This window comes from Nonomuraea sp. NPDC048881, from assembly GCF_040649795.1.
Taxonomy (GTDB): domain Bacteria; phylum Actinomycetota; class Actinomycetes; order Streptosporangiales; family Streptosporangiaceae; genus Nonomuraea.
Genome location: NZ_JBEZGC010000001.1, coordinates 277,446 through 389,090, shown reverse-complemented (window position 1 = coordinate 389,090; position 111,645 = coordinate 277,446). Strand labels below are relative to the sequence as shown.

Here is a 111,645-nt window from a genome sequence, read left to right as displayed (position 1 = left end):
ATGCTGAAGGCGGGTTCGACTGTTCAGGGCTTTTGTTCTACGCCTTCCATAAGGCGGGCGTAGATATGCCTCGCGTTTCCTATAGCCAGACTGGACGCGGGAAGAGGGTGTCCCTCGACAAGCTGGAGCCAGGCGACCTGGTTGCGTGGGACTCCAATCCGTCCATCCCTGGCGCTGACCATATCGCTCTGTACCTCGGGAACGGGGAAATCGTGGAGGCCCCTGCCACATGGGTGGTTGTCAATGGTAAGCGAGTGCGGGGCACTGTACGACGGAGGAAGCTGGGGGCTAATGAAGGTGCGTGGGGGGTGAAGCTCAGCTACTAATGCCAGCAAAGAAGCCGAAGACGCAGCAAGAATGGGCCGAGTACTACAACTGGGCGTACTCGCTTCTGAAGTCCGATAACTCTCTCTGGAAGGTTTTCCAGCAGGCCATCAAGGGTTCGTGGTCTAAGGAGAAGTTCATTGCGGAGATCCGGCGGACCTCTTGGTATCAGAAGCACAGCGAGACGTATCGTCAGACTGAAGCACTCAAGTACACCGACCCTGAGACGTGGCGCGCTCGGGTGCGCACCATCTACAACAACGTTACTCAATTGGCTGGCACGATGGGTCTCCGCCTCGGCTGGCAGACCATGTGGGATATGGCTGAGGATGCTCTCTCCTTCGGCTGGGATAACGCGAAGTTGAGGAGCATGCTGTCTCAGCATCTCAAGAACGGCAAGGGTGGGTACTACGGCGAGGCCGGCGAGGCCGAAGACCAGCTCAGGCAGTATGCCTTCCAGATGGGTGTCAGGATTGACGAGAGTGCTCTAGGTGGCTGGTTGAAGGGAATCCTCAACGGCACGAGGACCACAGAGGACTACAAGGGCTGGTTGCAGCAGCAGGCCCTATCCGCGTTCCCGACGCTCTCTGAGCAGATCAAGGGGGGCATGTCGGTTAGGGATATCGCCTCGCCCTACATGGAGGCAATGGGACGGATTCTTGAGGTTGACTCGCAAGCCCTTGACCTCTACGACCCCACCATTAGGACAGCCCTGACGAACATCAATAAGGAGAACGGCAAGGCGGAGCTTAAGCCGTTGTGGCAGTTTGAGAATGAATTGCGCAAGGACCCTAGATGGCTTAAGACGAACAACGCCAGACAGGCCATGAACTCTACCGCTCGTACCATCGGCCAGCAGTTTGGCATGGTGTTCTGATGCCGCTCATTGAGGGCTCATATGGCGGGGTTCAGGGCGGCTGGGATCCAGGCGCAAGCAGTAGTAGCGCTTCGTCCGGATCGGGACAGTACCGATTCAAGGACGGCAAGTGGTACGTCTATTCGGGCGGCAAGTGGGTTCCTTCAGCGAGCGGCCCACCTAACCAGACGGGCAGCAGCTCCAACTCCGACAAGGACAGCAACGCTAATAGGAACGCGTATGAATACCTCAAGCGCACCTTTGAGAGCTGGGGCCTAGGTACTCTGGCGCCTAAAATTCTGGAAATGGTACAGCAAGGATATGACGCAGATACCGTCATGCTGATGCTTCAGGACACCGACGAGTATAAGAAGCGGTTCGCTGGCAATGAGGCGAGGCGGAAGGCTGGCCTAGCGGTTCTGTCGCCCGCGGAGTACCTGTCTCTTGAGCGGTCCTACCGTCAGATCCTTGAGAGTAACGGCATGCCGGCCGGCTTCTATGACAGCCTGGACGACTTCACTTCCTGGATTGGACAGGATGTCTCTCCAGCCGAGATTCAGGATCGGGTACAGCTCGCAGCTAGGGCTGTGTCCAACACGGATACCGGCTACCTGGAAAGCCTCCGGGAGTATGGCCTAGGGCAAGGTGACCTGGTGGCCGCGATGCTCGACCGTTCCAGGGCCCTCCCGATCCTTCAGAAGAGGGTCAGAGAGGCTGAGATTGGCGCTGAGGCTCGCAGGCAGGGCTTGAGGCTCAGTCAGGCCAGGGCCGACTACTTCGAGTCCATGGGCGTGGACCGGTCTCAGGCTGCCTCCGCCTACCAGATGATCGGGTCTGCGCTGCCGACGCTTGAGAACCTGGGCGACATCTACGACGACTCCACATACGGACAGGCCGACCTTGAGGACGAGCTACTAGGCCGTAGTGGGATGGCCTCCGAGAGACGGAGGCGCTTGCAGTCACGGGAGACCGGATCATTCAGCGGTGAGTCTGGTCTGAACAGGTCAAGTCTCGGGGTTGGCACCCGAGGTTCATTCTAAGGAGAGTATTACTTGGGACAGCATGTCTCTTCGGTAAACAAGAAGACTGGAAACGTCACTGGTGGGGATGTCCTTGCTGGTGTCCCTACTGGCACTAACCAGCGGTTCGGTACCTTGACGCTCAACGGTGCTACACCGGTAGTTGTAGCCAACACTCTGGTTACCGCCAATAGCGCTATCTTCCTAACCAACAAAAACGTCGTGGGTACCCATGGTGATGCTTGGATCTCTGCCAGGTCGGCTGGTGTTTCCTTCAGTGTGACTGGTACTGCCGGGGATACCTCGGTACTTCAGTACCTCATCGTGGAGCCTAGTTAGAAGAGGCCCCCCACGGGGAAGTGTGGGGGGCCTTCTCTATTTGCTGCTTCTTATCTTGCCACGGTGGATGGTTGGGTAGGAGCCGTGTGCTATGCCTTTGACGAAGTGGAGCTTGAGTCGGAATCGGCGGGCCACTCTGTGGATACCGTCCTCGGATGAGTCTTGGTAGAGAGCGGCGATGATCTGGTCTCGCTGTCGCTTCTTGAGTTCACCCCAATGCATCGGCCCCGTATTCCCCTCTGTAGTTCCTGATCCAGTGCGCAGGCATCGAGTCGTCTGTACCGTCCCACTGGACTGCTTGTCCTACTGCCAGCAGGAAGGATTGCAGCCCGATCCCTTGATAGCACCAGTACTTGCCGCCGTGGCCGAGTACGCTATCGCATACCCCATGCCATTCAACGATCCTCCAGTTGAACAGCATGCGCATCACGTGAACGCAGCGGCCTGGCTCTAGCTCTTTGACATGGAAGCCGTAGTCTAGGGACTTGAGCTGTGCGCCCAGCAGTTCCGCTTCCACTAGCCATGGCTCTTGGACAGTGAGCATGGTCCTCATGCAAGTTCCTCCGGTATGACGTAAGGCTTTCCTCTCCGGTTGGCGAGGGCTATAAGAAGCTCCTCATCCCAGTGAGCGGATTGGTGCGCCACTCTCACCCCTTGCAGTTGGAGCCACCTGGAAAGGGTGTAGCGGGATATCTTCTTGTCGGCCCTAGCGTTGTACTGGTCCGTGAAGCGCTTCGGATAGAGGATGATCCATGGGTCCTCCCGCACGAGGGGAACAGTGATATCCCATCGCACCTTGCCCATGCCGCGCACTACGGTTACTCCGGTGCCGATCTGCCTATCGGCAAAGAGTCGCTTGAGCGTCTCCATGGAGAGCTTCTTGCCGGTTCTCTCTTCGTAGACCGTCAAGAGCTTTTCGTTTACTCCGTCGGTGAGCTCAAAGAATATCTGCTGTAGAAGGATTCTGTCGTGCATGCTACTCCCAGTGCCTTCGCGCTACTAGGTATATGACACCTATGACGATGGCGCCCATGAGGAATGAGCCCATGATGATGTATCCCACTTAGAAGGTGTGTAGACAGAGCGGGCAGAAGGTGACTTGCTCTGCGTTGTCCACTCCAACGGTGGACCGCTCGTTATAGGCGTCTAGTAGGTCCCCTGCGGTGACATACATGTGATGGCACTCGAAGCAGAGTCGATAGCCCCTAGCGGGCTCGTCCACTTCGCAGGAGTAGCAGTGCTGATGTCTGCACGTCTCAGAGACGACGTGGACACGGGTGTTCAGGTCGTTCAAGTAGTTCCAGTTGCACCCTGCCCCTATTGAGGGCAGGTCGTATGGAGGTCACTACCTCCAGGGGTAACGGCTGTCCGAAAACCATACACATACGGACCGCTAGGTCAACAGGGTGCAAGTCCCTGAATCCCACTCCTTACGTGATCCACCGGCCCACGTAGGCGTATATAGCCCGGTAGTAGGAGCCCCATTGTGTTTCCCCGACTGAGATGGGTGGCCTACGTTCCTAACACGAAAGATGGGAGATTTTGACCGTTATGACCGATCAGGATTGGGATCTCGACTCCCAGGAAGACAGCCAGCCCGCCGGCCCCCGTGCTCTGCGGGACGCCTACGAGCGGCAGAAGCAGGAAGCGGCCGACCTCCGCAAGCAGCTCGCCAGTCTGAACGACAAGGTGCGGCGGCAGGAGGTGTCTGAGTTGCTGACGTCCAAGGGCATCCCCAAGGACGCTATTGACCTCTTTCCCAAGGATGTCGAGGTCTCCGAGGAATCGGTTGGTCAGTGGGTTGAACGGTATGGAGGTCTCTTCACGCCTGCACAGAAGCAGGAGGCTAAGGAAGAGGATGCCCCTACCGATATGAAGGATCAGGCTCCGAAGGTGGATGAGCAGCAGTTCAAGCAGATGCAGCAGGTATCTACCGGTGGTGCTCCTGGTATCCCTCAGCAAGACCTAGAGGCCATGCTCACTAACCCGCACCTTGAGAAGGAAGTGCCCTTTGAGGTCTTCCGTGAGGCGCTGGAAAAGGGGTGGGCCAATCTCAAGTAGTCATCGTGTGCCCTACCTGAAGAAGGTAGGTTCAAAGGATATAGTTGGCTAACGCCTATACGTGGTCCGATGCTTCTAGCCTCGGTACCTCTCTCGTCCAGACTGCCCTAGACAAGTACGTCAGGTATCAGCTCCGCAGTGAACCCATCTTCCGGGCCATGGCGGACACTCGGGCGGTTGACCAGACTTTCCCGTCTGCGTCCATTGTCTTCCAGTTCTGGAATGACATCACTGATAACGTTGCGGAACTCTCCGAGACGGAAGACCCGGACGCTATCGCGGTCCCTAGTACTACGTCTATCACCGTCACTCTGAAGGAGTACGGTGCGACGATCCTCTACACCAGGCGTCTTCAGCTCATCGCCATTACCGATGTGACTGGCGGTCTGGCTGACCAGATCTCCTGGCATATGCGGGATCAGCTCGACAAGCTGGTGGCCCCTGTCCTGACGGGCGGCACTCATGTTGTCCGTGTCAACGGTGGTGTTCTGAAGTCCGACCTCAAGACGGGTGGCGCTGGTACTACCGGCGCGGTCGCCTCGGGTGATGTCTTCACTTCCGAGATTCCGCGGTTCGCTGTTGCCAAGCTCCGGGGCCTCAAGGTTCTCCCCCGGCAGGGCGAGCTGTACGCCACGTGGATTCACCCGGACGTCTCTCACGACCTCCGTAAGGAGACCGGTTCGGCCGGCTGGCGTGACCCGCACAACTTCAGCGGTCCTGAGTCCATCTGGTCGGGCATGATCGGCCAGTACGAAGGCGCGTACTACATCGAGTCTCCGCGTATGCCGGTGGCTACCGATGGCGCATCTTCGGCCAAGGTCTACCGCTCTCTTGTGATGGGCCGTGAAGCCCTTGCTGAGGCGGTTGCTGAGGAGCCGTCCGTTCGGCAGGGTCCGACCACTGACAAGCTCGGTCGCTTCACCCCTCTGGGTTGGTACGGCATGTTGGGCTGGAACCGCTTCCGCGAGGACGCCCTTATTCGCGTTGAGACCTCTAGCTCTATCGCCTAATAGGCATAGGTAGGTTGGCCCCTAGGCATATGCCTAGGGGCCTTCCTCACGGAGTACTCCTTTGGCTAATGCCCTCTATGACAAGGGTAGGGAGAAGTTCCTCACGGGCGCACTCTCCTGGACCTCTGACAACATCAAGCTCTATCTAGTCCGTGGCTATACCGCCAACCTGGCTACCCACGAGTTCCTATCGGATATCACCGGTGGTGGTGGCGGAACCATCGTGGCCACCTCAGGCAACCTGACTAGCAAGACTGCAACGTCCGGTGTCGCCGATGCTGCCGATGTCACCTACTCCGCTGTTGCTGCTGGTGCGGCATGCCAGCATCTCATCCTTGTCAAGGACACTGGTACGGCAGCCACTTCCCCTTTGATTGCGGCTATTGATACCGCTAGCGGTCTGCCTGTCACTCCCAATGGCGGAGATATCACGGTCGTATTCGACTCGGGATCTAACCGAATCTTCAAGCTGTAGGCGCTAGTGCCTGCCTCTTACAGGTCTATCAGTTTCGCCGCTGTTGACGCTGGCACTGCCACACCCTTTACGGTTAATAAGCCTAGCGGGGTGGTGGAAGGGGATATCCTGGTCGCCTTCCAGGCGATTGACTCCTCCGTCTCCCCATTCCCCACGACGACACCGTCCGGCTGGACACAGATTGTTCCTCAGACTCCGGCCGTTCAATACGTTTCGGCGGGTTCGTGGTACAAGGTTGCTGGCCCTAGTGAGCCATCTACCTATAGCTTCACTAAGGCTACTTCGGAGCAGTCTGGAGCTGTATCCGTTGTCTATATTATTGCTATCCAGGGTGCGGGCATCCTGCCTGATATCGCTAAGTCTACGGGTACCACCTTCGCCACGCCGAACGTTGTTACTCCGGGCCTTACTCCTACCGCTTCAACCGGTCTTGAAGTCAGGTTCTATGTTGGCGACCTTGTAAATGCGACAGGCACGCAGTCATTTAGTGCCCCCAGTACCTTTACCCAGAGGGAGACTCGACAGCTCAATTTCCTTCTAGCTGGCGTCGCAACCAAGGCGCTCGCATCCGGAACCGCGACGACTAACCTCAATGCTGCCGCTTCGGCTACCATTGATGCAGCCGTGTCAATCACGGTTTTTATCCCTAGTGCATCGCTTCTAGTCTCTCCATCGGGTATCACTTCCGGGGAGACCTTTGGCGCGACAGCCGTAAGCGCCGCGTTCCCTCAATCGCTCACCCTCCCCGGTATCCCGTCCAGTGAGAGCGTGGGGACGCTGAACGTTAACCTCCCCGTGGCCTCGGGCGGGATCGTCTCAGGAGAGGTGTTCGGCTCTCTCGCTGTGTTCGCCGGCCTGGGCGTCCCCGGCATCCCCTCGGGTCAGTCGTTCGGCGCTACCAAGCTCGTCCAGCAGCAGTTCGCCCGCCCTACCGGCATCCCCTCGGCGGAGGCACACGGTTCTGCGCTCCTCCAGCTCGGCTACCCCCAAAGCTTGGAGGCTGTTGGGATCGCCTCCCTTGAGTACGTCTCCGACCTTCTCAAGGTGGCCAATCGCCACTCCCTGGTCTTCAGGCCACCTAGCGTCCAGGAGACACCTGCGGGTCGCAACGTCCTTCACGTCAGATACGGAGTCCATAGGGGCATCTCTGTCATACAGAGATCGGACGGCTCTATCTATCAGACCAGATATCCGGCCCTTACCGACCTGGAGCAAGCTCTCAAGTACTGGATGGGCGGCTATCGGCATGTCATCTCTCTTGACGAGGCAGAGGAGCTGACCGCGGCTGGCTATGGATCGAACATCACATTGGAAGAGGTTTAATGCGCAGATTCACGTTCACGACTACCGCGACCCCCAGGCATCAGGGCGAAGGGGTGGATTTCGGTGATGGCACGGCTGCCTATCGCCTGAAGGAGAACACCGGCGCCTGGTCTAAGCCCTATGCCGGAAGGGTGCAGGACATCGCCTTCCAGTACGGCGGCCTTGACGGCTACTCCTTCTCCTACATCGATGCCTGATGGCACACCAGTGCAATTGCTCTTGGTCGCCTAGTCCTCATAGGACCTTCGGCGAGTGCATGAGGAGTAAGAACATCAAGGTCGCCTATTGCCAGTCTGTGAAGGGTTTGGATTACACCAAGCAGAAGACTTGGGATAGAGACCTTGACTCCTATGCGTCCGCTAGACGTGAAGGGATGCAGCCGAAGAGTACGAATCGAGTGGACGTCGAGTCAGCTAGACAGTGGTCGGACAGGGAGGGGGTTGCCTATGGAGTTACAGGCGGAGCTGAATCGCTTGGCTGGGACTGATGGACTGGGCGCTGCCGCCGCCGCCAAGGTGTGGGCGGCATGCCCGCGCGACTACGACGTGACGGGGGCCCTGAACTTCAAGGCGTTCCAGGTAGGCGGAGACGAGCACAGAGAGCGCTGGTTAGCCCTTCAGGGCGTCTGCAACGTCCTCGCCGGCACAGATGGACTGGGGGCCTGTGAGGCCCTTTCGAGGATCCCGTAGTGGCCACGCTCGGGTCCCTGGCTGACAGGGTTCTACAGCTCCTCCAGGGGGACAGTCTCGACCAGGCCGAGCAGACGTTCCTTACCGCTGACGTGTCTCCCGCTGACCTCACCCTGGCAGTGGACGACGTGAGCCAGCTCTCTCAGGGGTTGGCCGAGATCGGTTCAGAGCTTGTGTGGATCAAGGGTGTTGACAGGCAGGCCGGAACGGTCGCCCTCTCCCCCTTCGGCCGTGGCTACAGGTCCACTCAGGCCGTGAGTCATCTCGCCGGTACTGCGGTCGTCAACTCCCCTAGATACTCGCGTGCCAAGGTCCTGGAGACGATCAACACCTGTATTGAGTCCAGCTATCCAGATCTGTTCACGTTCAAGGCTGCCACGTTCCCGTATGTCGCTGCGCGGAACACCTACGCGCTGCCTGCCGACTGTGAGCAGTTGCACTCTTTGGCCTGGGAAAGTGTTGGCCCGAGTCGTACATGGATCCGAGCCAACGACTACAGGTTTGATCCGAACGCGGATACCGATGCCTTCCCTAGTGGCAAGTCTGTAGACATCTGGGAGCCCATTGTTCCAGGGAGGACGATCCGGGTTTCCTACATCACTTCCCCGACTCCGCTTGACGATGAGAGCCAGAGCTTCACTGCCTCTGGTCTAGCTGCTACTGCGGAAGAGGCGATTCTCTACGGGGCGTGCTACCGGCTGATTGGCTTCCTGGAGCCACCTCGCCTACAGACGGCAGCGGTCGAGTCCTCTGCTCGTAGTCAGTTGGTTCCGCCTGGCGCTGGAGTGAACGCGGCCAAGTTCTTCTATGGCCTGTACCTGGAAGCACTGAGCAACGAGCGGGAGCGGCTACTACGGATTCATGGGACTACCGTGCATAGGACAAGGAGACTTATCTAATGGCCAGGATTTACCACAGCTCTAATGCACGGGAAACCACGCTGTCTGTTGCTATCAACGCCTCGGCTACCACCATTAGCGTTGATACGCCGGTGGGCTATCCGGCTACTACGCCTTTCGTTATCATCGTTGATCTCGGCACGTCCAGCGAAGAGATCATGTTAGTTACCGCTGTTGCGGGGGCCAACTGGACGGTAGACCGAGGCTATGACAACTCCACTGCGCTCTCTCACGACATCGGCGCTAAGATTGTTCACGGTGTTGCCGCAAGCGAGATTGACGACGCTAATGCGCACATCAACGCCACGACGAATATCCATGGGCTCACTGGTGGCGCTGCCCTGGTTGGTACTACGACGGCTCAGACTCTTAGCAATAAGACTCTGACGACTCCCACCATCAACGGCGGGACCATCAGTGGCGGAACCATCAGTAACGCCACCTTGGCGAGTCCAGTCATCGGCAACTTCTCGGCTGCCCAGCATACCCACACCGATGCAGCGTCCGGCGGAGCTATCAACGCTTTTGAAAAGCTGCGGATGTTTGTCGTCGGCAGCATGTCGGTGGTGCCGGACACTCAGACCGATGTCTCATTTGCTACAGGCACCTTTACCTATAACGTAGGCCCCCTCTGGTCTGCCGCGAAGCCGACACGTATCCTCTGCCCTAAGCCAGGCATATATCAGATCAACGTGAGCGACCTCACCGATAGTGCCTACAATGAGAATCACGTCATTGATGCCTATCTGGTGTACTACGCGGGTGGAGCTGCGGGGGCAGGGATCACCATTGCTCAAGCCACTAATGCCATCACAAGTGGCGGGTCGTCGCAGACGTTTGGCCTCTGGAAGCTGCATCTAGGTGTCGGCTACGCCTGCAATGCAGGGGATGAACTAGGGCTTCGGGTCAATTTCAACTATGGTCCTGGCGCAAGCACAAGGAGCTTCTTCTACAGGCTGTCCGTCTACTGGTCGGCTCCACTGTGAGTTTCTATGACGTACGTAAGGGGCTGCCCTTTCGGCTGGCGTTCAAGCCTAAGTCCGCCGCATCTCCATTCGGTGACGCACTCAACGCCTATGACGTGGCAATCAGTGGCATCCCGTTTCTACTGAAGATCGATAAGGAGAATCCTCTCACTCGATCAACGGCCCAGTTCCGAAAGCAACAGCTTGACACAAGTCTTGAGCCAGGCGAGCAGTCCCTTAGTGGTTGGTGGCTCAGATCTCAAAGCTCATTCCACTATGGTGCAGGCATCAAGTATGGGGATCCGGAGCTTGATGAGACTGCTGCATTCCGCTTCACGTCCAGCGAAGGTGTCAATCCTTGGATTCCGGGCCAAGTGTCCCTCTTGCCGACCACTACCCTCATTAAGGCGGCCTCTGGGCCGGTGAAGGTTATCACCGGTTTAAGCGGCGGAGTCGAGAAGTACTATCGGGTGGATGGGGCTGATGTCTGGCAGGGTGATGCGTCTGGCACAGAGACCAAGGTGTATGACGGGTCTGCCACAATCCTTGATATCACCACCGATGGTAGTGATGTGTACTTCGCTACCGCTGATGACATCATGGTCATCCCTGGCGGGTCTGGTACTGCATCTCAGAAGTGGGATCTAACCGCGGCTTCGTCTGTGGTTATCGGATGGGTTAAGCAGCGGCTCGTAGCAGGCATCAACAACAGCATCTATATCCCCGCCTTCGGTTCTGCAATTCTCCCGGCTGCGGTCTACTCCCACCCCAATGCCTCTTGGAGATGGACCGACATCGCAGAGGGACCAGAGGCAATCTATATCTCTGGTGGTGTTGGCTCGGAGTCGGTCATCATCCGCCTCGCCTTAGATGCCACGGGAGCTGTGCCTACCCTGACCAACGCGACCGTGGTCGCCCAGTTCCCTACCGGTGAGACCGTTCAGTCCATGCATGCCTACCTCGGTACCTACCTGGGCATCGGAACGAGCAAGGGTGTGCGCGTGGCTGTCATGGGTACTGGTGGCGCCCTCCAGTACGGACCTCTGGTGGACACGCCGGCCTCTGTCAAGTGTGTGACCGCTCGCGGGAATGGGTTCCTCTGCGGATACTCTGACGGCTTCACTGATGGCACGTCCGGACTCCTGAGGGTCGAGCTGAGAAGTCAGTTCCCCAATGGAGCCTTCCCCTACGCCACCGACCTTCAGAGTCATGCAGTGGGTTCTGTGGACTCGGTAGCCATCCTGCCGACAAGCGGCCTAGCCATCTTCGGTGTGACTGACTCGGGAGTCTATCGAGAGCACCCGACTGACCTGGAGACTACTGGTTGGCTTCTGACTGGAAGGCATCGATTCGGAACCGTCTGGCCGAAGTTGTTCAAGCGGTTCAACGTACGAGGTGACTTCACGGGCCCCATGACGGTCTCCACCGTTGACGAGGACGGGAATGAGACAAGTCTCATCTCTTTGACGAGTGGTAGTGACCAGTCTCTAGACCTGGCGATCAACTATCCCAGTACGCCTCAGGAGTTCCTTAGTCTGAAGTTCACTCTCAACAGGGCTTCCGATCACACTCAAGGTACGGTGTTCCGCTCCTATCAGCTCAAGTCCTTGCCTGGTGGCCCTCGGCCTAGGCAGTTCACGATTCCTCTCATGTGTTTTGACTACGAGAGGGATCGTAACGAAGTGACTCATGGATGGACCGGGTTTGCCATGGAGAGACTTGAGGCACTGGAAGCCCTTGACTCCTCGGGCGACGCGGTTCTCTTCCAGGATCTTGGGAGCAATACAGCGATCCTATGCACTATCGAGGCCATGGAATATCGACAGGTAGACGCTCGGGGTACTAACGGATCCCGATGGGGAGGAGTGCTGACCGTAGCTCTAAGGACGTTGTCCTCATGAGTGAGCTGACTGTGCAGATCGTCTCTGGCGTTGCTGTGCCGGTGGTCCTTGGTCTCGTGGGCTGGGTTGTCCGTAAGGCCATCCAAGACCTGAAAAGCCAGATCACTCCCAACGGGGGATCTAGCCTCTACGACCAAGCCAAGGAAGCCAAGGACCTAGCAAGCAAGGCGGTTGAACTAGGGGTGCTCAATGAGGCGCGGCTTAAGCAACTGGAGACCAAGGTAGATGCCCTCATTCTCTCCCGCATTCCGTAAGGGACACGAGAGGCACGTACCCGAGGGGGAAATGGTTGCCCTCTGGTTCGGGGTGGATGCTCACATGGACTCCACTCTCAACACCTGGGAGTACCTACAGCGCAAGGGGACAGTTCCCCATCTCCTCTGGCATCCGGCAACGGGTGAGGTCCATGTGGGGGCCCCGCTGGATCACACGGGAACGATGTGGGGAGGCGGCAGTTACGCGGTGACCGTGGCAGTCATCTGCCGGCCTGCCGACCCATTCACGGATCAGCCCTTCCTTGGAGCTGACGCGGTTCTAGGACGCCTGCGTTCTGTGGGCATCCCGGACGACTGGCCGATGGGCCCTCCGTCCTACTCGGAGCACTCCAGGACTACGCGGGGCCAGTTGAAGCCAGGTCACTATGCCGCCGATCAGATCGATAGCCGCTACCAGGGGATTGGAGCAATAGACGTTGCGCGACTATTCGGAAAGGGAGCCGATGCCTGACGAGGTGGACGTTCCCGAGGGAGAGATTGAGGTCTCTCAGGAAGAGGGGTGGTATCCCGACGATGACGACGAGGAGTAAGTTTCTCGCTACCGGTAAGCGGTTCGTAGGGACGAAGGGTAGACCTAACCTCTTCACCCGCTGGTACGCCAAGCTGTCTGGTAGCGCCTACCTGTCCGCGGCCTGGTGTGCCATGTTCGTCAGCTACATCGCCAGCACCGTGGGTCTCAAGTCTGTCGGCAGGTTTGCCTACTGCCCCTCATGGGTGAACTACTTCAAGAGAGAGAAGCGGTGGGGTCACACCCCTAAGCCTGGGGCAATCGTGTTCTTCGACTGGAACCGCGACGACCAGGCAGACCATGTGGGGATCGTAGAGTACGTGAAGGGCCCGTATGTCTACACCATTGAGGGCAATAAGGGCGATGCGGTCCGTCGTGTAGCGAGGTCACCTAGAGACATCCTCGGGTACGGCTATCCCGTCTTTGATGAGGAGTCCAGGACCTATACCGTCAAGGCCGGAGATTCCCTCTCCAAGGTGGCTGTTCGGTTCTATGCCGATGCCTCTAAGTGGAAGGACATCTATCAAGCCAACCGGGGGCTTATCGGTGACGATCCAGCTCTAATCAAGGCTGGCCAGAAGCTCAAGCTTCCCTAGGCGTACAGAAGGCCCCCCATCCCATAGGACAAGGGGCCTTCCGGAGTCCTTCACAAACCATCACGAAAGCCAAGGACAAAAGAAAGCTAGCACAAGATCACAAAAAGGCGCCATCCTTTCACGCCGGGTCATCACTCCGGCTGGACTGCCTTTCTGTCTCGTGCTGGACCAAGAGGCTTGGAGACATCGGGAGAAGATCATGGGTAAGTATGCGAGTCTGCTTAACACTCTTGTTGCGGTTGCACTCAGCTCTGTAGGCGTTGCCGTCGTACAGTCCGGAGGTGACTGGAGCCTGGCTCTGGACGGTGTTGCCGTGACAATCTTGACGGCTGTTATCAAGGCGCTGAATCCGGCTGATCCTGACGTGGGACTAGGCCGTAAGGATAGCTAGCCGTACTTAAGGAGAGAGCCCCTACCTTCGGGTAGGGGCTCTCTTCGTCGTGTCATAAAGAATCTTTAAGTAGTCACGTATAGGAGTGGATCACTCACGCAAGAGAAAACCCCCCTGCCAGCCTAGGAAGGCGACAGGGGGGCATCTTCGTCACCAGCCCTTTGGGCACATGATTCGAGCTGCTGACTGATTGCCAGTGAGGAGGGCAAGATGGAACACTCTTACTCCTGGCAGTGGCCAGCCTAGCATTACTCGGGACACCAGTAATCCCCCATAGCAGGGCCTTGGAGGGAGCTACGGGGGATCACCGGGAAGTAAGAACCTACGGGGGGTACTCACTTCCTTCCATAGGAAGCACGCCGGACCAGGATTGCCCCTATGGAGATCATGTATGTACTTGTGATGGAGGGATGGGGCCCGTCCGCCCCCCTGTGTCGTGACGGGCGGGCCCCATCTACCCTCCTGCGGTAGCCCTCCCCCTCTGCACGTCTCGTCCTTCAGGAGAGGGGGAGGGCTCCTGATCGTCGCTGCGCTGACGACCTGGACAGAGACTATGGTCAGCGTCTGCTTTGTCCGAATCGGACATGGATAACCTCCGCCATGTTTTCACCGGTATGGGTAGCAGATTGCCTTTCGTCCCGTTGCTCTGTCTGGCTAGGAGCTGGAGCCCTGCCGGCTCGTATGTCGTCCACGAGCTGGAGAGCATCGTGAGTCTTCCGCTCGCCCTCATCCATTTGGATGTATCCCGCCGTAACCCTGCGGTCAGAATGATCAGCCGTTCTTTGAACGTGCTGCATGGGGTCAGAGACGCCCGCCTCTTCTAGGGCATAGAAGAGGTCAGTTAACCCGCCTCGCCTTCCGGCATGGGATGCCTTCCAACGGGAATAGACTCCCGCCTCTTTGAAGGCTTCCCTCCAGATCCTAGGAAGGTCCTTGATTGGCTCCTCGGGCAGGAGTCTGCGCCCCCTCTTCTTGCCGGGGGTGACCTTTCCGTCTCCCTTGGAGTTGGGGAACATGTACCAGTCGGCTAACGGCTTCTGCCCTACAAGTCTTTCGTAGTCCGCTAACCAGCCGTCAAAGGCTTCCCGTTGGGATGTGGTTAACCGAAGAGTCTTGCGGCCGTTCTTGGCCTTGAAGTTGGTGAAGGTGTACGTGCCGTGAGGGGCATCAGGGGTGGGCTTGGGTTTGAAGTCTCCGACCTTCATGGCTCCCAGCTCGCCAGCCCGACGCCTGAGAAGGTAGCCGATACGGATAAGCCAAGCGTCTTTAGGAGAGTAGGCGTACGTGGAGTCAAAGACCTTCGCCTCTTCCTCCGCGAACATGAAGCTCACTTGCGGCTTAGGTCGTACCGGCCTGGTCCCGAGAAAGGCATGCAGGGGGCCGACCTGATATCCCGAAACGGCTAGCCAGCGGATGAAGGTCTTGATCCTCCCCCACTGGCCAGCGTGCGTGGTCTTGATACCGTCGTTTGGCCACCGATCATGGATGATCCCCATAACCGTCTCGTCGGTTAGGTCGGTGGTGTAGGCCGAGCGCTTTAACCGCTTCTCCAGTTCACGGGTGAATACGTTCAGCGTTGACCGGATACATGCCGTGCTTGAACCGGTCTTGCTCCATGAACCAAGGCTCTTGATCCGCATGTATTCATCTACTGCCGCGACCAGAGAAGCGGACTTCCGTTCGGTGCTCATCTCGTATGCGTTCTCCATGACTCTAGGTTACCAGGAAAACGGACATACGGTATAACAAAGGGACGAACGGGATTTAACTTGTTACAACTATGCCATCGGCAAGATTCTTCTCACGCTCTGGCACACCCCGTCGCTCGCCTGCGCGGCGGCCAGCCGTTCGGCCGTGGGGCTGCCGTACTCGGTGGTGCGCTGGCGTACCGGCCGGCCGGTGACCTCGACCATCTCGCGCAGCTCGCTGATCGTCTTGTACGAGCCGTTCTCCGAGCCCGCCATCCGGCTGATCGTCTCCTCCATGAGGGTGCCGCCGAGGTCGTTCACGCCGCCCCGGAGCACCTGGCGGCACAGGTCGTCCTGGAGCTTGACCCACGAGCACTGGATGTTGGAGATCGCGCCGTGCAGCAGGATCCTGGCCAGGGCGTGCACCGCGCGGTTCTCCTGGGCGGTGGGGCCGGGCCGGGCGATGCCGGCCAGGTAGATCGGGGCGCTGGTGTGCACGAACGGCAGCAGCACGAACTCCGAGAACCCGCCGGTCTGCTCCTGCAGCCGCCTGATCAGCTTGATGTGCCTGACCCAGTGCAGGTGGTGGTCCACGTGGCCGTACATCATCGTGGACGTCGTCGGGATGCCGACCTTGTGGGCCGTGGTGATGACCTCGATCCATTCCTTGGCCGGCAGCTTGCCCTTGGTCAGCACCCAGCGCACGTCGTCGTCGAGGATCTCGGCCGCCGTGCCGGGCAGCGAGTCCACCCCGGCCTCCTTGGCGGCCTCCAGCCAGTCGCGTATAGACAGGTTCGTCCGGGAGGCTCCGTTGATGACCTCCATCGGGGAGAACGCGTGCACGTGCATGCCGGGCGTCCTGGCCTTGACCGCCCTGGCGATGTCGAAGTACGCGGTTCCCGGCAGGTCGGGATGGATGCCGCCCTGCATGCACACCTCGGTCGCGCCCGCCGCCCACGCCTCCTCGGCCCGGTCGGCCACCTGGTCCAGGCTGAGCGTGTACGCGTCGGCGTCGGTCCTGCGCTGGGCGAAGGCGCAGAAGCGGCAGCCGGTGTAGCAGACGTTGGTGAAGTTGATGTTCCGGTTGACGACGTAGGTGACCTCGTCGCCGACGGCCTGCGCGCGCAGCGCGTCGGCGATGGCCGCCAGCTCGTCCAGCGCCTCGCCCTCCGCGCCCAGCAGCGCGACGGCCTCGGCATCGGTCAGCCCGGCGGGGTCGGCCTCGGCCCGCCGGAGCGCCTGGCGCACGTCGCTCGGCGTCGAGGCGGCGATCGGGCCGAGGCGTTCGCGCAGGGCCGTCCAGTCGCCGTAGACGTGGTCGAAGTCGTCGCGCCGGTCGGTCGCCCGGCCGGTGGTGTCCACCTCGACGTGCAGGTCCACCCGGCCGGCGGCGGTGAACCCGCCGTCCGGCTCCTGCCAGGGACGGCCCTGCGGCAAGGCGTCCTCGCGGGCGAGCCCGGTGCCGGGGTCGGCCAGGGCCTCGACGTGCGCGAACAGCCGCGGGTCCAGCCAGGGCTCGCCGGCCCGCACGTACTCGGGGTAGATCGTCAGGCGTTCCCGCAGGTCGAAGCCGGATTCGGCGGTACGCGCCGCCAGGTCGTCGATCTGCGGCCAGGGGCGTTCCGGGTTCACGTGGTCGGGGGTCAGGGGCGAGACGCCGCCCCAGTCGTCGATGCCGGCGCGGATCATGAGCGCGTACTCGGAGTCGACCAGGTTGGGCGGGGCCTGGAGGCGTACGCGGGGGCCGAGGACCAGGCGCGCGACGGCGATCGTGGCCGCGAGCTCGTGCAGGTCGGCGTCCGGCAGGCCGCGCATGGCCGTGTCCGGCTTGGCGCGGAAGTTCTGGACGATGACCTCCTGGATGCCGCCGTACTCGCGGGCCACCTTCCGGACGGCGAAGATCGACTCGGCCCGGTCCTCGACGGTCTCGCCGATGCCGATGAGGATCCCGGTCGTGAACGGCACGTTGCTGCGGCCGGCGTCCTCCAGCACGCGCAGCCGTACCGCCGGGTCCTTGTCGGGGGAGCCGTGGTGCGGCTGCCCCTTCTCCTCGAACAGCCGCCGCGAGGTGGTCTCCAGCATCATGCCCATCGACGGCGCGACCGGCTTGAGCCGCTGCAGGTCACGCCAGCTCAGCACACCGGGGTTGAGGTGCGGCAGCAGCCCGGTCTCCTCCAGCACCAGGATGGCCATGGCTCGCACGTAGGACAACGTGTCGTCATAGCCGTGCGCGTCCAGCCACTCGCGGGCCTGGTGCCAGCGGTCCTCCGGCCGGTCCCCCAGCGTGAACAGCGCCTCCTTGCAGCCCATCGCCGCGCCCTGCCGGGCGATCTCCAGCACCTCGTCCGGGCTCAGGAAGGCCGACTCCAGCTTGTGCGGCGCGGTCGCGAACGTGCAGTAGCCGCAACGGTCCCGGCACAACCTGGTCAGCGGGATGAACACCTTCCTGCTGTAGGTGATCACCCCTTCCCTGCCGGCGGCCTTCAGCCCGGCGTCGCGCACGCGGGAGGCGTGGTCGAGCAGCGCGTCGAGCTGCTCGCCGCGCGCGTGCAGCAGCACGACGGCCTCGGTGAGGTCGAGCGCCTTGCCGTCACGGGCACGGGCGAGGGCACGGCGAAGCGCGGAATCACTGACAAGACTCATAGAGGCACAGTACGCACCCCTGAGTTCGTGACGCGCACTCAGGGCGGGATGTCAGAAGGACCGGTAGTCGCGCGCGGCCATCCGCGGCCCGCGCGCGGGCGGTCGCAGACCGCTGAGCCAGACGAGCACCGTCGCCCGGTGCCGATGCCCCCGGTACGGCTCCAGCAGCCGCATCATCCCCTGGTCGTCGGTCTTCTCCCCGGTGAGCGCGTAGCCGACCAGCTTGGCCAGGTGGAAGTCCCCCACGCTCACCGCGTCGGCGTCGCCGAAGACCCGCTGGCGCACCTCGGCCGACGTCCAGACGCCGATGCCGGGCAGGGCCCGCAGCAGCCGGTCGAGCTCGTCCGTGGTGGCCGCGGCCTCCAGCTTGGCGGCGTGCCAGGCGGCGTTGGCGATCGTCCGGGCCCGGACGGCCTCCGCGCCCGCCCGGTGCCAGTGCCAGCTCGGGATCTGCCGCCACACGACCGGCTCGGGCGGCACGCGCATGCCGTCGGGGGCGGGACCGGGGGCGGGCTCGCCGTAGTGGCGCAGCAGGTAGCGCCAGGCCCGCCACGCCTCCCGGCCGACGACCTTCTGCTCCAGCACCGCGGGCACCAGCGCCTCCATGACCCGCCCGGTACGCCCGATGCGCAGCCCCGCGTGCTTGCGCGCCACGTCCGCCAGCACGTCGTGCCGGACGCGGAAGCCGGAGACGTCGTCGAGCGCGCCGAGCAGGGCTGGCAGGGTCTCCAGCGACCATCCGGCGCCCGGCCCCCACGCCTGGGCCCGCACGGCCGCGGCCGTCACGGTCACCCGCAGCGTGCTCGGGCCGTCGGGGGTGCGGCAGGCGCGCCAGATCGAGCCGTCGGAGGTGCGGCGCCAGGCGGGATCACCGGTGCCGCGCCGGTGGGGGCCGAGGGCCAGCTCCACGTCGAGCGGCCCGTCGGGCTCCCACCTGCGTTCCATCACATGTCCAGTCTGCCGCGCGGCGGCGGGTGGTCGCTCACCCGCGCGACCCCGGTGGGCGGGTCAGACGTCGCTGGAGTAGCGGACCGCGCGCTCGGGCAGCTCGACGCCCGGCCAGACGCGCACCCCGCCCTGCAGCTCGTTGCCCGGCCCGACCACCGCGCCGTCACCGATCACCGCGTCGCGCACGACCGTGCCGGCGCAGATCCGGGCGCCCTTGCCCACGACCGAGTCGCTCACCGTGGCGCCCGCCTCGACGACGCTGTCGTCGCACAACACCGAGCCCACCACGGACGCGCCCGCCTCGACGACGGCCCGCGCGCCGACGGCGGTGCCGCCCTGGACCTTGGCCTCGGCCGAGATCTTCGCCCCGTCGAGGGCGAGGTGTTCGCCCTGCGGGCCGGGCAGCGCCGGCGAGTCGAGCCGCCCGAGCACCAGGTCGCGCGAGCCCTTCACGAACGCGGCCGGCGTGCCCACGTCTAGCCAGTACGTGCGGTCGGCGTAGCCCAGCACCAGCTCGCCGGAGTCGATCAGCCCGGGGAACGTCTCGCGCTCCACGGAGACGACCTCGCCGCGCGGGATCGAGTCGATCACCGAGCGGGTGAAGACGTAGCAGCCGGCGTTGATGCGGTTGGTGACCGGGTTGGGGGTCTTCTCCAGGAACGCGGTCACCCGTCCGGACTCGTCGGTCGGCACGCAGCCGAACCGCGTCGGGTCGTCCACCTCCGTCAGGTGGAGCGTCACGGCGGCGCCGCGCTCGCAGTGGGTGCGCACCTGGTCGCCGATGTCGTGGCCGGACAGGATGTCGCCGTTGAGGATGAGCACCGGGTCGGAGGGCCCGCCGGTGAGCGCCTCGGCGGCGTTGCGGATGGCCCCGCCGGTGCCGAGCGGCGTCTCCTCGGTCATGTATTCGAGCGAGAGCCCGAGTGCCGACCCGTCACCGAAGGCGGGCTCGAACATCGCCGCCTTGTACGAGGTCGCGAACACGATCCGGCGCACGCCGAAGGACCGGGCACGGGCGAGTTGGTGGGCCAGGAACGGCACTCCGGCGGTCGGCAGCAGCGGCTTGGGCGTGCCCAGTGTCAGCGGACGCAGGCGTGTGCCCTGCCCCCCGACCAGGAGGATCGCCTCGAGGTCTGGCAAAGAGCTCTCCATCACTCCGTGAGAGTAGCGAACTATTCGATTGCGCGTTGATAAGAGTTGAGATGCGCCTCCGCCGAGGCCTCCCAGGTGAATTCGCGTGCCCGCGCCCGCCCGGCCTCCTGCAACTGCCGCCTCCGGTCGGCGGAGGCGAGCAGTTCGCCCAGGGCGTCGGCGATGCTGTCGGCGTCCGGCTCAGTGTAGGCGACGGCGTCGCCGCCCACCTCGGGCAGCGAGGTGCGGTGGCTGGTGAGGACGGCCGCGCCGCAGGCCATGGCCTCCAGCACCGGCATGCCGAAGCCCTCGCCCCGGGAGGGGAACGCCACGACGAGCGCACCGCCCAGGAACCCCGGCAGATCGGGCGCGCGCAGGTATCCCGGCCTGATCACCCGGACGGTGGCCTCGACCTCGCGGCAGGCGGCGTCGACGTCGTCCTCGTGCACGCCGCCGCCGAGCACCAGCGCGGGCGGCGTCTCCAGCCGCTTGACGGCGGCGGCGAAGCCGCGGATCAGGTTGGGCACGTTCTTGCGGGGGTCGAGGTTGCCGAGGAAGGCCACGTACGGCTGGCCGCGCAGCCCGCACCTGATGGCCGCCCGGCGCACCTCGTCCTCGCTCGGCGGGTGGAACTGGGCGAGGTCGACGCCGTGGTAGGCGACGTCGATGCGGGTGGGGTCGGCCGACAACACGCGGACCAGCTCGTCCCTGGTCGCCTTGGACGGCACGATGACACGCTGCGCGTGCCGGACGGCGGTCCGCGTGGCCGAGCGGAAGAACGCGGCCCTGGCCGGGCTGTGCTGCTCGGGCTCGGTGAACCAGGTCACGTCGTGCACCGTCACGACGGTCGGCAGGCCGGAACGCAGCGGCATGGAGTAGTAGGGGGCGTGGATGACCTCGGCCCCCGTCTGGCGGGCGAGCAGCGGCACGCCGGTCTGCTCCCAGGCGAGCCGGGCGGCCCGGTTGGTGATGGCGACGGGGCCGGGGACGACACGGGCCGAAGGCGCCAGCCGCTGGTACCTTTCCGCTTCCGCACGCTGGCAGACCACGACCAGATCGGTCCCTGCCTGGTGGAGCGCGGCCACGAGCCCGTCCACGTACCGGATCAACGCACCACGGTCGGCGGGGACCGCGGCGGCATCGACGAGCACTCGAGGCATTACGTGGATCTTCTCCCCTCAAGATCGACGTGGGACCTGGCAAGTCCCCCCTCTTTGATTCAGCTTATGACCACCCTCCCCCAAATCGTGGGCCAAATCACACCGAGTCGCGACGTGCGGCAATTCCTGCCATACCTGCGCAGATCAGGTCACCGAGGATGATGACGATGCGGGAGCAGAGGGCCACCGCGATGGCCGCGCCGCTGTCGAGCACGGGGGCGAGCACCGCCACCATCGCCAGCTCGCGCACCCCGGCCCCGGCCGGCACGACGAAGGTCACGATGCCCAGGCACCACGACAGCGCGAAGGCCCCGACGGCGAACAGCAGGCCGCCCTGCGGCGCGACGAAGTAGAAGTGCACGCCGTAGGCCGTCCAGCCGGCCAGCGCCCAGCCGAGCGCGGTGAGCATGCCGCGCCGGGTGAGCGAGCGTTCCAGGGGCTCGCGCTTCAGCCTGCGCAGGCCGAAGCCGATCACGCCGTTGACGACCTTGGGCTCCAGGAGCACCAGCAGCAGCGGGATGAACAGCAGCACCCAGCCGAACCGGTGCCAGCCGAGCGTGACCAGCGTGACCAGCAGACCGCTGGCGATCTGGACGGGCATCATCAGGAAGAACGCCGCGGCGCTGCGCGGACGCGGCACGCCGAGGTCGCGGCCCATCTCCATCTGGGCGAGCACCGGCCAGACCGCGCCGGGGATGTACTTGCCGAGCTGGCCGACGAAGAACACCTTGGCGGCCGGTCGCAGCGGCAGCGGCGAGCCCAGGTCGGCCAGCAGCGTGCGCCAGGTGAGCATGGCCCCGAGCAGCGCGGCGACCACGGCGACGAGCGACCCGGCCAGCGCCGGCCACGACAGCCGGGCGAACCCGGCGACCACGGCGTCCCACTGCCTGGCCACCGCCCACGCGCCGAAGGCGAGCGCGACGGCGAGGAAGCCGAAGCGCAGCAGCCGGCGCGGCAGCGACCGCTTGGGGATCGCGCTCGCGCCGGTCTCGTCCACGAGGCTCACAGCGGCAGGACCCGCTCGGGCGGCTGCGGCAGCGCCGGCCCCGCGGGCCTGCGCGGGGTCTTGGTGGCCACCCACAGGTACGTCGGCACGACGGGCAGCAGCAGCCGCAGCACCTCGCGCGGCGCGCGGGCCAGCACGGCCTTGACCAGCCGGCCCGGCAGACCGGGGAACAGCTCCGACCCGGCGAACCTGGTCGGCGTGGCCAGCACCGGGAACGTGTAGTCCCAGACGTGGAAGGCGCGCAGCATCCGGCGCAGCCCCCGCCGGGTCCTGAACCGCTCGTAGTAGTGGTCGGCCCGGCCGAAGGCGCGCACGTAACGGTCGGCCAGCGCGGGCGGCAGGTACGACAGGAACGGCAGCTTGTAGTGGGGCTCGACGACCCCGAGCCGGTTGCCGAGCCCGAGGTAGAGCACCCCGGTGTCGGACAGCACGCGGTGCATCTCGGCCACCACGGCGTCGGGGTCGACCACGTGCTCGTAGATGTGGTTGAACACCAGCACGTCGATCGACCCGTCGGGGAAGGGCAGCGCCGTGCCGTCGCCGCAGACGAACGCCACCCGCTCGCCGAACCGGTCGGCGGCCTTGCGCAGCCCCGGCACGTCGATGTCGATGCCCAGCGTGTGCTTGGCCCCGGCCTGGGCCAGCTCGTCGGCGATGAACCCGGCCGAGCAGCCGACGTCGCCCACGGTCAGCCCGCCGAGCGGCCCCTGGAAGTGCTCCAGCACGGCGATGATCTTCGCGGCCTTGCGGCGGCGTTTGTCCTCGTCGAGCATGGCCGACTGGAATTCGGAGTACTCGAGCTGCGCGACCCGTTGCTTGCCCACGTCGCCCAACAGTACCCGCGCCGCGGGCCTCGGCAGGCTGACCTGGCACACATGCTGGCTCTCCCCCGGGCTCCCGCGTAGCCTGGGCTGATGTTGCGCCGCCTGCTGCGCGTCCTGCTCGCGCTGGTCGCCCTCGCCTTCCTCGGCTACGGCCTGGCGCGGAACTGGCACGACACCACGCAGGCCCTCTCCAGGCTGTCGCCGTGGGCGGTGCTTGGGGCGTTCGGCGCGGTGCTGGCCGGACAGGTCTGCATGCTGGCGGCCTGGCGGCAGATCATGGCGGGGCTCGGCACGCGGCTGCCGCTGCGGGTGGCCGGACGGATCATGTTCGTGGGCCAGCTCGGCAAGTACATCCCGGGCGCGGTGTGGGCGTACGCGGCCATGATGGACCTCGGGCGCGACCACGGGAGCCCGCCGCGGCGCACGTTCGCCACGATCTCGCTCGGGCTGGTGGTCAACCTGGGCGTCGGCATCTCGATCGCCGCCGCCACGCTGAGCTCGCACGAGGCCGTCCGCCGGGCCTGGTACGTGGTGCTGCTGGTGCCGGTGATCATCGTGTGCCTGCATCCCAGGGTGCTCACCTGGGGGCTCAACCTGGCGCTGCGCATCGCCCGCAAGGAGCCGCTGGAGAGCGTGCTGCCCGGCCGCACGGTCGTCGTCACGGTGGCCTGGACCGCGCTCGGCTGGTTCGTCTACGGCCTGCACACCTGGCTGCTGTCCGGCCGCCCCGACCTCTACCTGGTGGCGACCGGCGCGTACGCGTTCGCCTGGTGCACCGGCATCCTGGCCTTCGTGGTGCCCGCCGGGGTGGGCGTGCGGGAGGGCGCGCTCGTGCTGGTGCTCGGACCGGTCATCGGCACCGCTCCGGCCATCGCGATGGCGATCGTGTCCCGGCTGGCGTTCACGCTGGCCGACGCGGTCGCCGCGGGGGCGGCGTTCCTGCTGGGCCGTCAGAGGGCGAGCAGCGCGCCCGCGTACGCGGCCCAGAACGGCTCGGGATCGACCGCCTTGACCCCCGACCGCAACCTCTCCGGCTCGCCCGAGGCGTAGAAGCGCTCGATCGCCGCGCGCAGCGCCCCGGCGTCGCCCGGCTCGACCAGCAGGCCGTCGACGCCGTCGGTCACGTGGTCGGCCAGCGCGCCCACCCGGGTGGCGATCACCGGCACGCCGTGCTCGTGGCCGAGCCAGACGTTCTGGCTGGCGGTGGCGCTGCGGTACGGCAGCACCAGCGCGTCGGCCGCGGCGAACAGCTTCGGCACGTCGGCGGCGGGGACGTACCCGGGCCGCAGCTCCACCCTGCCGGCCAGGCCCAGCTCGTCGATCAGCGCCTTCGTCTCGTCGAGGCCGCCCCAGAACTCGCCCGCCACGGTCAGCGAGATGCCCTCGGGCAACGCCCGCAGCAGCAGGTCGAGCCCCTTGTACGGGCGTACCATCCCGAAGAACAACAACCGCCGGCGCACCCCGCCGGACTTCTCGGCCGACGTGGACGGCAGGTGCGGCGGCAGCCCCGCCACCCCGACCGACTTGCCCGGCGCGAGCCCCCTGGCCAGCTCGGCCTGCTGCTCGGAGTGGGCCAGCACGCCGTCGACCCGCCGCAGCAGCGCCCTCATCAGCGGCTGGTCGTACGGCTTGCGCTCGTGCGGCAGCACGTTGTGGCAGAGCGCGACCGTCCGGGCCTGCCCCCCGATCCCGGACAGGATCCCCAGGTACGGAGGAACCTGGACGGAGCTCAGCACCGCCAGCACCACCAGGTCGGCCGTGCGCAACCGGCGTCCCGCCGCGTACCACCCGTCGGGCCGCCGCCAGTCGAGCCGCCGCGCGGTCCGCGGGTACGGCGTGCCCTCGGGCTCGGAGATCGTCTGCTGCCCGGGGTAGAGGAACGACGGGTACTGGGCCCGCCACGACTCGATCACCACGTCGTGGCCCTGACCCGCCAGCCGGTGCGCCAGCTCGGTGGTGTGCTGCGCCCCGCCCCCCTTGTACGGATGGGTCGGGCCGACGATCGCGATGCGCACGCGCTATTCCCCCCGCGACCGCACGATCAGGTCGGCCAGCAACGCCACCGAGCCGATCAGCAGGCCCGACAGGAAGATCATGACGGTGTTGGCCGGGAAGTAGAACGGCTGCCGGATCATGTCCCAGACGCCCTTCACGAGCCCGATCGCCACCAGCCACAGCGCGGGCGGCATGAGCACCTTGAGCGGGTTGAAGTACATGATCATCCGCAGCACCTGCAGGATGTAGCGATAGGCGTCGGAGACGAAGCTGAACTTCGACTTGCCGGCCCGCTTGGCGTACTCGATGGGCAGGTAGTAGACGTCGTGCTGGTTGGACAGGAACGACAGCGTGATCGTCGTGACGCAGGAGAACCCGGGCGGCAGCAGCCGCAGGTAGGGGCGGGCCACCGACTTGCGGAACGCGCGCAGCCCCGAGTTGAGGTCGGGGATCTTCTGCCCGGCGAGCTTCTCGGCCACCTTGCGGATCACCCACTTGGCCGGCACCCTCAGGATCTTGTGCGACCCCTCCTCGGTGGTGCGCGCGCCGACGACCTGGTCGACCGTCTGGTCCTTCTCCAGGATCTGGACCAGCTCGGGGATGCGCTCGTTGGGGTAGGTCATGTCGGCGTCGGTCCAGACGACGATCTCGCCCCTGGCCTCCTGCGTGCCGATGCGGCGCACGGTGCCCGAGCCGCCGTTGCGGTGGAAGGCGCGGATGCGCAGGTGGGGGTACTCGGGCGCGGCCTCTTCGAGCCGGGCCAGGGTCTGGTCGGTCGAGCAGTCGTCGACGGCGACCAGCTCGTAGGTGTAGCCGCTGGAGTCCATCGCCCGCGTGATGCGCTCGACCTCGTCGATGACGTGGTCCTGCTCGTTGTAGCAGGGCAGGACAATCGTGACGTACGGCGCTTCTTCCACGGCAGGTCCACTCTTGGGGGTCTCAAGCGTGCTCACGGGGGTCGAGGGTACTCTGCCCCGCTGGAAGCCGAGTCCACATCGACGGGCTTTACACTCACTTGATCAGCTGTGACCATCCTACGCCGGGCATCCTGAGCATCTCCTGACCCACCGCCTTGGCCCTGGCGGGGTCGTCGAAGCGCACGTACAGCACCTCGGGGATCTCGGCGAGCGTGAGAGGCCGGGCGTCGCTCCGATAGAGCCGGGCCAGCCGCAGCCCGAATGGCTTGTCCTGGAGGAACACCTCGGCCACGCCGTCCAGCTCGCGCAGCCGGGCCACGACGGCGTCGCGCTGCGCCTCGGTCGCCACCGTCCGGCAGGCGGCGTCCTCCTGCCACTGACCGCACATCACGACGGTCAGGTCCGCCTTGCCCCGCCAGAAGTCGGGCACCCGGGGCAGAAGCAGGACGCCCTTCTCCTCGGCCAGCCCCCGCCGGACGGCGTCGTAGTCGGCCGGTCCGCGCACCCCGCCCTCGATCATCGGGATCCAGTTCGCATCGGGGGGCCTGGTCAGGCCCTCGGTGATGATCGCCGTCTGGGCCCAGCGCCGCTCGACCTCGTCGGCGGGCACCAGCGTGGGCGCGACCGCCTCGGGGATCCGCCGGACCAGCGCCAGCACCCGCTCGGCGGTGCCCTCCGGGCAGCCCTGGGTGCCCTCGGTGCACAGCGTGACGGTGAAGCCGTCCACGACGGGCAGCGCGCCGACGGGCGGCGGCGAGGGCAGGAGCGAGCGCAGGTGCAGGTACCAGCCGCCCCCGCCGAGCGCCGCCGCCAGCAGGACGGCCGCCACGATCATCGCCGCCGTCCTCTGGTGGGCCCTGATCCAGGGCCGTAACCACGGCTCCCGGTCGTCGCCGAACGACAGCTCGTCGGTGTCAGACATGTCCAGAACTATCGCGATACGTCCAGAGCGGGGTCAACCCACCGCCATCCATACGTTCACCCGCAGAGTCCACGTCCCGTTGGGCGGGTCCACTAGCGAGCGCTCGTCCTGGCGCGTCACCAGGCCCATGATCTGCCGCGGCGTCCCGTAAGGGGCCACCTGGGCGGGGTCGGCGGCCAGCACGACCGGCACTCGGCCGGCCGCCCTGACCCTCTCGACGGCGGCCCGGACCTGCGGCTCCGCCGCCAGGTCGGAGCCTCCGGGCGGCCGCTTCACCTGCGCCGCCGGACGTCCGCACATCCCGCGGACGAGCTGGGTGAAGCGGTCGCCGGTCACCCGCTCGACGAACAGCACCGACGCCTCGGCCGGAAGCGCCGCGCACATCGACCGGACCGCCGCCGCCTCCCCCCGCTCGACCGGCGTGAACGCGGTGCCGATCGAAGTGACCACCGGCGGCACGAGCACCAGCAGCACCCCCGCGACCGTCGCCCACCGCCGTACCCGCTCCCGCGGCCACGACCGCTCGCGCAGCCATCCGAGCCCCCACACCGCCAGCACGATCAGCCCCGGGATCACGACCGGGACCAGCCGCCGGGAGGCCCACGGCTGGTCGGGGGTGATCTCGGGCCGCAGCAGCGTGGTGATCGTCGTCCAGCCGATCATCGCCAGCGGCAGCAGCCAGACGAACGGCCTGCCGTCGCGTAGCAGCCTGCGCAGCAGCACGGCCGCCGCGACCGTGGCCAGCACGACGGCCGGGATGCCGATGTACCAGGTCACCCAGTGGAGCGAGAGCTCGAAGTAGAGCCGGTCCGCCTGGACGGGCAGGCCGTTGGCCTGCTGGATCTGGGCGATGAACTCGGCCGTGCGGGCGTCCTCCTCGTTCGTGGCCTTCCTGGTCACGGTCTGGAACCAGGGACGCGCGTACAGACCGGCCATCACCAGCACGACCAGCGCGGCCCCCGCCGTCGGCAACCACCGCGGCGGCCGGAACCCGGCCAGCTTGGGCGCGACGGCCACGCCGACCGGCGTGAGCACGAGCACGACCGCGCAGATGAGCAGCAGCGGCCGCACGGACCCGGACAGATACTCCAGATACGGACGGGCCAGCACGTACGCCGCCAGCAGCCCGAGCCCCGCCCCCGCCACCAGCCCCGCCAGCAGCGGCAGCCCCACCGCGCCCTGCGGCCTGCCGGAGCGCCGCATCGCGACCAGCAGCCCCGCGTACGCCAGCACCGGCAGCACGTCGCGCAACCCGTCGACCCTGACGAGCACGGCCAGCCCCAGGACCAGCCCGGCCGGCAGCCCCTGCCGCCAGCCGGGCCGCTCGACCTCGATCGCGTCCTGGGCCAGCGCCAGCCCGCCGAACAGCAGGATCAGCGACGGGATCTCGCTGAACGTCGTGCGCGAGGTGTAGAGGATCGGCAGGCTCACCGCGAACGCCGCCGCCGCGAGCACCGCCCACCGGCCACCGGCCAGCCGCGCCGCCACCCCGGCCACCGTCAGCACGGCCAGCGCCCCCAGCACGGCCGGCACCGCGAACGGCGCCCCCAGCCAGTCGCCGATCGCGAACACCAGCGGCGGCCCCGGCATGAACTGCGGCACCACCCCGCCGTCCACCGCATACGTGCCGACGCTGTCGAAGTACAGGGAGGGGTGGTGGCCGCCGAACGCCGCCGCCTGGTCCGGGATCGGCAGCGAGCCGTGCCCGGCGATCCAGGCGGCGTACTGGGCGTAGGTCGCCGGGTCGCGCCGGACCAGCAGCTGCTCGGAATGCATGACGACGTTGAACACGCCCGACCCGGCGGCCACCGCCACGACCCCCGCCACCTGCCAGGGCGTGGCCTGGACGCCCTGGCCCGCGCCCCGCCTCCCGCGCAGGACGCCGCGCGTGCCCGCCCAGCACAGCAGCGCCGCCGCGGGCACTCCGAGCAGCACCGCGGGCAGCGGCGCGAACCGGCCGGCCAGCAGCAGCGGCAGGCCCGCGAGCAGCCAGCCCGCCAGGGCGAGCGCGGGCGACACCGACAACGCGGCCAGCACGCGGCCCGATCGATCACGTTCCATCGGTGAGCGAGCGTATCCAACGCCGCGGTCACGGCGTCCGCGGAAACGCGGGTAGCGTACGCGAGGTGCAGGAGGAGCGGGATGACCAGCGGGTGAGACCGGAGCCGCGCGCGGGAACCCCCGCCCGCGTCCAGGAGCCCGGCCGGCGGCGGCACGGCTGGTTCGCGCGCGTCCGGGAGGCTGCCTGGTGGCGGCGGCACGGCTGGTTCGCCGGGGTCCTGGCGGCCGGCGCGGCCCTGCGCGCGCTCGCCATGCTCGGCTACCGCCCGGCCCTGTGGTTCCCCGACTCCTACACCTACATCGTCACCGTCTTCCGGCCGCGCCCCGACCTGGTGCGCCCGGCGGGCTACTCGATGTTCATGAAGCTCCTGGAGCCCTTCCACGGCTTCTGGGCGGTCACCGCCGCGCAACATTTGCTCGGCCTGGCGACCGGCGTCCTCGTCTACGTGGCCGCGCGCCGGGCCCCGCGCTGGGCGCGCACGCTCGCGGCCGTGCCCGTGCTGCTCGACGCGTACCAGGTCGAGCTGGAGCACCTGCTGGTCTCCGACACGTTGTTCCTGTTCCTGGTCGTGGCCGCCGTGGCGCTGAGCCTGACCGAGAAACGCGCCACCGTCGCCGCCATCGGCCTGCTGCTGGCCGCCGCCACCCTGACCAGGACCGTCGGCCAGCCGCTCATCCTCGTCCTGGCCGCGTGGTTCGTGCTGCGCAGGCGCGTGGGCCTGGCCGGGGTGCTGCTGGCCGCCGCGCTGGTCCCGGTCATCGCCTACGGCGGCTGGTTCTACGCCGCCCACCACCGCGTCGGCCTGGTGGGCGCGAACGGCGTCTTCCTCTACGCCCGCACGATGTCCTTCGCCGACTGCGCCAGGATGAACCCGCCGGCCGACCTGCGGGTGTTGTGCGACCCCCGTCCGCCGGAGCTGCGCCCGCCGTCGCAGGAGTACATCTGGAGCAAGGACTCCCCGCTGGTGAAGCTGCCGGGGATCACGTTCTCGAAGGCGAACGACGACCTGGCCTCCAGGTTCGCGACCCTCGCCGTCACCAGCCAGCCGCTCGACTACGCGGGCTCGGTGCTGGCCGAGCTGGCCCGCACGTTCGCGTGGGGACGGCCGGTCTACCCCGACGCGGAGGTCTACGCCTACTACGAGTTCCCGGTGACCCCACCCGGCCCACCTGGCCGCTATCCCGCGCAGGTCGGCGCCGACTATGCCAAGCTCTATGAGCAGGGTGCGATCGGTACGGAGATCGTCGAGCCCTACGCCGGATGGCTGCGGGGCTACCAGAGCGTGGTGCGCCTGCCCGGCCCGGTGCTGCTGGCGCTCCTGCTCGCGCCGCCCGTCGCGGCCGCCGTGCGCCGGGCGCGGGGCCTGCGGCACGCCGGTCCGCCGGCGTGGGCGGCGCCCTGGGCGGCAGCCGTTGTGTTGCTCGTCACACCGCCCGCCGTGGCCGAGTTCGACTACCGGTACGTGCTCCCGGCCGTGCCTCTGGCCTGCCTCGCGGCGGCGCTGAGCGTCCGGCCTGACCTGCGGGGACGGTCAGAAAGCGGGAAAGACTTTGGCAATGATATTCCACGAAATGTCCGGCTCTGAGTATGCTGTGCCGCGGAAACATCACGCCCGGGTCACGGTCGTTTCCGGCGGTCATGGCACCGGGCACGCCGTACGTGACCTAATCTCGTGGCGCGGAGCGACCAAGCCGGCGCGTTGGCGCAGGGAACGAGGCTAGGGGGCGTATGAGTGACTACAGGAGCGCGTCCGTCCAGGACGCCAGGGTCGCCCCCAGCGCTCCGGGCAGCCGGATGGCGCGAAGGGCCGCCGGCTCCCCGCCTCCCCCGCCCGACGACCGGCCCCCACGCGGCCACCGCGGCGACGGCGGCGGCGGCGGTCAGGGCAAGATGCGGGTGCTGGCCTGGGTCAGCATCGCCGCCACCACGGTCATGGTGGCCGGCGCGCTGACCGGTTACACCGTCTACCGCGACGCCTTCGGCAACATCACCCAGAAGAGCGTCAAAGAGGACATCATCAACCCGCGTCCGCGCGACACGGGCGCGCTCAACGTGCTGCTCGTCGGCTCCGACACCCGCGCGGGCAAGGGCAACGCCAAATACGGCCAGCAGCTCGCCAGGACGGCCGACGCGGGCGGCAAGCGCACCGACACGATCATCGTCATGCACATCTCCCCCAACCGGGACAAGGCGCGCCTGATCAGCTTCCCGCGCGACTCGATGGTGCAGATCCCGAAGTGCAAGAACGAGACCACCAAGGCCGAGATGCCGCCCCGCCGGGACATGATCAACTCGGCGTACAACTCCGGCGGCATCGCGTGCACGATCTCCACGATCGAGACGCTCACCCAGATCCGCATCAACCACTTCGTCGAGGTGGACTTCAGCGGCTTCAAGAACATCGTCGACGCCCTCGGCGGCATCGAGATCTGCCTCAAGTCCGGCGTCAACGACAGGGCGTCCCATCTCGTCCTGCCTCCGGGCAAGAGCCTGCTCAACGGCGAGAAGGCGCTCGGCTACGTACGTCTGCGCCACTACGGCGACGGCAGCGACATCCAGCGCATCAAGCGCCAGCAGATCTTCCTGAGCAAGGTCATCGCCAAGGCCACGAGCAGCGAGCTGCTCACCGACATCGGCAAGCTGACCGGCTTCATCAAGGCGGCGGCGGGCTCGGTCACCATGGACCCCGAGCTGGCCAACGACACCCAGCAGCTCATCGACATCGCCACCAGCGCCAAGGAGCTGACGGCGGGCGGCGTGCAGCTCACCACGATCCCGTGGCTGCCCGACCCGCAGGACCCCAACCGGGTGATCTGGAAGGAGCCCGACGCCTCCGCGCTGTGGGCCTCCATCATCAGCGACACCGAACTCCCCGACCCGACCCCGAGCGCGAGTGCCAGCGCGAGCACCAAGCCCAAGGTCACGCCGAAGCCCGAGCAGGTGAAGGTCCAGGTGCTCAACGGCACCACCACGCCGGGCAAGGCCCGCCTGGTGGCCGACGAGCTGGCCAAGCAGGGCTTCAACGTCGTCGGCGTGGGCAACTACCAGGCCGCCGACGGCGCGAGCCTGCCCTCCAGCGAGATCCACTACGCCAAGGGCGCCGCCACCGGCGCCGACTACGCGGCCGTGCTGTCCGGCGCGGTGCTGCCCAAGCCGGCTCCCTCGGCGGGCAAGGTCGCCGCGACCAACCCGCAGCCCTACACCTCCGGCACGACCGGCACGGCCGCCGGCGCGGGCGGCAAGGGCGCCCCGGTGATCCAGCTCGTGGTCGGCTCCGACTTCAAGTCGGTCAAGGTCACCAAGCTTCCTGACAGCGTGAACAACAGCACCATCACGGCCGCCGACCAGAAGAACGTGTGCACCTGAGGCTCCAAGTTCCCTGTGGAACCGGACTTCTGGTGAGACAGGGACCACTAGATCGGGATAATGTTTGCGGGTCGGCGACGCAGCGCGACACGGCCGCTGTTAAGGCGGTTGTAAGTATGAAATGTCAGAGTTGCGTCGTGCACCCCGGCCCCTAGCGAAGCTGAGCTCCCCAGTGTCTGACACAAAGTTCTCCCCACCGGTCACGACCCCGCGGAGCCCTGACGGCCCCGTCGAGGAAGGCGGGCCGGCGAACACTGGAGCTCGCTGGCCCCTGCCTCAGGAGTCCGTCTGGGGCAACCAGACCGACCCCCACGGCATCGCGACGGGCGAGCGCCCCGAGGAGCGGCAGGAGCCCGCCGAGGAGCCCGAGCCGCCCAAGCGCAGGCGCGACCCCTACCTCGACAACGTCAAGTTCATCCTGATCGCGCTCGTGCCGCTGGGCCACTCGCTGGTGCCCACGCTCTCGACCCATTCCTCCAGAGCGCTCTACATCTACATCTACATGTTCCACATGCCGCTGTTCGTGATGATCAGCGGCTACCTGTCCAGGAACTTCTGGAACTCCAACGCGAAGACGAACAAGCTCGTCGACACGTTCGTCGTGCCGTACGTGATCGTGGAGATCGGCTACGCCGCCGTCCGTTACGGGCTCGGCCAGAAGTGGAGCCTCACGATCATCGATCCGGCGTGGCTCAACTGGTACCTGCTGGCGCTGCTGTTCTGGCGGTTGTCCACACCGGTGTGGAAGCGGATGAAGCACCCGGTCCCGGTGGCCATCGTGATCTACATGTTCGCCGGCTTCTCGCAGATCACCGGCGACTTCAGCATGGACCGCTTCTTCGGCCTGCTGCCGTTCTTCGTCATCGGCCTGGTGATGCAGCCCGAGCACTTCGAGATGCTCAACAAGCTGTGGATCAAGATCGCGTCGGGGGTCACTCTGCTCTGCGCGGCGGCCGTGGCCATCGTCATCGCGCCCAAGGCGCCGCTCGACCCCTTCTACTTCAAGCACAGCTTCCAGGACATGGACCTGTCCTGGTGGATGGGCCTGCTGCTCAAGGTCGGGCTGCTGGTGTGCGCCCTGGCGATGTCCTTCGCGGTGCTGGCGCTGGTGCCGCGCGGCGAGACCTGGTACTCCGACCTCGGCACCCGCACGCTCTACTGCTACCTGCTCCACGGCATCCCCGTCCTGATCGCCAAGGACCAGGGCTGGCTGGCGCTCCCGTGGCTGCACGGGCCGCTCGGCGTGCTGGCCATCGCGTGCAGCTCGTTCGCACTGGCGATCGTGTTGTGCCTGCCGGAGACGCGGACCGTCTTCAAGTGGGTGCTCGAACCCCGCCTGACCTGGCTCTATCGCCGCCCCTCTGGAAGTTAAGCGGCCCTTTCACCTGAGTTAACGCCTTTGACCTGGTAGGCGCGGAGCATCGACACATGCGCGCATGTGTCGCCACCACCGTCCATCATCCCGAGGACGCCCGGATCATGCACCGGCAGATCAGGGCGCTGCTCGACGCGGGCCACGAGGTGACCTACGTCGCGCCGTTCACCTATTACAACGTCACCCCGGCCGTCGGGCTCACCGCCGTCGACGTCGCCCGGCAGGCCCCGTACGGGAAGGCCCGCGCGGCGCTCAGGCGCGGCGTGCGGGACGCCGACCTGCTGATCGTCCATGATCACCGGCTGCTGCGCGCGCTGCCCCACCGGCGCCCTCCGGTCGTCTGGGACGTCCGCGAGGACGTCTCGCCCAGGCGGCGGGCCCGCGCGGAAAGACGGCATCACGTGATCACCTCCGCGGAGGTGCCCGAAGCGACCCTGGTGTCGCCCAGCCCGCCCCCTCCCGGCGACACCAGGGTTGTGCACATCGGCCGCCTGTCGGCCGAGCGCGGCGTGGCCGAGCTGATCGCGCTGGCCGAGCGCCTGGCGCCGCACGGCATCCGGATGGACCTCATCGGCGCCGCCGACCGCGACGTGCGCCCGCTGCTGCGCGACGCCCAGCGCGTCGGCCTGCTCGACTGGTTCGGGTACGTGCCCAACCGGCACGCCCTGCGCATGTCCGAGGGCGCGCTGGCCGGGCTGTCCCTGGCCGCCGACACCGTGACCGGGCCGCCCACGAAGATCCTCGACTACATGGGCCGGGGCCTGCCGGTGATCGCCACCCCGCAGGCCGCCCCGCTGGTGCGGGCCGTCGGCTGCGGCCTGGTGGTGCCCCGGGACGTGGACGCGCTGCTGGACGCCGTCCTGGACCTCAAGGAGGACCCCGTGCGGCGGGCCGACCTGGGAGCGGTCGGGCACGCCGAGGCCCGGCTGCGCCACCACTGGCCCGACCGGGCGGCGGACTTCGTCAAGCTGACCGAGTCGTGGGCGGCGCTGCCGGAACACGCGCTGGCGGTGTAGGAATGGCCAGCGGGCCCCCGGGTTGATGTACTGGTCTCATGGCATCGCATCTGATCCAGGGCCGGACGGTGGGCATGCCTGTGCGAGTGGAGGACGCGGAGGTCTGCAGCGCCTTCTACGCGGTGCGGGCCGACGCCGCGCGGGCGGTGATCGCCTATTCCGGCCTCGACGTGGCCGAGGTGTTCCCCGGCAAGGCCGTGTGCGTGCTGGTGTTCGTCGACTACCGCAACGGTGACCTCGACACCTACCACGAGTTCGGGATGGCCTTCCTGATCCGGCGGCCGGGGGCGGCGGGCTCGGTCGGGCTCGGCGACCTGCGCGGCGCGGGCGTCTTCGTCCACTGGCTGCCCGTCGACCAGCGGTTCACGCTGGAGGCGGGGCGGACGATCTGGGGCTTCCCCAAGGAGCTGGCCGACATCGAGCTGCGGCTCGGGTCGCCGTACAAGCGGTGTGTGCTGCGCAAGGACGGCAGGCTCGTGCTCGACCTGCTGATCAGGCCCGGCGTGCCGGCGCCGGCCGCCATGGCGCCGCTCGACGCCTTCACCCATCTGGAGGGCGTCACGCGGCGCATCCCCTGGTCCGTACGGGCCGGGGGCACGCGCGTGCGGCCGGGCGGCGCGCTGATCCGCCTGGGCAACCACCCCATCGCCAAGGAGCTCAGCGAGCTGGGGCTGCCCAAGCGGGCGCTGTTCGCCTCGACCGTCTCCCATGCCTCGATGACCTTCGGCGAGGCGGAGGCGGTCTAGACGATCGGCGGGCGGCCGAGCTTGACCATGCGCCAGGCGGTGCGCCAGGCCATGGGACGACGCTCGCCCGCGGGCGTGCGCAGCCCTTCGAAGAACCCGGAGAACCACGCCTTGATCGCGACCCCCGAACGGCGCTCGCGGATCAGGGTGAGCACCACCCAGTTGGTCAGGTAGAGGAACGCCAGCGGCCACGGCAGGTTGCGCCGCGCCAGCCAGACCCGGTTACGGGCGTTGAGCTGGTAGAACTGCGCGTGCCTGGTCGGCGGGACCTGCGGGTGGTACATGACGGTCTCGGCGTCGTACTCGATCCGGTAGCCCTCGCCCAGCAGGCGCCAGGCCAGGTCGGTCTCCTCGTGCGCGTAGAAGAACTTCTCCGGCAGGCCGCCGACCTGGAGGAAGGCCGAACGCCGCACGGCCGAGGCGCCGCCGAGGAACGTGGTGACCGGCGAGGAGCGCTGCGGGTCGCCCGCGCGCAGCCGGGGCACGTGCCGCCGCTGGCCGACGCCGCCCTCGGGGTCCATCACCCGGAAGGAGATCACCGCGAGGTCGGGCTCGGTGGCGAACCGGTCGCGCACGTGGGCGACGACCTTCTGGTTGGCGTACCAGCCGTCGTCGTCGAGGAACAGCACGACGTCGCCGGAGCACTCCTCGACGCCGCGGTTACGGCCGGCGGGAATGCCGGTGTTGTGGTCGAGCCGGATCGTCTTCACGACCGCGGCCGAGCCCTCGGGTGGCGTGGCCGACACCTGGGGCACGTCGGCGCCGTTGCCCACGATCACCACTTCGACGTCGCCGTCGACCTGGTTGAGCGCGGACTCGACGGCCCGGTTCAGCTCCGCGACCCGGTTGCCCATGGTGAGGATGACGCACGAGATCTTCAACGGGTCATCGTCCTGACGCGTTGAGGACACGAGCGGAGCATTCTTTCATGATCACCGAGTCTGCTGGTCTGCATCTTGTTGACAATGGTGGAGCTAAGCGTATCGGAACCGATGGTGAACCCCCACCGAACGGCGGACGTCCGATCAATACGACGGACGGGAAGCTCCTCCGGTTCCGACATGAGATCACCCAAGCCGCCTCGACGCCATAATGCTGATCAGATGGAGCACGGTCTGCAGCGCGGCGGCGATCGCGCAGGCCACGATGAGCACGCGGGAGGCCCCGAGCGTGCCGGTCGCCAGGTCGATCACCGCGGCCGCCACCGCGAGCAGCGACAGCTCGATCGGCTGCATGATCCGATGGAACTTCGTCGCCGCCAGGATCCTCCTGCCCAGACCGAGCAGCCCCGAACGGAACTGCACCGCCGACGCCTCGGAGGACGCGCCCAGCCCGCCCTTGGCCCGCGCCACCTCCACCAGGTCGGTCTCGGCCTTGATGAGGATGGCGCCGAGCGCGGCGGCGAAGCCGAGCACGGTGTACCAGTCGGGCAGCACGGCCGAGGCCCGCCAGCCGAGCCCGGCCAGCACGGCGGCCTCGGTGAAGTAGGCCCCGACCCGGTCGAGGTAGACCCCGGCCAGCGACGTCTTGCCCGTCCAGCGGGCCAGCTCGCCGTCGGAGCAGTCGAGCAGCAGGTAGACCTGGACGAGCAGAGCGGCCAGCACGGCCGCCCACAGCCCCGGCAGGGCCAGCACGAAGCCCGCCGCGACCCCGGCGACCGTCATCACCCAGGTGAGCTGGTTGGGCGTGACCGACGTCTTGCTCGTCAGCCACGTGACGTAGATGGACAGCCGGCGCATGTAGAGCACGCCTGCCCAGTGCTCGCCGTTCCTGCGGTCGAGATGGCCCTCGGGCTGGGCGACCCGCCGCAGCTCAGCTACCGAAGGCCCGGACATAGTCCCCCACCCGATCGCGGATCTCGGAGTCCTGCATGCGCAGGTGCTCCAGGATCGTGTAACGGCCGGGACGGGTCGACGGCGCCAGCGCGACCACGTCGGCGAACTGCTCGCCGGTCAGCCCGATGTCGGCGGGCACGACCGGGAGCTCGTGCCGGCGCAGGCAGTCGACCACCTGGGCCACCCTGGCGGCGTCCTCCCGCAGGAAGAAGCAGAAGGCGGCACCTATGCCGGCGAGCTCGCCGTGGTTGGAGGTGCCGGGGAAGAGCTGATCCACGGCATGAAGGATCTCATGATCTCCACCGCTCGCGGGCCGCGACGACCCGGCGACGACCATCGACATGCCCGACAGGATGAGCGACTCGGCCAGGACGGTCAGGAACGCGTCGGACTCGATGCCGTCGCTCCGGCCGACCAGCGCCTCGGCGGCGGTGCGGGACATCGAGCAGGCCAGGCCGTCGATGGGCTCGCCGCGCTCGACGTTGCCGAGCTGCCAGTCCTCGATCGCCGACAGGTTGCTGACGACGTCGCCGATGCCGGCCCTGACCAGCGACTTCGGCGCGTTGTGCACGAAGTCGAGGTCGACCAGGATGGCCAGCGGCATCGGCACGCCGAAGGTGCCCTTGCCCCCCTCGTAGACGAGGGAGGCGGTGGGCGAGCAGATGCCGTCGTGGGAGAGGTTGGTGGCCACGGCCACCATGGGGATGCCCGCGAGGGAGGCGGCGTACTTCGTCGCGTCGATCGTCTTGCCGCCGCCGACGCCGACGACGACCTCGTAGGCGCCCTTGCGCAGGTCGGCGCCGAGTGAGACGGCCGCCTCGACCGACCCGTCGCTCACCCTGAACACCTCGGCCTCGCCGAGGGTGGGGGCGATCAGGCGCTCGATGTGGTCGCCCTGGCCGGGCCCGACGGCCACGGCCACCCGGCCGGAGGTGGCCACGCGGCTGTCGGCCAGCAGGGCGCCGAGCTCGGCGACGGCGCCGCGCCTGACCTCCATGGTCAGGGGCGCCGGCAGCATCCTCGCTAGAAGCGGCATGCGCGCTCCCTCTAGTAGCGAACGGCTATGGTGCGAGCCTTGGCCAGGTCGTCGTGGTTGTCCACCTCGACCCAGTCGACCTCGCCGATGGGCGCGACGTGGATCGCCTCGCCGCGCTCGACCATCTCCTGGTAACCGTCCTCGTAGTAGAGCTGGGGGTCGCGCTCGAACGTCGTCTTGAGCGCGTCGGCCAGCCGCTCGGCCGCGCCGGGCCTGATGAGCGTGGCGCCGATGTACTCGCCGTACGCCTCGGCCGGGTCCATCAGCTTGGTGATGCGGCGCAGCGAGCCCTCCGGGGAGAGGGTCACCTTCATCTCTTCGTCGGCCAGCTTCTTGACGTTGTCGACCGCGAGCAGGACGTCGCTCGTCCCGGGGGCGGCCAGCAGCGTCTTCTCGACCGAGACGGGGTGGACGGTGTCGCCGTTGACCAGCAGCACGCCCTGGGCGAAGTAGTCGCGGGCGCACCACAGGGAGTAGGCGTTGTTCCACTCCTCGGCCTTGTCGTTGTGCACGAGGGTGAGCTTGACGCCGTGGCGCCTCTCCAGCTCCTCCTTGCGGTCGTGCACGGCCTGCGCCGCGTAACCGACGACGACCACGACCTCCCGCAGGTCCACCTCGGCGAGGTTGCGCAGCGAGATGTCCATGATCGTGGTTTCGCCGTCAACCGGCACGAGCGCCTTGGGCAGCGTGTCGGTGTACGGCCGCAGGCGTCGTCCGGCCCCGGCGGCCAGAACCATTCCCAGCAACGTGCACTCCTCGGTCGAGCATGACTACGTGTGCCCAAAGGTTAGTTGCCTTTGGCCCCTTCGCGGGTAATCCGGCGTTAGTCTTGCGTTCCCATCTCGCTCGCCTCGACGCCCGATCGGGGCGCGGCCAGCCAGCACGTGACACTCTCCCAGCCGAACAGCGCCCACAGGTAGAGGGTCAGCAGCACGTAGCCCGCGGTCATCCAGCCGGCCAGGGCGGCCAGCGAGACCGCCATCATCCGGCCGTCCCAGCCGAGGCCGAGCGTCGAGAGCCAGGCCGGCGGGTAGACGCGCTGGCGCAGCCGGTAGACCAGGTCGTAGTGGTGGAAGGCGAGCGCGCCGAGCAGCAGGAAGGTCAGCACCGGCGGCAGCCCGTGGGCGAAGCCGCAGGCGGCGACGAAGCTGTACTCGATGAGCCGCAGGATCGGCGGCACCAGCCAGTCGAAGCGGCCGTCGTGCGGATGGGTGCTGCCGGGCCCGGCCAGCAGCAGCGTCACGGCGGGCGCGAACACCGCGAGCCCGTCGGACCCGGCCACGCCGATCAGCAGCAGCACGCCGGTGACGAACGTGCCGGCGATCACCGGCGGCAGCGGCGGGAGCTGCCCGGCCACGAGCAGGCCCATCGCGCGCGAGAGCGGCCCGTCGTCGCGGTAGGCGACGACCCTGCTCTCTGGCACGGGGGTCATGTGCACGGAGATCACGCTGCCTGCCTCCCGATCCGGCGAACCGCCGCCGCCTCGCCCGCCCCGGCGGCCCTCACCGGGCCGACCTCGCCAGGCGCCCGGCGAGCTGGTAGAGGGCGGCGACCCCGCCCCAGCACAGCAGGGACACGAACGTCACCCTGGCGTCCCACACGGCGGCGGTGACGGCGATCAGCACCGTCCGCTCGCCGATGGGCAGCACGACGATCTTCCTGAGCCAGCGGGCGAGCGAGTCGCGCTCCAGCCGCTGGGCGAGCCCGAGCATCCCGTGGGCGTGCCGCGCGTCGGCCGGCTCCAGCAGCGACCGGGCGGGCCTGGCCCACAGCGCGCCGACGCGGCCCGCGTCGGCCAGCGCCCCGGCGTAGGAATAGTCGATGGTGTGGCGGACGACCTGCGTGATCATCGCGGCGGCGGCCAGGTACCAGATCGTGGTCTCGCCGTGGCCGAAGGCGAGCCCGACGTAGACCAGGTACTCCTTCAGCCGGTCGGCCATGCCGTCGGCCCAGGCCCCGAGCGGGGAGAACGTGCGGGTGTAGCGGGCGAGCTGCCCGTCGAGGCAGTCGAGCGCGAACGACATCACGAACAGCGCGCCCCCGGCCGCCCGCCCGGACTGGGTGCCGGCCGAGAACCAGACGGCGGCCAGCGCGGCCAGGCCGATCGAGACGCCGGTGACGGCGTTGGGGGTCAGCTTGAGGCGGACGGCCGGCCTGATCAGGTGGCGCGACCAGGTCGAGACGAAGAACGTGGCGAAGAAGCCGTCGTCCTCCTTGACCGAGGTGTCGAGCCGGACCCTGGCCTCGTCGACCTCGGCGAGCCTGGTCAGGGCGCTGTCGGCGGCGTGCTGGCCGGTCACGCGGTCGGCGTGCAGCGGGCCGATCGAGGCGGCGCGCACCCGTACGCCGGCCCTGACCAGGCCCACCAGCAGCAGGTCGACCGCCTCGACGGGGGTGACCGGGCCGAGCTTGCCCAGGTCGGCCAGCTCGGCCAGCTCCTCGGCGATGTCGGCCAGGGACGCCAGGTCGGCCTCGCCGGTCTGGAGCACGCCCCTGAAGGTGGCGTTGGCCTCCGGGACGGTGTGGAACGAGCTGCCGGCGGCGACCACCCTGCCGGACTCGACGCGTACGGGCGGCCGCATCGGGGCGGCGGCCTCGTCGTGGGAGACCAGCGCCCCGGTGTCGCGCGCGGGATGTTCGAGCAGCAGCGCGAGCGCCTCGGTGTGGGCGACGAGGTCGGCGGGGAGCACCACGACCGTGCCCGATGAGACCCGGGCGATCTTGGCCACCCCGCGCAGGTCGGCCCCGAGCCCGCCACCGGGGGTCACCACCTGGACGTCACGGACGGGAAGCGCGGCGAACTGGTCGCTCAGCCGGTCGAGGAGCGTGCCGTCGGCGCAGGAGAGCCGGCACGCCGGGGTCGTGGCGAGCAGCACCACCGAGGTGGTCGTGCCCTCGCGGGTGAGTGAGTCGGGCAAAGCGCAGGTCTCCTCCCGGTAGGGAGTGCGTGGACACAGCGTAGCGACAGGGGCGCGCGATATCACGGAACAGGACCGTTACGCTGCCGACATGGATGCAGCGCGGCGGTCGGTCGGAGTGCTCCTCGCGGGAGGCGTGGGGCAGCGGGTCGGGCATGAGATACCCAAACAGCTCATCGAAGTAGCCGGGCGGACGATTCTGGAGCACTCCATCGCGGTGTTCGAGCAGGCGCCGGAGATCGACGAGATCGTGGTGCTGATGACGCCCGGCTTCACCGACCGGGTGAAGGAGATCGTGGCGAACGGCGGCCACCGCAAGGTCACCCAGATCGTGGAGGGCGGCCGGAGCCGTACGGAGAGCACGTGGCGGGCGTTGCGAGCGCTGGGCACGCAGGAGTGCGACGTGCTGCTGCACGACGCCGTACGGCCCCTTCTGGAGCCGCGGATCATCACCGAGTGCGTGGCGGCGCTACGTACCCACCGGGCCGTCAACGTGGCGATCCCGAGCTCCGACACGGTCCTGGTGGCCGTGCCCGGCCCGGACGGCGAGGTGATCGGCGAGGTCCTCGACCGCTCGCGGCTGCGCCGCAGCCAGACGCCGCAGTGCTTCCGGCTCTCGGTGATCCGTGAGGCGTACGAGCGGGCCATGGCCGACCCGGGCTTCGCCGAGCGCCCGGCCACCGACGACTGCGGCGTGGTGCTGCGCTACCTGCCCGAGGTGCCCATCCACCTGGTCCCCGGCAGCGAGCGCAACATCAAGGTCACCCATCCGGACGACCTGCGGATCGCCGAGCAGCTCTTCGCGATCAGGGGGTCCATCTCCTGACGTGTCCGGGCATGTCGTAGACGTTCGCGTGGAAGGCGCTTGACCTGCGGGTTGTTACCGTGCGGTCGCATGAGAAGACTGCTGGCGATCGGCGCGCTGCTCGGCTGCTACCCCGTCCTGCTGGCCTCGGCGCTGTGGCCGGCGCCGCTGCTGTTCGGGCTGGTCGCCGTGGTCTCCTACGCCGTCGAGTTCGCCGCGGCACGCCTGGCCGGCGGGCTGACCGAACTGCTCAGCCGGATGCACCTGGGGACCACGCTGCGGTTCGCGGCCAGGGAGACGGCCGCGCTGCTGCTGGTGGCGCGGGTGTCGGGGGCCGCCTCGCCGTGGTTCGTGGCGCTGGCCGCCGGGCTGTTCGCGCTGCACGGCGCGCGGGCCGCGCACTCGGGGCTGGCCATCCGCCTGCGGCAGACGCTCAGCAGCATGCCGGTGACCACGCGCAACCTCGACGTGTCGGCGCTGCGCATCCCCAGGATGCCGCCCCCGTTCCTGGGCGCCCACCGCGGCCTGCGCTTCCTCGGGCTCGACGCCCTGCCGGTGCTCGGCGCGACCTTCGGCGCGGCGGCCGGGGCGGCCGGCGCGGGCGTAGCGCTGCTGCTCGGCGTGGCGGGCGTGCTGGCGCTCCTGCCGTACGTGCGCCGCACCCGGCCGCTCGGCGACCGGGCGAGGGTGCTGGAGGTCGTGGGCGGGCAGGTCAGGGCCTACGACCCGGAGGTCATCCTGTACTTCTCCGGCGCGACGGCCGCCGCCTACCAGGCCAGGATGTGGCTGCCCACCCTCGAACGCATCAACCGGCGGGCGATCGTCGTGCTGCGCGAGCGCGGCATGGCCAGGCACCTGGAGTCGACCACGCTGCCGATGGTCTGCATCCCGTCCTCGGCCGACCTGATGAGCTTCCGCGCCCTGTTCAGCGCCAAGCTCTGCCTGTACGTCTCCAACGTCGGCCGCAACGTCCACATGCTGCGCATCCCGACGCTGCGCAGCGTGTTCCTCAACCACGGCGACAGCGACAAGGAGGCCTCGTTCAACCCGTTCTCGCGGGTGTACGACGAGGTGTGGGTGGCCGGGCCGGCCGGTCGCGACCGCTACCGGCGCGCCCGCGTGGGCGTCCGGGACGAGAGCATCCACGAGGTCGGCCGGCCGCAGCTCGAAGGCATCTCGACCGAGGGCCCGGGGCTGCCGTACCGGACCGTCCTTTACGCCCCCACCTGGGAGGGCTGGAACGACGACCTGTTCCACACGTCGCTGATCACCATGGGCCCGCGCATCGTGCGCGCCCTGCTGGACCACGACCCGCAGCTGCGGATCATCTACAAGCCGCACCCGCTGACCGGCCACCGCGACAAGAGCGCCGCGCGGGCGCACCGCAGGATCGTGTCGATGATCGAGGCGGCCGAGCTGGCCAGGTCGAAGGCCAGGCATCCGTCGAGTCCCGGCGGGGCGCCGGAGATCAGGCACCTGATCGTCACCGGCGACAGCCCGCACCTGTACGACTGCTTCAACGAGTGCGACCTGCTGATCAGCGACATCTCCAGCGTCGTGGCCGACTTCCTGGCCAGCGAGAAGCCGTACGCCGTGACGAACGTCGCGGGGCTGCCCGAGCGCGCCTTCCACGAGCGCTACCCGAGCACCGAGGCGGGGGTGCTCCTCGGCGAGGACCTCGCGGCCCTCGCCGGTTTCCTGGACGGTGAGGACACCCTGGCCCGAGCCAGGATCAAGCTCAGGAGCTACCTGCTCGGGCCGGAGTACCCGGACGCGCTGACCCGCTTCGACGCGGCCGTCGAGCGGGTCTTCTCGGGCTCGTGATCAGCGTGGCGGCCTGGACAACCTCCGCGGGCTGGTGAGGAAGCCCCATCCCCACGAGACGTGCATGGCGGCGTAGACGAGGGGCAGCCGCAGCTTGACCGCGCCCGGCAGCCCGCTGCCGGTGACCGCCGAGCCGGCCACGATGGCCAGCGCGTAGCCCCCGGGGACGACGAGCGTCAGCGGGAAGAACGGCGAGAGCACCAGCCCCAGCGCCATGGCCAGCACCGCGGCGGGCGGCGCCAGGTAACGCAGGTTGATCGTGCCCTCGTGGGTGCGCGCGACCACGCGCCGCCAGCGGCCGTAGTGGAAGTACTGCTTGGCCAGCGCCTTGACGTTGGGCCGCGGACGGTAGGTGACCCGCATGCGCGGCTGGAACCAGACCAGCCCGCCGGTCTGGCGGATGCGGTGGTTCATCTCCCAGTCCTGGGCCCGCTGGAAGTGCTCGTCGTAGCCGCCGACCCGGTCGAGCGCCGAGCGGCGGAACACGCCGAGGTAGACGGTGTCGGCCGGGCCCGCGGTGCCGCCCACGTGGAAGGCCGCGGCGCCGACGCCGATCTTGGAGGTCATGGCGCAGGCCACGGCCTGCTCGAACGGTGTGACGCCCTCGGCCGCCATGACGCCGCCCACGTTGTCGGCGCCGGTCTCGGCCAGCGTCTCGACGGCGACGCGCAGGTAGTCGGAGGGCAGCATGGCGTGCCCGTCGACCCTGGCGATGATGCCGTTGCGTGCGGCGGCGATGGCGGCGTTGAGCGCGTTGGGCGTGCGACCGGTCGGGTTGGGCACCACGGTCACCCGGCGGTCGGCCGCCGCGATGGCGTCGGCGACCTCCTGGGTGCGGTCTTGGGACGGACCCACGGCGAGGACGACCTCGATCTCACCGGGGTAGCTCTGGGCGAGGACCTGGTCGACGGCCTCGCGAAGGTGCCGCTCCTCGTTGAGGACCGGCATGACGACGGAGATGGGGGGCCAGCCGCGCGTCTCCGCGGGCGCGTGCGGCGAGTCGGGGAACTGCTTCATGGCGGGGCTCACGCTACTGTACGACCAGGGGAGAAGGGCAATCGAAAGCCCCGGTGTCCCCGGCGGATCCGAGGAGGAGGGCATGCGCGAAGCGGGCGAGGAGGACGGCGGCGTGCTGGTGGGCGGCGACGCCTACGGCGGCGTCAGGCTCACTCCTGCCACCCGTCCACGCAGGCCCGTGCGGAGCGCCAAGGCCCGCCGCCGCAACGTGATCGTCGCCGGCCTGCTGTCCACGGGCATCCTGGTCACCACCGGCGTGGTGTGGGCGACCCCGCGGCAGATCGGCACGGTCGACGCGGGCGTGACCGCTCCCAAGTCCCAGGGGGCCGAGAACATCCTGCTGGTCGGCGTCGACAAGCGCGACGACCTGACCCGGCAGCAGCAGAACCAGCTCAAGCTGGGCCGCGAGTCCGGCCAGCGCACCGACACGATGATGGTCATCCACCTGTCGGAGGACCACCAGCGCGTCACCGTGGTGAGCCTGCCGCGCGACACCTGGACGACGATCCCCGGCAAGGGCGACCACAAGATCAACTCGGCCTACCAGTTCGGCGGGCCGAAGCTCACCATGCAGACCGTCAAGGCCGCCACCGGGCTGGAGATCAACCGCTACATCGAGGTGAACATCCTCGGGTTCATCGACGTGGTCGACTCGCTCGGCGGCGTCACCGTCTGCACGCCCATCCCGATCAACGACCCCAAGACGGGCCTCAACCTGCTCGCCGGCACCCACCAGCTCCAGGGCGCCCAGGCGCTCGGCTACGCCCGCACCCGCGCCACCGCCCGTTCCGACCTCGATCGCATCGACCGGCAGCAGCAGGTCATCTCCGCGCTGCTCAACCGGGCGCTGAGCGCCGACACGCTGGCCAACCCGGCCAAGCTCGCCGCGTTCGTCAACTCCACGCTGAGCACGGTGAAGGTCGACCCCGACGACGGGCTGATCGGGCTGGCCACCCAGCTGCGCGACGTGTCGCTGGAGGACGTCCGCTTCGCCGACGTGCCGCTCGCGAACGTCGACTTCAAGGCCCCGACCGGCGAGTCAGCGGTGTTGTGGGACCGTCCGGCGGCCCGCGACATGTTCCGCCGCATCGACGCCGACCAGGACCTCGCCAAGCCCGTGCCGACCAAGACGGCCACGCCGTCGCCGGCCAAGACCGTGGTCCCGCCGGAGAGCGTCACCGTCAAGGTCATGAACGGCACGCTCATCACGGGGCTGGGGGCGCGCACCAAGTCGGCGCTGGTGGCCTCCGGGTTCAAGGTGCCCGGCGAGCCGGGCAACACCGGCAAGAAGGACCACAAGCAGACGCTCGTGCGTTACGCCGCGAGCCAGGAGGCGGCCGCGCGCCTGGTGGCGTCCGTCATCCCGGGCGCGGAGCTGAAGCAGGCCGACGTCGAGGGCGTCGAGGTGATCGCCGGCAGCGACCAGCCGAAGATCAAGAAGCTCAAGCAGCCCGACACCCCGGCGAGCAAGCCGAGCTCCACGCCGACGACCAAGACCGCCATGGAGAACATATGCAAGAAATAGGCATAACCAGGTAAAGCCAGGGCACGTGATTGGCATGGTGGTCAAGTATTGGCGGGAGGACCCCTGTACGGTCCTGCACGTCGTCGGCGATCTCGACGTGGCGGGCGCTCCTCGGCTTCGCGCCGAGCTCGATCAGGCGCTGGCGGCGGCTGATCCGCTCAACCTGGTGATGGACCTGACCGAGGTGCCCTTCTGCGACTCGGTGGGCCTCGGCGTCCTGGTGGCGACGCTCAGTCACGTCCAGGACATGAGAGGACGCATGATCCTCGTCCTCGGGCCCGGCATGATCCGTCACCTGCTCACGATCACCAATCTCGACCGGCACTTCGAGACCAGCGCCTCGCTCGGCGAGGCCCGTGCCGCCCTCGATCCGGCCGCCTGACCCCGTCCGGCCGGGATCATGGACGTGATGTCATCGAGGGCACATCTCTCCGGAGCCGCCGGCTCGTAGCCTCGTAGGCTCGCGGGAAGATCCCTCTCACGTCCGGAGGCCCGCACGTTGTTCGATGAGTTCCCCGAGCCTGCCCGCTCCCAGCTCGCCGCCGCCTTCGCCGAGGGCAGGACCCGGCCGGAGTGGTGTTTCGCGGAAGGGCGGGCGCGCCTGGCGTTCTGGGCCCCCTTCGCGGGCGCGGACCCGGTGATCGTCTGGCAGTTCGAGCCCGGCCCCGACTCCGCGGCGGCGGCCGCGCTGCTGCGCCGCGGCCTGCGCGAGACGGGGCTGGGGAAGATCATGCACGACATCTCGCTCCCGCCCGGCCTGACCCCGGTCGTCGACCGCGCGGTGGAGCACGAGGCGCTGACCGGGGCCGGGTTCGTCATGGAGGTCGAACGGCTGACGCTCGCCTGGACCGCCGGCGCCGACGTCGCATCGTCGCCGGGACCGACGTGGGCGACACGCCTACCGCGAACGCCTTCCTGCGTGCCGGATACTCGGAGGTCGGCCGGCTGTTCCGCTACTACTGGAGGGCTTCGTGAGACTTGGTGTGATGTTCGACCGGGATCTGCCGCCTGAGGAACTGATCCCGTTCGCCCGGGCGCTCGACGAGACCGCCGCCGACGACCTGTGGGTGGTGGAGGACCTGGGCTGGACCGGCGGCGTCTCGGCGGCGGCCACCGCGCTGGCCGTCACGTCCCGGCTGCGCGTCGGCATCGGCATCACCCCCGCGCCGCTGCGCAACCCGATGCTGCTGGCGATGGAGATCGGCAACCTGGCCCGGATGCATCCCGGCCGGCTGGCCGCGGGCATCGGGCACGGCGTGCAGGAATGGATGCGCCAGGTCGGCGCGGCCGTGCCGTCGCCGCTCGCCCTGCTGGAGGAGACGATCACGGCCGTACGCGCCCTGCTGTGCGGCGAGACGGTCACCATGCACGGCAAGGCGGTGCACCTCGACGGCGTGTCGCTGGTGCATCCGCCGGCCGTGCCGCCGCCCGTCCTGGCGGGCGTGAAGGGGCCGCGCTCGCTGGCGCTGTCGGGACGCGTCGCGCAGGGCACGATCGTGCCGGAGGGCGTCGGCCCGGCGCAGCTGCCCGGCATCGTCGAGCGGATCGCCGGGGGCGACGACCACGAGCTGGGCGTCTTCACCTTCCTGCACATCGGCGAGGAGGCGGACCGGCTCGCCCATCCGGTGGTCCGGGAACAGGCGGCCTACCTGGGCGTGTCGCCGCACGACGTCGTCATGGCGGCCGGGACCCCTGAGCAGGCGGCGGAGCAGGTCAGGAGCATGTGGGCGGCGGGTGCGGGGACGGTGGTCGTCCGGCCGCTGGGGCGCGATCCCCTGCCGCACGTGCACGCCCTGCTGTCGGCGCTGTAGCCCCACCGTCTTTTCCCCGGCGCTCTGGCGTCGGGGCCGTGGTTCCTATGGCCGAATGGCGGAGGCCCATCGGTCGAACGGCCGATGGGCCTCCGCCGCCGCTTCGCCACGATCGTTTGCATGAGGCTTTTGCTGGTAATCGTGGCAATTCTGGCGGTCACCGGGTGCAGCGTGCGCTTCGACAGCGATGAGGTGCCCGCCGTCCGGACGTTCCCGTTCACGGGGGCCGAACTGAAGATCTCGTCGTCGCTGGGCGGGGTGCGGGTGCTGCCCGCCACCAGCCCGGCCGTCGAGGTGCGGCGCTGGACGCGTGGCAAGGCGTCCACCAGCCCCTCCTGGTCGCTGCGCGACGGCGTGCTGCGGCTCAGCGCCGACTGCACGCTCATCGTCGGCGACTGCGGCGCGCGCTACCACGTGAGGGTCCCGGCCGGGGTGCGGCTGACGATCGACTCCCCCGACGGCGTCATCCTGAACGGCCTCACCCAGGACGTCGACGTCTCCAGCGGCGACCGCATCGAGGTCAAGGACACTTCGGGCAAGCTGCGCCTGATGACCGACTCCGGCACGATCGAGGGCGACGGGTTGCGATCGTCCAGCGTGCACGGACGCACCCTGGACGGCTCGATCTCCCTGGCCTTCGCCGCGCCGCCCGCGGACCTGGATGTGAAGTCGCGGGAGGGCGGCGTGACCGTCCGGGTGCCGAAGGACTCCTACCAGGTGAAGGTCGAGAGCCAGGACGGCTCCGAGCACTCCGACATCAAGAGCACGAAGTCCAGCTCCAGGACCATCCTCGCCCGCAGCACGTACGGGAACGTACGCGTCCTGACCCGCTGACCCTCCTCCGGCCGCGCCGGCTCTCCTCCAACCTGTGGGGGCGCGCCGGTGTCTTGGAGGCGTCAGCCGACCTCCAGCCTGTAAGGGCGCGCTGGTGTTTGGGAGGCGTCAGCCGACCTCCGCCTCCTGTCGGGCCTCAACCGCCCGCACGGACGTCTCCGCCTGCCGCACGGCCTTCCAGAAGTACGTCGAGCTGGGCTTGCCCGCCTCGGCGTACTTCTCGGCCAGCGCCCTGGCCATCACCACCAGCCGGCGTCCGCGGAGCTGGAAGCCCGCCGCCTCCGGCACCGCGCCGAGCGCCCGGTGGTTCCAGTACGCGGCCAGCCGCCGCCAGTGCTCGGCCTCCTTCCCATCCGCGCCACACGCCTCGCAGGCCAGCAGCACCGCCAGCTCGTGGGCGGCCCTGGCGTCACCCCTCTCCGCCGACCGCAGCCGGAACATGCCCAGACGTCCCCAATGCAGCGGCACCCGCAGCTCCGTGGGCGAGGGCTGCCAGGACGACTGCTCGCCGGGCGCGGGCTCCAGGACGTCCCCGCCGGTCCGGGCGGCGGCCGGCGACCCGTTCCGGCGTCGCGCGGCCTCCCCTGCCTCGGCCTTGGCGGCCTGCCACAGGGCGCTGAACTCGGCGGTCAGCTCCGCCACGGACTCGATGGGCATGCCGGACTTCACCGCGATCACCTGACACACCTCGACGATGGTCCGCATCAGCAGGAAATCCGGCACTTTCTGCGACCTGCCGTTCAACAGGTCGGACACGGTCGACTTCGGCAACGGCCGGCGCCATCTGTTTCGTTCGGGCTCTTCGGCCAAAAGGGCGAGCGCGACTTTCTCAATCCGTTTCAGCGACGGGTTTCCGCATTCGATTTCACGCAATCTGTTCAGACGTGTCACGAGCACAGCAAGGTGATCTTCGCCTTGACCGACATCCTTCATGAGCCGCCCCGGTTCGGACACCGTTGTCCGGTTTAAGAGTGGAAGTGGCATTTCGAGAAGAGGGGCAGGCGCCACCCTCTCGTTGCGTTGAGATAAGCAGCCATAGTGCCATAAGTCGGTCTTGTCGGGGTGCCAGGCGCATCACACACATCCGCCCCATCAGCCCTTCTCGGCCGAATCCATCCGATTCCGTCCGAATACGTCCGAGGCCAGCGCGATCATGGCCGGAACGATCAATTGCGCGGACGCGCCCCCGACTCCCGCTGGTACTCCTACGTCAACGAACAAGCCCGTACGGCAAGGGGACATCAATGAGCAAGACAACCCTCATCTGGTCGGCGGTCAGCGGCGCCCTGCTCGCGCTGCTCGTCGGTGTCGTCGCCGGCCTGCTCGCCACCGGGAACGGCAGCACGGTCGCGGGCGCCATCATGGCGGGCGCGACGGCCTCCGGCGGCTTCGCGGCGCTCTGGATCACCGGCACCTCGGCCGTGCACACCTGGCTGAACTCCCAGAAACCCGAGACTCCTTCACAGGACACCAGCGGCTGACCCCGCCCCACCCGTCCCGCAACCGCCCCCTCGGCACGTCCGGCGATCGCACACCCTCACGCCCCGGCACGTCCCACAACCGCACACCCCCGCACCCGCACTTCCGCACCCGCACCCGCACCCGCACCCGCACCCGCACCAGCACCAGCACCCGCACGGACGGCGAACGCACCGAGGACCGGTCGGAGACCCCGCACCGGTCCCACCCTTCCCCCCTGACCGCACCTTTCCCGGACCGCGCCTCCCAGGCCCGCACCTCCCCCGGCCCCCTTCCGGTTTTGCCTGTTCCGGTCCCGCCCGTTCCGGTCCTGGTCGCGGACGGCGGCGGGTTACGCTGGCGACCGTCCTGCACCCATTTGTCGCGAAGGCAGCATCCGGAGGCGCCCATGGCGATGCCCAGGAAGGGCTCGCGGCTCATCACGGTCGACGGCACCGCCTTCCGCTGGCGAGTCAGCCACAGACCCGCCTTCGGCGACGGCAGTTCCGCGGCCCCGCTCACCTTCGTCGTCGAACGCGACGAGGATCCCGGCCGCGTCCTGCTCGTGTCACTCCCCTGCGCCCGGCCGGACAACTGGCGGGGAGCCCGGACGATCGCGATCCGCCCGCCGCTCGTCGCCGCATGCGTCCGCCGCGCCCTCGAACAGGGCTGGACCCCCGCCCGACCGGGCCCCCGTTTCACCCTCGCCATCACCGAGGACGAACTGACCGAACTCCTGGACGGCCCACCCGCCTACCTGGTCCCCTTCCTCTGGGGCATGATCCCGGAAGGCGGCACCATCAGGGACCTTCCCCGTGCCAGGCAGATCTGGAGCCGCGAAAGCGCCGGCACCGACCGCACGCCGTAACCCGCCCCCTCCGGCGGCAAATCCCGTTGCCCGTCCCCACCGTCGGCCGCCAAGGTCGGAACATGGTCGAACTACGCGTCCTGGAGCCCGACGACTGGCCGCTCTGGCGCGAACTACCACTGGCCGCGCTCGCCGACGCCGGCCCCGCCTTCGGTTCCGCGCTGGCCGACTGGCAGGGCGACGGCGACCGCGAGGAACGCTGGCGGGCCCGCCTGACGATGCGCGGCTCGCACAACGTCGTCGCCTTCCTCGACGGACGCCCGGCCGGGATGGCCGGCGGAGTCCCGACCGAGACGGCAGACAGCGTCGAGCTGGTGTCCATGTGAAACGCCCCGACCATCGCGCTTTACACGCGTCACGATTTCCGGGACTCCGACTTCCAGGATTCCGAAGAACTCCCCGCCCTGGACCCGCACGGATTCCGGGTGATGACGAAACTCCTCCCCGCCCTTGACAATCCTCGATGACGAGCTATGCGCGGCAGCCTCCGCACAAAGTCCCGGAGGTCTTCGAAATCCCATTTCTCGCCGTCCGGGACGCCGCCGAGCGCCGGAATCAAAGGGAAGCCGCCGAGAACGCCGCGCCCATGAACAGCCCTCGTCCAACGCTGCGGAATCTGAACCGGCGATTCTCCCGTAGACGTCGTGCGCGACAGAGGCCAGCAGCTCGAAATCCGGCCCCAGCTCATCAAGACGACGCTGCATGCCCCGCGAGCCTCCTTCGAGCCGAAGAAATCCCTCTTGAGATCCAGGTGACGCAACACCCGAGGCAGTTCGATCAGCACGTCGGGACAGTCAGCGACCCTCTCGAACGATTTTCGTCTCGGCACCAGGCACGCTCTAGTGAGCCGCCCCGCCCTGCTCCCGGCGTACCATCTCGGCGATCCACACCGGCGCGAACGGCGACGTGCACCCCGGGGACGTCGGATAGTCCTTGAGCACCTCCAGGCGCTCACCGATGCCGATCGCACGGGCGCGGTGCTCGGCGTGCTCGATCCCGATGTGAGCCAGGCAGTTGTTCATCTCCCACTGCAGACGGTCAGGGGCGTCCTTCATCTCCGCCTCGATGACGTCGAGCAGCCCCACCAGGTCGAGCCCCTCAGGCTTCTTCGCCACGCGCTCGACGGTCAACGCCCACCCGGCGCTGGCGACCAGCGGATCGGGATCGGCCGACCAGGCCACCCGCAGCTCTTCGGCGTGCGGGCTCTTCTTCACCACGTAGTTCAGGAGCCAGTCGCGCACCTTGGGCGTACGCGCCTGGCGCACCATCGCGTCCAGCTCGTCCCGCTCGTACGCCTTCGGACGGCAGACCAGCGTCGCCAGCAACCTCGCCGCGGTGTCACCCGTCTCCCAGAGCCCGCGCGCGAGTTCCTGCTGCGTCTTCAGCCGCTTGGCGAGGGCGCGCAGCTTGCCGAGGTTCACGCCGTGATCGTCGCCGTGTCTCTCGTTCACCTCGCGCGCCTTGGGATCCTCCAACGCGGCCAGCTCGGCCATCACCTCGGTCAACGTCACCCCGGCCACCTCCTCAGAAGCAGCTCCAGCCTAAACGCGTTGTGACGTACCTTGGTGTGTCTCCGTGACCGGACGGACAGAGGCTGCATGGAACAGCACCAGGCTTCGAGGTGGGACGGCGTCACTCTGCGCTCGACCTACAAGGACCATCTGCTCGAAGAACGCGACGAACTGGCCGACGCCGCACGCGACGGCGCCTGGTCCAGAGTCTTCGAGCTACTCGAAGAGCATCCCGAGTGGATCAACGGCGGCAGAGTCGGCGGCACCAGCGGATACGCCCCACTCCACCAGGCCGCCTGGCACGGCGCCGACGTCAGCGTCGTGCACCGGCTGATCTCCCGCGGCGCCTGGCGCACGCTCCGTACGGCTCAAGGAGAACGGGCGATCGACATCGCCACCCGCCGGGGACACCACGCCCTCCTGAGGCCACTCACCCCGGTCATCCACCACCACCTGCCGGCCGGAACTTTGAGGTCGATCCAGCACCACTTCCACGCGCTGATCCACGAACGCGCCGACGACCTGGTCACCGAGCACGCCTCCCCGACCTGGAACCTCTGACCGAGCAACGTCACCCCCGCCTCGTCGCCGAAGGCTTCGTCTGACCAACACGAAATCGCCGCAGCTCACGGCGACCCCGATAAGAGACTCCTCAGTCATCGAAGCCGGCGATCCACTCACCGATGAACTTCGACGCCTCCTCGGCTGAGACGACATCACCCCTGAAGGCGGGCCCAAGGCTGTCGACAAGCAATTCCGGCGATACAGGTTCCCCGGCGACGACCAGATAGCACGAAAGACCCTCACTCATTTGACGTGACATCGAGGAGACGAACGCATCGCGACGGTACCTGTTGCACAGCACCAGCAGATTCCGCCGCTCCAGCACCGCTCTCAGCTGCCGCAAACCGTCTTCGAAGTCGACCGACGAGAGAACCCTGATCGGCGAAACGCCTGCGCGATCCAGCCGCAGCTCGTACGTCTCGCCATCGGTCCACGTCGTCACCTGGCAGCGCGAAAGAGATTCGTCCACCAGGTCGACCAGTTCGAGCTCGTGCATGCTCACCTCGGCACGTTCGAAGCAGGGTCGTCCGGCGATCCCCACGGCCTCCCCCGCGAAACCCGGGACCGCCTCCGCGGTCTCGGGTTCTGCAGGTCGGATGCCTACTTGAGAAGCTGCCGGGCCATGACCATGCGCTGGATCTGGTTGGTGCCCTCGTAGATCTGGGTGATCTTGGCGTCGCGCATCATGCGTTCCACCGGGAAGTCCTTCGTGTACCCGTACCCGCCCAACAGCTGGACCGCGTCCGTGGTGATCTCCATGGCGGCGTCCGAGGCGGCGCACTTGGCGGCGCTCGACAGGAACGTCAGGTCCTTCTGCGGCCGGCCGTGCATCGCCAGCTCGCTCTTGGCGGCCGCGCGGTACGTCAGCTGCCTGGCCGCCTCCAGCTTCATCGCCATGTCGGCGATCATGAACTGCAGCCCCTGGAAGTCGCCGATCGGGCGGCCGAACTGCTTGCGTTCCTTGACGTAGCCGATCGCGTAGTCGAGGGCGCCCTGGGCGATGCCCAGCGCCTGGGCGGCGATGGTGACGCGGGTGTGGTCGAGGGTGGCGAGGGCCGTCTTGAAGCCGGTGCCGGGCTCGCCGATCATGCGGGACGCCGGGATGCGGACGTTCTCCAGGATCACCTGGCGGGTCGGCGAGGCCTTGATGCCGAGCTTCTTCTCCTTCGGCCCGAAGGAGACGCCTTCGTCGGACTTCTCCACCACGAAGGCGGAGATGCCCCGGGCGCCGGCGGACGGGTCCGTCACGGCCATCAGCGTGTAGTACTCGGAGACGCCGGCGTTGGTGATCCACATCTTGGTGCCGTTGAGCACGTAGTGGTCGCCGTCGAGAACCGCGCGGGTCTTCATGGCGGCGGCGTCGGAGCCCGCCTCCGGCTCGGACAGCGCGTACGAGAACATGGCCTCGCCCCTCGCCACCGGCGCCAGGTAACGCTGCTTGAGCTCCTCGGACGCCGAGAGCAGCAGCGGCACGGTGCCCAGCTTGTTCACGGCCGGGATGAGCGAGGACGACGCGCAGGCCCGCGCGACCTCCTCGATGACGATCACCGCGGCCAGCGCGTCCGCCCCGGCGCCCCCGTACTCCTCGGGAACGTGCACGGCGTGCAGGTCAGCGGCGACGAGGGCCTTGTAGACGTCCCAGGGGAACTCTTCGGACTCGTCGGCCGCCGCGGCCTGCGGCGCAATCTTCTCGTCGGCCAGGGCGCGGACCGTCTCCCTGAGCATGTCGTGCTCTTCGGCGGGCGCATAGAGAGGGAAGCTCATGCCTAGATACTAGGACGTCCGAGCACTTTGTTACCAGCTAGTACGGTTTGCGAACAGACGCAGGTGGCACGAAGGAGGTAGCGAAGGCCGGTAGCATGCCTGGCGATCGAAAGGAGCTCGCTCGTGCCATATCGCCTCACGGTGATCGGGACCGGATACCTGGGCATCACGCATGCGTCCTGCATGGCGGATCTCGGATTCGAAGTCCTTGGCCTCGACATTGACGCGGACAAGATCCGCCGGCTGAACAACGGTGAGCTCCCCATCCACGAGCCCGGGCTGGAACCCGTGCTCCGCCGTGGGCTCGACTCCGGGCGCCTTCGCTTCACCAGCTCCTACGAAGAGGTCGCCGCCTTCGGCGACGTGCACTTCGTCTGCGTCGGCACACCGCAGAAGAAGGGCGAGTACGCCGCGGACGTGTCGTACATGGACAGCGCCATCGAGTCGCTCGCGCCGCTGCTCGACCGCGAGTGCCTGGTCGTCGGCAAGTCCACCGTGCCGGTCGGCACCGCCGAGCGCATGGCCGACAAGCTCGCCCGCCTGTCGCCGGCCGGCGTCGGCGTCGAGCTGGCGTGGAACCCGGAGTTCCTGCGCGAGGGCTTCGCGGTGGAGGACACCCTCCACCCCGACCGCATCGTGCTCGGCGTGCGTTCGGAGCGGGCCGAGAAGGTGCTGCGCGACGTGTACGCGCCGCTCGGGGACGTCCCGTTCGTGGTGACCGACTTCGCGACGTCGGAGCTGGTCAAGACGGCGGCCAACGCCTTCCTCGCCACCAAGATCTCCTTCATCAACGCCATGGCCGAGGTCTGCGAGGCCGCGCACGCCGACGTCAAGCAGTTGTCCGAGGCGCTCTCGTACGACGACCGCATCGGCGGGCGCTTCCTCAACGCCGGGCTCGGCTTCGGCGGCGGCTGCCTGCCCAAGGACATCAGGGCCTTCATGGCACGGGCCGGCGAGCTGGGGGCCGACCAGGCGCTGACGTTCCTGCGCGAGGTCGACGCGATCAACATGCGCCGCCGCGCCCGCATGGTCGACCTGGCCAGGGAGCTGGCGGGCGGCTCGTTCCACGGGTGCACGGTCGGCGTGCTGGGCGCGGCCTTCAAGCCGAACTCGGACGACATTCGCGACTCCCCCGCCCTGGACGTCGCCGTGACGATCGGCCACCAGGGCGGACAGGTCACCGTCTACGACCCGATCGCGCTCGACAACGCTCGTAAGGCTCACCCGGAGCTGAACTACGGCGAGTCGGCCGTCGAGGCGGTCCGCGGGGCGCACGTGGTGCTGCTGCTGACGGAGTGGAAAGAGTTCCTGGAGCTCGATCCGGAGGAGCTGGGCGCGGTGGTCGCGACCCGGCGCATCGTCGACGGCCGCAACGCGCTCAACTCCGAGGTGTGGCGCTCGGCCGGCTGGCACTACCGGGCGCTCGGCCGCCCGTAGCCCCGCCGCGGCACCTCTCCGAACGCCCGGGACCCCTCACCACGGGGAACCGGGCGCCCGGAAAGCCCGGTCTGCCCCTGGACGGCCCTGAGTTGCCTGCTCAGAGCTCCGCGGCCTCGGCGCGCAGCTTCTCACCCTTGGCGTACGCCTGCTCCTTGAGACGCCCCTGGAACTCCTCCATGCGCTCACGCAGCCCGGCGTCGGAGGCCCCGAGGATGCGGACGGCCAGCAGCCCCGCGTTGCGCGCGCCCCCGACCGCCACCGTGGCCACCGGCACCCCGGCCGGCATCTGGACGATCGACAGCAGGGAGTCCATCCCGTCGAGGTACTTCAGCGGCACCGGCACCCCGATCACCGGCAGCGGCGTCACCGAGGCCAGCATGCCGGGCAGGTGCGCCGCCCCGCCGGCCCCCGCGATGATCACCCGGATGCCGCGCGAGGCCGCCTGCCGGCCGTACTCGATCATCTCGACCGGCATGCGGTGGGCCGAGACGACGTCGGCCTCGAACGGCACCCCGAACTCCGCCACGGCCTCGGCCGCGGCCTTCATCACGGGCCAGTCGGAGTCCGACCCCATGACGATCCCGATTCGCTCTGTCACGTGTACTCCCCGGTCATGAGGTAGACGGCGGCGTGGCGGGCGCGGGCGCGCACCTTGTCGAGGTCGGCGCCCAGGGCCGTGACGTGGCCGATCTTGCGGCCCGGACGCACTTCCTTGCCGTAGAAGTGCAGCTTGATGCCGGGGTCGTGGGCCAGCACGTGCTCGTAGCGCTTGAACAGGTCGGGGTCGTCGCCGCCCAGCAGGTTGGCCATGACGACGACCGGGGCGGTCATCGCGGGCGAACCGAGCGGCAGGTCGAGCACGGCCCGCAGGTGCTGCTCGAACTGGGACGTGGTGGAACCCTCGATCGTCCAGTGGCCGCTGTTGTGCGGGCGCATGGCCAGCTCGTTCACCACGAGGCCGTCGGCGGTCTGGAACAGCTCCACCGCCAGCAGCCCGGTCACGCCCAGCTCGTGGGCGATCTTCAGGCCGATGCGCTGGGCGACGGCGGCCTCCTCGGGGTCCATGCCGGGGGCGGGGGCGAGCACCTCGACGCAGATGCCGTCCTGCTGCACGGTCTCCACGACCGGGTAGCTGACGCCCTGCCCGTGGGGCGAGCGGGCCACCAGCACCGCGAGCTCCCGCTCGAACGGCACGAACGCCTCGGCCATCAGCTCGACGCCGGTGGCGAACGCCTCGGCCACGTCGTCGGGGGTGCGGCAGACCCACACGCCGCGCCCGTCGTAGCCGCCGCGCACCGACTTCAGCACGACCGGCCAGCCGTGCTCGTCGGCGAACGCCGCGACGTCCGCCGACGAGGCGACGCGGGCCCAGGCGGGGCAGGGCACGCCGATGGCGGTCAGCCGTTCGCGCATGACGGCCTTGTCCTGGGCGTGCACGAGCGCGTCGGCGCCCGGGTGCACGGCGTGGCCGTCGGCGATCAGGGCCCTGATGTGCTCGGTCGGCACGTGCTCGTGGTCGAACGTGATCGCGTCGCAGCCCTGGGCGAACGCCCGCAGGTCGGCCAGGTCGCGGTAGTCTCCGACCTGGGTGTCGACGATCACTCGTGCGGCGCTCTCCCCGGGGGCGGCGGCCAGCACCCGCAGCTCGACCCCGAGCGCGATGGCCGGCGACTGCGTCATCCGGGCGAGCTGACCGGCGCCGACGATGCCGACGACCGGCCCGATGGGACTGTAGGAACTCACGTGAGGTGAGCTTACCGGGACGGAACGACTACCTCGCCGTTGTCAACTCACGCCCTCCCACCGCGGCACCCCGCCGCCGTCAACCGGCACGCCCCCGGCGCAGCCCGAGCGTCCTGATCCGGTTGCCCGTGCCGACCAGACTGGCCGTCACCACCAGATCCGTGCGCCCTCCCCGGTACGTGAGCCGCAGGGCGTCGAACACCAGGACGGAACCGGCGGCCACCGGGATCGCGAGGGTGCGCGTGCCGAACAGCTCGACGTCGGCGCGGTTCGCGGTGACGTCCTTGAGCAGCCCGCGCAGCGGATCCCCCGCCGGGAAGCGCACGCCCGCCACCCCGGCCGGGTCGGTGAGGTACGTCAGATGCCGCTGCGGCACCAGCCGGGCCTGTCTGACCAGCGACGACGGCGCCTCGGCGGCCTCCCGCGCCGGCTCGCCGGGCACCGGGACCGGCCCCGCGCCCAGCCGCCAGCGGCCGTCCTCCAGGAAGAACAGGTAGTACGCGGGTGAGGGCTCGCGGGCCAGGGCGGCGAACCAGTCGCCCGCGTCGGGCAGCACGTAGACGGGGTCGGCGGGACGGGCTGGACGGCCGTTCCGGGTCGCCTCGCAGGCACGGCCGTCCAGCGTCCGCTCCGCCCACGTGGTCAGCTCCCGTACGGCGGCGCAGTCCCGCCGCTGCCAGGCCCCGTCGAGCTGCCGGAGCAGCGAGAACGCCTGTTCGGCGGTCGCCGGGTCGACCCGTGGCGCGGCTGCCGGGGCAGGCGTGCGGTCCTCCTGGAGCACCGGGGCGCCGCCGGTCGCGCCACAGCCCGTGACGAGCAGGGCCAGGACCGACGCGAGCAGTCGAAGCGGCACAGGTGGCTCCCGGGAGGGCGGCCGTCTGGAGCGGCAGGTCCGACGTCGCGGGCGGGCCCGCGATCTGAACGGCAGCGTAATGCCGATCTTTCAGAAATGCCGCCCATAAGGCGATATTTCTAGAAGTGGTCTTTGCGGGGTATGTTCGGCCCTCTGACACCGGCCGTACGACATCGCCGGTACGCTGAGGTGGTCAGTCTCGACGAGGGAAAGGACCGAGCGCGGACGTGGAGTTTGCCAAGCGCCTCTACCAGCGGTTCGAGTCCCTGGTTCACGAACTGGCCAAATTCGGGAGCATCGGGGCCGTCGCCTTTCTGCTCGACACGGGTGTCTACAACCTCTTCCTGCTCGGCTTCGAGTGGGGCCCCCTCACCTCCAAGGTGCTCGCCACCACGCTCTCGGCGACCTTCGCCTACCTGGGCAACCGCTTCTGGACCTTCCGCCACCGCGAGCAGAGCGGCCTCGGCCGCGAATACTTCCTGTTCTTCCTGCTCAACGGCGTCGCCCTGCTGTTCGGCCTGCTGGTGATCGGCTTCACCAAGTACACCCTCCACCTGCACGACGGCCTGAGCCTGAACATCGCCAACTTCGCCGGCGTCGGCCTCGGCACGCTGTTCCGCTACTGGTCGTACAAGAAGTGGGTGTTCCTGGAGGCCACCGAGCCGATCCCGGTGGAGCTGCCGGAGATCAGGCAGGACCGCTGACCACGCGGTTCCTGCTGTCCTCCTCGGCCGGGCGCAGGAAGATGGCGAACGTCGCCGGCCGGCGGCGCACCAGTTCCAGCCGCCCGCCGTCCGCGGCGGCCAGCGCGCGGGCGAGGGTGAGCCCGAGGCCGGTGCCTCCGCCGCCGCTGACGTTCCGTTCGAAGATCTTGGGCGCGATCTCGTCGGCGATGCCGGGGCCCTCGTCGGCGACCTCGATCACGATGTAGTTGTCGCCGCAGGTGCTGGTGACGGTGACCGTGCCGCCGCCGTGGCGCAGGGAGTTCTCCAGCAGCGAGGCGATGACCTGGCCGAAGCCGCCGGTGGTGGCCATCGCCTTCAGGCCGCGGGTGCCGTCGAGGTGCAGCGTGCGGCCCGCCTCGCGGAAGACCGGCTCCCACTCGGTGATCTGCTGGATGAGCACCTCGTCGATGGCGACGGGCTCGGCCTGGGCGTGGCGCTGGCGGCGGGCCGCCGCGAGCAGTTCGTCGATCACCGCGGTCAGGCGCTCGGCCTGCACGATGGCCGCCTCGCCCTCCTCGCGGACGACCTCCGGCTCGTTCGAGGCGGCGACGATCTCCTCCAGGCGCATGGTCAGGCCGGTCAGGGGCGTGCGGAGCTGATGGGAGGCGTCGGTGGCGAACTCGCGTTCGCGGGTGAGCAGGTCGGAGATGCGGGTGGCGCTGCGGTCGAGCACCTGGGCCACGCGGTCCAGTTCGGGGATGCCGTAGCGGTGCTTGCTGGGCCGCGCGTCGCCCGACCCCAGCCGCTCGGCGATCTTCGCCAGGTCCTGCAAGGGCAGCGTCAGTCTGCGCGACTGGACGACGGCCAGGCTGACGGCCACCGCGAGCGCCGCGACGGCCAGCGCCACGATCAGCAGCAGCCTGGCCCGGACGTCGCGCTCGACCTGATCCCGGTCACGACTTATCCGGACATAGACCCCGGTGTTGGTCTGTGCGTCCTCGGTCATCAGGTGACCCGACGCCGGCGCGGTGCCGACGACGGTCACCCGCAGAGGGGTTCCGCGTTCCCAGATCTGGATGTACCTGCCCGGGTACTTCTGCTCCAGTTGTTGCGGGTCGAGCGGGGTCTCCTGGACCCGGGCGTACTCGACCTCGCCCACGAGACGTTTGGCTTCCGCCCCGAGCTCCTGAGCCGCCTCGTCGACGATCAGACGGCTGACCACGACGCCCAGGGGGACCCCCAGCAACAGGACCGCGATGACCGCGACGACCAGTGTGGAGGAGAGCAGTCGACGGCGCATGCGCCTACTCGCGTTCGAACCGGAAGCCGACTCCCCGGACCGTCGTGATGTATCGGGGCTTGGCGGCATCGTCGCCGAGTTTGCGGCGCAGCCAGGAGATGTGCATGTCGAGGGTCTTGGTCGAACCCCACCAGTTGGTGTCCCACACCTCGCGCATGATCTGCTCCCGGGTGACGACCTTGCCGGCGTCGCGGACCAGGACCCGCAGCAGGTCGAACTCCTTGGTCGTCAGGTGCAGCTCCTTCTCCCCCATCCAGGCGCGGCGGGAGTCGGCGTCGATGCGGACCCCCTGCACGACCGGGGTCTCGGAGGTGCCGCGCCGCAGCAGCGCGCGCACCCGGGCGAGCAGTTCGGCCAGCCGGAACGGCTTGGTCACGTAGTCGTCGGCGCCGGCGTCGAGGCCGACGACGGTGTCCACCTCGTCGACGCGGGCCGTGAGTATCAGAACCGGGGTGCCGTGCCCCTCGGCACGGATCCGGCGGGCGACCTCCAGACCGTCCATCTCTGGCAGCCCGAGGTCGAGAACGATGAGGTCGATGCCGCCCGACAGGGCCCTCTCCAGGGCCTGCGGGCCGTCGGGGCTCACCTCTACCTGATAGCCCTCGCGGCGTAGCGCACGCGCGAGTGGCTCGGAGATCGAGGTGTCATCCTCGGCGAGAAGTACGCAGGTCATGAAGCGATCGTAGGACCTTAGGCGATCGTTTCCCGGGCACAGCGCACGGTTTGACTTGTCGTTGACCTATCCATTGACCTGGGCAAACGAAGCTAAATAAGGGTTAGTCGTGATTAAATTACCGCGATTATCGAGGGGAAAACACAAAGCGCTCCAGGCTTTCCCATCACACCACGTACGCCCGCGTCCGCGGGACGCGTCGCGCCCGGCGCGGCGCCCGGAGCGTGATACCCCGATCCGGGCGCCGGAATGCCTGGAACGTGCCGTTCAGAGCCAGCTCGACCGGACGGAGGCCGCCGGGCCGCCGGCCGGGGCGGTGCCGAGCTCGCCGGCGCGCACCCGGTCGAGCAGGCGGCGGACGGTGTCGACGATCTCGGGGGCGGTCTCCCGCAGGCTCGCCGCGTCGTCCGCGCCGACCTCGGCGGGATCGACGCCGGACTGCCGCAGCACGCCGTCGAGGTCGGCCAGCCGCTCCCCCAGCCACTTCAGCGGCTCGGCCGACAGCTCCTCGTCGAACACCCGCCGGTCGGGCTCCCAGCCGCTGGAGCCCGGGTGGTGGTGCGTACGGTCGAAGCTGCCCGGCGTGCCGTCGACAGACTCCAGCAGGTCGACCCGCCAGATGAGCTGATCGACGACGATCGGACGGGCCGAGTAGATCGACCCCTTGAGCTCGCCCGGCGCGAGCCTGCGGATCTCCAGGCGCACGCCGTGCTCGGCGCCCTCCTGGTGCTCTCCCGGGTCGGGGTCGACGAAGTACAGGTCGCCGACGGCCACGCCGATGCGCTCGAAGCCGAAGAGATAGAGCATGCAGACCACTCCCTCACAGGTGTCCTGGGCTCGCCTCCCCCAGTATCCGTCAGGCCGCCGGGGGCGGCCCGGGGGCGGCCCGGGGGCGGCCCGGGGGCGGCGGGAACGACGACGGCCCCGCTGCCCGGGCGGGCGGCGGGGCCGGAGAGAACGGGGGGCTCTAGTCGTCGACGGACTGGGGCTCGGCGTAGCGGGCGAGGTAGAGCTGCTCGCCCAGGCTGCGCATCAGGCCCAGCTCGGTCTCCAGGTAGTCGATGTGCTCCTCCTCGTCCTCAAGGATGTCCTCGAAGATGCGGGCGGAGGTGATGTCGCCCTTCTCCCTCATCAGCTGGATCGCCGGGCGCAGCCGTTCGACCACTGCCAGCTCGACCTCCAGGTCGGCCTTGAGCTGCTCCTCGACGGTCTGGCCGATGTGCAGCGTGCCCAGGCGCTGGTAGTTGGGCAGCCCTTCGAGGAACAGGATGCGGTCGGTCAGCCGTTCGGCGTGGCGCATCTCCTCGAAGGACTCGTCGCGCGTGTGCTTGGCCAGCTTGGTGTATCCCCAGTTCTCCTGCATCTTCGCGTGCAGGAAGTACTGGTTGATCGCCGTGAGCTCGGCGGTCAGCTGTTCGTTGAGGAGTTCGATGATCTGCTTGTCGCCCTGCATGAACGGGCCCCTCGTCACGGTGCGGCTATGCGGTCGTCAGTTCTTCAGACTGCTTCAGGATCGCACAGATCTTCCGTACACAACGGGCACAGTCCCCACCGGCCCCAGTGGTGTCGCGAATCTGTTTCGCGCTCTTCGCCCCGGAGGCGATGCAGTCGTGGACCTCGTTCTCGGTCACAGCACGACAAATGCACACATACATCCGGGGACAGGCCTCTCAAGCGAGCAGGAAGGGGACGCCTTTAGGTTAGGCACACCTAAGATAGCTCACTTCGGTAAGGCTTGCCTATGTTAGAGGCGTCACATTCACCTGACCCCGCAGGTCAGTGGCCCCTCGCCCGCCACTCCTCCAGGTGCGGCGCCTCCGCACCGATGGACGTGGAGTCGCCATGGCCGGTGTGCACGACCGTCTCGGGCGGCAGGGACAGCAGCCGCCCGGCGATCGACTCGATGATCGTGTCGAAGGACGAGTACGACCGCCCGGTCGCCCCCGGCCCGCCCTTGAACAGCGTGTCGCCGCTGAACAGCACGCCCGCGTCCGGCACGTGCAGACAGACCGCGCCCGGCGAGTGGCCCGGCGTGTGCAGCACCTCCAGGGCCACCCCGCCCACCGTGATCTTCTCGCCGTCGGCCAGCGGCGTGTACGCCACCTCCGGCCCGTACACCTGCTCCCAGAGCACCTGGTCGGCCGGGTGCAGCAGGATCGGCGCGCCGGTCAGCTCGGCCAGCCGGCCGGCGGCGTTGACGTGGTCGTTGTGGGCGTGGGTGCACACGATGGCCTTGACCCGGCGGCCGCCGGCCCGCGCGGCGATGGCGTCCGCGTCGTGCGCGGCGTCGATGATCACGACCTCGCGCGCGTCGCCGACCAGCCAGACGTTGTTGTCGACCTCCCAGGTGCCGCCGTCGAGCGAGAACGTGCCGGAGGTGATGACGCGGTCGATCATCAGAGCACCACCACCGAGCGCAGCACCTCGCCGCGGTGCATCTTGGCGAACGCCTCCTCGACCTGGTCGAGCCCGATCGTCTCGGTGACGAACCGGTCGAGCGGCAGCCGGTTCTGCAGGAACAGGTCGATCAGCATCGGGAAGTCCCGCGAGGGCAGGCAGTCGCCGTACCAGGACGACTTCAGCGCGCCGCCGCGGCCGAACACGTCGAGCAGCGGCAGCTCCAGCCGCATCTCCGGCGTCGGCACGCCCACCAGGACCACCGTGCCGGCCAGGTCGCGGGCGTAGAACGCCTGCTCGTACGTCTCCGGCCGGCCGACCGCCTCGATCACCACGTCCGCGCCGAACCCGCCGGTCAGGTCGCGGATCGCCTCGACCGGGTCGTTCTCCCGCGAGTTGACCGTGTGCGTGGCGCCGAACCCGCGGGCCCACTCCAGCTTGCGGTCGTCCACGTCGACGGCGATGATCCGGGACGCCCCGGCCAGCGACGCCCCCAGGACCGCCGCGTCGCCGACCCCGCCGCAGCCGATCACGGCCACGCTGTCGCCGCGCGTCACGCCGCCGGTGTTGATCGCCGCGCCGATGCCGGCCATCACGCCGCAGCCCAGCAGGCCCGCGACCTGGGCCGGGGCCTCGGCCGACACCTTGGTGCACTGGCCGGCGGCCACCAGCGTCTTCTCCAGGAACGCGCCGATGCCGAGCGCGGGCGACAGCTCGGTGCCGTCCTTGAGCGTCATCTTCTGGGTGGCGTTGTGGGTGGCGAAGCAGTACCACGGCCGGCCGCGCAGGCAGGCGCGGCACTGGCCGCACACCGCGCGCCAGTTGAGGATCACGAAGTCGCCGGGCGCCAGCCCGGTGACCCCCTCGCCGACGGCCTCGACCGTGCCCGCGGCCTCGTGGCCCAGCAGGAAGGGGAAGTCGTCGTTGATCCCGCCCTCGCGATAGTGCAGGTCGGTGTGGCAGACCCCGCAGGCCTGCACGTTCACCACCGCCTCGCCCGGCCCGGGGTCGGGGACGACCACCGTCTCCAGCGAAACTTCCTGGCCCTTACCGCGGGCGATCACGCCCTGCACTTCGTACGGCATGGCAGCCATCTTGTGTCAGGAGGATGATCTCCGCAAGACATAGGGCTGGACCACGCCGAGCCCTCTTGCCGGCCGCCTCCTGATCTTGTGGACCTCGATCCCGTCCGGCGCTCCGGCCAGGCCCTCGGCCAGCTCGGAGTCGACCAGGATCGTGCCCGGCCGGGCGATGGCCGTGAGCCGGGCGGCCAGGTTGACGGTGGTGCCGAACACGTCGCCCATCATGGGCACGACCGGCCCGTACGCCATGCCGATGCGCAGCTCCAGGCTGTCGGCGAGGTCGAGGGCGATCGCCGCGGCCTGGGCCGGGGCGGGCGCGGTGAACAGCACCTCGTCGCCGAGCGTCTTGACCAGCCGCGCGCCGTGCGCGGCCACCACGTCGGCGGCGCGCGACTCGAAGCCCTCGACCAGCGAGGCCAGCGCCCGCTCGTCCAGCTCGCGCGAACGCCGGGTGAAGGAGACCAGGTCGGCGAAGCCGACGGCGATCGACACGCGGGCCGGCCCCCGCTCGTCCCGGTCGTCGGCGACGGCCAGCAGGCGGGTGCCGGCGGCGGCGAGCTGGGCCCGCCAGACGTGCACCAGCAGGTGCTCGAAGTCGGGCAGGAGGGCCTTGGCCGTGTCGAGGACGCCGTTCAGGTCGGCGTCGGTGCGCGAGTCCGGGACCATCGTGCCGATCACGATCTCGGCCTGCCACTGCGCCAGCCTGGCGGTGGTCTGGCCGAGCGCGCGGGCCATGCGGATGACGGTCTGCTCGTCGAGCAGGCCGCCGTCGATCAGGCTGCGCACCCGGCGCAGCGCGGCCACGTCGGCGTCGCTGAACGCCACGGCGTCGTCGGGGAACTGGGCGAAGCCGAGCGCCCGCCAGATGCGCTGGGCGAGCTCCTGCGACACCCCGGCCCCGGCCGCGACCTGCGCGCGGGTGTGGCGGGCCGGCATGCCGACGAGCGTGCGCTCGATCTGCTCGGCGGTCGGCCTGCCGGGCGGTTGGGTGGCGTTCACGATCAGCAGGCTACGCCACCCTCAGTGGCCGTCGATCTCTCCGTCGGACGCGTCCTCGACCAGCTTGAACAGGTCCATGCGCACGTCCTGGATGCGCGGGATGTCGCGCAGGACGATCTGGCCGCGCTCGCCCGCGGACTCGACGGTCAGCGTGCCGCAGCCGAGCATGCGCTCCAGGAACGTCTGGTCGGAGCTGACGGTGTTGACCTTGGCCATCGGGATCTCGTCGGTGGACTTGTTGAGCACGCCCCTGCTGATCGTGAACCGGTGGGTCGTCAGGACGTACCCGGTGTTCTTCCACTGCAGGTAGGGCACGAACGAGAAGATCGTCAGCAGGATCACGGCGATGACGACGACGGCGATCCTGCCGTAGGAGGTGACGCTCTCCCCCCACGCGGTGGGGAAGAAGTAGAGGGCCGCACCCGCCGCCGCGGCGATGAGGATCAGCGCGAAGAACGGGCCGACAAGGCGCTTCCAGTGGGGATGGAAGGATCGGACGCGCTGCTCACCCTGCGTCAGATGGTGGTCGGGAAGGGTCATGCCGCACATGCTGCCACCAACCCGGCCGAGCGGCTACGCCCTTGCTCATCGGGCGGCCCGCACGTGCACGACGTCTCCGGCGCCCAGCGTGTAGCGCTCGCCGCCGGACTCCACCTGGAGGTGGCCGGACCCGTCGATGCCGGTGGCCCGCCCGGTCAGCACCTGCTCGCCCGGCAGCTCCACCCGGACGTCGCGGCCGACCGTGGCGCTGACGGCGAGGTAGGCGGCGCGCAGCCCGGCGGCCTCGGCGTCGCCGCCGGCCGCCTGCCACTCGCGGTAGTGGCTCTCGACCTCGCGCAGCACGGCCCGCAGCAGCGGGTCGCGGTCGACGCAGGCCGCCTCCTCGATGGCCAGCGACGTGGCCGTCTCGACCGGGGCCTCCTCCGCGCGCAGCGAGACGTTGAGCCCCATGCCGATGACGACGGCGTCGTCGACCCGCTCGGCCAGCACCCCGGCCAGCTTGCGCTCGCCCACCAGCAGGTCGTTGGGCCACTTCAGGCGCACGTCGACCTCGGCCAGCCGGCGCACGGCCGAGGCGGCGGCCACGCCGTACAGCAGCGGCAGCCACCCCTGGGTCGGAACCGGCGTCGTGGGCCTGAGCAGGACGGAGAACGTCAGCCCCGAGCGCGGCGGCGCCGACCAGGCGCGGTCGAGCCGGCCCCGGCCGGCGACCTGCGACTCGGCCACCAGCACCCGGCCCTGCTCGGCCCCGGCCTGGGCGGCCAGGGCGAGGTCGGCGTTGGTCGAGCCGGTGGTCTCGACGACGGTGACGCCCGTCCACAGGGCGCCCGGACGCACGAGCGCGCGGTTGAGCGCGGCCTCCGAGAGCGGCGGACGGTCGAGGTCGGAGTAGCGCGAGGAGGCCATCCCCCTATCTTGGCCGAACCCGCGCCGAGGTCGTCGCACCGCACCGGCTGGTCTCGAAGTCCGCATGAGGGGTAAAGATGGGGGGATGAGCAGACGTCCTGACCCTCGCAACTGGGCATCGTGGCGGCCCTTCGGCCTCGGGTTGCGCAAGCCGAACAACTACCTGGAGCTGTGGAAGGCGTTCAGGTCGGTCAAGGGCAACAGGCGTTACGCCTGGCGCATACTCAACCAGGGCACCTGCGACGGCTGCGCGCTCGGCACGCACGGCATGCGCGACTGGACGATGGACGAGATCCACCTGTGCAACATCAGGTTGCGCCTGCTGCCGCTCAACACCATGCCCGCGCTCGACGTGTCGCTGCTGCGCGACGTCTCGGGGCTGGCCGGGCGCAAGAGCGCGGAGCTGCGGGAGCTGGGGCGGCTGCCGTACCCGATGTTGCGGCGGGCCGGCGAGCCCGGCTTCACCCGCGTCACGTGGGACGAGGCGCTGCGGGTGGCGGCCGAACGGCTGCGCGGCGCGCGCTTCGGCACGTACCTGACCAGCCGCGGGGTGCCCAACGAGAACTACTACGCGGCGCAGAAGGCGGTGCGGGCGCTCGGCACCAACAACGTCGACAACGCCGCCCGCATCTGCCACTCGCCCTCGACGGTCGCCCTCAAGCAGACCATCGGCGCGGCGGCCACGACCTGCTCCTACACCGACTGGATCGGTTCGGACCTGATCGTCTTCATCGGCTCGAACCCGTCGAACAACCAGCCGGTCGCGATGAAGTACCTTTACCACGCCAAGAAGGCCGGCACCCGGATCGCCATGGTCAACGCCTACCGCGAGCCGGGCATGGACAAGTACTGGGTGCCCTCCAACGCCGAGTCCGCGCTGTTCGGCACGAAGATCACCGACGAGTTCTTCGGCGTGAACGTCGGCGGCGACATCGGCTTCCTCAACGGCGTCCTCAAGCACCTCATCGAGAACGACTGGGTGGACAAGGCGTTCGTGACCGGGCGCACGTCCGGGTTCGAGGAGGCGCGCAAGGCCGTCGAGGCCCAGTCGTGGGCCGAGCTCGAAGCGCTCTCGGGGGCGACCAAGGAGCAGATGTTCCGGCTGGCCGAGCTGCTCGGGCGGGCGCGCTCGGCGGTGCTGGTCTGGTCGATGGGCATCACCCAGCACTCCTACGGGGAGGACAACGTCCGGGCGATCGTCAACCTGGCGCTCGCGCGCGGCTTCCTCGGGCGTGACAAGTGCGGGCTGATGCCGATCCGGGGGCACAGCGGGGTGCAGGGCGGGGCCGAGATGGGCGCGTACGCGACCGGCTTCCCCGGCGGTCTGCCGATCACGTCCGCCAACGCCGCCAAGTTCACCGAGCTGTGGGGCTTCCAGGTGCCCGACACGGCCGGGCTGACCGCGACCGACATGATCGACGCGGCTCACCGGGGCGAGCTCGACGCGCTCGTCTCCTCCGGCGGCAACTTCCTGGAGGTGCTGCCCGACCCCGCTTACTGCCGGGAGGCGCTGTCCAGGCTGGGGCTGCGGGTGCACATCGACATCGTGCTGTCCTCGCAGATGCTCGTGCCGGGCGAGGGCGACGTGCTGCTGCTGCCGGCCCAGACGCGTTACGAGATGGTCGGCGGCGTGACCGAGACCTCCACCGAGCGGCGGATCATCTTCTCGCCCGAGGTCGAGGGGCCGCGCGTGGGCGAGGCGTGGCCGGAGTGGAAGATCTTCGCCGAGCTGGCCGCCCGTACCCGTCCGGAGATAGCCGACCATGTGCGGTTCACCGGCACTCCGCAGATCCGTGCGGAGATCGAGCAGGTCGTGCCGTTCTACCAGGGCATCTCCGGGTTGCGGAAGTTCGGGGACAACGTCCAGTACGGCGGCCGCCACCTCTTCGCCGACGGCCGTTTCCAGACGCCCGACGGGCTGGCCGTCTTCTCCGTGGTCGAGCCGCCCGCCCTTGAGCGCCCCGACGGCACGTTCAAGGTCGCGACCAGGCGCGGCAAGCAGTTCAACAGCATGGTCCACGAGCGGCTCGACGGCTTCAACGGCGCGGCGCGCGAGGCCGTGCTGATGAGCCCGTACGACGCCGACCGGCTCGGGCTGGCCGACGGCGCGCCGGTCGAGCTGCGCGCGGGCGAGCGCTCCTACCAGGGCAAGGTGCTGCGGGCCCCGCTGATGCCGGGCAACCTGCAGATCCACTGGCCGGAGGGGAACGTCCTGCTCGACGAGGCCCGGCGCTCGCCACAGGCGCGCATCCCCGACTACAACGCGCTCGTCACCGTGCGGCCGCTGTGAAGGCGCGTCCCGGGCCCACCACCCGCGTCCGCATCCGGGAGCTGACCGGCTCCGGCTCCCGCGACCGGCGCGACGACCTGGCCACGGAGGAGCCGCTGGAGATCCGCCTCACCGGCGGCGACGGCGCCCGCAAGACGGTCGCCATCACCATGCGCACGCCGGGGCACGACTTCGAGCTGGCCGCCGGGTTCCTGAGCGGCGAGGGCCTGGCCGGGCCGGACGACATCGCGGCCATCGCGTACTGCACGGACGACGACCTGCCGCCCGAGGCCCGCTACAACACCGTCACCGTCCGCCTGCACGGCCCGGTGCCCGACCTGCCCGCGCTCGACCGGCACTTCCTCACCTCCAGCGCGTGCGGCGTCTGCGGCTCGGCCGGCCTCGACGCGCTGCACGGCCGGTGCAAGCCGATCCCCAGGGGCTCCCTCGAACTCACCCCCGAGGTCCTCTACGGCCTTCCGGGCGCGCTGCGCGCGGCCCAGGGCGTGTTCGGCAAGACCGGCGGGCTGCACGCGGCGGGCCTGTTCTCGGCGACGGGCACGCTGCTGGCGTTGCGCGAGGACGTCGGCCGGCACAACGCCGTGGACAAGCTGGTCGGCTGGGCGGCGCTGGCGGACCGGCTGCCGCTGGCCGAGCACGTGCTCATGGTCAGCGGCAGGGCCAGCTACGAGATCATGCAGAAGGCGCTGGCGGCCGGCGTCCCGGCGGTCTGCGCGGTGTCGGCGCCCTCGTCCCTGGCCGTCGATCTGGCCGGGGAGTTCGGGTTGACGCTGGTGGGGTTCCTGCGCGGCGAGCGCTGCAACGTCTACGCCGGGCAGGAGCGCGTCGTCACGTCCTAGTTGCCTTGTGAGGCTTATTCGCAGGTCACCGGATAGGTGCCTTCGATGGCCGGCTTGTTGTGGTTCAGCACCTCCAGCCGGACCACGCCGGAGGTCTTCGTGTCCCGGTGCCAGTTGGCCGCCTGCACCTGGAGCAGACCGCCGGAGTTGGTCTTGTACGTGGCCGGCTCCGTGGGCTTGCCGTCGATGACCCAGCGCCAGGTGATCTCGGTGTCCGGCGCGGCGCGGAAGGCGCCGTGGGCGGTCACGTACGGGGCCTCGGCGCAGTCGCCGAAGTAGTGGACCGGCCGGAACTCGCTGATCCGCACCGTGCCCGGCGACGGGTCCACCGGCACGCAGGTCACCGTGTACGGCCTCTCCCTGACCAGCTTGTTGTGGTTCAGCACTTCGATGCGGATCACACCGCTTCCGCTGGCCTTCGGGGAGATGTAGAACAGGTCGCCGATCATCTGGGCCCTGTCGGGCTTGGCCTCCTGCGTCCTGACCGGGCCGGGCTTGCCGTCCACGACGACGCGGTAGCGGACCTCGGCCTGGCGGTCGGTGGTGATCCGGGCGTCGGCCCGCATGCCGATGGAGCCGGTGCAGTCGCCCTGGTAGACGGGCGTCAGCATGTAGGGGATGGCCAGCTTGGCGGGGTCGGGGTCGGTCGTGCAGGACAGGGCGAACGTGCGCTCGGCGGCCTGGGCCGCGGCGGGCTGGGTGGTCAGGGCCAGCTTGTGGGAGCCGGTCTTCGACTGGTCGAGGCTCCAGGCGGCGGTGACGTCCTGCGACCTGGGCTGGGTGCCGGCCGGGAAGCTGACGGTCTGGTGCTGCCACTCGGCGCCGTCGAGGGTCCACCAGTAGCCGACGCTGGCGGCCGGGCCCGCCGGGAGGGTGATGCGGCCGGTGGCCTGGTAGGCGATGGGCTCGTCGCAGTAGCCCTCGTAGTCGCCGGGCGTCAGGGCGCTGATCGCCGCCTGCGGCTGCTGCGCCGGGGGCTCCGTGGTCGTGGTCGGCTTCGGCGTCGGGGAGGTCGTCGGCGTCGGGGTGGGCGTGCTGGTGGGCGTCGTGGTGGGCTTGGGGCCCGGCGTGGCGCGGCAGGTCACCTCGTACGACGCCCGCGCGGAGTCGTGCCCGCCGGCGTTGAGGATCCGTACCGACTTCCAGCCCGCGGTGGAGGTGCCCACGGACAGCGGCAGCGTGACCTGCCTGCTGCGCGGGGCGCCGGCGGCGAAGTACAGCGACTCCACCGCGCCCTCGCCCGTGGCGCTGTCGATCCACTGGTAGCCGACCTTGGCGGGGGTGCGCGAGACCTGGATGGTCGCGGTGAACGTCACGGTGGCCGGGCAGTGGCCGTCCTGGCGGGGCGGGCTCGCCTGCACGCTCGCGGCCGCCTCAAGCGGTTTGTCCGGCTGGGCGGGCAGCGGGTTGACCACGTCGTACCGCTGCGGGGCTCCGGCGCAGGCGACGCGGAAGCGGGCCTTGGCCGACAGGCCGCGCCGGCCGAGCACCTCGACGGCCTGCCAGCCGGTCGTGTCGCGGTCGAAGGTCTGGCGGTCCCTCACGACGACCTTGCGCGCGCCGTTCACGCGGAAGCTCCTGATGGCGCTCTTGCTGCGGTCACCGCGTACCCAGCGGTACCGCACGGTGCCCTTGCCCTTGGCGGCCACGGTGGCGGAGAAGGCCACGGTCGTGGGGCACTCCCCCGCCTGACCGGCGGGAACGGCCCTGACCCGGGTCACCGAGGTCGCCGGGGCGGCGGCGGCCAGGGCCGGAGGAGCGGCCAGCAGGCTGCCGAGCATCACCGCGCCCAGCAGCAAGGCTGTCCTTTTCATGAGGGGGTCCCTTTCTGCGCTCATCAAAGCCCCCATGCTGCTCAGTGATCCTTGGAAGTCACTTGGAACCGCCTTGTGAAAATTGTGGAATGAAGCGTTCCGTTCTGCTATAGTTGGAACAGAACAAGCCGTTCCGCTTCTTCGGTCGAGAGGACCCCTCATGAGCATCCGCCCGTTCCGCATCGAGATCTCCCAGGCCGACCTCGACGACCTGCGGGCCCGGCTCGCGCTGACCCGCTTCGCCGACGAGATCCCGGGCGCCGACCAGGGCGTGGGCGTCGAGCGGGTCAAGCGCCTGGTGGCCCACTGGCAGTCCGGCTTCGACTGGCGCGCCCAGGAGGCCAGGCTCAACGCCTACCCGCAGTTCACCACGGAGATCGACGGGCAGAACATCCACTTCATCCACGTACGCTCCGACAACCCCGACGCCCTGCCGCTGATCCTCACCCACGGCTGGCCCGGCACCGTCGCCGAGTACCTCGACGCCATCGAGCCGCTGTCGCGCCACTTCCACGTGGTCGTCCCGTCGCTGCCCGGCTTCGGCTTCTCCGGCCCGACCAAGGAGCTCGGCTGGAACAACCGGCGCATCGCCGGGGCGTGGGCCGAGCTGATGGCCCGCCTCGGCTACGAGCGCTACGGCGCCGTCGGCAACGACGGCGGCTCGATGATCTCCCCCGAGCTGGGCCGGATCGACGCCGAGCACGTCGTCGGCGTGCACGTCACCCAGCTGTTCTCCTTCCCCTCCGGCGACCCGGCCGAGTTCGCCGACCTGAGCGAGGAGGACCAGGCCGGGCTGGCCGTGCTCGACTGGTTCTGGAAGGAGAAGGGCGCGTTCAACGTCCTGCAGTCGCAGCAGCCGCAGACGCTCGCGCACGCCCTCGCCGACTCCCCCGCCGGGCTCGTCGGCTGGCTCGCCCAGCTCTTCGACGAGGACCTGGACGACGACTTCGTGCTGACCAACGCCTCGATCCACTGGTTCACGGGCACCGCCGGCTCGGCTCTGCGGCTCTACTGGGAGAACGCCCGCATGGAGCAGCCGCAGGAGCCGACGACCACCCCGACCGCGCTGGCCATGGCCGAGGGCGACTTCACGTCGATCCGCCGCTTCGCCGAGCGCGACCACCACGGCATCGTCTCGTGGAAGACCCTGCCCGCCCCCGCCCACGGCCACTACACCGCTCACAGCGCCACGGAGGCGCTCACATCCGACATCACGGCCTTCTTCGACAGCCTGCGCTGATTCCGCGCACTTCGGACGGCCCGGCCCCCCGCCGGGCCGTCCGCGCGTGTTCAGCCCGTGTTCTGCAGGCCGGCGGCCACGCCGTTGACCGACAGCAGCAGCAACGTGGACAGCCGCTCCCGCTCCTGCTCCGACAGGTCCTCGGTGCGCATCGCGCGCAGCGCCCGCAGCTGCAGGTGCGACAGCGCGTCGACGTACGGGTCGCGCAGCTGCACGGCCCGCGAGAGCACCTTGCGGTTCTCCAGCAGCCGCGTGTGGCCGGTCACCCGCAGCACCAGCTCGCGGGTGCGGTCGTACTCCTCCAGCACCTGGCGGGCGAAGTCGTCGCGGCCGCCGAGCGCCAGGTAGCGCTTGGCGATCGACCGGTCGGTCTTGGCCAGCGACATCTCGGCGTTGTCCAGCATCGCGTTGAACAGCGGCCATTCGGCGTAGGCCGCGCGCAGCTCGTCGAGGGAGCCGACGGCGGCCAGGCCGGTGCCCAGGCCGTACCAGCCGGGCAGGTTGACGCGGGTCTGGGCCCAGGCGAACACCCACGGGATGGCCCGCAGGTCGTCCAGCGAGCGCGGCGCCCCAAGGCCGCGGCGGGCCGGACGGGAGCCGAGCCGCAGCGAGCCGATCTCCTCCAGCGGGCTGACCAGCGCGAACCACTCGGGGAACCCGGGGGCCTCGGTGAGCGCCCGGTAGGCCTCCTCCGAGGCCGTGGCCACCTGCTGGGCCAGGCCGCGGAACCGCTCGGCGGCGGCCGCCGTGCGGGCGCCGACCGTGGGCGAGGAGGCCAGCAGCACGGCGTTGGTGACCTGCTCCAGATGGCGGCGGGCGATGGCGATGTGCCCGTAACGAGCGAAGATGACCTCGCCCTGCTCGGTGACCTTGAAGCGGCCCGCGACCGAGCCGGGCGCCTGCGCCAGCACCGCCCGGTTGGCCGGGCCGCCGCCGCGGCCGAGCGCGCCGCCGCGGCCGTGGAACATGCGCAGCTTGACGTCGTGCTCGTGGGCCCACACGGTCAGCTCCTCCTGCGCCTCGTAGAGGCGGAGGGTGGCGGCCGCCGGGCCCAGCTCCTTGGCCGAGTCGGAGTAGCCGAGCATGATCTCCATGCGCCGGCCGGTCGCGGCCAGGCGGTCCTGGATCTGCGGGATCTCCAGCATGCCGCTCAGCACGCGCGGCGAGTTCGCCAGGTCCTGGCCGGACTCGAACAGCGGCACCACGTCGAGCACCGGCGCCCGGTCGCCCAGGGCGTGCCCGGCCAGCTCGTAGACGGCAGCGATGTCGTCGGCCGAACGGGTGAAGGAGACCACGTAGCGGGAGCAGGCCGTGACGCCGAACCGCTCCTGGATCCAGGCGATCACCCGGATCGTGGCCAGCACCTCCTCGGTGCGCTCCGACAGCTCGCCGCCGGCCCTGATCTCCTCCAGGGCCGCCGCGTGCACCTGCGAGTGCTGGCGCACCTCCAGCTCGGCCAGGTGGAAGCCGAACGTCTCGACCTGCCAGACGAGGTGCTGCAGCTCCCCGTACGCCTGCCGCGGCGCGCTGCTCGCCAGCGACTCCTGCACCAGCCGCAGGTCGGCCAGCAGCTCGGCGGGCGCCCGGTAGGCGAGGTCGAGGTCGCGGCGGCGGGTGGCGGCGATGCGGGCGGCCACGTACAGCAGCCACTGGCGGTGCGGCTCGCGCGGCGAGCGGGTGGCCAGCTCGGAGACCAGCTCGGGATGCGCGTCGACGGCCGCGGCCAGCGCGCCCTTCAGCTCGGCCGAGCAGGGCGAGAACTGGGCGGAGGCGGTCAGCGTGCGGGCGATGCGCGTGCAGGCCGTCTCCAGGGCGGTCAGCACGTGCTCGGACTGGATCTGGATCGTGTCGCGGGTGACCTTGGCGGTGACGTTGGGGTTGCCGTCGCGGTCGCCGCCGATCCAGCTTCCGTAGCGGATGAAGGGCCTGGCCAGCGGCGGACGGGTGCCGGTGCCCGCGTCGAGCGCCGCGTCGAGCGAGCGGTAGACCTGGGGCACCATGCGGAACAGCGTCTCGTCGAAGGCGGCCATGGCGGTGCGCACCTCGTCGAGCGGGTCGAGCTTGGTGGAGCGCAGCTGGGCCGTCCGCCACAGCAGGTCGATCTCCTCCAGCAGGCGGCGCCTGCTCTCGGCGCGCTCGGACGCGCCGCGCCCGGGCGCGTTGTACTCGGTGAGCTGACCGCTGATGCGCTGGATGGCGGTGACGACCGCGCGCCTGCGCGCCTCGGTGGGGTGCGCGGTCAGCACCGGGTGCAGCTCCAGCCCCTGCAACAGCTCGCTCACGCGCTCCTCGCCGAGCTCGTGGACGGCCTGCGCCAGCGACTCCCGCTGCACCCTCCCCTCGGCGTCGCGCTCGCGCAGCGTGCGGATCCGGTAGTGCTCCTCGGCCAGGTTCGCCAGGTGGAAGTAGCAGGTGAACGCGCGGGCGACCGCGACCGCCCGCTCGATCTCCCATCCGGCGACCATTTCGGTGATCTCGTCGGCGGAAATCTCGCCTCTGCGCGCCGCGATGACGGCTTTGCGCAACCGTTCGACGTCGGCCAGCAGGTCTTCGCCACCTTGTTCGGCGATCACCTGGCCGAGCAGCTTGCCGAGCATGCGCACGTCGTGGCGCAGCTCGTCAGGCATCTCGGTCACGGCGGCACTACGACGCTCGAGCCCCTGGTCAATCATGCTTCGAAGGGTATCGACTCACTTTCGGCGACCGCATGGCGGTCTCGCCCATTGGACTAGACCACCGCGAGGGAGCGCCGTCACCTGGAGGAGCGGCGGGAGCGCAGCGACCAGAGCGGGGGAAGGTGGCGGCATCCGGCGACCGAGCCGGCCTCACGGAGTGAGGCCAGTCAGCTCGCCTTGGAGACGGCCGCCAGGAGCTCGGGGAGGCGGGGGAAGCCGATCTTGCCGGCGAGGCGTCTGCCGAGCACCTCGATCAGCAGGCCGTAGAAGGGCGCGAGCACCGACACCCACATCAGCCCGAACGCCAGCGGCAGCACGATCGGCAGCGACATCAGCGCGATCCCGAGCATCGCCCCGATCGACGACGCGAACGCCTGACCGCCCTGGCCGGGCGCGGCGCCGCTGAAGGCGTTCATCCGCTCGGGCAGCGTGTACGGGATCGTCACGCTGGTCACCGAGCCGACCCCGAGCCCGACGCCGAGGGCGCCCAGCCCGGTCAGGAACGCCGGCACGACGGCCTCCTGGCTGCCGGTGAGGAACGCCGCCGCGACCGCCACGAGCAGCAGCAGCGGCGCGGCGACCAGGATGTTGGCCAGGTGGCGGCCCGCCAGGTCACGGCGCAGGTCCTCCTCCGAGCCGAAGGCCACGGCGTTCATCCACAGGGAACGCCCGTCGATGCCGAACGCGTTGCCCGACTGCAACGAGATCATCAGCGCGCCCATACCGGTGATCAGCACCGGCAGCACCGCCCCCGCCTGCCCTTCGGTGCTGTTGTTCAGCGAGAACGCCAGGACGACGGTCACCACGACCGACGAGAACCAGCCCACGCGGAACCTCGGCTCCCGCCTGATGTACTTCAGCTCCTTGGTCACCACGGCCGCCAGCGGCCCGTCGGGCAGAAGCCGGTCGGCCAGGCCGCGCTCCCGGCGGACGGAGGCCGCCTGCGTCGAGGCGTCCGGCGAGACCAGGGCCCGGCCGAGCGCCTTGATCCACAGCCAGGCGACCACCACGACCAGCACCGCGACGGCGGCCAGCTCCGCCACGCCGACCAGGCCGCCGTCGGCCATGGCGTGCGCGGCCATGCCCGACGGCGTCCAGCGCAGGACGCCGGCCAGCCGGTGGAGGATCGCGGCGGGGTCGCCGAGGCCGCGGTTCATCAGCAGGTTGGGCAGCTGCGCCAGCAGCACCACGAACAGGGCGGCCACGGCCAGCACGTCACGCCCGCGCCGGCTGCGCAGCGCCCCGGACAGCGCGGTGGTGATCAGCCGCGAGGTGACCACGCAGAGCGCGAACTGCAGCAGCACCGCGGGCACGCCGAGCAGCACGCCCCCGATGCCCGTGGGCAGCCCGACCAGCGCGCCGGCCGTGACGATCAGCATCGCCAGCGGCCACGCGCCCGTCGCGGACGCGGTGAACAGCCCGACGGCCAGCTCGCGCGTACGCAGCGGGAACAGCGACAGCCGCGCCGGGTCGAGCGTGTCGTCGAGCCCGAACGCCAGCAGCGGCACGATCATCCAGCTCACCAGGAAGAACGCGAACGCGACGATCACCAGCTCGGCGGCGACGTCGGAGGGCGCCAGCCTGAGCAGGCTCATCAGCAGGAACCCGAGCACGGCCAGGCCGGCCGCGGCGAGCAGGGTGAAGACGAAGCCGAGCTTGCGCTGCACGTCGCCGCGCAGGTTGCCGGCCATCAGGCGCAGTTTGAGCCGCGCGAACAGCGCGGCCGTCGCCATGGGCGACCCCGTGACGGCGGACGCCCCGGCGGCTCTGTCCGGGACGGCCCCGGCGGGGCTCCCCGGCGCCTTCCCTGCGGCGCTCACGGCGTGTCCTGGGGCGCGGCGGCGGCCGGAGGCACGGTCGGGGGCATGGCAGGGGGCGCGGTCGGGGGTGCGGTCGGGGGCATGGCAGGGGGCACGGTCGGGGGCTGGTTGCCGGGGCGGGCGCCGAGCCAGCTCAGCCCGGCCTCGCCGTGGGCGCGGGAGCCGCCGCCGACCAGCCGCATGAACGCCTCGTTGAGGCTGGAGCCGCCGCGCACCTGCTCCAGCGGCCCCTGGGCGACGATGTGGCCGCCGCTCATCACCGACACCCAGTCGCACAGCCGCTCGACGAGGTCCATGACGTGGCTGGAGAAGATGACCGTCGAGCCGGAGGCGGTGAAACGCCGCAGCACCTCGGTCAGGGTGTTGGAGCTGACCGGGTCGACCCCCTCGAACGGCTCGTCGAGGAAGAGCACGGACGGGTTGTGCAGCAGCGCGGCGGCCAGCCCGATCTTCTTGCGCATGCCGGTGGAGTAGTCGACGACGAGCTTGTCGGCGGCCCCGGTCAGGTCCATGACGTCGAGCAGCTCGCCCGCGCGCTGCTCGACGTCGGCCTTGGGGATGCCGCGCAGCCGGCCGTTGTAGAGCAGCAGCTCGCGGCCCGACAGCCGCTCGAACAGCCGCAGCCCCTCGGGCAGCACGCCGATGCGCGCCTTGACGGCGACCGGGTCGCGCCAGACGTCGAACCCGTCGATCGCGGCCTGGCCGCCGTCGGGCCGCAGCAGGCCCGTGATCATGCTCAGCGTGGTGGTCTTGCCGGCCCCGTTGGGACCGACCAGGCCCGCGAAGCTGCCCGCCGGGACCACGAGGTCGACCCCGGCCACCGCGACCTGCGCGCCGTAGCGCTTGTACAGGCCGTGGGAGCGAACCGCATCCGTCATGGATCCACTCTAGGAGGACGGGTTAGCCTAACGCGCATGAGCGCAGCCGCCGATCCCATGCCGGAGATGCCGGACATCCACACCACCGCGGGCAAGATCGCCGACCTGGAGCGAAGGCTCGACGAGGCCGTGCACGCCGGCTCGTCGTCGGCGGTGGACAAACAGCACGCCAAGGGCAAGATGACCGCGCGCGAGCGGGTGCTCGCGCTGCTCGACGAGGGCTCGTTCGTGGAGTTCGACGAGTTCGCCCGCCACCGGTCCACGATGTTCGGGCTGGAGAAGCGGCGTCCGTACGGCGACGGCGTCATCACCGGCCACGGCACGATCGACGGCCGTCAGGTCTGCGTGTTCTCCCAGGACGTCACGGTCTTCGGCGGCTCCCTCGGCGAGGTGTACGGCGAGAAGATCGTCAAGGTGATCGACCTGGCGCTCAAGACCGGCTGCCCGATCATCGGCATCAACGAGGGCGGCGGCGCGCGCATCCAGGAGGGCGTGGTCGCGCTCGGCCTCTACGCGGAGATCTTCAAGCGGAACGTGCACGCCTCCGGCGTGATCCCGCAGATCTCGCTCATCATGGGCGCCGCGGCCGGCGGACACGTCTACTCGCCCGCCCTGACCGACTTCGTGGTGATGGTGGACCAGACGTCCCACATGTTCATCACGGGCCCTGACGTGATCAAGACGGTGACCGGCGAGGAGGTCACGTTCGAGGAGCTGGGCGGGGCCCGCGCGCACAACACGAAGTCGGGCGTGGCCCACTACCAGGCCGCCGACGAGGAGGACGCCCTCGACTACGTCAAGGCGCTGCTGTCCTACCTGCCCTCCAACAACCTGGACGAGCCACCGGCCTTCGCCGCCGCCGCCGACCTGGCGCCCGACCCCGAGCTCGACCTGGTGATCCCCGACTCCCCCAACCAGCCGTACGACATGCACCAGGTGATCGAGCACGTGCTCGACGACGGGGAGTTCCTGGAGGTCCACGCGCTGTTCGCGCCGAACATCGTGGTCGGCTACGGCCGCGTGGACGGCCAGCCGGTCGGGGTCGTCGCCAACCAACCGATGCATTTCGCCGGATGTCTGGATATCGACGCCTCCGAGAAGGCCGCCAGATTTATTCGAACTTGTGATGCCTTTAATATTCCGATCCTGACTTTTGTTGATGTACCGGGATTCCTCCCCGGCACCGATCAGGAATGGAACGGAATCATCCGCCGCGGCGCCAAGCTCCTGTACGCCTACGCCGAGGCCACGGTCCCGCTGGTCACGGTCATCACCCGCAAGGCCTACGGCGGCGCGTACGACGTCATGGGCTCCAAGCACCTCGGCGCGGACGTCAACCTCGCCTGGCCCACCGCCCAGATCGCGGTCATGGGCGCGCAGGGCGCGGTCAACATCCTCTACCGGCGCGAACTGGCGGCCTCCGACGACCCCGACGCCGAGCGCGCCCGGCTCGTCACCGAGTACGAGGACACTTTGGCCAATCCGTACATCGCGGCCGAACGCGGCTATGTGGACTCGGTGATTCGGCCGTCCGAAACCCGGCCGCAAGTTGTCCGGGCACTTCGCGCGTTGCGTAACAAGAGAGCCTCGCTGCCGCCGAAGAAGCATGGGAACATTCCTCTATGAGCGACCACCTGCGCATAGTCCGCGGCGACGCCACGCCCGAGGAGATCGCGGCCGTGGTGGCCGTGCTCGCCACGCGGCGGAGCTCGTACGCCGAACCCGAGAGACCCCGTAGACAAACATGGCGAAACCCCGCCAGAGGTATGCGTAACCCTGGCCTGCCGGGGAAGGCGGCTTGGCGGATGAGCGCACTACCCTAGATAGATCCCGGGAATCGGGTGTCAAGTTCCCCGGGAGTTGGGACTATCTAGAGAAAGTAGGCGTATATAGTCAGCCGATCAACTAACACCGCGGCCTGGAGGACGACATGGCCATCCCAGACCTCATGCCGCATCCTGTGGCAGCCAAGTACGCCGTCCTAGTGGATGTCGGTTATCTCTACGCTGCGGCAGGTGAGGTGCTGCTCGGCGCGAAGGAACGCAAGGAATATCGGGTGGCCGCCGATGAGCTCATCCAGAGTCTACAGAAACATGCAGAGGAACGTATTTCCGGCGAACTTCTGCGGATCTATTGGTATGACGCCGCCCGCGACCGTGTGCCGACCGTCGATCAGCGTGTCATCGCCCAGCTTCCGTGGGTCAAGGTGCGCCTCGGCAACCTCAACGCCCGCGGCCAGCAGAAGGGCGTCGACGCGCAGATCAGGAGCGACCTGGAGGCGCTCGCCCGGCATCACGCGGTGACCGACACGATCCTGCTGGCGGGCGATGAGGACATGGTTCCGGCGGTCGAGGCGGCTCAGGCGTACGGCGTGCGCATCCACCTGTGGGGCGTCGAGCCGCCCTACGGCACCAACCAGGCCGAGCGCCTGGTGTGGGAGTCCGACACGGTGGAAGTGATCTCCGCCGATTTCCTGAGACCGTTTTTCAGTCGCGCTCCGCAGCCGGTCGCCGTCACCCCGCCCGTCACGGCTCCCTCGCCCGCCCAGGTGTTCGCCGGGCGCGCGCCGGTCAAGCCGCACGCCAAGCCCGGCCAGGTCGCCAAGCTGGGGCCCAGCCGTCCGCGCGTGGAGGACGTCGGCGAGCACGTCGCCCAGAAGTGGATACTCACCCGCGGCCGCGACAACATCCGCGACCTGCTGCCCGGCCCGATCCTGCCGACGGTGATCGACACCGAGTTGCTGATCGAGGCGGAGAAGGAGCTCGGGCACTCGCTGCGGCCCTACCCGGAGGCCCGGGTCTGGCTGCGCGACGGGTTCTGGGCGCGCGTCTACCGGGAGTTCGACCTGGGGGTGGGGGTCTCCTCCAAGTAGAGCAGCGTCTCGGCGACCGCCGTGCGGGCGTAGAGCACGTACCGGCCGGTGCGGTGCGCGGTGCACAGGCCGGCCTTGCGCAGCGCCGTCAGGTGCTGGTTGACGCCGGGCTCGGAGAGCCCGGCGCGCTGGGCGAGGTCGCGCGTCGAGGCGGGCTGGTCCAGCTCGGCCAGCAGCCGGGCGCGCGTCCTGCCGAGCACGGCGGCCAGCGCCTCGGGCGGGTCCACCTCGCGGCGCTCCCAGAGCGTCGCGATGCCGCGCGGCGCGTAGCGCACGGTCGGCTGGTACGGCGGCGTCGTGACCGACAGGACCCGCGGCCAGGCGAACACGCACGGCACCAGCAGCAGCCCGAGCCCTCTCAGTGACCGGCGGCCGGACACGTACCGGTGCTCCAACCGCAGCGTGCCGTCGTCCCAGGTGACGGTGTCGTCGAGGTCGGCCAGCATGCGCTGGGCGCCGCCCTCGGCCAGCAGCCGGGCGCGGTGCAGGATCTCGCCCTCCAGCAGCGACCTGATCCGCGGCCAGTACGGCGCCATCGCCGCCTCCCAGTAACCGGCCACCTCAGTGGCCAGGCGTTCGAGGCCCTGCTCCGGGTCGTCGTAGAGGGCCTGCACCCGTTTCGTCCGGGGACCGCCGATGTGGTCCAGATCCGTGCGGACCCGGGCGGCCGCGCCCCGCATCGTGGCGAGTTCCAGCTCCAGGTCCGGCATGGACGTCGAGGGCGGGGTGCAGGTGAAGCCCGCGATCGAGACGGTGGGCACCGGGACCAGGTCCGACAGCAGTCGCCAGTCCACGTCCTGGAGGCGGCGGCGCACCTGGTCGGCCCAGGGACGCAGGAGCGGGTGCGCGGCCGGGTTCTTCACCACGCGCGCGCTGGCGACGACCTCGCCGAGCGGGGAGACGGCGAAGCGGATGTTGGCGAGGTCGTGGGCGGTGAACGTCAGGTCGAGGGTCATTGAATTTGCTTGTCACTTAATCGATAGCGGCCTTGCTCGACATTTCAGCATCCTGCCGACATGTCAGCAACCTTGATGGAAGCTCCGCTTCTGCGGCTTCGCGCGTTCCGCAACCTGTTCGTCGCCGGCGCGGTCAGCCAGCTCGGCAGCCAGATCACCTACGTCGCCCTCCCCCTGCTCGCCGTGACCGCCCTCGGGGCGGGCGCGGGCGAGGTCGGGCTGCTCTCGGCGCTCGCCACGCTCACGGCCCTGGTGATCGGGCTGCCCGCCGGGGCGTGGGTGGACCGCGTCCGGCGGCGCCGCCTGATGATCGCGATGGACGCCGCACGGGCCGTGGCGCTGCTGTCGGTGCCGGCGGCCTGGTGGGCCGGGGCGTTGTCCATGGCGCAGCTCTACGTGGTGACGGTGCTCGTGGGGGCCGGGTCGCTGCTGTTCGACGTGGCGTCCATGAGCATCGTGCCAGGGCTGGTCGGGCGCGAGCGGCTGACGTCGGCCAACTCGCTGCTGGTGGGCACGGCCGCGGGCATGGACGTCGCCGGACGCAGCCTCGCCGGGGTGCTGGCCCAGGTCGTGGGCGCGCCGCTGGCCGTGCTGCTGGACGCGCTGAGCTACCTGTGGTCGGCGGCCTGGCTGCGCGGCGTCCCCGAACCGGCAATCCCCGGGGACGGCTCGCCGGAGGCCGCGGAGTCCCTGCGGGCCCGGATCGCGGAGGGCGTGCGGTTCATCCTCGGCAACCGGGTGCTGGTCGCGGCCCTGGTCCAGGGCACGATGGCGAACCTGGCGTTCCCGCTCTGCTCGGTCCTGCTGCCGGTGCTCATCGTCGGGCGGCTCGGCTATCCGGAGTGGGTGTTCGGGGCGTACCTGGCGGTGGGCGGGCTCGGTGTGCTCGCCGGGTCGTCGTCGGCCCATCTGCTCGGCCGGCGCTTCGGCACGGGCCGCGCGGTGTGGCTGGTCAGCCTGGCCACCGCCCCGGCCGCGCTGGTGATCCCGCTCCTCGACGCCGGGCCGTGGTTGTGGGCCGCGGCGGCGGCGTGGTTCGTGCTGACCTTCCGTACCGGGGTGAACAACGTGCTGCTGGTCAGCATGCGGCAGCGGGTCACGCCGGACCGCCTGCTCGGCCGGATGACGGCCACCATGCGGCTGCTGCTGATGGGCGCGGTCGGCCTCGGCGGGCTGCTGGCCGGGCTGCTCGGCGAGGTGTGGGGGGTGCGCGCGCCGCTCTGGGCGGGCGCGCTGCTCATGGCCGTGAGCTGGCTGCCGATCCACTTCTCAGCCCTTCGCCGATCAGGTCCGAATACCGCCGATCGACCGTACTGACCTGCTGACCTGCGTTTTCATGGTGAGGTCCGATTTCCGCCGGTCGGCACCCGCGGCCCGCGCATAGTCTCGGGGGCATGTCACCCCTAGAGCTCGACTTCGACTCCTGTTACCGGGCGGTCTCCGCCAGGGACTCCCGGTTCGACGGGCGCTTCTACACCGCGGTGACGACCACGCGCATCTACTGCCGGCCGATCTGCCCGGCGCGTACCCCCTCCTCCAGGAACGTGCGCTTCTACCGGCACGCGGCCTCGGCCGAGGCGGCCGGGTTCCGGCCGTGCAAACGCTGCCGTCCCGAGCTGTCGCCCGGCGATCCGGGCTGGGATCTGCGCGGCGACCTCATCGGCCGGGCCCTGCGGCTGATCGACGACGGAGCCGCCGACGAGCGCGGCGTGGCCGGGCTGGCCCGGCGGCTGCACATCACCGAACGCCACCTGCACCGGCTGTTCGTGGCCGAGCTGGGCGTCGGGCCGCTGGCCGTGGCCCGCACCAAGCGGCTCCTGCTGGCCAAGCAGCTGCTGACGGAGACCGGGCTGCCGGTCACCGAGGTGGCGTTCGCCGCCGGGTTCGGCAGCGTGCGGCAGTTCAACGCCACGATGCGGGAGACGTACGGCTTCACGCCCAGCGAGCTGCGCGCCACGGCCGGGCGTCCGGCGGCGCCGCCCGAGCCCGAGGCCGCCGGGCCGGTCACGCTGAGGCTGCGGCTGCACCGCCGCGAGCCGTACGACGTGGCGGGCGTGTTCGGGTTCCTGACCTCCCGCGCCATCCCCGGCCTTGAGGTCGCGGGCCCGGAGTCGTACTCCAGGGCCGTGCCGGGCGGGACGATCACGCTCACCCCCCGGCCGGACCACATCGCGCTCGACGTGGCCCTGGCCGACACCCGGCAGCTCGCCCGCATCGTCGCCCGCTGCCGCCGCCTGCTCGACCTGGACGCCGACCCCGACGCCATCGCCGAGGCGCTCGGCCAGACCTCGCTGGCCCCGCTCGTCGAGGCCCGGCCCGGACTGCGGGTGCCGGGCACGTTCGACGGCTTCGAGCTGGCCGTACGCGCGGTGGTCGGCCAGCAGATCTCGGTGGCCGGAGCCCGTACTCTGCTCGGCCGCATCGTCGCCAGGACCGGCGGCCCGCTCTTCCCCACCGCGGCCGAGCTGCGGGAGGCCGACCTGACGGGCCTCGGCCTGACCAACCGCCGGATCGCCACCCTCGCCGACCTGGCGGGCCGGGTCGCCGACGGCGACATCGACCTCGACGGCGGCCAGGACCCGGCCGAGGCCGGGTCCGAGCTGCTGAAGGTGCCCGGCATCGGCCCCTGGACCGCCAGCTACATCGCGCTGCGCGCGCTGCGCGACCCCGACGCCTGGCCCACGGGCGACCTCGTGCTGAACAAGCGCATGGCTGCCCTGGGCATCCCCGACGACCACATCGAACGGTGGCGGCCCTGGCGGGCCTACGCCGCCCTGCACCTCTGGAGCTCTTCATGATCACTGCCCAGGTCCTGCCGACGCCGATCGGCTCGCTCTCGCTGCTCACCCGCGAGGGCGTCCTCGTCGCGGGCGGCTTCACGGCCGACCCGGCGGAGATGTTCGTCCGCCTCACCCCGGCCCTGCAGGCGGAGGGTCTCGACGTGGCGGACGACCTCGGCGCCCCCGCCGAAGCCGTCCGGGCCTACTTCGACGGCGACCTCGACGCCCTGGACGCCGTCCCGGTCTCGCAGCCCGGCTCCCCCACCCGCAAGCGCCTGCACGAAGCGCTGCGCGAGGTCCGCGCGGGGACGACGGTCTCGTACGCCGAGCTGGCCCAGGCCGCCGGCCTCCCCCGTACCGCCGCCCGCGCCGCCGGCTCCGCCTGCGCCCAGAACCTCATCGCCCCCTTCGTCCCCTGCCACCGCGTCCTGCCCAGCACGGGCGGCTACGGCGGCTACTACTACGGCGTCCCGGTCAAGGAATGGCTCCTCGCCCACGAAAGCGGACAAACCCTCAACCTAAAGTAATGGAACGACTGCGTTCGGTAACGTGTTCGCATGTCGCCGACATTGGAACATGAGTTCCTCCTGGAACTCGTCCGGCAACGCCCCTCCCTCGTCGCCACCTTGCTGACCGAGGCGGGCGTGCCGGTCCCCCGATTCAATGAGGCCCGGCTGGAGAGTCCGGACTTCACCGCCTGCCAGCCGACCGAGTTCCGGGCCGACGCGGTCGTCGTCCTCAATGACGGAAAGCCGCTGGCAGGGGTCGTCGTGGAGGTGCAGCGGCGGTACCGGGAGGAGAAGGCCTGGTCCTGGCCCGTCTACCTGGCCACGCTACGTGCCCGCATCAAGGGCCCGTGCCTGCTGCTGGTCTTCTGCCCAGACCGCAAGGAGGCGCGCAAGTGCGCGCGGGCCATCGACATGGGGCACCCCGGTTGGACACTCCATCCGATCGTGATCGGACCTGACCAGATCCCCAAGGTCACCGACCTCCTCCAGGCCATCGCCGAACCGGAGCTCGCCACGCTCTCGGCCATCGTGCACGGCAACGAGGGCGAGGAGGGCCTCAAGATCCTGCAAACCTTCGTCGACTCTCTGGAGCATCTGCCCAGAGAGCATGAAATCTACGTTGACCTCGTTCTCGCAATGCTGCCCGAGGTCGCCGTCAACAAATTCCTGGAGTTCACTATGGCCATGGGAACACGCGAGCCTAAGAGCAAGTGGGTCCGCCAGTGGGTCGCCGAGAGCAAGGCCGAAGGCCTAGCCGAAGGCGAGGCCCTCGGTGAAGCCAAGGGAGAGGCCAAGGGAGAGGCCAAGGGCGAGGCCAAGGCGATCCTGCGGATCCTGGAGGCACGAGGCATCACGGTGCCGGAGGAAGCGGCCGACCGGATCGGTCAGTGCACCGACCTCGGCCTTCTCGAGAGCTGGATCGACAAGGCTCTCACCGTCGAGGCCGCAGAAGAGCTCTTCGACCGGAGCTGAAGCACATCACAGGGCCGACGCGACGGTCTCGCGTCGGCCCTGTGATCGCCTTCGGGCGATGCGGGCCCCGTCGGCAGGGCGGCATAGAATGGGGCTCATGCGACGTTAGACGGCGTAGGCATCATTTGCAGGCGCTTGCTAATCGTTGACACGAGCACGAGGAGGGGGTTCACATGCCTCTGGCCGACGACGCCGTGGAGGCGCGTGCCCAGGGGTGGCGCACCCTCGCCGCCCTGCACGCGAAGATCGAGGACAGGCTGGAGAAGGCGTTGCAGAAGGCGCACGGCCTGAGCGTGAGCGAGTACACGGTGCTCGACGCCCTGGCCCGCCAGGACGGCTGGCACATGCGCATGCAGCAGCTCGCCCGCGCGGTCGTGCTCAGCCAGAGCGCCACGACCCGGCTGGTCACCCGGCTGGAGAAGCGCGGCCTGCTCAAGCGCTACCTGTGCGAGGACGACCGGCGCGGCATCTACTCCGAGGTCACCCCCGACGGCCGCGATCTGCTGACCGCGGCGGGCCCGACGCACGACACCGTGCTGAAGGAGGTGCTGGCGGAGGCGGCCGAGCAGCCCGAGCTGGCACCGCTGGCCGCAGTGATCGCCTAGGCCCGCCCGGCCGCGGTTGATCGCCCAGGCCCGCCGGCCCCGGTGATCGCCCAGCTCGGCCCCTCACGGCTTCACGTTGCTCTGGATCTCGCCGACCGGCACGTCCCGGGTCGCCCCCGCCTCGACCGGCGCGAACTGGAACGGCACCGCGTCACCCGTCGTCTCCACCGGCCACGACGTGGTGACGGTGAGCCGGTACGCCTCGCGCGGCTGGTCGATCGAGGCTCGCAGGTAACGCACGCCGCAGGTGAACGCGGCCCCCTTGGCGTACGGACGTCCGGCCGCCCCGCAGCCCTCCTCGTGCACCTCCGCCCGGTCCTTCGTGGTGCCCGGGTCGATCTTGATGCTCTTCAGCGTCGCCACCACGGTCACGCTCATGACGCCCGGGATCTCCGCGGTCACCGATCTGCGCCGCTCGCCCAGGCCCTCCAGCCAGACCCAGGTGGGCAGGTTGACGAAGCTCTTGGCGTCGGGGCTCAGCTTGATCGTGGGCTCGGGCACGGTCAGGGACGCCCTGGCGATCTCGGCGAGCTCCCGGATCGTGATCCCGGCGGGCGGCGTCGTGCCCGGCGGGACGAACACGAACGGGTCGAGCGCCGCGAAGCAGACCTGGCCCTTCGGGTCGGAGGCGTCGTACGCCGGGCCCCACCAGCGTCCGTCCTTGCCGACCTTGTCCTTGAACTGCTTGAGGAACTCCTGGAAGCCCTCCTCGGACGCGTCCTTGGTGTACCTGAACCAGTAGTCGCGCAGGGCCTCCTGCGACTTCAGCATCTCGGCACCCGTCATGCCGGGCTCGTACCAGCAGGGGCGTTTGAGGACGTATCCGTCGGTGTTGCCGCCCTTGGCGCCGTTGCCGGAGATGACGATCCGAGAGTTGCGCAGCTCGATCCCTCTGGTCCGGCCGTGCTCGATGGGGCTGCCGGCCGTCTCGCCGGGGTCGTCGAGCTGGCCCAGCAGCATGAGGGCCGCGGTGGCCAGCGAGATCACGCGGTTCATCGCGCGCATCCTTCCTTGTCATAGAGGAATTCCCGGATCCGCCACACGCCGTCGTCGCCGCGGTGCGCGAGGGCCCTCTGGAGGTAGGGGGCGCGCATGATGGAGGGCTGGGGCGAGACGGCCTCGCCGCTGCTCGCGCTGACCACGCGTGCCTTCGACTCGTCCACGCAGGTGTCGATCTGCGCGCCCTTGTCCAGCACCTTCGTGACCCGCAGGCCGTACAGTCTGGCGACGCCCTTCACCCTTCTGTCCTCCTCGGTGTACCGGCGTACTCCGTCATACGCCTGGCGCACCGCCTGAAGTTCGAGATCCAGATCCTTCAGGTATCGATCGCTTCCCGAGACCATCACCTTGCGGGAGGTGAGGTACCAGTCGGTGATGACGCGCATGAGCGGGTCGCGCCGGGCGGGCCAGTCGATGTCGACCCGCAGCTTCCCGCCGCCGACCTCGACCGTCTCGACGCCGGGCGCGTCCGCGGAGGGCCGCGCCGAGCCTCCCGTCGCGGGCGCCGTCGCCGAGGCGGTCCCTGACGGGCCCTGCTGCGGCGTGTACGGCCGCTCGGCCTGCCCGCACCCCGCCACCAGCAGGACGAGCGCGATCACCGTCATACGTCTCATGCGGACGACTCCCTCACCACGTGGATGCGCCACGAGGGCAGCAGTTCCTCGATCAACGCCTCGGTCTCCGGGGCCATCCCGCCGCCGTACGGGTGGGAGGCGGCCCTGCGGGTCAGCACCTCGACCACGGCCCGCATGCGGACGGCGTCCCCGGTGGCGTGGGTGGCCCGCAGCAGGTCGCGCCAGAGCCCCTCGTCGTCGGTCGCCAGCAGCAATGCCGCCCGGACGGCCGCCACCGCCGCGTCCGGCTCGTCCTGGGCCAGCCGCAGCTCGCACAGCCGGTGGGCCGCGTCGGCCACGCCGGCCGCGACGTCGTACTCCAGGTCGTCGGCCGCCAGCCAGGCGTACCGGCCGGACGGGCGGTTGGCCAGGAGCGGGCCGCGTACCAGGCCGAGCGCCTTCTCCAGCAGGACGGTGCGGGCCGTCGGGTCGTGCCGGGAGCGGCGGACCAGCTCGCGGAACAGGGCCCAGTCCGTGCGGACCTCGGGGCCGAGCCTGAGCCGCCCGGCCTCGTCGACGTGCAGGTGCTCGGGGCCGAGCCAGTCGGCGACGCGGGCGATGGTGGCGTCCCTGACCATGGTCTGGACCCCGCGCGGCCACAACACGCCACCGAGCACGACGGGATGCACGCCGCCGGGATGCGTGGCCAGGTAGATCAGCAGCTCGGTGGCCAGCGCCATTCGGCCCTCTTCGAGGGGCGCGAGCCCGGCGATCTCGATCGGGCCGAGCATCCTGATCTCGACGGCGGGCGGGTGCAGGCCCTCCAGCGGCTCGGCCTCGGGGTAGGCCTCGCCGTCGAGCCGTCCGGCGGTGCGGAAGAGGTCGATCAGCGCCTTGTAGTGGCGGCGCGGCAGGAGTTGGGCCTCGACCTCGAAGCCCAGCTCGGCGATGCGCGCCTTGCCGTCGTCGCCGATCTCCAGCGTCCAGGTGGCGTGCGGGACGTCGCCGGCCAGGACGTACCCGGCGGTGTCCCGGCGGGCCAGCAGCGCCAGGCGGCGGGCCTCCTCGTGCGTGGGCGCCACGGCCGACAGCAGGTAGTGGGCGTCGCGCGGGCTGCCGGAGACGCGTCCGGTCAGCACCTCCCGGCGCGGGGCGGCGGTCGCCTCCAACTCGGGCAGCACCTCGGCCAGGCTGCCGACGGCCCTGATCCGGTCGGGGGCGATCACGGTCAGCTCCTCGCCGAACCCGACGAGCGTGATGCGCATGCGGTCGGACCAGCGGTTGGTGGCCAGCTCGACGGCGAGCGCGGCCAGCGCCGCGGTGGTCTGCGGGCCGCGGACGTTGATCAGGCCCTGCGCGGCCTCCAGGTCGATCAGCACCCGGCCGCTCGCGTCCGTGCCGATCGAGACCAGCCCCGGGTACGGCGCGCCGCCCGGCTGCTCCTCCAGCAGGCGGCCTTCGTGGGCGGGCAGGCGCCAGACCTGGCCGCCGTCCTGGGCCGTCCACGGCTCGGGCGGGTCGTCGTCCGGCGGGTGGATCCACAGGTCGAGCGTGCGCGGGGACAGGTGGGCGCCGTAGACGGTGGGCGGGGTGCGGTGCTGGGCGGCCAGCTCGGCGCCGAGCAGCCGCAGCCCGATGTCGAGGATGCGCGCGCCCGGCGCGTCGCCGCCCAGCCTGAGCGCGACCTCGGCCTGGGCGGCGTCGTCGCGCGGCCGGACGATCCGGCGCCCGAACATCCTGCGCCACAACTGCTCCCGCCGCCTCCTGGCCAGCAGAGCCAGCAGCCCGGCGGCGGCCAGCGAGGCTCCGGCCAGGTAGTCGATCAGGTCGAGGCTCTGGGCCTCCCTGATGGTGATCTCGGGCTGGTCCTGCCGGACGTCGGGCTTGCGGTGCCTGGCCTGGTCCTTGTCGCTCTTCTCGGTGGCCCTGCCCTCCGTGCCCTCCGTGCCCTCCGTGCCCTCCGTGGCCTTCTTGGCGGCGTGGTGCCGGGCGTCGGGCTGGGCGCGGGTGTGGGCCACGCCGGGGTGCTCGCGCAGCGTCTGCTCGCGGGACTGGCCGGCGGGGACGATGTGCACGTTCCTGGCGTCGTCCGGCATGTCGAGCACCCAGCCGGGCCTGATCAGGTCGGCCATGCGCAGGCGGGTGCCGTCCGGCTGCTCCTTGGCCTGGTTGAGTCGGTAAATTTCGGGATATCGGCGGCCGTCTCCCAGGCACTTCTCCGCGATCTCCCACAGGCTCTCGTGGTGCCTCCCGTGCGGGGGCTGCACGACGTACACCTTCTTGGTCTTGTGGGTCTCCAGCGTCTGCTCGACGATCGGCGCGGAGTAGGCGACCGCAGTGACCGGCGGCGCGGCGGGCGGCGCGGCCATCCGCGCGATGGGCGCGATCATGGCCCCGGCCGTGAACAGCAGCAGCACCGCGCCGACGAGCTTGTTGGCCAGCGCCTGCGTGCCGCCCGACAGCGGTACGCGGGCAGGCATCCCGACTCTTCGGACACCGGCGTACACCTCGACCAGCACGCACACGAAGAGCTGGAACCAGGCCAGCCACACCAGCAGCACCAGGACGGCCTGGATCGTGCTCGGCCCGGCCTCGGCGGTGAAGAACCGCAGATCGAGCATCTCGGACGTGACCGGCGGCCCGGCGAACCTGAGCAGCGCGTACGGCACCCCGCCCACCAACGCCACCAGCGCCACCAGCGCCGCGAGCCCGGCGAGCACGTCGCCGAAGGTCCGCCTGGCCGGGATGCGCGCAGGCGGCCGCCTGGGCTGGTGCCGCCCCGGGGGGCGCGCCGGCTCTCGCGTCGGCTCTCGCGTCGGCATCGCCGCTCCCTTCCTCCGTCCAGCGTCCTGCCTCGTGCGTTGCCCCGGCCACCGAGTGGCGGGAATCGGTCTACCTGGCTTCCGGGGCGGCCGTGGCCTCGCCGTTCATCTCCGAGCCCGGGAACCCGAGGGCCCCGAGGAAGAACGCCTCCCACCGCACCGAGACGCTGACCGTCACCTGGTCCTGCTGGACCGAGCAGGAGCCGCGGGCCACGCCGTCGCCGCCCTGGGCCGCGACGATCTCGTCGGCCCTGGCGCAGACCTGGCCCTCGTCCAGCAGGGCGACCTCGCCGCCGGTGCGCAGGCGGTCGACGTCGATCTTGTCCGCGCCCGCCCGCGCGGCCTGCTCGGCGACGTCGGCGGCGCGCAGCCGGGCGTTGATCGCCGCGCCGCCGTCGACCAGCAGCCCGGCCAGGAGGAACACCACGACCGAGAAGAGCACGGTGAAGACCGACATGGACCCCCGCTCCCCCGCCTTCACGGCTCCCTCCTGACGAGCTGCTCAAGGGGCACCACGGCGGTGCCCGTCAGCCGCTTGGCGCCGCCGAACCCGAGGAAGCCGAGGTCGAGCTCGCAGGTCACCTCCGCCTGCACCTGGCCGCCCGCCTCCCAGGTGGATCCGTCCAGGTTCACCGTGCTGGCGCCGCACTTGTCGTCCAGAGCGGTCTTGGCGGTGCTCTCCGCCGCGGCGCCGGCGTCGTCGAAGCTCCGCTGCACGGACGCGGCCCGCGCGGCGTCCCTGGCCGCGCCGTTGACCCGCCCCTGCGTCTCCACCAGCACCCCCGCCCCGACCAGGAACATGAGGAACAGCAGGAAGACGGGGGCGAGCATCACCGTCTCCACGGCCATCGAGCCGCGCTCTCCCGGCTTCATCGGCAGTCATCACCGCCGTTGTCGGGACGGAAGCACTCGATCGGCCCGCCCGCGGTCGCCGTGATCGTGAACGTGAGCGGCGGCAGCAGCGGCACGACCTGCACGGCGCTGCCCGTGACCGTGACGAAGCGCTGGTCGGGGTCGCGCTCGGAGGTGGTGGCCGCGGCGTTCTCCAGCAGCCGCGGGCCGACCGCCTTGACGATGTCGGTGGCCTTCGCCGTGGCCGCGCCCTGCCAGTCGCCCGAGTCGAACGGCGCCGACCTGGCCACCCGCGCGCCTTCCCTGGCCGCCGCCTCGGCGATCTGGCGACCGTGGAACCAGAGCGCGACCTGCACGACGAGGAGCGCGACCGCGAGGATGACCGGCATCAGCAACGCCAGCTCGATCACGGTCGCGCCCCGCTCACGAGTCTCCGCCACCACCGCCGCCGCCACCGCCGAACGTGCCCTGGATCTCGCTGGACTTCTGCTCGACCAGGGTCTTGATCAGCGTGGCCAGCCCGAGCGCGACGCCCGCGATGATGGCCGTGATGATCACCCATTCGACGGCGGAGGCGCCCCTGCTGGGCGCGGTGCGGGCGCGCTGGATCCGCACCCCCAGGTAGGCGGTGAGATAGACGATCCAGGGATGGTTCATCAGGCCCCCAACATCTTCATCGCGGCGGGAAAACTGAGAAAGATCACGAAACCGGCGCACAGGAGGAGCTGGGCCACGAGCATCGACTGCGAACGTTCGCCCGCGCGTCCCTCGATCTCGGCCAGTTCGCGCCGGCGCAGGGTGGCGGCCCTGGCGGTGAGCGAGGCGCGCACCTTGGCGCCGTCGTCGGCCACCAGGCCGAGCGCGGCCGACAGGTCGCGCAGCTCGTCGACGTTGATCTCCTCGCCGAGCTGGCCGAGCGCCTGCCACGGGGTGATGCCGACGATCCGGGCGCCGCCGAGCGCGTCGCGGATGCGGCCCATCGCCCAGTTGGGCTGCTCGCCGCTGACCGACACGGCCATCATCAGCGCCTCGGGCACGCCGCGCCCGCCCGCCAGGTTCATCGAGACCAGGTCGAGGAAGGCGCCCACGACGTGCCGGAAGTCGCGTCGCATGGCCGCGGCCTCCTTGCGGATCTGCAGGTCGGGCAGGAAGAAGAAGAGCAGCGCCACGAGCACGGCCGACCAGAACGGCACCGTGAACGACACGCCCCACCCCATGAGCGCCAGCCAGCCGAGCAGGATCGGGAAGGCCAGCAGGCCGCTCGCGGCGAGCAGCACCTTGGTGGCCAGGAACGCCTCGAACGAGCGTCCGAGCAGGGCCAGGTCGGACTTGACCGAGCGGGCCTCCCAGCCGCGGGCGCCGTAGAGGCGGGCCAGGCGGGCGCCGAGGCCGCGGCGGAACGCGCTGACCTCCTCGTCGGGCAGCAGGAGCTGGATGCGCGGGGCGTCGGCGTCCTCGCGCACGGCGTCGAGCGCCAGCAGCCGCGCCACCAGCCCGGGACGGGCCGGGAACAACGCGCGTACCAGCACGAACAGGCCGAGGCCGAGCACCGCCCCGGCCAGCACGCCCTCAACCATGGCCGCCTCCCCCCATCAGCAGCCGGGTCGGCTTGTCGAACCTGGCCAGCCGCCGCATCCACGCGAACCCGGCGCCGAACAGGCCGCCGACGACCACGAGCACGGCCTGGCCGAGGGTGGAGCCGTACTCGCTGACGTAGGCGGGGTTGAACAGGATGAGCAGCCCGGCGAAGACCAGTGCCGTGATCACCACGATCTGCACGCTGCGCCTGGTCGAGCGGCGTTCGGCCTCGACGCGGCGGCGCATGTCGAGCTCCTCGCGGGCCGAGACGGCGAGCGCGCCGAGCACGTCGCGCAGGCCGGGGCCGCGCAGCCGGGAGTTGAGGATGAGCGCGGCGATCACCAGATCGGCCGAGGGGTCGTCGAGCTCGTCGGCGAAGCGGGACAGCGCCTCCGGCAGCGCCATCCTGGTGTGCAGGCGGTCGACCATGGCCCGCAGGTGGGGCCGGAGCGTGGGCGCGGCGGCCCTGATCGAGGACGGGATGGCCTGCTCCAGCCCGGCCGCCCCGGCGATGGTGTCGCGCAGCGACTCGGTCCAGGCGGCCAGCCCTTCCAGGCGGCGCATGGCGGCGCGTTCCTCGGCCGCGCCGCCGGACAGGCCGCGCCAGGCGAACACCAGCAGCACCGTGCCCACCGCCATGACCGGCCAGCCCGTGACCACCAGGACCAGGCCGGCGGCCACCGCGGCGACGGCGGTGCGGGTGGTCAGCATCTTGACGAGCGGGCGTCTGGGCTGGGACGGGCGGCGGCGCAGGCCGTACAGGGCGAGGAAGAACAGGAAGAGGCCGCCGCCGGCGGCCGCGCCCGCCACCATCGCGAGCGGGTCGAGGTCGAACGCCATCCTCACCAGCCTCCCGGGTTGTAGCCGTGGGCGACGAGCTCCTCCAGGCACGAGACCGGCGCGTGCGGGACGGCCGTGCCGTCGGGACCGGGCACGAACACCTCGCTCGACAACACGCGGCCGTCGCAGCCGTTGACCTCGCGGATGCTGGAGACGTAACGCCGCAGGGTGCCGCCGACGTGGTAGTCGTTGCGCTTCTCGATGAAGACGACGAAGTCGATCGCGCCCGCGATGAGCATGTGCGTGGCGTCGATGGGCAGACGCTCGCCGGCCTGCAGGGCGTAGGTGGCGATGCGGTTGAAGACCTCCATGCTGGAGTTGGCGTGGATCGTCGACAACGAGCCGTCGTTGCCCTGGGTCATCGCGTTGAGCATGGTGACGATCTCATCGCCCAGCACCTCGCCGACGATGACGCGGCTGGGGTTCATCCGCAGCGAGCGCCTGACCAGCTCGGCCATGGAGATCTCGCCCTGGCCCTCGGAGTTGGGCAGGCGCTGCTCGAAGGCGACGACGTTGGGGTGGAGCTCGGGGAACTGGTCCAGGCCCAGCTCAAGGGCGCGTTCGACGGTGATCAGGCGCTCACTGGGCGGGATCTCGTTGGCCAGCGCCCGCAGCAGGGTGGTCTTGCCGGCGTTGGTGGACCCGGCGATCATGAGGTTCTTGCGGGCGGCGACGGCGGCCGTCAGGAACCTCCCGACCTCCGGGCTGATCGTGCCGTTGCCGGTCAGGTCGGACAAGAAGACCTTGCCGAGACGGGAGCGGCGGATCGACACGGCCGGGCGCACGGTCACGTCCATGACCGCGCTCAACCGGGAGCCGTCGGGCAGCCGCAGGTCGAGCTGGGGGTTGGCGGTGTCGAACGGCCTGCTGGACAGCCCCGAGTACGCCGCCAGGATCTGGATCAGCTCGACCAGCTCGTCGTCGGACTCGGCGACCGGGTCCTGCATGAGCTCCTGGCCGTCGGCGTAGCTGACGAACACGCGGTCGCAGCCGTTGATGTCGATGTTCTCGACCTCGGGGTCGTCGAGCAGCGGCTGGAGTCGGCCCACGCCGAACAGCGCGGCGTGGATGCCGGCCGCCAGGGCCTCCTCCTCCTCGATGGTGGGCGGCGTGCGGCCGAGGCCGATCTCGTTGCGCGCGTGCTCCTCCAGCACCTGCGAGATCAGCGCCCTGGCGAACTGGCGCTCGTCCTCGCCGGACATCGGCGGGACGCCGCTCGCCTGGTCGATCCGGCGCTGCTGGGCCAGCCGGTCGCCGACCTCCTGGCGGAAACGTTTGACGAGCGTGTGGTCGATCATCGGTGGCTCACCAGCCTCGCGGCGAGGTCCCGGGCCGTGCGGATGAGCAGGGACCGGTCGAGCCGGCCGCCCCACTGCCCGCGCAGCAGCTCGGCGCCCTTGGCGTCGTGGGCCAGCCCGTGGACGAACTGGACGATGGGCCCGACGATCCTGCGCACGTCTTCGATCGAGGCCCGGTAGTTGCGCGGGTCGGCGATCACGACGACGCCGTGCGCCTTGGTGATCTGGAGGCGTTCGCGCAGGTGGGCGACGTGGTCGAGGGTCGCCCTGGTGAGCAGGAGCACCTGCTCGGCCTCGGCGAGGAGGTCGGCGATCTGCGGGTGGGAGCCCAGGCGGCCGCAGTCGGCGATCACGTCGGCGTCGGGGATGGCGGCCAGCGACCTGCCCAGCGGGCCCCAGAGCCAGGTGAGCCCGGCCGCCTGCTCGCCGTGGGTGAGCCCGGCCAGCACGTCGAGCCCGCCGATGATCTTCTGCGTGTGCTGGTGGATCTGGGCGGGTTCGAGGCCCCTGCGGGCGGTCGCGCCGAGCGTGAGCAGGCCCTTGCCCGGGTTGAGCACGCCGCCGTCGGCGGCGGGCAGCCGGTAGGCGAGGTCGCCGCCGGCCGGGTCGCACTCGGCCAGCAGCACGGGCCGCGGCCACACCGCCGCGAGGGCGGTGGCCGCGGTGGTCACGCCGGGCGCGCCCTTGTCGGCGGCCAGAACGATCAGCGCCACGTCAGCGCGCTCCCGGGAGCTCGGCCACCGCGATCTCTCCGCTGGAGGCATAGGCGAGTATTTGCGGTGAGTCCGACGAATCGACGATCACGGTGATCTGGCCGGAATTGCCGCCGGTCCGGTTCTTGTCGCCCGTGCTGAACACGAGCGCGCTCTCGGCCAGTACGCGACTTTGCCCCTGAGCCGTCCGGTTCGGCACGTACACGACCTGGACGCGGTCGCCCTGTTGAATGCCGGCGGGCATTTGGCCGGGTTTGAGGGCGAGGCCGACGGTCGCCTTTCCCGGGCCGAGTTCGTCGCTGGCCTTGCTGCCCATCTGGTTGGTCAGCAGGGTGCCCGGCAGGATCGTGACCGCGGCGAAGCTCTTGGTCACCTCCGACCGCCGGGACCAGGGGACGTAGTCGACGCCCGTGTCCGAGGCGATCTTCACCTCTTCGAGCATGCCGTCCACGAACTCCTGGCCCGCGCCGACCTGCTGGGTGATCCTGATGGCGGAGACGCGGTCGCCGCTGCGCAGCACGAGCAGCGTGGTGGCCAGCGCTCCGCCGAGTATGAGCAGGACCGCCAGCGCGGCGAGGGCCGGCTTGCGTTCGCGTGGGGGCACGGGGAGCTTGCGCGAGGCCGGGCCGGACAACCCCGCCGCCGCGTTGTCGGCGACAGGTTTTTCACTGGTCCTCATGGGTGGGGGGCTCCCATTGTGAAATGCGGAATTCACGCCCATTATGTGGGGCGCCCGGGTGGGGCGTGGGCGGAATGCGAGGACCCATGCTTGTTTCGCAGGTGGCGCGATGTCAACCCGGAATAATCGATGCCTATTGTCTCTACCAAGTTGACGAATACCGATTTATCGGCATGCTGGTCACAGTTTTATCTTCAGTCGCATTAATCACAACTTTTTCAGGCTTGATCGTGACGCTGGGCGCGCGAGTTATCCACAGAACCGCGTTCTCATGCCGGTGGCGTCAACCGGGACACCTACTCTCGCTTCTGGCGCTACCTTGGCGCCCGAGGTCGAGCGAGGAGACGGCACATGCGGATCATGCTCACCGTGCTCGGCGAGCAGGGCGACCGCGACGTCGTGATCGACGGCGACGGCGGCGCCACGGTGGCCGGGGTGACCGAGGCGCTGAGCGGGCGCACGTCCATGGCGAAGGTCGTCCAGCTGCCGCGGACGCGCGCGCCCTACGGCCTGGCGCCCGAGGCCGGGGTGCGGGGCGGGGCCGAGGCGCGCATCCCCCGTCCGCGCGTCCCCGACCGGCTCCACGTCCCCGCCGACGTGCCCGGTGAGTCCGGCGCGCTGCTCTGGCGTGACGGGCGTCCGCTCGATCCGCGGGCGCCGGCGGCGGCCGTCCTGCGCGACGGCGACAAGGTCACGCTCGACCCGCGCCTGGCCCGCGCCACCGTGGTCGAGGAGCCCGGCGGGGTGGCCGAGATCCGCGTGATCGGCGGCCCGGCGGCGGGGGCCGTCCACCGGCTGGGGCTGGGCGTGCACGTCATCGGGTCCGACCCGACCTGCGCGATGGCCGTCGCCGATCCCCTCCTGGCCGCCGAGGCCGTCGCCGTGCGCGTGACGCCTGACGCGATCACCGTCGAACGGGCGCACCGGCAGAGCTCCGGGCAGCCCTCCAGGCTGAAGCTGAAGGGGCGGTGGGCCGAGGAGGTGGCCGAGCTGACCGCGCGGGTCGCCGAGCGGGAGGCGGCCGAGTTCGCCGCCGAGCAGGGCGACATGCCCGAGCTCGACGGCAGGGCGCTCACCGGGCCCGCCGAGTGGCCCGACCAGGCGGTGCTGACCTGCGGGTCCTCGGTGTTCGTGCTCACCTCCATCGAGCCCAAGGACGCCCACCTCGCGCCCAGGGGCGAGGGCGGGCTCGCCTACAACCGGCCGCCCAGGCTGCGCCGTCCAGAGCCGGAGCGCAGGTTCGTCAAGCCCAAGGAGCCCACCAGATCCGAGGGCATGCGGCTGCAGTTGCTGGCCGCGTTCCTGCCCGCCGTGCTCGGCGTGACGCTGGCGTTCGCCCTGCACGCCCCCTATTACCTGCTCGTCGCCCTGATGACGCCGATCATCATGATCGGCCAGTGGGTCAGCGACCGCCGCCACGGCAGGAAGAAGCACAAGCAGGCGCTCAAGGAGTTCGGCGAACGCGTCCGGGCCTACGACGAGGAGGTCGAGCGGGCCAGGGCCGCCGACGAGGCCGCGCGCAGGTCCGACGCGCCCGACCCGGCCCAGGTCTTGCTCACGGCGACCGGGCCGCGCAGGCGTCTGTGGGAGCGCCGCATCCACGACGCCGACTCCCTGCGGCTGCGCGTCGGCCTCGCCGACCTGCCCGCCAACCTCGACCTGTCGGAGGAGCAGGGCGGTCCGATCGAGCCGCCGCTCTGCCGCGCCGTGCCGGTGGCGCTGGCCATGCGCCGGCTCGGCGTCGCGGGCGTCACCGGCCCGCGCGGGGCCGCGACCAGCCTGGCCGGCTGGCTGATCGCCCAGGCCGCCACCCTGCACAGCCCGCGCGACCTGGCCATCGTGGTCGTGTCCGCGCGCGCCGACGGCGAACGCCGCTGGGGCTGGACGCGCTGGCTGCCGCACTGCGCCCCGCGTGCGGGCGAAGACTGCGTGGCCCTGGTCGGCACCGACCCCGAGTCGGCCGCCCGCCGCGTCGCCGAACTGGCCGCGCTCATCGACGAACGCCAGAACACCGCCATCCCCGAGTTCGGCAAGATCCCCACAGGCTGGGACGATCTGGGCGGCCCCGAGAAGCCCAGCTTCTCCTCCTACGACGTCCGTCCGCACGACGTCCTGGTGATCCTCGACGGCGCCCAGATCCTGCGCGGCCTGCCCAACATGCCCCAGGTCCTGCGGCAGGGCCCCCGGTCCGGGGTGTTCACCCTCGCCATCGACGACGACCAGCGGCTGCTGCCCGAGGAGTGCCAGACGGTGGCGGCCTGCGGCTCCGACGGCCTCGTCCGCCTGCTCGGCGGCGGTCTCGACGTGATCGGGCCGGTGCTGGGCGACCTGGTCTCGTCCGCCTGGTGCGACCGGCTGGCCAGGGCGCTGTCCCCCATCCGCGACGTGAGCCGGGACGATCCGTCGGGCAACCTGCCCGGAGCCGTCCGCCTGCTCGACCTGATGGGCATGCCCGACCCGTCCGGCAAGGAGCTGGCCGGCCGGTGGCGGGCCCGCGGCACCACCGAGGCGCTGATCGGCGTCGGCCCCGACGGCCCGTTCTCGGTCGACCTCAAGCTCGACGGCCCCCACGGGCTGATCGCCGGCACCACCGGCGCGGGCAAGTCCGAGCTGCTGCAGACGCTGATCTGCTCGCTGGCGGTGGCCAACCGGCCCGACCAGCTCACGTTCGTGCTGATCGACTACAAGGGCGGCGCGGCCTTCAAGGAGTGCGTACGCCTGCCGCACACCGTCGGCATGGTCAGCGACCTCGACGGGCACCTGACCCAGCGGGCCCTCGACTCGCTGGCGGCCGAGATCCGGCGCAGGGAACGCCTGCTGCTGGCGGCGGGCGCCAAGGACATCGACGACTACGCCGGCCAGGCCCCCATGCCGCGCCTGGTGCTGATCATCGACGAGTTCGCCGCGCTGGTGGCCGAGCTGCCCGACTTCGTGGCCGGCCTGGTGGACATCGCGCGGCGGGGCCGTTCGCTGGGCATCCACCTGATCCTGGCCACCCAGCGGCCGGCCGGCGTGGTCACGGCCGACATCCAGGCCAACACCTCGCTGCGGATCGCGCTGCGGGTGACCGAGCCCGCCGAGTCCACCGACGTCATCGACCTGCCCGACGCGGCCGCGATCTCCAAGTCCACCCCTGGCCGGTGTTACGTGCGGTCGGGGGTGGGGGCGGCGATCGCCGTCCAGACGGCCAGGGTGGGCGGGCGGAGCCCCGCGCGGGTTCCGTCCGCCGGGGGGCCGGCCGGGCGGGTGCGGGTGCTCGACGTCGACTGGCGATCGCTCGGCAGGCCGCTTCCGCCGCCTCCGGAGCCGGCCGAGGAGTCGGCGGTCACCGATCTCGGCCTGGTCGCGGACGCGCTCGTCGAGGCGGGGCGGTTGGCGGGGGTCCCGGCCCAGCCGAGCCCGTGGCTCGACCCCCTGCCCACCCACCTGGTGCTCGACCTGCCCGCCGCCCCGCCGGAGGGCTCGCTCGGAGCCGGGCACGCCGGTCCCGCGTCGCCGTACGAGGGGGCTGGGGTGCCGGAAGGTGCGGCTGGGGTGGCGTACGAGGTGGCCGGCGGCGGGTTCGAGGAGGTGGCGCCGTTGGCGTTCGGGGTGACCGACCGTCCGTGGCGGCAGGATCGTTGCCCGCTGGCGCTCGACCTGGCCGACGGCGGCCACCTGCTGATCGCGGGCGCCCCGCGTAGCGGCCGCTCGACGGCGTTGCGGACCATCGCCGGCGCCATCGCGGCCCGGACGTCGCCCGCCGACGTGCACGTCCATGCGGTGGACTGCGGCTCGGGCGCGCTGTTGCCCGTCATGGCGATGCCCCACTGCGGCGCCGTCGTCACCCGCGACCAGATCGAACGGGTGGAGCGGCTGCTCGGCCGGCTGCGCGCCGAGGTGGGCCGCCGCCAGCAACTGCTGGCCGAGGCGGGTCACGCCTCGCTCGCCGAATACCGCCAGGCCGGTCACCGCCTGCCGTGGCTGGTGTTCATGCTCGACCGCTGGGAGGGCTTCGTCGCCGCGTTCGAGAGCTACGACTACGGCCGCCTGATCGAAGCCCTGCTCCAGCTCCTGCGCGAGGGCCCGGCGGTGGGGTTGCGCGCGGTGGTCACCAGCGACCGGTCCGGCCTGCTCGGCCAGGTCTCGACGGTCTTCGACGACCGCCTGCTGCTGCGCCTGTCCGACACTGCCGACTACGGGCTGGCCGGGTTCCCGCTCAAGGGGCTGCCCGTGTCCATGCCTCCGGGCCGTGCCCTGTCGCTGGGCGAGCACGGCATCACCGAACACCACATCGCCCTCCTCTCCGCCGACCCCGCGGGCCCCGCCCAGGTCGCCGCCCTCCAGGCCCTGGCCCGCAGCGCGAGCCCGCAGGCCGCCGGGCGTGGGGGGCGCCCCGGGGAGGGCGAACAGCCGCTGCGCGTCGACGCGCTGCCGATGCGGGTCACCGCGTCCCAGACGATGGACCTCGATCCGGCGTTCACTCCGCCGTCCCCGCTGTGGGCGCTGGTCGGGGCGGGTGGGGACGCGCTCACCCCGCTCGGCGTCGACCTGCTGGCCCACGGGCCGGGCGCGGTGATCGCGGGGCCGTCGCGGTCGGGGCGGTCGTCCGTCCTGGTGACGGCGGCGCGGTCGCTCATCGCCGCGGGCACGCCGGTCGTCGCCGTCGCTCCCAGACGAAGCCCGCTGCGCGACCTGGCGGACGCGGTGGCCGTCCTCGACGGGAACGCCGCCGACCTATCCGAACTGGTCGCTGACCTGGGCCAGTACGTGGTGGTCGTGGACGACGCCGAACTGGTCAACCCGGACTCACCGCTGGGCACGTCCCTGGAGGAGGTGCTCCGCTCGGGCAGGGACGGCGATCACGGCCTGCTGATCGCCGGCTCCACCGGTGACCTGGCGGTCGCCTATCGCGGGTTCGTGGCCGAGACCCGCAAGTCCCGTACGGGCGTGCTCCTGTCGGTCCAGGGCCCGACCGACGGCGACCTGTTCAGCATCCGCCTGCCCCGCGGGGCCGGCGGCGGCCCACCTGGCCGCGGCCTCCTGGTCACCACCGGCAACATCACCCCCATCCAAACAGCCCTCCCCGACACCTCCTGACCCACCACCCACCCAACCTCCCTCCGCGAGCCGCCCGAGCCACTCAGCCGTAGCCACCCGACCCATCCCACGTCGCCCACCCCTTGAGGACCGCACGGGTCCAGGCGGCCTGGGCATGGCATCCGAGGTCAGGCTCGTCGGACGGGGAGGGGGTTCAGGGCCCACGCCACCGCGGCCGGTCGGCCTCCCTGGGGCCCGATGCGTGCGGGTGGCGGCGTTGTGGGGGTCAGGAGTCGTCGGCGGGGAGGGTGTACATGCGGACGTACAGCGGGCGGGCGTCGGGTGGGGCCTCGTCCGCGGGGTGGCTGTATTTCAGGAGCAGGGCCACGTAGGCGTCGTGGAACTCCCTGAGCTCGTCCTTGGTCATGCGGGCGAGACCCCGGGAGCCCTTCACCCAGTCGGGGTCGGTCTGGAAGGCGGCGGGGAGGCGGTCCAGCAGGGCGCGGTCCTCCTCCAGCCCGATCCGGTGGAACTCGGTCAGGACCGCCTGATCCTCCGGGCCGAGGTCGCCGGGCTCGGGGAGGCGGATGTCCCTGGGGAGTTTGGCGCGGCGCCACCAGCGTTCGCGGCCGGAGGAGCGTTCGGGGATCTCCTCGATGAAGCCGTACTTCTCCAGTTGGCGCAGGTGGTAGCTGGTGGTGCCGGTCTTGGCGCCGAGCAGCTCGCCGAGGGTGGTGGAGGTGGCTGGGCCATGGATGTTCAGGTGGGTCAGCATGCGGCGGCGCATGGGATGGGCCAGGGCCTTGAGCCGGTCGGGATCGTGGAGCACCAGGGGCTCGTCGTCCTTCATGAGGAGCAGGCTAGTCCTTGAGGACGATATCTGCAGACATCTCTTTGCCGAGATATCTCTGCAGACTACTGTCGGCAATATGCGAAACCTCTTCACGGCCTCTGCCGCCGTCTCCCTCAGCGCCGTCGCGGGCGTCGTGTTATGGCTCAGTACGCCCGGACTGGGTCGTGCCGCCCCCGCCGCCGACGTCACCTCGAACGCCGCAACGACGGCCGATCTCGGCCAGAAGGCCGCAATGACCGGTGAAGGACGGCGCGGCGCTGGGGCCGGGGCGGTCGAGCCCGATCGCGCGGGACCGGCAGTTCCGGGCGGTCTCACCGTTCCCGGCGGCCTGGCGGTTGCCGGTGACCTGGCGGCTGTTGGCGGCCAGGCGGCTAGTGGTGGCCACGCGGCTCCCGGTGGCCTTGCGGTTCCGGGTGACCTGACGGTTCATGAGGTGACGTTCCGCGGCAGCGGTGGGCTGGAGATGCACGGCAGCGTGATCAGCCCGTCGGCCAGCGCGATCAGCCCCTCAGGTGCCGGCAGCGCGGCCCAGGCCGGAGGCAGAGCGCAGGCCGGGGGCACAGCCGAGGTCGGGGCTAAGGGCCAGTCCGGAAGCATGGCCCAGACCGGAGGCACGTTCCAGACCGGGCGCGCGACCGGGCTGAGCCGGGACGACCTCGCCGGGGAGGGCGCGAGCGGTGGGGGTGGGCGGGCTGGGGTTGTGTTGGTGCATGGGGCGGGGACGGGGACGTCTCGGGAGAAGTTGCTGGGTGAGGCCGTCGCCTTCGCCCGGCAGGGCCTGACCGTGCTGATCTACGACAAGCGCTCGGTGAACTATTCGCTGTTCCATCGGTCGTACGCGCAACTCGCCGACGACGCGCTCGGCGCGGTCGCGACGCTGCGCAAGGAGCCCGGGGTCGATCCCGGCAAGGTCGGTATCTGGGGGCTCAGCGAGGGCGGGTGGGTGGCGCCGCTCGCCGCCTCCAAGTCCAAGGACATCGCGTTCGTGGTGGTGGTCGGGGCCAACGCGTTGCAGCCCCTGCGGCAGCAGACGTGGGCCGTGGCGGCCGGGTTGCGCAAGGCGGGGGTAGGCGGGTCGCTGGTCGAGCACGCCGAGCCCAAGCTGTACCGGGTGATCGCGGACGGGGACATGTTCCCCGAGCCCTACTACGATCCCGAGCCGGTCCTGGCCGCGGTGCGGCAGCCGGTGCTGGCGATCTGGGGCGTGCACGATCTGCTGACCCCGCCTCGCGAGACGCCGCCGATCTTCCGCGCGGCGTTGGAGAAGGGCGGCAACAGGCGGTACACGTTCCGGTTTTTCGAGAAGGCCGATCACGCGGCTCATGTGACCCCGGACGGCGGCGTCACGCGTCTGCCCGAGCTCGCTCCCGGTTACGCCGAGCTGGTGGGCGGCTGGGTGGCGAAGGCGACCTCGGGTCAGGCTCCGGTCGCGGAGGTGTCGGGGCCCGCGCCCGTCCAGGCGGAGGACTCCGTCGGGACGCCGCCACCCGCGTGGTGGGAGTCGGCCTTCGCGCAGACGGCGGTCCTGGCGCTGTTCCTGGCCGGGTTCGCCGGATATCCGGCGGTCGCCGTGGTCCGGCGGATCCGGGGCCGCGGCGCGGCCCGGCCCACACCGACCAAAGAAACGACAGCCGCCCACGCCACGCCGACCGCGAAAACGGCAGCGGTCCGGGCCACGTCGGCCAAAGAAACGGCAGCGGTCCGGAGCACGCCGACCAAAGAAACGGCGGCGGTCCGGGGCACGCCGGCCAAGGGGACGGCGGCGGCTCGGGTGGTCAGCGCCGGAGGGCTCGCGGCGGCGCTGGGCGGGTTCGCCTACCTGTTCTACCTGATGTCCACCGGCGGAAAGCTGGCCGCGCCCGGTCCGATGCTCCTCGGCAGGCCGCTCGTCTGGCTGGCGCTGCAGGCCGTCGCGGTGGCCACCGTCGTGGCGACGGCGCTGGCAGCGCGCACGTGGCGGCGCGAACGCGCGACCGGCGAGCGGGTACGGCTGGGCCTGCTCGTCGCGGCGGGCGTGGCCTTCGTTCCGTGGGCGTTCTATTGGGGTTTGCTACTTCCGTAGAGGTTCATGACACAAGAGCGTTCTATGCTGATCCCTGCGATACGGGAGAGGTGAGATGCAGACCCGGAAGGACCTCTACCAGGCTCATCGGCTGATGCAGCAGCGCCTGGGCATGGCGTTGCTGCAGGCTGAGCCCGATGTGCCGGAGACGCCCATGCGGCGGCACAACGTGGCGATGTTCTGCGGCGTGCTCGTGGGCGTGCTCATCGCGGCGGTGTTCGGGATCTGGGGGCTGCTCAAGCCCGGCGGGGCGACGAACCTGACCGAGGCCGGCCAGCTCCTGGTCGAGGAGGAGACGGGCGCCACCTACGTCTACAGCCAGGAGCAGGGGCGGCTGCTGCCGACCGCCAACTACGTCTCGGCGCTGCTGCTGCTCGACGCGACCGACTTCAAGGTGCGCAACGTCTCCGCCGCGTCGCTGGCGACGCTGCCGCGCGGGCCGCTGGTGGGCATCGCGGGCGCGCCGGACAGCCTTCCGGCCCGCGAGAAGCTGGTGAAGGGCCCGTGGTCGGCGTGCGTGACCGAGCCGGCGCAGGCCGCCGGGGCGCGGGGGCCGTACGTCACGCTGGTGGGCGGACAGGACGTCGGCGGGACACCCGTGGGCGGCGACGCGCTGGTCGTCACGGATGGCCAGCAGGGCTGGGTGGTCTGGAACGACCGGCGCATGAAAGTGACCGAGACGGGTGTGCGCGCGCTCAACGCCCATCCCAGAAGAGTGCCCTCGACCTGGATCAACGCGATCCCTCCCGGCCCCGACTTCATGCCGCCGCCCATCACCGGCCTGGGCCGGCGCGCCGTCGCCCCCGGGGGCGGCAAGGGTGCGGTCGGTCAGGTCTACACCGTGAAGGGCATGGGCGGGGCTCCCGACCGCTGGTACGTGCTGCTCGCCGACGGGCTCGCCCCCGTCAACCTCACCCAGGCGACGCTGCTGCTCGCCGACCCGAGGACCAAGGCCGCGTACGGCAGGCGCGCCGCCGTCCCGCTCGAGATCGACGCCGCCACCGCGAACGGCCGGACCTCCCGCGAGACCCTCACGGTCGGCGGCCTGCCGACGAGCCTGCCCAGAACGGTCACGTCCTCGGCAGCGCTGTGCGCGGTGTACGCCGACACGCAGAACGGCTCAGCGCAGGCGAAGATCACGGTCGGCGCGACGATGACCATTCCCGTGCCCACGTCCCGGAGCGACCAGGAGCACTTCGACCAGGTGCTGCTGCCCGCCGGCGGCGCGGCCCTGGGCGGCCTGCTGCCCGGGGACGGCCAGAAGGCGTTCGTGCAGACCTACTTCCTGCTCACCGACCAGGGCAGGAGGTTCCCGCTGCAGACCGGGGACCAGATCAACAAGCTGGGGTACGGCGCCGAGGACGTCACGCCGGTGCCCTACAACCTCGTCCATCTGATCCCGGAGGGCCCGGCGCTCGACCCGACGGCGGCGCGCTCACCGGTGCAGGTCACGGCCCAGTGAGCGGCGGCCCCGGCCCGGCGGACGCCGGGCCGGGGCCGCCGGGCCGGGGCCGCCGGACGAGGTGCGGGGTCAGGGTCAGATGAGGCCGCTGGCCGTCGTCAAGTCAGGCATGCCGCCGTTCTTGCGCTGGAGGGTGCCGGGCTTCTCCTCCCCGTTGCTGACGTACTCGAGGTCGCTGGGCCCGAATTTGGCGTTCGGGCGGCCCTTGTCGATGACCTGGGTCATCATGGCGCACATGCCGTTCACCGTGGCCAGGATGCCCGCGAGCATGGCGGCGGACTTGACGTTCTTGCCGACGATGCCCCTGAGGATCTGGGCGAGCGCGATCAGGATGCCGTTGATCTGCCCCCGCATCACCACCGCGACGAAGATGGGGACGATGAAGGTCAGCCATTTCGCGGCGGCGAGGGCCGTCGTGATCGCGGCCACCAGACAGGCGACGTAGACCGCATAGTGGTAGAGCGTGGCGATCGTGTCCATGCCGCTGGAGACGTTCTGGAAGTAGGCCGACGCCGCCTTCACCTGCTGGGCGAAGTCGTCCGCGGACTTCTTGAACACCTCCCAGGCCGGCCCCGTCCAGTACTCCTTGCTGGCGACCTCCTCGGCGAGCTTGACGATCGCGCTGCTGATGGCCTCGAAGTCCAACCCGTCCTCGCCGACGACGGGCGCCAACCACTCCATGGCCGCCTTCGCCACGGCACCGGGGTTGGACACGAGGGCGCCTACCATGATCGCGACGTTCCTGGCCAGCGGGTACTCGAAGAGCACCGCGGCGTTCGCGGTCGCCACGCCGGCCGCGGCGAGGATCAGCCAGCGGTCTTCTTCGTATGCCATGTCGTCTTCCTTCTCACTCGCCGAGGACCGGCGGCGCGATGTCCATGTCGTCGAGCCAGTCGTTCTCGTCGCCGCGCACGTACTCCGGCTTCTCCCGCTCGCGGTTCTGCTCGTTGCCGGCCGCGCCGCCCGACATGGGCATGAACGGCATGCCCGACATGCCGGCCGCGCCGGCGCCGCGCAGGCCGCCCGCGGCCGCCGCTCCCGCGCCCGTGGTGGTCCCGCCGGAGCCCGACGAGCCACCGAAGCCGCCCGACGTGGGGAAATCGATGGGACGGCCGGTCAGGTTGCCGGTGCTGGGAATGGCGGAGTTCAGGGCGTTGGGGTCCAGACCGGACAGCTTGGTCTGGGACGGGTCCGGGAGCGTGCTCTTGAGGTCCGGGACGTCGGTGTTGTGGTTGAGCTGATCCTCGATGGAGGGCGTCTTGGGCAGGTTCGCGTTGATGGCGTTGGGGTCGGGCAGGTTGCTGTCGGGGAGCTTGTTGTCCGGGAGCTTGTTGTCCGGCAGCTTGTTGTCGGGGAACTTGTCGTCCGGCAGCTTGTCGTCGGGGAACTTCTTGTCCGACAGCTTGTCGTCAGGGAGCTTGTAGTCCTGCAGCTTGTCGTCGGGGAACTTCTTGTCCGACAGCTTGTCGTCGGGCAGGTTCATCGGCGGCAGGCCGCCGCCGGGGCCGCCGCCCAGCTTGGACGGATCGATGCCGCCGCCGGGGGGAGGGCCGTCGCCGTACTCCTTGATCAGGCCGTCGTTGTCCTTGTCGACCTTCTCGTAGTTCTTCTCCAGCTGCTCCAGCGCCGTCTTGTAGTCCTTCAGGACGGACCTGGCCATGGCGACCGTGTCGCCGGCGCCGTTCTTGATCTGCTCGTGGGCGTAGGAGAGGCCGAGGCCGACGACGCCGAACCCGGGGGATTCGATGTTGATCCCCTTCGTGTTCGTCTCGATCTTGCCCATGCCCGGTTCCTGGTCGGCGATGTCGCTGCCCAGTTTGCTGATCTTCTTGTCGGTGAACCGGATCGTGGCCCCGCCGAGGCCCGCCGGGGATAGTCCCAGGCTGGCGGCGGAGTTCTCCCCTGCGCCCATCTGACCCTCCCTGTCCGAAAACTGCGTTTTGCACAGTCCTGGCTACGATATCGACAAATATCAACTTTTAGCGTGAACACTTTGCGAATGATCTAGACTGGCCGTTGATCAGGATGGCAGCCTTTCCCACATGCGGATCAAGACCCTGATTGTGGGCGTGTGTGGCATCGCCGCGCTGCCCCTCACCGGCACGAGCGCGGCCGGCGCCAGCGCCGCCGTCGTCCACCAGCTTCCGTTCCCGTGCGGCGAGACCTGGACCGGCGACAGCAACGACAGCAGCGCGCACACCGGTGGCTACGAGATCGACTTCAACGGCTCGTACGGCGACGGCAACGCCGACATGGGCCGTACCGTGGTGGCCTCGGCAGCCGGCAAGGTGATCATGTCGGAGTACCGGACCACCGACGGCTTCGGCAACGTGGTCAAGATCCGGCACTCCGACGGCAGCGTCTCGCTGTACGCCCACATGAAGAAGCGCACGGTCTCCCCGGGCGCGAACGTCGCGCAGGGCCAGCAGATCGGCCAGGTGGGCAACACCTCGGCCAAGTACAAGGGCATCATCGCCCACCTGCACTACGAGCAGCGCACGTCGTCGGGCAAGATCGTGGCGGCCAAGTTCAACGGCACCACCTTCGGCTACAGCCACCAGACGCTGAAGTCGAACAACTGTCAGGGCGGCGGCGGCACGCCCGCGCCCGCCGACCCGGGCAAGCCCAGCACCGGCGGCGGCGGCAACCCGTACTCGGCCGAGCAGATCTGCGGCGCGGGCTACAAGCAGATCGACTCCGCGCCGCTCGGCAACCAGGGCCGGGTCGTCCTGCTGTACTCGGCCTCCACCGGCCAGAACTGCGTCACCACGCTGCGCAACAGCGGCTCGGGCAAGGCGGCCGTGCGGGCCTACCTGGAGGTCAAGGGCAAGGCCAGGAGCACCGACGCGGGCAGCTACCAGTACTACGCCGGCCCGGTCCGGGCCAAGGCCCTGCGTACCTGCGTCAAGTGGGGCGGCGCGATCGGCTCGACCGCGTACGACAGCCCCTTCGAGCACTGCGGCTGACGCGACCGCGCGTCCATGAGCGGGGCGGCGCCTCCGGGCGCCCCCCGCACCGCCGCTCCCCGCACGGGGAGCGGCTTGCGGGCGGGCAGTGGACCGCGCGCCAGAGGCGGGCCGGTCGCGAGGATCGGCCCGCAGGCGTGGTGCGGCGGCTCCTGGCGCCGGGCGAGCGCGCAGCGCGGCCTCAGGTGAGCGTGCTCGGCGTGGTGCCCTCCGGGCCGCCCCACACGTCGTCGTCCTCGGCGAGCCAGGTCGAGTTCTCGCTGTCGTGCTTCTCGCCGCTCTCGCCGCCACGAGCGGGCATTCCGCCCATCATGCCGGGAGCGACGAACCCGGAGCCGCCGCCGGCGCCGTACATGGCGGCGCCCGCCGCCCCGCCCCCGCCCACGCCCGCCGCTCCGAAGCCGCCTCCGGCTCCCGATCCCGCGCCGCCGCCGTAGGGCGAGCCGCCCGTCGTCGTGGGAAAGGCGCTGTTGGGCATTCCCGACATGGGCGGGTCGTACCCGGCCAGGTTCGCGGTGTCGTCGCCGGTGCCCGACGGCAGGCCGGCGGTCGAAACCGGCGGCGTGGAGCCCAGCGAGGCGCCGTTCAGGGCCGAGGAGTCGGCCCCGCCGTACGGGTTGTCCCCGGCGTCGTAGCCCTGGACGCCGCCGACGTTCACGCCGGAGCCGTTCGTGCCCGAGCCGTCGGGATAGTGGACCGCCGGGTAGGCGCCCGTTCCCCCGTCACCCGGCACCTTGCCGTCGATGTACCCGGGGCCGCCCGGCACGGCGTCCGGACCGATCGAGGAGACGGGGATGTTGCCCGCCCCGCCCTTGCCGTCCAGGTCCGGCGCGCCCGGCACGCCCCCGCCGCCGTTGTTGAAGTCCGGCAGCTCGGGGACGCTCGGGTCCGGCAACGCGGTCTGGACCTCGACGGGCAGCTGCTTGTAGTGCTCGACGA

Annotated in this window: 106 protein-coding genes (2 of these 106 running past the window's edge); 47 read left to right on the top strand and 59 right to left on the bottom strand. The window is 69.7% G+C overall.

Annotated elements, in window-relative coordinates:
• The 3 genes in view from AB0C33_RS01910 to AB0C33_RS01900 are tightly spaced (each overlapping or abutting the next) and all read left to right on the top strand, a layout consistent with a single transcriptional unit that may run on beyond the window.
• Positions 1 to 326, top strand: the 3' portion of a protein-coding gene (locus tag AB0C33_RS01910) for a C40 family peptidase (protein WP_358282657.1). It extends 298 nt beyond the left edge of the window; only the last 326 of its 624 coding nucleotides appear in the window; its start codon lies beyond the left edge, outside the window; its stop codon occupies positions 324 to 326.
• On the top strand, positions 302 to 1,201 hold the full coding sequence (locus tag AB0C33_RS01905) for a hypothetical protein (protein WP_358282655.1): 900 nt from the start codon (positions 302 to 304) through the stop codon (positions 1,199 to 1,201). Before AB0C33_RS01910 ends, AB0C33_RS01905 begins: the two co-directional genes overlap by 25 nt.
• Positions 1,201 to 2,220, top strand: a complete 1,020-nt coding sequence (locus tag AB0C33_RS01900; RefSeq protein ID WP_358282653.1) for a hypothetical protein — start codon at positions 1,201 to 1,203, stop codon at positions 2,218 to 2,220. Before AB0C33_RS01905 ends, AB0C33_RS01900 begins: the two co-directional genes overlap by 1 nt.
• Positions 2,221 to 2,746: 526 nt before the next feature.
• Here the strand turns inward: AB0C33_RS01900 and AB0C33_RS01895 are convergent.
• Together AB0C33_RS01895 and AB0C33_RS01890 are read right to left on the bottom strand one after the other, a co-directional pair.
• Complete coding sequence (locus AB0C33_RS01895) at positions 2,747 to 3,091, bottom strand: hypothetical protein (protein WP_358282651.1); 345 nt, start codon at positions 3,089 to 3,091, stop codon at positions 2,747 to 2,749.
• Positions 3,088 to 3,513, bottom strand: a complete 426-nt coding sequence (locus AB0C33_RS01890; protein ID WP_358282649.1) for a hypothetical protein — start codon at positions 3,511 to 3,513, stop codon at positions 3,088 to 3,090. Before AB0C33_RS01890 ends, AB0C33_RS01895 begins: the two co-directional genes overlap by 4 nt.
• A 576-nt stretch (positions 3,514 to 4,089) precedes the next feature.
• On the opposite strand from AB0C33_RS01890, the gene AB0C33_RS01885 reads away from it, so the two are divergent.
• From AB0C33_RS01885 to AB0C33_RS01840, 10 genes are all read left to right on the top strand, one after another.
• Positions 4,090 to 4,599 carry a hypothetical protein gene (locus AB0C33_RS01885; protein ID WP_358282647.1) on the top strand — a complete coding sequence of 170 codons (510 nt, stop codon included), beginning with the start codon at positions 4,090 to 4,092 and terminating at the stop codon, positions 4,597 to 4,599.
• A gap of 44 nt (positions 4,600 to 4,643) precedes the next feature.
• Positions 4,644 to 5,609, top strand: a complete 966-nt coding sequence (locus tag AB0C33_RS01880) for a N4-gp56 family major capsid protein (protein ID WP_358282645.1) — start codon at positions 4,644 to 4,646, stop codon at positions 5,607 to 5,609.
• Between the two features lie 61 nt (positions 5,610 to 5,670).
• Entirely contained in the window at positions 5,671 to 6,084 is a 414-nt protein-coding gene (locus AB0C33_RS01875) for a hypothetical protein (RefSeq protein ID WP_358282643.1), read from the top strand.
• Between the two features lie 768 nt (positions 6,085 to 6,852).
• On the top strand, positions 6,853 to 7,407 hold the full coding sequence (locus tag AB0C33_RS01870) for a hypothetical protein (protein WP_358282641.1): 555 nt from the start codon (positions 6,853 to 6,855) through the stop codon (positions 7,405 to 7,407).
• The gene (locus AB0C33_RS01865) at positions 7,407 to 7,604 is read left to right on the top strand and encodes a hypothetical protein (protein WP_358282639.1); all 198 of its coding nucleotides are present in this window, start codon (positions 7,407 to 7,409) and stop codon (positions 7,602 to 7,604) included. Before AB0C33_RS01870 ends, AB0C33_RS01865 begins: the two co-directional genes overlap by 1 nt.
• 491 nt (positions 7,605 to 8,095) lie before the next feature.
• On the top strand, positions 8,096 to 8,995 hold the full coding sequence (locus tag AB0C33_RS01860; RefSeq protein WP_358282638.1) for a hypothetical protein: 900 nt from the start codon (positions 8,096 to 8,098) through the stop codon (positions 8,993 to 8,995).
• On the top strand, positions 8,995 to 9,981 hold the full coding sequence (locus AB0C33_RS01855; protein WP_358282636.1) for a hypothetical protein: 987 nt from the start codon (positions 8,995 to 8,997) through the stop codon (positions 9,979 to 9,981). The genes AB0C33_RS01860 and AB0C33_RS01855 overlap by 1 nt, the downstream gene beginning before the upstream one ends.
• The gene (locus AB0C33_RS01850) at positions 9,978 to 11,861 is read left to right on the top strand and encodes a hypothetical protein (RefSeq protein ID WP_358282634.1); all 1,884 of its coding nucleotides are present in this window, start codon (positions 9,978 to 9,980) and stop codon (positions 11,859 to 11,861) included. The genes AB0C33_RS01855 and AB0C33_RS01850 overlap by 4 nt, the downstream gene beginning before the upstream one ends.
• Entirely contained in the window at positions 11,858 to 12,115 is a 258-nt protein-coding gene (locus tag AB0C33_RS01845; protein ID WP_358282632.1) for a hypothetical protein, read from the top strand. The genes AB0C33_RS01850 and AB0C33_RS01845 overlap by 4 nt, the downstream gene beginning before the upstream one ends.
• A 534-nt stretch (positions 12,116 to 12,649) precedes the next feature.
• The gene (locus AB0C33_RS01840) at positions 12,650 to 13,240 is read left to right on the top strand and encodes a CHAP domain-containing protein (RefSeq protein ID WP_358282630.1); all 591 of its coding nucleotides are present in this window, start codon (positions 12,650 to 12,652) and stop codon (positions 13,238 to 13,240) included.
• A gap of 948 nt (positions 13,241 to 14,188) precedes the next feature.
• On the opposite strand, the gene AB0C33_RS01835 is transcribed toward AB0C33_RS01840, so the two are convergent.
• From AB0C33_RS01835 to AB0C33_RS01805, 7 genes are all read right to left on the bottom strand, one after another.
• Entirely contained in the window at positions 14,189 to 15,340 is a 1,152-nt protein-coding gene (locus tag AB0C33_RS01835) for a hypothetical protein (protein ID WP_358282628.1), read from the bottom strand.
• A gap of 69 nt (positions 15,341 to 15,409) precedes the next feature.
• Positions 15,410 to 17,962 (bottom strand): bifunctional FO biosynthesis protein CofGH, encoded by a 2,553-nt coding sequence (locus AB0C33_RS01830; protein WP_358282626.1) that lies wholly within the window; start codon positions 17,960 to 17,962, stop codon positions 15,410 to 15,412.
• A 51-nt stretch (positions 17,963 to 18,013) separates the two neighbouring features.
• On the bottom strand, positions 18,014 to 18,907 hold the full coding sequence (locus AB0C33_RS01825) for a DNA-3-methyladenine glycosylase 2 family protein (protein ID WP_358282624.1): 894 nt from the start codon (positions 18,905 to 18,907) through the stop codon (positions 18,014 to 18,016).
• 63 nt (positions 18,908 to 18,970) lie between these two features.
• Complete coding sequence (locus AB0C33_RS01820) at positions 18,971 to 20,062, bottom strand: NDP-sugar synthase (protein WP_358282622.1); 1,092 nt, start codon at positions 20,060 to 20,062, stop codon at positions 18,971 to 18,973.
• A gap of 20 nt (positions 20,063 to 20,082) precedes the next feature.
• Positions 20,083 to 21,201: a glycosyltransferase family 1 protein gene (locus AB0C33_RS01815; RefSeq protein ID WP_358282620.1), complete on the bottom strand. Its 1,119-nt coding sequence runs from the start codon at positions 21,199 to 21,201 to the stop codon at positions 20,083 to 20,085.
• Between the two features lie 97 nt (positions 21,202 to 21,298).
• Positions 21,299 to 22,207, bottom strand: a complete 909-nt coding sequence (locus AB0C33_RS01810) for a lysylphosphatidylglycerol synthase domain-containing protein (RefSeq protein WP_358282618.1) — start codon at positions 22,205 to 22,207, stop codon at positions 21,299 to 21,301.
• A complete protein-coding gene (locus AB0C33_RS01805) occupies positions 22,204 to 23,031 on the bottom strand; it encodes a class I SAM-dependent methyltransferase (protein ID WP_358282616.1) in 828 nt (275 codons plus the stop codon). The genes AB0C33_RS01810 and AB0C33_RS01805 overlap by 4 nt, the downstream gene beginning before the upstream one ends.
• A 90-nt stretch (positions 23,032 to 23,121) precedes the next feature.
• Here AB0C33_RS01805 and AB0C33_RS01800 point away from each other — a divergent pair, with 90 nt between their 5' ends.
• Positions 23,122 to 24,081: a lysylphosphatidylglycerol synthase transmembrane domain-containing protein gene (locus AB0C33_RS01800; protein ID WP_358282614.1), complete on the top strand. Its 960-nt coding sequence runs from the start codon at positions 23,122 to 23,124 to the stop codon at positions 24,079 to 24,081.
• On the opposite strand, the gene AB0C33_RS01795 is transcribed toward AB0C33_RS01800, so the two are convergent.
• The 4 genes from AB0C33_RS01795 to AB0C33_RS01780 are packed head-to-tail and all read right to left on the bottom strand — an operon-like array spanning position 23,982 to position 28,926.
• Positions 23,982 to 25,046 (bottom strand): glycosyltransferase family 4 protein, encoded by a 1,065-nt coding sequence (locus AB0C33_RS01795; RefSeq protein WP_358282612.1) that lies wholly within the window; start codon positions 25,044 to 25,046, stop codon positions 23,982 to 23,984. The genes AB0C33_RS01800 and AB0C33_RS01795 overlap by 100 nt on opposite strands.
• Before the next feature lie 3 nt (positions 25,047 to 25,049).
• Complete coding sequence (locus AB0C33_RS01790) at positions 25,050 to 25,979, bottom strand: glycosyltransferase family 2 protein (RefSeq protein WP_358282610.1); 930 nt, start codon at positions 25,977 to 25,979, stop codon at positions 25,050 to 25,052.
• 58 nt (positions 25,980 to 26,037) lie between these two features.
• Positions 26,038 to 26,865, bottom strand: coding sequence for a hypothetical protein (locus AB0C33_RS01785; protein ID WP_358282608.1), 828 nt, complete (start codon positions 26,863 to 26,865; stop codon positions 26,038 to 26,040).
• Positions 26,866 to 26,898: 33 nt separating this feature from the next.
• The gene (locus tag AB0C33_RS01780; protein WP_358282606.1) at positions 26,899 to 28,926 is read right to left on the bottom strand and encodes a hypothetical protein; all 2,028 of its coding nucleotides are present in this window, start codon (positions 28,924 to 28,926) and stop codon (positions 26,899 to 26,901) included.
• Between the two features lie 65 nt (positions 28,927 to 28,991).
• On the opposite strand from AB0C33_RS01780, the gene AB0C33_RS01775 reads away from it, so the two are divergent.
• The 5 genes from AB0C33_RS01775 (at position 28,992) to AB0C33_RS01755 (ending at position 35,430) form a co-directional block, all read left to right on the top strand.
• The gene (locus tag AB0C33_RS01775) at positions 28,992 to 30,512 is read left to right on the top strand and encodes a hypothetical protein (RefSeq protein WP_358282603.1); all 1,521 of its coding nucleotides are present in this window, start codon (positions 28,992 to 28,994) and stop codon (positions 30,510 to 30,512) included.
• A gap of 143 nt (positions 30,513 to 30,655) precedes the next feature.
• Positions 30,656 to 32,293 carry an LCP family protein gene (locus AB0C33_RS01770; protein WP_358282601.1) on the top strand — a complete coding sequence of 546 codons (1,638 nt, stop codon included), beginning with the start codon at positions 30,656 to 30,658 and terminating at the stop codon, positions 32,291 to 32,293.
• A gap of 172 nt (positions 32,294 to 32,465) precedes the next feature.
• Entirely contained in the window at positions 32,466 to 33,665 is a 1,200-nt protein-coding gene (locus tag AB0C33_RS01765) for an acyltransferase family protein (RefSeq protein ID WP_358282599.1), read from the top strand.
• A 56-nt stretch (positions 33,666 to 33,721) separates the two neighbouring features.
• Positions 33,722 to 34,684 (top strand): glycosyltransferase, encoded by a 963-nt coding sequence (locus AB0C33_RS01760; protein WP_358282597.1) that lies wholly within the window; start codon positions 33,722 to 33,724, stop codon positions 34,682 to 34,684.
• A 38-nt stretch (positions 34,685 to 34,722) separates the two neighbouring features.
• The gene (locus tag AB0C33_RS01755) at positions 34,723 to 35,430 is read left to right on the top strand and encodes an acetoacetate decarboxylase family protein (protein WP_358282595.1); all 708 of its coding nucleotides are present in this window, start codon (positions 34,723 to 34,725) and stop codon (positions 35,428 to 35,430) included.
• Here AB0C33_RS01755 and AB0C33_RS01750 read toward each other — a convergent pair.
• From AB0C33_RS01750 to AB0C33_RS01725, 6 genes are all read right to left on the bottom strand, one after another.
• Positions 35,427 to 36,311, bottom strand: coding sequence for a glycosyltransferase (locus AB0C33_RS01750; protein WP_358282593.1), 885 nt, complete (start codon positions 36,309 to 36,311; stop codon positions 35,427 to 35,429). The two genes, AB0C33_RS01755 and AB0C33_RS01750, sit on opposite strands and share 4 nt — an antisense overlap.
• A 186-nt stretch (positions 36,312 to 36,497) precedes the next feature.
• Positions 36,498 to 37,265, bottom strand: a complete 768-nt coding sequence (locus AB0C33_RS01745) for a CDP-alcohol phosphatidyltransferase family protein (protein ID WP_352321579.1) — start codon at positions 37,263 to 37,265, stop codon at positions 36,498 to 36,500.
• Positions 37,243 to 38,283 (bottom strand): iron-containing alcohol dehydrogenase family protein, encoded by a 1,041-nt coding sequence (locus AB0C33_RS01740; protein WP_358283907.1) that lies wholly within the window; start codon positions 38,281 to 38,283, stop codon positions 37,243 to 37,245. The genes AB0C33_RS01745 and AB0C33_RS01740 overlap by 23 nt, the downstream gene beginning before the upstream one ends.
• Before the next feature lie 29 nt (positions 38,284 to 38,312).
• Positions 38,313 to 39,047: a phosphocholine cytidylyltransferase family protein gene (locus AB0C33_RS01735; protein WP_352349191.1), complete on the bottom strand. Its 735-nt coding sequence runs from the start codon at positions 39,045 to 39,047 to the stop codon at positions 38,313 to 38,315.
• A 77-nt stretch (positions 39,048 to 39,124) separates the two neighbouring features.
• Positions 39,125 to 39,733 (bottom strand): DUF5941 domain-containing protein, encoded by a 609-nt coding sequence (locus tag AB0C33_RS01730; protein ID WP_358282591.1) that lies wholly within the window; start codon positions 39,731 to 39,733, stop codon positions 39,125 to 39,127.
• Positions 39,734 to 39,803: 70 nt separating this feature from the next.
• Positions 39,804 to 41,219, bottom strand: a complete 1,416-nt coding sequence (locus tag AB0C33_RS01725; RefSeq protein WP_358282589.1) for a CDP-alcohol phosphatidyltransferase family protein — start codon at positions 41,217 to 41,219, stop codon at positions 39,804 to 39,806.
• Between the two features lie 91 nt (positions 41,220 to 41,310).
• Here AB0C33_RS01725 and AB0C33_RS01720 point away from each other — a divergent pair, with 91 nt between their 5' ends.
• Entirely contained in the window at positions 41,311 to 42,045 is a 735-nt protein-coding gene (locus AB0C33_RS01720) for an IspD/TarI family cytidylyltransferase (RefSeq protein ID WP_352349185.1), read from the top strand.
• Positions 42,046 to 42,114: 69 nt separating this feature from the next.
• On the top strand, positions 42,115 to 43,848 hold the full coding sequence (locus AB0C33_RS01715; protein WP_358282586.1) for a CDP-glycerol glycerophosphotransferase family protein: 1,734 nt from the start codon (positions 42,115 to 42,117) through the stop codon (positions 43,846 to 43,848).
• Here AB0C33_RS01715 and AB0C33_RS01710 read toward each other — a convergent pair whose 3' ends face one another.
• On the bottom strand, positions 43,849 to 44,865 hold the full coding sequence (locus tag AB0C33_RS01710; protein ID WP_352349181.1) for a glycosyltransferase family 2 protein: 1,017 nt from the start codon (positions 44,863 to 44,865) through the stop codon (positions 43,849 to 43,851).
• 82 nt (positions 44,866 to 44,947) lie between these two features.
• On the opposite strand from AB0C33_RS01710, the gene AB0C33_RS01705 reads away from it, so the two are divergent.
• The 5 genes from AB0C33_RS01705 to AB0C33_RS01685 all read left to right on the top strand — a co-directional run bounded on the left by AB0C33_RS01705 (position 44,948) and on the right by AB0C33_RS01685 (position 49,035).
• On the top strand, positions 44,948 to 46,390 hold the full coding sequence (locus AB0C33_RS01705; RefSeq protein ID WP_358282584.1) for an LCP family protein: 1,443 nt from the start codon (positions 44,948 to 44,950) through the stop codon (positions 46,388 to 46,390).
• Between the two features lie 34 nt (positions 46,391 to 46,424).
• Positions 46,425 to 46,772 (top strand): STAS domain-containing protein, encoded by a 348-nt coding sequence (locus AB0C33_RS01700; RefSeq protein ID WP_358282582.1) that lies wholly within the window; start codon positions 46,425 to 46,427, stop codon positions 46,770 to 46,772.
• Positions 46,773 to 46,889: 117 nt separating this feature from the next.
• Entirely contained in the window at positions 46,890 to 47,402 is a 513-nt protein-coding gene (locus AB0C33_RS01695; RefSeq protein ID WP_358282580.1) for a hypothetical protein, read from the top strand.
• The gene (locus tag AB0C33_RS01690) at positions 47,377 to 48,201 is read left to right on the top strand and encodes an LLM class flavin-dependent oxidoreductase (protein ID WP_358282579.1); all 825 of its coding nucleotides are present in this window, start codon (positions 47,377 to 47,379) and stop codon (positions 48,199 to 48,201) included. Before AB0C33_RS01695 ends, AB0C33_RS01690 begins: the two co-directional genes overlap by 26 nt.
• 141 nt (positions 48,202 to 48,342) lie before the next feature.
• Positions 48,343 to 49,035, top strand: coding sequence for a DUF4097 family beta strand repeat-containing protein (locus AB0C33_RS01685; protein ID WP_358282578.1), 693 nt, complete (start codon positions 48,343 to 48,345; stop codon positions 49,033 to 49,035).
• A gap of 108 nt (positions 49,036 to 49,143) precedes the next feature.
• On the opposite strand, the gene AB0C33_RS01680 is transcribed toward AB0C33_RS01685, so the two are convergent.
• A complete protein-coding gene (locus tag AB0C33_RS01680) occupies positions 49,144 to 49,791 on the bottom strand; it encodes a hypothetical protein (protein WP_358282577.1) in 648 nt (215 codons plus the stop codon).
• 488 nt (positions 49,792 to 50,279) lie between these two features.
• On the opposite strand from AB0C33_RS01680, the gene AB0C33_RS01675 reads away from it, so the two are divergent.
• The 3 genes from AB0C33_RS01675 to AB0C33_RS01665 all read left to right on the top strand — a co-directional run bounded on the left by AB0C33_RS01675 (position 50,280) and on the right by AB0C33_RS01665 (position 51,687).
• On the top strand, positions 50,280 to 50,516 hold the full coding sequence (locus AB0C33_RS01675) for a hypothetical protein (RefSeq protein WP_358282576.1): 237 nt from the start codon (positions 50,280 to 50,282) through the stop codon (positions 50,514 to 50,516).
• A gap of 386 nt (positions 50,517 to 50,902) precedes the next feature.
• Entirely contained in the window at positions 50,903 to 51,361 is a 459-nt protein-coding gene (locus tag AB0C33_RS01670; protein ID WP_358282574.1) for a hypothetical protein, read from the top strand.
• Positions 51,362 to 51,423: 62 nt separating this feature from the next.
• Positions 51,424 to 51,687, top strand: coding sequence for a hypothetical protein (locus tag AB0C33_RS01665; protein ID WP_358282572.1), 264 nt, complete (start codon positions 51,424 to 51,426; stop codon positions 51,685 to 51,687).
• Between the two features lie 513 nt (positions 51,688 to 52,200).
• Here the strand turns inward: AB0C33_RS01665 and AB0C33_RS01660 are convergent.
• Complete coding sequence (locus AB0C33_RS01660) at positions 52,201 to 52,854, bottom strand: DNA alkylation repair protein (RefSeq protein WP_358283905.1); 654 nt, start codon at positions 52,852 to 52,854, stop codon at positions 52,201 to 52,203.
• Between the two features lie 105 nt (positions 52,855 to 52,959).
• Between AB0C33_RS01660 and AB0C33_RS01655 the strand changes: the two genes are divergently transcribed.
• Positions 52,960 to 53,433: a hypothetical protein gene (locus AB0C33_RS01655; protein ID WP_358282570.1), complete on the top strand. Its 474-nt coding sequence runs from the start codon at positions 52,960 to 52,962 to the stop codon at positions 53,431 to 53,433.
• 91 nt (positions 53,434 to 53,524) lie between these two features.
• Here the strand turns inward: AB0C33_RS01655 and AB0C33_RS01650 are convergent, their stop codons facing one another.
• On the bottom strand, positions 53,525 to 53,932 hold the full coding sequence (locus tag AB0C33_RS01650) for a hypothetical protein (RefSeq protein ID WP_358282568.1): 408 nt from the start codon (positions 53,930 to 53,932) through the stop codon (positions 53,525 to 53,527).
• A 104-nt stretch (positions 53,933 to 54,036) separates the two neighbouring features.
• Positions 54,037 to 55,200: an acyl-CoA dehydrogenase family protein gene (locus tag AB0C33_RS01645; RefSeq protein ID WP_352361802.1), complete on the bottom strand. Its 1,164-nt coding sequence runs from the start codon at positions 55,198 to 55,200 to the stop codon at positions 54,037 to 54,039.
• A gap of 123 nt (positions 55,201 to 55,323) precedes the next feature.
• On the opposite strand from AB0C33_RS01645, the gene AB0C33_RS01640 reads away from it, so the two are divergent.
• On the top strand, positions 55,324 to 56,637 hold the full coding sequence (locus AB0C33_RS01640) for a UDP-glucose/GDP-mannose dehydrogenase family protein (protein WP_352361804.1): 1,314 nt from the start codon (positions 55,324 to 55,326) through the stop codon (positions 56,635 to 56,637).
• A 100-nt stretch (positions 56,638 to 56,737) separates the two neighbouring features.
• Here the strand turns inward: AB0C33_RS01640 and purE are convergent, their stop codons facing one another.
• From purE to AB0C33_RS01625, 3 genes are all read right to left on the bottom strand, one after another.
• A complete protein-coding gene (gene purE, locus AB0C33_RS01635; protein WP_357702729.1) occupies positions 56,738 to 57,214 on the bottom strand; it encodes a 5-(carboxyamino)imidazole ribonucleotide mutase in 477 nt (158 codons plus the stop codon).
• Between the two features lie 20 nt (positions 57,215 to 57,234).
• Entirely contained in the window at positions 57,235 to 58,383 is a 1,149-nt protein-coding gene (locus tag AB0C33_RS01630) for a 5-(carboxyamino)imidazole ribonucleotide synthase (protein ID WP_358282565.1), read from the bottom strand.
• Between the two features lie 79 nt (positions 58,384 to 58,462).
• Positions 58,463 to 59,236 carry a hypothetical protein gene (locus AB0C33_RS01625; protein ID WP_358282563.1) on the bottom strand — a complete coding sequence of 258 codons (774 nt, stop codon included), beginning with the start codon at positions 59,234 to 59,236 and terminating at the stop codon, positions 58,463 to 58,465.
• A 227-nt stretch (positions 59,237 to 59,463) separates the two neighbouring features.
• Between AB0C33_RS01625 and AB0C33_RS01620 the strand changes: the two genes are divergently transcribed.
• The gene (locus tag AB0C33_RS01620; RefSeq protein WP_352321617.1) at positions 59,464 to 59,940 is read left to right on the top strand and encodes a GtrA family protein; all 477 of its coding nucleotides are present in this window, start codon (positions 59,464 to 59,466) and stop codon (positions 59,938 to 59,940) included.
• On the opposite strand, the gene AB0C33_RS01615 is transcribed toward AB0C33_RS01620, so the two are convergent.
• The 10 genes from AB0C33_RS01615 to AB0C33_RS01570 form a co-directional block, all read right to left on the bottom strand.
• Positions 59,924 to 61,201, bottom strand: a complete 1,278-nt coding sequence (locus tag AB0C33_RS01615; protein WP_352361812.1) for an ATP-binding protein — start codon at positions 61,199 to 61,201, stop codon at positions 59,924 to 59,926. The genes AB0C33_RS01620 and AB0C33_RS01615 overlap by 17 nt on opposite strands.
• 4 nt (positions 61,202 to 61,205) lie before the next feature.
• On the bottom strand, positions 61,206 to 61,874 hold the full coding sequence (locus AB0C33_RS01610; protein WP_043620820.1) for a response regulator transcription factor: 669 nt from the start codon (positions 61,872 to 61,874) through the stop codon (positions 61,206 to 61,208).
• A gap of 267 nt (positions 61,875 to 62,141) precedes the next feature.
• Positions 62,142 to 62,681 carry a hypothetical protein gene (locus AB0C33_RS01605; protein ID WP_357994549.1) on the bottom strand — a complete coding sequence of 180 codons (540 nt, stop codon included), beginning with the start codon at positions 62,679 to 62,681 and terminating at the stop codon, positions 62,142 to 62,144.
• A 160-nt stretch (positions 62,682 to 62,841) separates the two neighbouring features.
• Positions 62,842 to 63,327: a bacterioferritin gene (gene bfr / locus AB0C33_RS01600; protein WP_352361818.1), complete on the bottom strand. Its 486-nt coding sequence runs from the start codon at positions 63,325 to 63,327 to the stop codon at positions 62,842 to 62,844.
• 25 nt (positions 63,328 to 63,352) lie between these two features.
• Positions 63,353 to 63,529, bottom strand: a complete 177-nt coding sequence (locus AB0C33_RS01595; RefSeq protein ID WP_125632481.1) for a (2Fe-2S)-binding protein — start codon at positions 63,527 to 63,529, stop codon at positions 63,353 to 63,355.
• Positions 63,530 to 63,650: 121 nt separating this feature from the next.
• Positions 63,651 to 64,271: an MBL fold metallo-hydrolase gene (locus tag AB0C33_RS01590; RefSeq protein ID WP_358282560.1), complete on the bottom strand. Its 621-nt coding sequence runs from the start codon at positions 64,269 to 64,271 to the stop codon at positions 63,651 to 63,653.
• The gene (locus AB0C33_RS01585; RefSeq protein WP_358282558.1) at positions 64,271 to 65,356 is read right to left on the bottom strand and encodes an S-(hydroxymethyl)mycothiol dehydrogenase; all 1,086 of its coding nucleotides are present in this window, start codon (positions 65,354 to 65,356) and stop codon (positions 64,271 to 64,273) included. The genes AB0C33_RS01590 and AB0C33_RS01585 overlap by 1 nt, the downstream gene beginning before the upstream one ends.
• Positions 65,357 to 65,371: 15 nt before the next feature.
• The gene (locus AB0C33_RS01580; RefSeq protein WP_358283902.1) at positions 65,372 to 66,289 is read right to left on the bottom strand and encodes an adenylate/guanylate cyclase domain-containing protein; all 918 of its coding nucleotides are present in this window, start codon (positions 66,287 to 66,289) and stop codon (positions 65,372 to 65,374) included.
• 84 nt (positions 66,290 to 66,373) lie between these two features.
• Positions 66,374 to 66,892 (bottom strand): PH domain-containing protein, encoded by a 519-nt coding sequence (locus AB0C33_RS01575; protein ID WP_358282556.1) that lies wholly within the window; start codon positions 66,890 to 66,892, stop codon positions 66,374 to 66,376.
• A gap of 45 nt (positions 66,893 to 66,937) precedes the next feature.
• Positions 66,938 to 67,759, bottom strand: a complete 822-nt coding sequence (locus AB0C33_RS01570; RefSeq protein ID WP_358282554.1) for a biotin--[acetyl-CoA-carboxylase] ligase — start codon at positions 67,757 to 67,759, stop codon at positions 66,938 to 66,940.
• An 85-nt stretch (positions 67,760 to 67,844) separates the two neighbouring features.
• On the opposite strand from AB0C33_RS01570, the gene AB0C33_RS01565 reads away from it, so the two are divergent.
• Together AB0C33_RS01565 and fdhD are read left to right on the top strand one after the other, a co-directional pair.
• Entirely contained in the window at positions 67,845 to 70,049 is a 2,205-nt protein-coding gene (locus AB0C33_RS01565) for an FdhF/YdeP family oxidoreductase (protein ID WP_358282552.1), read from the top strand.
• Positions 70,046 to 70,888, top strand: a complete 843-nt coding sequence (gene fdhD / locus AB0C33_RS01560; RefSeq protein WP_358282550.1) for a formate dehydrogenase accessory sulfurtransferase FdhD — start codon at positions 70,046 to 70,048, stop codon at positions 70,886 to 70,888. The genes AB0C33_RS01565 and fdhD overlap by 4 nt, the downstream gene beginning before the upstream one ends.
• 14 nt (positions 70,889 to 70,902) lie before the next feature.
• Here fdhD and AB0C33_RS01555 read toward each other — a convergent pair whose 3' ends face one another.
• Positions 70,903 to 72,702, bottom strand: a complete 1,800-nt coding sequence (locus AB0C33_RS01555) for a hypothetical protein (RefSeq protein WP_358282548.1) — start codon at positions 72,700 to 72,702, stop codon at positions 70,903 to 70,905.
• A gap of 160 nt (positions 72,703 to 72,862) precedes the next feature.
• Here AB0C33_RS01555 and AB0C33_RS01550 point away from each other — a divergent pair, with 160 nt between their 5' ends.
• Positions 72,863 to 73,942, top strand: coding sequence for an epoxide hydrolase family protein (locus AB0C33_RS01550; protein ID WP_358282546.1), 1,080 nt, complete (start codon positions 72,863 to 72,865; stop codon positions 73,940 to 73,942).
• Between the two features lie 50 nt (positions 73,943 to 73,992).
• On the opposite strand, the gene AB0C33_RS01545 is transcribed toward AB0C33_RS01550, so the two are convergent.
• The 3 genes from AB0C33_RS01545 to AB0C33_RS01535 all read right to left on the bottom strand — a co-directional run bounded on the left by AB0C33_RS01545 (position 73,993) and on the right by AB0C33_RS01535 (position 79,315).
• Positions 73,993 to 76,569, bottom strand: coding sequence for a phosphoenolpyruvate carboxylase (locus AB0C33_RS01545; RefSeq protein WP_358283900.1), 2,577 nt, complete (start codon positions 76,567 to 76,569; stop codon positions 73,993 to 73,995).
• A gap of 215 nt (positions 76,570 to 76,784) precedes the next feature.
• On the bottom strand, positions 76,785 to 78,437 hold the full coding sequence (locus tag AB0C33_RS01540; protein WP_358282545.1) for a hypothetical protein: 1,653 nt from the start codon (positions 78,435 to 78,437) through the stop codon (positions 76,785 to 76,787).
• Positions 78,434 to 79,315, bottom strand: coding sequence for an ABC transporter ATP-binding protein (locus AB0C33_RS01535; RefSeq protein WP_358282543.1), 882 nt, complete (start codon positions 79,313 to 79,315; stop codon positions 78,434 to 78,436). Before AB0C33_RS01535 ends, AB0C33_RS01540 begins: the two co-directional genes overlap by 4 nt.
• A gap of 36 nt (positions 79,316 to 79,351) precedes the next feature.
• Between AB0C33_RS01535 and AB0C33_RS01530 the strand changes: the two genes are divergently transcribed.
• From AB0C33_RS01530 to AB0C33_RS01520, 3 genes are all read left to right on the top strand, one after another.
• Positions 79,352 to 80,941: an acyl-CoA carboxylase subunit beta gene (locus tag AB0C33_RS01530; RefSeq protein ID WP_358282541.1), complete on the top strand. Its 1,590-nt coding sequence runs from the start codon at positions 79,352 to 79,354 to the stop codon at positions 80,939 to 80,941.
• Complete coding sequence (locus AB0C33_RS01525) at positions 80,938 to 81,138, top strand: acyl-CoA carboxylase subunit epsilon (RefSeq protein WP_352361841.1); 201 nt, start codon at positions 80,938 to 80,940, stop codon at positions 81,136 to 81,138. Before AB0C33_RS01530 ends, AB0C33_RS01525 begins: the two co-directional genes overlap by 4 nt.
• A gap of 107 nt (positions 81,139 to 81,245) precedes the next feature.
• Positions 81,246 to 82,187, top strand: a complete 942-nt coding sequence (locus tag AB0C33_RS01520; RefSeq protein WP_352361843.1) for an NYN domain-containing protein — start codon at positions 81,246 to 81,248, stop codon at positions 82,185 to 82,187.
• Here the strand turns inward: AB0C33_RS01520 and AB0C33_RS01515 are convergent.
• Positions 82,145 to 83,143: a DUF5937 family protein gene (locus tag AB0C33_RS01515; RefSeq protein ID WP_358282539.1), complete on the bottom strand. Its 999-nt coding sequence runs from the start codon at positions 83,141 to 83,143 to the stop codon at positions 82,145 to 82,147. The genes AB0C33_RS01520 and AB0C33_RS01515 overlap by 43 nt on opposite strands.
• Before the next feature lie 75 nt (positions 83,144 to 83,218).
• On the opposite strand from AB0C33_RS01515, the gene AB0C33_RS01510 reads away from it, so the two are divergent.
• The 5 genes from AB0C33_RS01510 (at position 83,219) to AB0C33_RS01490 (ending at position 88,009) form a co-directional block, all read left to right on the top strand.
• Positions 83,219 to 84,460, top strand: coding sequence for an MFS transporter (locus tag AB0C33_RS01510; RefSeq protein WP_358282537.1), 1,242 nt, complete (start codon positions 83,219 to 83,221; stop codon positions 84,458 to 84,460).
• A gap of 77 nt (positions 84,461 to 84,537) precedes the next feature.
• The gene (locus tag AB0C33_RS01505) at positions 84,538 to 85,941 is read left to right on the top strand and encodes an AlkA N-terminal domain-containing protein (RefSeq protein ID WP_358282535.1); all 1,404 of its coding nucleotides are present in this window, start codon (positions 84,538 to 84,540) and stop codon (positions 85,939 to 85,941) included.
• On the top strand, positions 85,938 to 86,450 hold the full coding sequence (locus AB0C33_RS01500) for a methylated-DNA--[protein]-cysteine S-methyltransferase (protein WP_358282533.1): 513 nt from the start codon (positions 85,938 to 85,940) through the stop codon (positions 86,448 to 86,450). Before AB0C33_RS01505 ends, AB0C33_RS01500 begins: the two co-directional genes overlap by 4 nt.
• Positions 86,451 to 86,480: 30 nt before the next feature.
• On the top strand, positions 86,481 to 87,404 hold the full coding sequence (locus AB0C33_RS01495; protein ID WP_358282531.1) for a hypothetical protein: 924 nt from the start codon (positions 86,481 to 86,483) through the stop codon (positions 87,402 to 87,404).
• Between the two features lie 173 nt (positions 87,405 to 87,577).
• A complete protein-coding gene (locus AB0C33_RS01490; protein ID WP_352361855.1) occupies positions 87,578 to 88,009 on the top strand; it encodes a MarR family transcriptional regulator in 432 nt (143 codons plus the stop codon).
• Between the two features lie 63 nt (positions 88,010 to 88,072).
• Here AB0C33_RS01490 and AB0C33_RS01485 read toward each other — a convergent pair whose 3' ends face one another.
• The 12 genes from AB0C33_RS01485 to AB0C33_RS01430 form a co-directional block, all read right to left on the bottom strand.
• On the bottom strand, positions 88,073 to 89,005 hold the full coding sequence (locus AB0C33_RS01485) for a hypothetical protein (RefSeq protein ID WP_358282529.1): 933 nt from the start codon (positions 89,003 to 89,005) through the stop codon (positions 88,073 to 88,075).
• A complete protein-coding gene (locus tag AB0C33_RS01480; protein ID WP_358282527.1) occupies positions 89,002 to 89,622 on the bottom strand; it encodes a hypothetical protein in 621 nt (206 codons plus the stop codon). The genes AB0C33_RS01485 and AB0C33_RS01480 overlap by 4 nt, the downstream gene beginning before the upstream one ends.
• Positions 89,619 to 92,384: a BTAD domain-containing putative transcriptional regulator gene (locus AB0C33_RS01475; protein ID WP_358282525.1), complete on the bottom strand. Its 2,766-nt coding sequence runs from the start codon at positions 92,382 to 92,384 to the stop codon at positions 89,619 to 89,621. Before AB0C33_RS01475 ends, AB0C33_RS01480 begins: the two co-directional genes overlap by 4 nt.
• A 70-nt stretch (positions 92,385 to 92,454) precedes the next feature.
• A complete protein-coding gene (locus AB0C33_RS01470; protein ID WP_358282523.1) occupies positions 92,455 to 92,841 on the bottom strand; it encodes a pilus assembly protein TadG-related protein in 387 nt (128 codons plus the stop codon).
• Between the two features lie 20 nt (positions 92,842 to 92,861).
• A complete protein-coding gene (locus AB0C33_RS01465) occupies positions 92,862 to 93,257 on the bottom strand; it encodes a TadE family protein (protein WP_358282521.1) in 396 nt (131 codons plus the stop codon).
• On the bottom strand, positions 93,254 to 93,676 hold the full coding sequence (locus AB0C33_RS01460; RefSeq protein WP_357969999.1) for a TadE/TadG family type IV pilus assembly protein: 423 nt from the start codon (positions 93,674 to 93,676) through the stop codon (positions 93,254 to 93,256). The genes AB0C33_RS01465 and AB0C33_RS01460 overlap by 4 nt, the downstream gene beginning before the upstream one ends.
• Positions 93,660 to 93,893 carry a hypothetical protein gene (locus tag AB0C33_RS01455; protein ID WP_357969997.1) on the bottom strand — a complete coding sequence of 78 codons (234 nt, stop codon included), beginning with the start codon at positions 93,891 to 93,893 and terminating at the stop codon, positions 93,660 to 93,662. The genes AB0C33_RS01460 and AB0C33_RS01455 overlap by 17 nt, the downstream gene beginning before the upstream one ends.
• On the bottom strand, positions 93,893 to 94,813 hold the full coding sequence (locus AB0C33_RS01450) for a type II secretion system protein (RefSeq protein WP_358282519.1): 921 nt from the start codon (positions 94,811 to 94,813) through the stop codon (positions 93,893 to 93,895). The genes AB0C33_RS01455 and AB0C33_RS01450 overlap by 1 nt, the downstream gene beginning before the upstream one ends.
• On the bottom strand, positions 94,806 to 95,654 hold the full coding sequence (locus AB0C33_RS01445; protein WP_352325815.1) for a type II secretion system F family protein: 849 nt from the start codon (positions 95,652 to 95,654) through the stop codon (positions 94,806 to 94,808). The genes AB0C33_RS01450 and AB0C33_RS01445 overlap by 8 nt, the downstream gene beginning before the upstream one ends.
• A gap of 2 nt (positions 95,655 to 95,656) precedes the next feature.
• Positions 95,657 to 96,952 carry an ATPase, T2SS/T4P/T4SS family gene (locus AB0C33_RS01440; protein WP_358282517.1) on the bottom strand — a complete coding sequence of 432 codons (1,296 nt, stop codon included), beginning with the start codon at positions 96,950 to 96,952 and terminating at the stop codon, positions 95,657 to 95,659.
• On the bottom strand, positions 96,949 to 97,665 hold the full coding sequence (locus AB0C33_RS01435) for a hypothetical protein (RefSeq protein WP_357969990.1): 717 nt from the start codon (positions 97,663 to 97,665) through the stop codon (positions 96,949 to 96,951). The genes AB0C33_RS01440 and AB0C33_RS01435 overlap by 4 nt, the downstream gene beginning before the upstream one ends.
• A 1-nt stretch (position 97,666) precedes the next feature.
• Positions 97,667 to 98,344, bottom strand: a complete 678-nt coding sequence (locus AB0C33_RS01430) for a hypothetical protein (RefSeq protein ID WP_358282515.1) — start codon at positions 98,342 to 98,344, stop codon at positions 97,667 to 97,669.
• Positions 98,345 to 98,695: 351 nt separating this feature from the next.
• On the opposite strand from AB0C33_RS01430, the gene AB0C33_RS01425 reads away from it, so the two are divergent.
• Positions 98,696 to 103,423, top strand: a complete 4,728-nt coding sequence (locus AB0C33_RS01425) for an FtsK/SpoIIIE domain-containing protein (RefSeq protein WP_358282513.1) — start codon at positions 98,696 to 98,698, stop codon at positions 103,421 to 103,423.
• Between the two features lie 226 nt (positions 103,424 to 103,649).
• On the opposite strand, the gene AB0C33_RS01420 is transcribed toward AB0C33_RS01425, so the two are convergent.
• Positions 103,650 to 104,213, bottom strand: coding sequence for a helix-turn-helix domain-containing protein (locus tag AB0C33_RS01420; RefSeq protein ID WP_358282511.1), 564 nt, complete (start codon positions 104,211 to 104,213; stop codon positions 103,650 to 103,652).
• 139 nt (positions 104,214 to 104,352) lie between these two features.
• Positions 104,353 to 104,646, bottom strand: a complete 294-nt coding sequence (locus tag AB0C33_RS01415) for a hypothetical protein (RefSeq protein ID WP_358282509.1) — start codon at positions 104,644 to 104,646, stop codon at positions 104,353 to 104,355.
• Between the two features lie 312 nt (positions 104,647 to 104,958).
• Between AB0C33_RS01415 and AB0C33_RS01410 the strand changes: the two genes are divergently transcribed.
• Both AB0C33_RS01410 and eccB read left to right on the top strand, forming a co-directional pair.
• Complete coding sequence (locus AB0C33_RS01410) at positions 104,959 to 106,278, top strand: prolyl oligopeptidase family serine peptidase (protein ID WP_358282507.1); 1,320 nt, start codon at positions 104,959 to 104,961, stop codon at positions 106,276 to 106,278.
• A gap of 55 nt (positions 106,279 to 106,333) precedes the next feature.
• The gene (eccB, locus tag AB0C33_RS01405) at positions 106,334 to 107,740 is read left to right on the top strand and encodes a type VII secretion protein EccB (RefSeq protein WP_358282506.1); all 1,407 of its coding nucleotides are present in this window, start codon (positions 106,334 to 106,336) and stop codon (positions 107,738 to 107,740) included.
• A 75-nt stretch (positions 107,741 to 107,815) separates the two neighbouring features.
• On the opposite strand, the gene AB0C33_RS01400 is transcribed toward eccB, so the two are convergent.
• Both AB0C33_RS01400 and AB0C33_RS01395 read right to left on the bottom strand, forming a co-directional pair.
• Positions 107,816 to 108,574: a hypothetical protein gene (locus AB0C33_RS01400; protein WP_358282504.1), complete on the bottom strand. Its 759-nt coding sequence runs from the start codon at positions 108,572 to 108,574 to the stop codon at positions 107,816 to 107,818.
• Positions 108,575 to 108,587: 13 nt separating this feature from the next.
• A complete protein-coding gene (locus AB0C33_RS01395) occupies positions 108,588 to 109,652 on the bottom strand; it encodes a hypothetical protein (protein WP_358282502.1) in 1,065 nt (354 codons plus the stop codon).
• Between the two features lie 130 nt (positions 109,653 to 109,782).
• On the opposite strand from AB0C33_RS01395, the gene AB0C33_RS01390 reads away from it, so the two are divergent.
• A complete protein-coding gene (locus AB0C33_RS01390; protein WP_358282500.1) occupies positions 109,783 to 110,706 on the top strand; it encodes a M23 family metallopeptidase in 924 nt (307 codons plus the stop codon).
• A 181-nt stretch (positions 110,707 to 110,887) separates the two neighbouring features.
• On the opposite strand, the gene AB0C33_RS01385 is transcribed toward AB0C33_RS01390, so the two are convergent.
• Positions 110,888 to 111,645, bottom strand: partial view of a hypothetical protein gene (locus tag AB0C33_RS01385; protein ID WP_358282498.1) — the 3' portion only. The gene runs 517 nt beyond the window's last position; only the last 758 of its 1,275 coding nucleotides appear in the window; its start codon lies off the right edge, out of view — the gene reads right to left on this strand; the stop codon is at positions 110,888 to 110,890.

What these genes read in the sequence shown, in the direction of transcription:
- AB0C33_RS01900 (WP_358282653.1), top strand. Translation starts at nt 1,201, where the DNA reads ATGCCGCTCATTGAGGGCTCATATGGCGGGGTTCAGGGCGGCTGGGAT.
- AB0C33_RS01895 (WP_358282651.1), bottom strand. Translation starts at nt 3,091, where the DNA reads ATGAGGACCATGCTCACTGTCCAAGAGCCATGGCTAGTGGAAGCGGAA.
- AB0C33_RS01890 (WP_358282649.1), bottom strand. Translation starts at nt 3,513, where the DNA reads ATGCACGACAGAATCCTTCTACAGCAGATATTCTTTGAGCTCACCGAC.
- AB0C33_RS01885 (WP_358282647.1), top strand. Translation starts at nt 4,090, where the DNA reads ATGACCGATCAGGATTGGGATCTCGACTCCCAGGAAGACAGCCAGCCC.
- AB0C33_RS01865 (WP_358282639.1), top strand. Translation starts at nt 7,407, where the DNA reads ATGCGCAGATTCACGTTCACGACTACCGCGACCCCCAGGCATCAGGGC.
- AB0C33_RS01855 (WP_358282636.1), top strand. Translation starts at nt 8,995, where the DNA reads ATGGCCAGGATTTACCACAGCTCTAATGCACGGGAAACCACGCTGTCT.
- AB0C33_RS01845 (WP_358282632.1), top strand. Translation starts at nt 11,858, where the DNA reads ATGAGTGAGCTGACTGTGCAGATCGTCTCTGGCGTTGCTGTGCCGGTG.
- AB0C33_RS01840 (WP_358282630.1), top strand. Translation starts at nt 12,650, where the DNA reads ATGACGACGAGGAGTAAGTTTCTCGCTACCGGTAAGCGGTTCGTAGGG.
- AB0C33_RS01835 (WP_358282628.1), bottom strand. Translation starts at nt 15,340, where the DNA reads ATGGAGAACGCATACGAGATGAGCACCGAACGGAAGTCCGCTTCTCTG.
- AB0C33_RS01830 (WP_358282626.1), bottom strand. Translation starts at nt 17,962, where the DNA reads ATGAGTCTTGTCAGTGATTCCGCGCTTCGCCGTGCCCTCGCCCGTGCC.
- AB0C33_RS01825 (WP_358282624.1), bottom strand. Translation starts at nt 18,907, where the DNA reads ATGGAACGCAGGTGGGAGCCCGACGGGCCGCTCGACGTGGAGCTGGCC.
- AB0C33_RS01820 (WP_358282622.1), bottom strand. Translation starts at nt 20,062, where the DNA reads ATGGAGAGCTCTTTGCCAGACCTCGAGGCGATCCTCCTGGTCGGGGGG.
- AB0C33_RS01815 (WP_358282620.1), bottom strand. Translation starts at nt 21,201, where the DNA reads ATGCCTCGAGTGCTCGTCGATGCCGCCGCGGTCCCCGCCGACCGTGGT.
- AB0C33_RS01800 (WP_358282614.1), top strand. Translation starts at nt 23,122, where the DNA reads ATGTTGCGCCGCCTGCTGCGCGTCCTGCTCGCGCTGGTCGCCCTCGCC.
- AB0C33_RS01785 (WP_358282608.1), bottom strand. Translation starts at nt 26,865, where the DNA reads ATGTCTGACACCGACGAGCTGTCGTTCGGCGACGACCGGGAGCCGTGG.
- AB0C33_RS01780 (WP_358282606.1), bottom strand. Translation starts at nt 28,926, where the DNA reads ATGGAACGTGATCGATCGGGCCGCGTGCTGGCCGCGTTGTCGGTGTCG.
- AB0C33_RS01770 (WP_358282601.1), top strand. Translation starts at nt 30,656, where the DNA reads ATGAGTGACTACAGGAGCGCGTCCGTCCAGGACGCCAGGGTCGCCCCC.
- AB0C33_RS01760 (WP_358282597.1), top strand. Translation starts at nt 33,722, where the DNA reads ATGCGCGCATGTGTCGCCACCACCGTCCATCATCCCGAGGACGCCCGG.
- AB0C33_RS01755 (WP_358282595.1), top strand. Translation starts at nt 34,723, where the DNA reads ATGGCATCGCATCTGATCCAGGGCCGGACGGTGGGCATGCCTGTGCGA.
- AB0C33_RS01745 (WP_352321579.1), bottom strand. Translation starts at nt 37,265, where the DNA reads ATGTCCGGGCCTTCGGTAGCTGAGCTGCGGCGGGTCGCCCAGCCCGAG.
- AB0C33_RS01740 (WP_358283907.1), bottom strand. Translation starts at nt 38,283, where the DNA reads ATGCTGCCGGCGCCCCTGACCATGGAGGTCAGGCGCGGCGCCGTCGCC.
- AB0C33_RS01730 (WP_358282591.1), bottom strand. Translation starts at nt 39,733, where the DNA reads ATGACCCCCGTGCCAGAGAGCAGGGTCGTCGCCTACCGCGACGACGGG.
- AB0C33_RS01720 (WP_352349185.1), top strand. Translation starts at nt 41,311, where the DNA reads ATGGATGCAGCGCGGCGGTCGGTCGGAGTGCTCCTCGCGGGAGGCGTG.
- AB0C33_RS01715 (WP_358282586.1), top strand. Translation starts at nt 42,115, where the DNA reads ATGAGAAGACTGCTGGCGATCGGCGCGCTGCTCGGCTGCTACCCCGTC.
- AB0C33_RS01710 (WP_352349181.1), bottom strand. Translation starts at nt 44,865, where the DNA reads ATGAAGCAGTTCCCCGACTCGCCGCACGCGCCCGCGGAGACGCGCGGC.
- AB0C33_RS01705 (WP_358282584.1), top strand. Translation starts at nt 44,948, where the DNA reads ATGCGCGAAGCGGGCGAGGAGGACGGCGGCGTGCTGGTGGGCGGCGAC.
- AB0C33_RS01700 (WP_358282582.1), top strand. Translation starts at nt 46,425, where the DNA reads ATGGTGGTCAAGTATTGGCGGGAGGACCCCTGTACGGTCCTGCACGTC.
- AB0C33_RS01690 (WP_358282579.1), top strand. Translation starts at nt 47,377, where the DNA reads ATGTTCGACCGGGATCTGCCGCCTGAGGAACTGATCCCGTTCGCCCGG.
- AB0C33_RS01675 (WP_358282576.1), top strand. Translation starts at nt 50,280, where the DNA reads ATGAGCAAGACAACCCTCATCTGGTCGGCGGTCAGCGGCGCCCTGCTC.
- AB0C33_RS01670 (WP_358282574.1), top strand. Translation starts at nt 50,903, where the DNA reads ATGGCGATGCCCAGGAAGGGCTCGCGGCTCATCACGGTCGACGGCACC.
- AB0C33_RS01665 (WP_358282572.1), top strand. Translation starts at nt 51,424, where the DNA reads ATGGTCGAACTACGCGTCCTGGAGCCCGACGACTGGCCGCTCTGGCGC.
- AB0C33_RS01660 (WP_358283905.1), bottom strand. Translation starts at nt 52,854, where the DNA reads ATGGCCGAGCTGGCCGCGTTGGAGGATCCCAAGGCGCGCGAGGTGAAC.
- AB0C33_RS01655 (WP_358282570.1), top strand. Translation starts at nt 52,960, where the DNA reads ATGGAACAGCACCAGGCTTCGAGGTGGGACGGCGTCACTCTGCGCTCG.
- AB0C33_RS01650 (WP_358282568.1), bottom strand. Translation starts at nt 53,932, where the DNA reads ATGCACGAGCTCGAACTGGTCGACCTGGTGGACGAATCTCTTTCGCGC.
- AB0C33_RS01645 (WP_352361802.1), bottom strand. Translation starts at nt 55,200, where the DNA reads ATGAGCTTCCCTCTCTATGCGCCCGCCGAAGAGCACGACATGCTCAGG.
- purE (WP_357702729.1), bottom strand. Translation starts at nt 57,214, where the DNA reads ATGGGGTCGGACTCCGACTGGCCCGTGATGAAGGCCGCGGCCGAGGCC.
- AB0C33_RS01615 (WP_352361812.1), bottom strand. Translation starts at nt 61,201, where the DNA reads ATGCGCCGTCGACTGCTCTCCTCCACACTGGTCGTCGCGGTCATCGCG.
- AB0C33_RS01610 (WP_043620820.1), bottom strand. Translation starts at nt 61,874, where the DNA reads ATGACCTGCGTACTTCTCGCCGAGGATGACACCTCGATCTCCGAGCCA.
- AB0C33_RS01605 (WP_357994549.1), bottom strand. Translation starts at nt 62,681, where the DNA reads ATGCTCTATCTCTTCGGCTTCGAGCGCATCGGCGTGGCCGTCGGCGAC.
- bfr (WP_352361818.1), bottom strand. Translation starts at nt 63,327, where the DNA reads ATGCAGGGCGACAAGCAGATCATCGAACTCCTCAACGAACAGCTGACC.
- AB0C33_RS01595 (WP_125632481.1), bottom strand. Translation starts at nt 63,529, where the DNA reads ATGTATGTGTGCATTTGTCGTGCTGTGACCGAGAACGAGGTCCACGAC.
- AB0C33_RS01590 (WP_358282560.1), bottom strand. Translation starts at nt 64,271, where the DNA reads ATGATCGACCGCGTCATCACCTCCGGCACGTTCTCGCTCGACGGCGGC.
- AB0C33_RS01585 (WP_358282558.1), bottom strand. Translation starts at nt 65,356, where the DNA reads ATGCCGTACGAAGTGCAGGGCGTGATCGCCCGCGGTAAGGGCCAGGAA.
- AB0C33_RS01580 (WP_358283902.1), bottom strand. Translation starts at nt 66,289, where the DNA reads ATGCCGGCCCGCCACACCCGCGCGCAGGTCGCGGCCGGGGCCGGGGTG.
- AB0C33_RS01575 (WP_358282556.1), bottom strand. Translation starts at nt 66,892, where the DNA reads ATGACCCTTCCCGACCACCATCTGACGCAGGGTGAGCAGCGCGTCCGA.
- AB0C33_RS01570 (WP_358282554.1), bottom strand. Translation starts at nt 67,759, where the DNA reads ATGGCCTCCTCGCGCTACTCCGACCTCGACCGTCCGCCGCTCTCGGAG.
- AB0C33_RS01565 (WP_358282552.1), top strand. Translation starts at nt 67,845, where the DNA reads ATGAGCAGACGTCCTGACCCTCGCAACTGGGCATCGTGGCGGCCCTTC.
- AB0C33_RS01555 (WP_358282548.1), bottom strand. Translation starts at nt 72,702, where the DNA reads ATGAAAAGGACAGCCTTGCTGCTGGGCGCGGTGATGCTCGGCAGCCTG.
- AB0C33_RS01550 (WP_358282546.1), top strand. Translation starts at nt 72,863, where the DNA reads ATGAGCATCCGCCCGTTCCGCATCGAGATCTCCCAGGCCGACCTCGAC.
- AB0C33_RS01545 (WP_358283900.1), bottom strand. Translation starts at nt 76,569, where the DNA reads ATGCCTGACGAGCTGCGCCACGACGTGCGCATGCTCGGCAAGCTGCTC.
- AB0C33_RS01535 (WP_358282543.1), bottom strand. Translation starts at nt 79,315, where the DNA reads ATGACGGATGCGGTTCGCTCCCACGGCCTGTACAAGCGCTACGGCGCG.
- AB0C33_RS01530 (WP_358282541.1), top strand. Translation starts at nt 79,352, where the DNA reads ATGAGCGCAGCCGCCGATCCCATGCCGGAGATGCCGGACATCCACACC.
- AB0C33_RS01525 (WP_352361841.1), top strand. Translation starts at nt 80,938, where the DNA reads ATGAGCGACCACCTGCGCATAGTCCGCGGCGACGCCACGCCCGAGGAG.
- AB0C33_RS01520 (WP_352361843.1), top strand. Translation starts at nt 81,246, where the DNA reads ATGGCCATCCCAGACCTCATGCCGCATCCTGTGGCAGCCAAGTACGCC.
- AB0C33_RS01515 (WP_358282539.1), bottom strand. Translation starts at nt 83,143, where the DNA reads ATGACCCTCGACCTGACGTTCACCGCCCACGACCTCGCCAACATCCGC.
- AB0C33_RS01510 (WP_358282537.1), top strand. Translation starts at nt 83,219, where the DNA reads ATGGAAGCTCCGCTTCTGCGGCTTCGCGCGTTCCGCAACCTGTTCGTC.
- AB0C33_RS01505 (WP_358282535.1), top strand. Translation starts at nt 84,538, where the DNA reads ATGTCACCCCTAGAGCTCGACTTCGACTCCTGTTACCGGGCGGTCTCC.
- AB0C33_RS01500 (WP_358282533.1), top strand. Translation starts at nt 85,938, where the DNA reads ATGATCACTGCCCAGGTCCTGCCGACGCCGATCGGCTCGCTCTCGCTG.
- AB0C33_RS01495 (WP_358282531.1), top strand. Translation starts at nt 86,481, where the DNA reads ATGTCGCCGACATTGGAACATGAGTTCCTCCTGGAACTCGTCCGGCAA.
- AB0C33_RS01490 (WP_352361855.1), top strand. Translation starts at nt 87,578, where the DNA reads ATGCCTCTGGCCGACGACGCCGTGGAGGCGCGTGCCCAGGGGTGGCGC.
- AB0C33_RS01485 (WP_358282529.1), bottom strand. Translation starts at nt 89,005, where the DNA reads ATGAACCGCGTGATCTCGCTGGCCACCGCGGCCCTCATGCTGCTGGGC.
- AB0C33_RS01480 (WP_358282527.1), bottom strand. Translation starts at nt 89,622, where the DNA reads ATGAGACGTATGACGGTGATCGCGCTCGTCCTGCTGGTGGCGGGGTGC.
- AB0C33_RS01475 (WP_358282525.1), bottom strand. Translation starts at nt 92,384, where the DNA reads ATGCCGACGCGAGAGCCGACGCGAGAGCCGGCGCGCCCCCCGGGGCGG.
- AB0C33_RS01470 (WP_358282523.1), bottom strand. Translation starts at nt 92,841, where the DNA reads ATGTCGGTCTTCACCGTGCTCTTCTCGGTCGTGGTGTTCCTCCTGGCC.
- AB0C33_RS01465 (WP_358282521.1), bottom strand. Translation starts at nt 93,257, where the DNA reads ATGAAGCCGGGAGAGCGCGGCTCGATGGCCGTGGAGACGGTGATGCTC.
- AB0C33_RS01455 (WP_357969997.1), bottom strand. Translation starts at nt 93,893, where the DNA reads ATGAACCATCCCTGGATCGTCTATCTCACCGCCTACCTGGGGGTGCGG.
- AB0C33_RS01450 (WP_358282519.1), bottom strand. Translation starts at nt 94,813, where the DNA reads ATGGTTGAGGGCGTGCTGGCCGGGGCGGTGCTCGGCCTCGGCCTGTTC.
- AB0C33_RS01445 (WP_352325815.1), bottom strand. Translation starts at nt 95,654, where the DNA reads ATGGCGTTCGACCTCGACCCGCTCGCGATGGTGGCGGGCGCGGCCGCC.
- AB0C33_RS01440 (WP_358282517.1), bottom strand. Translation starts at nt 96,952, where the DNA reads ATGATCGACCACACGCTCGTCAAACGTTTCCGCCAGGAGGTCGGCGAC.
- AB0C33_RS01430 (WP_358282515.1), bottom strand. Translation starts at nt 98,344, where the DNA reads ATGAGGACCAGTGAAAAACCTGTCGCCGACAACGCGGCGGCGGGGTTG.
- AB0C33_RS01425 (WP_358282513.1), top strand. Translation starts at nt 98,696, where the DNA reads ATGCGGATCATGCTCACCGTGCTCGGCGAGCAGGGCGACCGCGACGTC.
- AB0C33_RS01420 (WP_358282511.1), bottom strand. Translation starts at nt 104,213, where the DNA reads ATGAAGGACGACGAGCCCCTGGTGCTCCACGATCCCGACCGGCTCAAG.
- AB0C33_RS01415 (WP_358282509.1), bottom strand. Translation starts at nt 104,646, where the DNA reads ATGAACCGTCAGGTCACCCGGAACCGCAAGGCCACCGGGAGCCGCGTG.
- eccB (WP_358282506.1), top strand. Translation starts at nt 106,334, where the DNA reads ATGCAGACCCGGAAGGACCTCTACCAGGCTCATCGGCTGATGCAGCAG.
- AB0C33_RS01400 (WP_358282504.1), bottom strand. Translation starts at nt 108,574, where the DNA reads ATGGCATACGAAGAAGACCGCTGGCTGATCCTCGCCGCGGCCGGCGTG.
- AB0C33_RS01395 (WP_358282502.1), bottom strand. Translation starts at nt 109,652, where the DNA reads ATGGGCGCAGGGGAGAACTCCGCCGCCAGCCTGGGACTATCCCCGGCG.
- AB0C33_RS01390 (WP_358282500.1), top strand. Translation starts at nt 109,783, where the DNA reads ATGCGGATCAAGACCCTGATTGTGGGCGTGTGTGGCATCGCCGCGCTG.